94 protein-coding genes and 4 pseudogenes (1 of these 98 running past the window's edge) are annotated in these 115,343 nt (G+C 65.7%); 53 read left to right on the forward strand and 45 right to left on the reverse strand.

From position 1 onward, the window contains the following. The coding region (locus AC5Y7D_RS03580) for a PPE domain-containing protein (RefSeq protein ID WP_499921729.1) at nucleotides 1–1,480 on the reverse strand (1,480 nt) is incomplete at its 3' end. A gap of 336 nt (nucleotides 1,481–1,816) precedes the next feature. Between AC5Y7D_RS03580 and AC5Y7D_RS03585 the strand changes: the two genes are divergently transcribed. Next, a complete protein-coding gene (locus tag AC5Y7D_RS03585) occupies nucleotides 1,817–2,386 on the forward strand; it encodes a TetR/AcrR family transcriptional regulator (RefSeq protein WP_499921731.1) in 570 nt (189 codons plus the stop codon). Between the two features lie 152 nt (nucleotides 2,387–2,538). Further along, on the forward strand, nucleotides 2,539–3,099 hold the full coding sequence (locus tag AC5Y7D_RS03590; RefSeq protein WP_499921733.1) for a TetR/AcrR family transcriptional regulator: 561 nt from the start codon (nucleotides 2,539–2,541) through the stop codon (nucleotides 3,097–3,099). A gap of 5 nt (nucleotides 3,100–3,104) precedes the next feature. Here AC5Y7D_RS03590 and AC5Y7D_RS03595 read toward each other — a convergent pair whose 3' ends face one another. After that, nucleotides 3,105–3,914, reverse strand: a complete 810-nt coding sequence (locus AC5Y7D_RS03595; protein ID WP_499921735.1) for a DAPG hydrolase family protein — start codon at nucleotides 3,912–3,914, stop codon at nucleotides 3,105–3,107. After that, nucleotides 3,914–5,254, reverse strand: coding sequence for an FAD-binding oxidoreductase (locus AC5Y7D_RS03600; RefSeq protein ID WP_499921737.1), 1,341 nt, complete (start codon nucleotides 5,252–5,254; stop codon nucleotides 3,914–3,916). The genes AC5Y7D_RS03595 and AC5Y7D_RS03600 overlap by 1 nt, the downstream gene beginning before the upstream one ends. Before the next feature lie 66 nt (nucleotides 5,255–5,320). Here AC5Y7D_RS03600 and AC5Y7D_RS03605 point away from each other — a divergent pair, with 66 nt between their 5' ends. After that, nucleotides 5,321–6,067, forward strand: a complete 747-nt coding sequence (locus tag AC5Y7D_RS03605) for an IclR family transcriptional regulator (protein WP_499921739.1) — start codon at nucleotides 5,321–5,323, stop codon at nucleotides 6,065–6,067. 58 nt (nucleotides 6,068–6,125) lie between these two features. On the opposite strand, the gene AC5Y7D_RS03610 is transcribed toward AC5Y7D_RS03605, so the two are convergent. The 8 genes and pseudogenes from AC5Y7D_RS03610 to AC5Y7D_RS03645 form a co-directional block, all read right to left on the reverse strand. Next, nucleotides 6,126–6,410: an ANTAR domain-containing protein gene (locus AC5Y7D_RS03610; RefSeq protein ID WP_499921741.1), complete on the reverse strand. Its 285-nt coding sequence runs from the start codon at nucleotides 6,408–6,410 to the stop codon at nucleotides 6,126–6,128. A 167-nt stretch (nucleotides 6,411–6,577) separates the two neighbouring features. Further along, entirely contained in the window at nucleotides 6,578–7,942 is a 1,365-nt protein-coding gene (locus AC5Y7D_RS03615) for a wax ester/triacylglycerol synthase domain-containing protein (RefSeq protein WP_499921743.1), read from the reverse strand. Between the two features lie 114 nt (nucleotides 7,943–8,056). Further along, entirely contained in the window at nucleotides 8,057–9,334 is a 1,278-nt protein-coding gene (locus AC5Y7D_RS03620) for a D-arabinono-1,4-lactone oxidase (RefSeq protein WP_499922163.1), read from the reverse strand. A 2-nt stretch (nucleotides 9,335–9,336) separates the two neighbouring features. After that, nucleotides 9,337–10,542, reverse strand: coding sequence for a M28 family metallopeptidase (locus AC5Y7D_RS03625; protein WP_499921746.1), 1,206 nt, complete (start codon nucleotides 10,540–10,542; stop codon nucleotides 9,337–9,339). A 19-nt stretch (nucleotides 10,543–10,561) separates the two neighbouring features. Next, on the reverse strand, nucleotides 10,562–11,800 hold the full coding sequence (locus tag AC5Y7D_RS03630; protein WP_499921749.1) for an amino acid deaminase/aldolase: 1,239 nt from the start codon (nucleotides 11,798–11,800) through the stop codon (nucleotides 10,562–10,564). 152 nt (nucleotides 11,801–11,952) lie between these two features. Further along, nucleotides 11,953–12,135: pseudogene (locus AC5Y7D_RS03635) on the reverse strand (hypothetical protein); the annotation flags it as partial. Between the two features lie 1,164 nt (nucleotides 12,136–13,299). After that, nucleotides 13,300–13,863 (reverse strand): annotated as a pseudogene (locus AC5Y7D_RS03640) (PE family protein); the annotation flags it as partial. 42 nt (nucleotides 13,864–13,905) lie between these two features. Continuing rightward, nucleotides 13,906–15,126 carry a CaiB/BaiF CoA transferase family protein gene (locus tag AC5Y7D_RS03645; RefSeq protein WP_499921750.1) on the reverse strand — a complete coding sequence of 407 codons (1,221 nt, stop codon included), beginning with the start codon at nucleotides 15,124–15,126 and terminating at the stop codon, nucleotides 13,906–13,908. A gap of 244 nt (nucleotides 15,127–15,370) precedes the next feature. Here AC5Y7D_RS03645 and AC5Y7D_RS03650 point away from each other — a divergent pair, with 244 nt between their 5' ends. The 8 genes from AC5Y7D_RS03650 to AC5Y7D_RS03685 are packed head-to-tail and all read left to right on the forward strand — an operon-like array spanning nucleotide 15,371 to nucleotide 23,963. Continuing rightward, the gene (locus AC5Y7D_RS03650) at nucleotides 15,371–16,234 is read left to right on the forward strand and encodes a mycofactocin-coupled SDR family oxidoreductase (protein ID WP_499921753.1); all 864 of its coding nucleotides are present in this window, start codon (nucleotides 15,371–15,373) and stop codon (nucleotides 16,232–16,234) included. A 56-nt stretch (nucleotides 16,235–16,290) separates the two neighbouring features. After that, complete coding sequence (locus tag AC5Y7D_RS03655; protein WP_499922164.1) at nucleotides 16,291–17,229, forward strand: thiamine pyrophosphate-dependent dehydrogenase E1 component subunit alpha; 939 nt, start codon at nucleotides 16,291–16,293, stop codon at nucleotides 17,227–17,229. A 14-nt stretch (nucleotides 17,230–17,243) separates the two neighbouring features. Further along, nucleotides 17,244–18,242: an alpha-ketoacid dehydrogenase subunit beta gene (locus AC5Y7D_RS03660; protein WP_499922165.1), complete on the forward strand. Its 999-nt coding sequence runs from the start codon at nucleotides 17,244–17,246 to the stop codon at nucleotides 18,240–18,242. Beyond that, nucleotides 18,235–18,471, forward strand: coding sequence for a lipoyl domain-containing protein (locus AC5Y7D_RS03665; protein WP_499921756.1), 237 nt, complete (start codon nucleotides 18,235–18,237; stop codon nucleotides 18,469–18,471). Before AC5Y7D_RS03660 ends, AC5Y7D_RS03665 begins: the two co-directional genes overlap by 8 nt. A 19-nt stretch (nucleotides 18,472–18,490) precedes the next feature. Then, nucleotides 18,491–19,360 (forward strand): enoyl-CoA hydratase/isomerase family protein, encoded by an 870-nt coding sequence (locus tag AC5Y7D_RS03670; RefSeq protein ID WP_499921758.1) that lies wholly within the window; start codon nucleotides 18,491–18,493, stop codon nucleotides 19,358–19,360. Between the two features lie 19 nt (nucleotides 19,361–19,379). After that, a complete protein-coding gene (locus AC5Y7D_RS03675) occupies nucleotides 19,380–20,909 on the forward strand; it encodes an acyl-CoA synthetase (protein ID WP_499921760.1) in 1,530 nt (509 codons plus the stop codon). A 13-nt stretch (nucleotides 20,910–20,922) separates the two neighbouring features. Then, nucleotides 20,923–22,275, forward strand: coding sequence for an aromatic ring-hydroxylating oxygenase subunit alpha (locus tag AC5Y7D_RS03680; protein ID WP_499921762.1), 1,353 nt, complete (start codon nucleotides 20,923–20,925; stop codon nucleotides 22,273–22,275). Beyond that, nucleotides 22,272–23,963, forward strand: coding sequence for an FAD-binding protein (locus tag AC5Y7D_RS03685; RefSeq protein ID WP_499921764.1), 1,692 nt, complete (start codon nucleotides 22,272–22,274; stop codon nucleotides 23,961–23,963). Before AC5Y7D_RS03680 ends, AC5Y7D_RS03685 begins: the two co-directional genes overlap by 4 nt. 48 nt (nucleotides 23,964–24,011) lie before the next feature. Here the strand turns inward: AC5Y7D_RS03685 and AC5Y7D_RS03690 are convergent, their stop codons facing one another. After that, on the reverse strand, nucleotides 24,012–24,860 hold the full coding sequence (locus AC5Y7D_RS03690; RefSeq protein WP_499921766.1) for an enoyl-CoA hydratase-related protein: 849 nt from the start codon (nucleotides 24,858–24,860) through the stop codon (nucleotides 24,012–24,014). Between the two features lie 104 nt (nucleotides 24,861–24,964). Next, the gene (locus AC5Y7D_RS03695) at nucleotides 24,965–25,504 is read right to left on the reverse strand and encodes a class I SAM-dependent methyltransferase (RefSeq protein ID WP_499921768.1); all 540 of its coding nucleotides are present in this window, start codon (nucleotides 25,502–25,504) and stop codon (nucleotides 24,965–24,967) included. A gap of 213 nt (nucleotides 25,505–25,717) precedes the next feature. Here AC5Y7D_RS03695 and AC5Y7D_RS03700 point away from each other — a divergent pair, with 213 nt between their 5' ends. Further along, a complete protein-coding gene (locus tag AC5Y7D_RS03700) occupies nucleotides 25,718–26,320 on the forward strand; it encodes a TetR/AcrR family transcriptional regulator (protein WP_499921770.1) in 603 nt (200 codons plus the stop codon). Nucleotides 26,321–26,341: 21 nt separating this feature from the next. Here AC5Y7D_RS03700 and AC5Y7D_RS03705 read toward each other — a convergent pair whose 3' ends face one another. Beyond that, nucleotides 26,342–27,568: a hypothetical protein gene (locus tag AC5Y7D_RS03705; protein ID WP_499921772.1), complete on the reverse strand. Its 1,227-nt coding sequence runs from the start codon at nucleotides 27,566–27,568 to the stop codon at nucleotides 26,342–26,344. A gap of 351 nt (nucleotides 27,569–27,919) precedes the next feature. Here AC5Y7D_RS03705 and AC5Y7D_RS03710 point away from each other — a divergent pair, with 351 nt between their 5' ends. Further along, the gene (locus tag AC5Y7D_RS03710) at nucleotides 27,920–28,591 is read left to right on the forward strand and encodes a TetR/AcrR family transcriptional regulator (protein ID WP_499921774.1); all 672 of its coding nucleotides are present in this window, start codon (nucleotides 27,920–27,922) and stop codon (nucleotides 28,589–28,591) included. A gap of 10 nt (nucleotides 28,592–28,601) precedes the next feature. Here AC5Y7D_RS03710 and AC5Y7D_RS03715 read toward each other — a convergent pair. After that, nucleotides 28,602–29,080: pseudogene (locus tag AC5Y7D_RS03715) on the reverse strand (helix-turn-helix transcriptional regulator); the annotation flags it as partial. 317 nt (nucleotides 29,081–29,397) lie between these two features. Between AC5Y7D_RS03715 and AC5Y7D_RS03720 the strand changes: the two are divergent. From AC5Y7D_RS03720 to AC5Y7D_RS03755, 8 genes are all read left to right on the forward strand, one after another. Next, nucleotides 29,398–29,847, forward strand: coding sequence for a hypothetical protein (locus AC5Y7D_RS03720; RefSeq protein WP_499922166.1), 450 nt, complete (start codon nucleotides 29,398–29,400; stop codon nucleotides 29,845–29,847). A gap of 162 nt (nucleotides 29,848–30,009) precedes the next feature. Beyond that, complete coding sequence (locus AC5Y7D_RS03725; RefSeq protein ID WP_499921776.1) at nucleotides 30,010–30,219, forward strand: ferredoxin; 210 nt, start codon at nucleotides 30,010–30,012, stop codon at nucleotides 30,217–30,219. After that, the gene (locus AC5Y7D_RS03730) at nucleotides 30,216–31,613 is read left to right on the forward strand and encodes an NAD(P)/FAD-dependent oxidoreductase (protein WP_499921778.1); all 1,398 of its coding nucleotides are present in this window, start codon (nucleotides 30,216–30,218) and stop codon (nucleotides 31,611–31,613) included. Before AC5Y7D_RS03725 ends, AC5Y7D_RS03730 begins: the two co-directional genes overlap by 4 nt. A 33-nt stretch (nucleotides 31,614–31,646) precedes the next feature. Further along, nucleotides 31,647–32,903 carry a cytochrome P450 gene (locus AC5Y7D_RS03735; RefSeq protein WP_499921780.1) on the forward strand — a complete coding sequence of 419 codons (1,257 nt, stop codon included), beginning with the start codon at nucleotides 31,647–31,649 and terminating at the stop codon, nucleotides 32,901–32,903. 113 nt (nucleotides 32,904–33,016) lie between these two features. Next, nucleotides 33,017–34,201: a cytochrome P450 gene (locus tag AC5Y7D_RS03740; RefSeq protein WP_499921782.1), complete on the forward strand. Its 1,185-nt coding sequence runs from the start codon at nucleotides 33,017–33,019 to the stop codon at nucleotides 34,199–34,201. Then, nucleotides 34,198–34,407, forward strand: a complete 210-nt coding sequence (locus tag AC5Y7D_RS03745; protein WP_499921784.1) for a ferredoxin — start codon at nucleotides 34,198–34,200, stop codon at nucleotides 34,405–34,407. Before AC5Y7D_RS03740 ends, AC5Y7D_RS03745 begins: the two co-directional genes overlap by 4 nt. Before the next feature lie 39 nt (nucleotides 34,408–34,446). Beyond that, nucleotides 34,447–35,235 (forward strand): heavy metal-binding domain-containing protein, encoded by a 789-nt coding sequence (locus AC5Y7D_RS03750; RefSeq protein ID WP_499921786.1) that lies wholly within the window; start codon nucleotides 34,447–34,449, stop codon nucleotides 35,233–35,235. Further along, the gene (locus tag AC5Y7D_RS03755) at nucleotides 35,235–35,618 is read left to right on the forward strand and encodes a DUF5073 family protein (RefSeq protein WP_499921788.1); all 384 of its coding nucleotides are present in this window, start codon (nucleotides 35,235–35,237) and stop codon (nucleotides 35,616–35,618) included. Before AC5Y7D_RS03750 ends, AC5Y7D_RS03755 begins: the two co-directional genes overlap by 1 nt. A gap of 83 nt (nucleotides 35,619–35,701) precedes the next feature. On the opposite strand, the gene AC5Y7D_RS03760 is transcribed toward AC5Y7D_RS03755, so the two are convergent. Together AC5Y7D_RS03760 and AC5Y7D_RS03765 are read right to left on the reverse strand one after the other, a co-directional pair. Continuing rightward, a complete protein-coding gene (locus AC5Y7D_RS03760; protein ID WP_499921790.1) occupies nucleotides 35,702–37,099 on the reverse strand; it encodes a WS/DGAT/MGAT family O-acyltransferase in 1,398 nt (465 codons plus the stop codon). Nucleotides 37,100–37,215: 116 nt separating this feature from the next. After that, on the reverse strand, nucleotides 37,216–38,718 hold the full coding sequence (locus AC5Y7D_RS03765; protein ID WP_499921792.1) for an FAD-dependent monooxygenase: 1,503 nt from the start codon (nucleotides 38,716–38,718) through the stop codon (nucleotides 37,216–37,218). A gap of 103 nt (nucleotides 38,719–38,821) precedes the next feature. On the opposite strand from AC5Y7D_RS03765, the gene AC5Y7D_RS03770 reads away from it, so the two are divergent. Both AC5Y7D_RS03770 and AC5Y7D_RS03775 read left to right on the forward strand, forming a co-directional pair. Beyond that, nucleotides 38,822–41,536, forward strand: coding sequence for a helix-turn-helix transcriptional regulator (locus AC5Y7D_RS03770; RefSeq protein ID WP_499921794.1), 2,715 nt, complete (start codon nucleotides 38,822–38,824; stop codon nucleotides 41,534–41,536). A gap of 15 nt (nucleotides 41,537–41,551) precedes the next feature. Continuing rightward, nucleotides 41,552–42,478 (forward strand): antibiotic biosynthesis monooxygenase, encoded by a 927-nt coding sequence (locus AC5Y7D_RS03775; RefSeq protein WP_499921796.1) that lies wholly within the window; start codon nucleotides 41,552–41,554, stop codon nucleotides 42,476–42,478. Nucleotide 42,479: 1 nt separating this feature from the next. Here AC5Y7D_RS03775 and AC5Y7D_RS03780 read toward each other — a convergent pair whose 3' ends face one another. Together AC5Y7D_RS03780 and AC5Y7D_RS03785 are read right to left on the reverse strand one after the other, a co-directional pair. Further along, entirely contained in the window at nucleotides 42,480–43,355 is an 876-nt protein-coding gene (locus AC5Y7D_RS03780; protein WP_499921798.1) for an SDR family NAD(P)-dependent oxidoreductase, read from the reverse strand. Then, nucleotides 43,352–46,183: an MMPL/RND family transporter gene (locus AC5Y7D_RS03785; RefSeq protein WP_499921800.1), complete on the reverse strand. Its 2,832-nt coding sequence runs from the start codon at nucleotides 46,181–46,183 to the stop codon at nucleotides 43,352–43,354. The genes AC5Y7D_RS03780 and AC5Y7D_RS03785 overlap by 4 nt, the downstream gene beginning before the upstream one ends. A 231-nt stretch (nucleotides 46,184–46,414) precedes the next feature. Between AC5Y7D_RS03785 and AC5Y7D_RS03790 the strand changes: the two genes are divergently transcribed. The 4 genes from AC5Y7D_RS03790 (at nucleotide 46,415) to AC5Y7D_RS03805 (ending at nucleotide 50,785) form a co-directional block, all read left to right on the forward strand. Beyond that, nucleotides 46,415–47,491 carry a hypothetical protein gene (locus tag AC5Y7D_RS03790; protein ID WP_499921802.1) on the forward strand — a complete coding sequence of 359 codons (1,077 nt, stop codon included), beginning with the start codon at nucleotides 46,415–46,417 and terminating at the stop codon, nucleotides 47,489–47,491. A 29-nt stretch (nucleotides 47,492–47,520) separates the two neighbouring features. After that, complete coding sequence (locus AC5Y7D_RS03795; RefSeq protein WP_499921804.1) at nucleotides 47,521–48,663, forward strand: serine hydrolase domain-containing protein; 1,143 nt, start codon at nucleotides 47,521–47,523, stop codon at nucleotides 48,661–48,663. Nucleotides 48,664–48,735: 72 nt separating this feature from the next. Next, nucleotides 48,736–49,605: a DUF4344 domain-containing metallopeptidase gene (locus AC5Y7D_RS03800; RefSeq protein ID WP_499921806.1), complete on the forward strand. Its 870-nt coding sequence runs from the start codon at nucleotides 48,736–48,738 to the stop codon at nucleotides 49,603–49,605. 79 nt (nucleotides 49,606–49,684) lie between these two features. Further along, nucleotides 49,685–50,785 carry a glycosyltransferase gene (locus AC5Y7D_RS03805; protein ID WP_499921807.1) on the forward strand — a complete coding sequence of 367 codons (1,101 nt, stop codon included), beginning with the start codon at nucleotides 49,685–49,687 and terminating at the stop codon, nucleotides 50,783–50,785. Here AC5Y7D_RS03805 and AC5Y7D_RS03810 read toward each other — a convergent pair. After that, nucleotides 50,778–51,518 carry a hemerythrin domain-containing protein gene (locus AC5Y7D_RS03810; protein ID WP_499921811.1) on the reverse strand — a complete coding sequence of 247 codons (741 nt, stop codon included), beginning with the start codon at nucleotides 51,516–51,518 and terminating at the stop codon, nucleotides 50,778–50,780. The two genes, AC5Y7D_RS03805 and AC5Y7D_RS03810, sit on opposite strands and share 8 nt — an antisense overlap. Before the next feature lie 79 nt (nucleotides 51,519–51,597). Here AC5Y7D_RS03810 and AC5Y7D_RS03815 point away from each other — a divergent pair, with 79 nt between their 5' ends. Continuing rightward, nucleotides 51,598–51,918: an Rv3488 family transcriptional regulator gene (locus AC5Y7D_RS03815; protein WP_499921813.1), complete on the forward strand. Its 321-nt coding sequence runs from the start codon at nucleotides 51,598–51,600 to the stop codon at nucleotides 51,916–51,918. A gap of 41 nt (nucleotides 51,919–51,959) precedes the next feature. Beyond that, on the forward strand, nucleotides 51,960–52,436 hold the full coding sequence (locus tag AC5Y7D_RS03820) for a DoxX family protein (RefSeq protein WP_499921815.1): 477 nt from the start codon (nucleotides 51,960–51,962) through the stop codon (nucleotides 52,434–52,436). Nucleotides 52,437–52,473: 37 nt separating this feature from the next. Here the strand turns inward: AC5Y7D_RS03820 and AC5Y7D_RS03825 are convergent, their stop codons facing one another. The 7 genes from AC5Y7D_RS03825 to AC5Y7D_RS03855 all read right to left on the reverse strand — a co-directional run bounded on the left by AC5Y7D_RS03825 (nucleotide 52,474) and on the right by AC5Y7D_RS03855 (nucleotide 59,520). Further along, a complete protein-coding gene (locus tag AC5Y7D_RS03825) occupies nucleotides 52,474–53,445 on the reverse strand; it encodes an enoyl-CoA hydratase/isomerase family protein (RefSeq protein ID WP_499921817.1) in 972 nt (323 codons plus the stop codon). A gap of 84 nt (nucleotides 53,446–53,529) precedes the next feature. Continuing rightward, nucleotides 53,530–54,216, reverse strand: a complete 687-nt coding sequence (locus tag AC5Y7D_RS03830) for a TetR/AcrR family transcriptional regulator (protein ID WP_499921819.1) — start codon at nucleotides 54,214–54,216, stop codon at nucleotides 53,530–53,532. A gap of 81 nt (nucleotides 54,217–54,297) precedes the next feature. Beyond that, a complete protein-coding gene (locus AC5Y7D_RS03835; RefSeq protein WP_499921821.1) occupies nucleotides 54,298–55,458 on the reverse strand; it encodes an iron-containing alcohol dehydrogenase in 1,161 nt (386 codons plus the stop codon). A 90-nt stretch (nucleotides 55,459–55,548) separates the two neighbouring features. Then, nucleotides 55,549–55,797 (reverse strand): hypothetical protein, encoded by a 249-nt coding sequence (locus AC5Y7D_RS03840; protein WP_499921823.1) that lies wholly within the window; start codon nucleotides 55,795–55,797, stop codon nucleotides 55,549–55,551. Nucleotides 55,798–56,014: 217 nt separating this feature from the next. Next, nucleotides 56,015–57,229, reverse strand: a complete 1,215-nt coding sequence (locus AC5Y7D_RS03845; protein WP_499921825.1) for an FAD-dependent oxidoreductase — start codon at nucleotides 57,227–57,229, stop codon at nucleotides 56,015–56,017. 130 nt (nucleotides 57,230–57,359) lie between these two features. Beyond that, the gene (locus AC5Y7D_RS03850; protein ID WP_499922167.1) at nucleotides 57,360–59,294 is read right to left on the reverse strand and encodes a PPE family protein; all 1,935 of its coding nucleotides are present in this window, start codon (nucleotides 59,292–59,294) and stop codon (nucleotides 57,360–57,362) included. 61 nt (nucleotides 59,295–59,355) lie between these two features. After that, a complete protein-coding gene (locus tag AC5Y7D_RS03855) occupies nucleotides 59,356–59,520 on the reverse strand; it encodes a hypothetical protein (protein WP_499921827.1) in 165 nt (54 codons plus the stop codon). 511 nt (nucleotides 59,521–60,031) lie between these two features. On the opposite strand from AC5Y7D_RS03855, the gene AC5Y7D_RS03860 reads away from it, so the two are divergent. From AC5Y7D_RS03860 to AC5Y7D_RS03870, 3 genes are read left to right on the forward strand one after another with little or no spacing between them, the layout of a single operon-like run. Next, entirely contained in the window at nucleotides 60,032–60,667 is a 636-nt protein-coding gene (locus AC5Y7D_RS03860; RefSeq protein WP_499921829.1) for a TetR/AcrR family transcriptional regulator, read from the forward strand. After that, a complete protein-coding gene (fadD1, locus tag AC5Y7D_RS03865; RefSeq protein WP_499921831.1) occupies nucleotides 60,664–62,256 on the forward strand; it encodes a fatty-acid--CoA ligase FadD1 in 1,593 nt (530 codons plus the stop codon). The genes AC5Y7D_RS03860 and fadD1 overlap by 4 nt, the downstream gene beginning before the upstream one ends. A 25-nt stretch (nucleotides 62,257–62,281) precedes the next feature. Continuing rightward, entirely contained in the window at nucleotides 62,282–63,151 is an 870-nt protein-coding gene (locus tag AC5Y7D_RS03870; RefSeq protein WP_499921833.1) for an NYN domain-containing protein, read from the forward strand. On the opposite strand, the gene AC5Y7D_RS03875 is transcribed toward AC5Y7D_RS03870, so the two are convergent. From AC5Y7D_RS03875 to AC5Y7D_RS03885, 3 genes are read right to left on the reverse strand one after another with little or no spacing between them, the layout of a single operon-like run. Then, nucleotides 63,148–63,825, reverse strand: a complete 678-nt coding sequence (locus tag AC5Y7D_RS03875; protein WP_499921835.1) for a hypothetical protein — start codon at nucleotides 63,823–63,825, stop codon at nucleotides 63,148–63,150. The genes AC5Y7D_RS03870 and AC5Y7D_RS03875 overlap by 4 nt on opposite strands. A 23-nt stretch (nucleotides 63,826–63,848) precedes the next feature. After that, nucleotides 63,849–64,646, reverse strand: a complete 798-nt coding sequence (locus tag AC5Y7D_RS03880) for an SDR family NAD(P)-dependent oxidoreductase (RefSeq protein WP_499921837.1) — start codon at nucleotides 64,644–64,646, stop codon at nucleotides 63,849–63,851. A gap of 28 nt (nucleotides 64,647–64,674) precedes the next feature. Then, a complete protein-coding gene (locus AC5Y7D_RS03885) occupies nucleotides 64,675–65,658 on the reverse strand; it encodes an alpha/beta fold hydrolase (protein WP_499921839.1) in 984 nt (327 codons plus the stop codon). A gap of 242 nt (nucleotides 65,659–65,900) precedes the next feature. Between AC5Y7D_RS03885 and AC5Y7D_RS03890 the strand changes: the two genes are divergently transcribed. Both AC5Y7D_RS03890 and AC5Y7D_RS03895 read left to right on the forward strand, forming a co-directional pair. Beyond that, nucleotides 65,901–66,683 (forward strand): SDR family oxidoreductase, encoded by a 783-nt coding sequence (locus tag AC5Y7D_RS03890; protein WP_499921841.1) that lies wholly within the window; start codon nucleotides 65,901–65,903, stop codon nucleotides 66,681–66,683. A gap of 475 nt (nucleotides 66,684–67,158) precedes the next feature. Beyond that, nucleotides 67,159–67,584, forward strand: a complete 426-nt coding sequence (locus AC5Y7D_RS03895) for a CBS domain-containing protein (protein WP_499921843.1) — start codon at nucleotides 67,159–67,161, stop codon at nucleotides 67,582–67,584. Here the strand turns inward: AC5Y7D_RS03895 and AC5Y7D_RS03900 are convergent. From AC5Y7D_RS03900 to AC5Y7D_RS03910, 3 genes are all read right to left on the reverse strand, one after another. Next, a complete protein-coding gene (locus AC5Y7D_RS03900) occupies nucleotides 67,581–68,849 on the reverse strand; it encodes an amidohydrolase family protein (protein ID WP_499921845.1) in 1,269 nt (422 codons plus the stop codon). The two genes, AC5Y7D_RS03895 and AC5Y7D_RS03900, sit on opposite strands and share 4 nt — an antisense overlap. 81 nt (nucleotides 68,850–68,930) lie before the next feature. Beyond that, nucleotides 68,931–69,704 carry a class II aldolase/adducin family protein gene (locus AC5Y7D_RS03905; protein WP_499921847.1) on the reverse strand — a complete coding sequence of 258 codons (774 nt, stop codon included), beginning with the start codon at nucleotides 69,702–69,704 and terminating at the stop codon, nucleotides 68,931–68,933. Continuing rightward, the gene (locus AC5Y7D_RS03910) at nucleotides 69,701–71,314 is read right to left on the reverse strand and encodes a class I adenylate-forming enzyme family protein (RefSeq protein WP_499921849.1); all 1,614 of its coding nucleotides are present in this window, start codon (nucleotides 71,312–71,314) and stop codon (nucleotides 69,701–69,703) included. The genes AC5Y7D_RS03905 and AC5Y7D_RS03910 overlap by 4 nt, the downstream gene beginning before the upstream one ends. 190 nt (nucleotides 71,315–71,504) lie before the next feature. Here AC5Y7D_RS03910 and AC5Y7D_RS03915 point away from each other — a divergent pair, with 190 nt between their 5' ends. Both AC5Y7D_RS03915 and AC5Y7D_RS03920 read left to right on the forward strand, forming a co-directional pair. Next, on the forward strand, nucleotides 71,505–72,401 hold the full coding sequence (locus tag AC5Y7D_RS03915) for a M48 family metallopeptidase (protein WP_499921851.1): 897 nt from the start codon (nucleotides 71,505–71,507) through the stop codon (nucleotides 72,399–72,401). 11 nt (nucleotides 72,402–72,412) lie between these two features. Continuing rightward, nucleotides 72,413–72,664, forward strand: coding sequence for a hypothetical protein (locus tag AC5Y7D_RS03920; protein ID WP_499921852.1), 252 nt, complete (start codon nucleotides 72,413–72,415; stop codon nucleotides 72,662–72,664). A gap of 8 nt (nucleotides 72,665–72,672) precedes the next feature. Here the strand turns inward: AC5Y7D_RS03920 and AC5Y7D_RS03925 are convergent, their stop codons facing one another. Beyond that, nucleotides 72,673–75,264: an FHA domain-containing protein gene (locus tag AC5Y7D_RS03925; protein ID WP_499921854.1), complete on the reverse strand. Its 2,592-nt coding sequence runs from the start codon at nucleotides 75,262–75,264 to the stop codon at nucleotides 72,673–72,675. 175 nt (nucleotides 75,265–75,439) lie between these two features. Between AC5Y7D_RS03925 and AC5Y7D_RS03930 the strand changes: the two genes are divergently transcribed. After that, entirely contained in the window at nucleotides 75,440–76,747 is a 1,308-nt protein-coding gene (locus tag AC5Y7D_RS03930) for a DUF1254 domain-containing protein (protein ID WP_499921856.1), read from the forward strand. A gap of 32 nt (nucleotides 76,748–76,779) precedes the next feature. Here AC5Y7D_RS03930 and AC5Y7D_RS03935 read toward each other — a convergent pair whose 3' ends face one another. Then, a complete protein-coding gene (locus AC5Y7D_RS03935) occupies nucleotides 76,780–80,988 on the reverse strand; it encodes a PE family protein (protein WP_499921858.1) in 4,209 nt (1,402 codons plus the stop codon). Between the two features lie 530 nt (nucleotides 80,989–81,518). Between AC5Y7D_RS03935 and AC5Y7D_RS03940 the strand changes: the two genes are divergently transcribed. Next, the gene (locus AC5Y7D_RS03940; RefSeq protein ID WP_499922168.1) at nucleotides 81,519–81,779 is read left to right on the forward strand and encodes a hypothetical protein; all 261 of its coding nucleotides are present in this window, start codon (nucleotides 81,519–81,521) and stop codon (nucleotides 81,777–81,779) included. A gap of 12 nt (nucleotides 81,780–81,791) precedes the next feature. Here AC5Y7D_RS03940 and AC5Y7D_RS03945 read toward each other — a convergent pair whose 3' ends face one another. Then, nucleotides 81,792–83,183 (reverse strand): serine/threonine-protein kinase, encoded by a 1,392-nt coding sequence (locus AC5Y7D_RS03945; protein WP_499921860.1) that lies wholly within the window; start codon nucleotides 83,181–83,183, stop codon nucleotides 81,792–81,794. 100 nt (nucleotides 83,184–83,283) lie between these two features. On the opposite strand from AC5Y7D_RS03945, the gene AC5Y7D_RS03950 reads away from it, so the two are divergent. Next, nucleotides 83,284–83,487: a hypothetical protein gene (locus AC5Y7D_RS03950; protein WP_499921863.1), complete on the forward strand. Its 204-nt coding sequence runs from the start codon at nucleotides 83,284–83,286 to the stop codon at nucleotides 83,485–83,487. A gap of 249 nt (nucleotides 83,488–83,736) precedes the next feature. Then, nucleotides 83,737–83,901, forward strand: coding sequence for a hypothetical protein (locus tag AC5Y7D_RS03955; RefSeq protein WP_499921865.1), 165 nt, complete (start codon nucleotides 83,737–83,739; stop codon nucleotides 83,899–83,901). Nucleotides 83,902–84,013: 112 nt separating this feature from the next. Here AC5Y7D_RS03955 and AC5Y7D_RS03960 read toward each other — a convergent pair. Next, a pseudogene (locus AC5Y7D_RS03960) lies at nucleotides 84,014–86,236 on the reverse strand (molybdopterin-dependent oxidoreductase); the annotation flags it as partial. 424 nt (nucleotides 86,237–86,660) lie between these two features. Between AC5Y7D_RS03960 and AC5Y7D_RS03965 the strand changes: the two are divergent. Next, complete coding sequence (locus tag AC5Y7D_RS03965) at nucleotides 86,661–86,819, forward strand: DUF6307 family protein (protein ID WP_499921867.1); 159 nt, start codon at nucleotides 86,661–86,663, stop codon at nucleotides 86,817–86,819. 372 nt (nucleotides 86,820–87,191) lie between these two features. Here the strand turns inward: AC5Y7D_RS03965 and AC5Y7D_RS03970 are convergent, their stop codons facing one another. Continuing rightward, nucleotides 87,192–87,371: a DUF6131 family protein gene (locus AC5Y7D_RS03970; RefSeq protein ID WP_499921869.1), complete on the reverse strand. Its 180-nt coding sequence runs from the start codon at nucleotides 87,369–87,371 to the stop codon at nucleotides 87,192–87,194. 1,012 nt (nucleotides 87,372–88,383) lie between these two features. Between AC5Y7D_RS03970 and AC5Y7D_RS03975 the strand changes: the two genes are divergently transcribed. After that, nucleotides 88,384–89,478 (forward strand): GAF domain-containing sensor histidine kinase, encoded by a 1,095-nt coding sequence (locus AC5Y7D_RS03975; protein WP_499921872.1) that lies wholly within the window; start codon nucleotides 88,384–88,386, stop codon nucleotides 89,476–89,478. A gap of 96 nt (nucleotides 89,479–89,574) precedes the next feature. On the opposite strand, the gene gap is transcribed toward AC5Y7D_RS03975, so the two are convergent. Both gap and AC5Y7D_RS03985 read right to left on the reverse strand, forming a co-directional pair. Beyond that, nucleotides 89,575–90,591 (reverse strand): type I glyceraldehyde-3-phosphate dehydrogenase, encoded by a 1,017-nt coding sequence (gap, locus tag AC5Y7D_RS03980; protein WP_499921874.1) that lies wholly within the window; start codon nucleotides 90,589–90,591, stop codon nucleotides 89,575–89,577. Between the two features lie 240 nt (nucleotides 90,592–90,831). Next, entirely contained in the window at nucleotides 90,832–91,515 is a 684-nt protein-coding gene (locus tag AC5Y7D_RS03985) for a DUF6629 family protein (RefSeq protein WP_499921876.1), read from the reverse strand. Nucleotides 91,516–92,231: 716 nt separating this feature from the next. On the opposite strand from AC5Y7D_RS03985, the gene otsB reads away from it, so the two are divergent. The 3 genes from otsB to ppsA all read left to right on the forward strand — a co-directional run bounded on the left by otsB (nucleotide 92,232) and on the right by ppsA (nucleotide 99,918). Beyond that, nucleotides 92,232–95,879, forward strand: a complete 3,648-nt coding sequence (gene otsB / locus AC5Y7D_RS03990) for a trehalose-phosphatase (protein WP_499921878.1) — start codon at nucleotides 92,232–92,234, stop codon at nucleotides 95,877–95,879. Between the two features lie 88 nt (nucleotides 95,880–95,967). Continuing rightward, nucleotides 95,968–97,176, forward strand: coding sequence for an MFS transporter (locus tag AC5Y7D_RS03995; RefSeq protein ID WP_499922169.1), 1,209 nt, complete (start codon nucleotides 95,968–95,970; stop codon nucleotides 97,174–97,176). 345 nt (nucleotides 97,177–97,521) lie between these two features. Further along, nucleotides 97,522–99,918: a phosphoenolpyruvate synthase gene (ppsA, locus tag AC5Y7D_RS04000; protein ID WP_499921880.1), complete on the forward strand. Its 2,397-nt coding sequence runs from the start codon at nucleotides 97,522–97,524 to the stop codon at nucleotides 99,916–99,918. 136 nt (nucleotides 99,919–100,054) lie between these two features. On the opposite strand, the gene AC5Y7D_RS04005 is transcribed toward ppsA, so the two are convergent. Beyond that, a complete protein-coding gene (locus AC5Y7D_RS04005) occupies nucleotides 100,055–100,780 on the reverse strand; it encodes a TetR/AcrR family transcriptional regulator C-terminal domain-containing protein (protein WP_499921882.1) in 726 nt (241 codons plus the stop codon). A gap of 172 nt (nucleotides 100,781–100,952) precedes the next feature. Between AC5Y7D_RS04005 and AC5Y7D_RS04010 the strand changes: the two genes are divergently transcribed. The 3 genes from AC5Y7D_RS04010 to AC5Y7D_RS04020 all read left to right on the forward strand — a co-directional run bounded on the left by AC5Y7D_RS04010 (nucleotide 100,953) and on the right by AC5Y7D_RS04020 (nucleotide 103,771). Beyond that, nucleotides 100,953–101,393, forward strand: coding sequence for a hypothetical protein (locus AC5Y7D_RS04010; protein ID WP_499921884.1), 441 nt, complete (start codon nucleotides 100,953–100,955; stop codon nucleotides 101,391–101,393). A gap of 455 nt (nucleotides 101,394–101,848) precedes the next feature. Then, nucleotides 101,849–103,204: a fatty acid desaturase family protein gene (locus AC5Y7D_RS04015; protein WP_499921887.1), complete on the forward strand. Its 1,356-nt coding sequence runs from the start codon at nucleotides 101,849–101,851 to the stop codon at nucleotides 103,202–103,204. A 102-nt stretch (nucleotides 103,205–103,306) separates the two neighbouring features. Then, nucleotides 103,307–103,771, forward strand: coding sequence for a hypothetical protein (locus tag AC5Y7D_RS04020; RefSeq protein ID WP_499921889.1), 465 nt, complete (start codon nucleotides 103,307–103,309; stop codon nucleotides 103,769–103,771). 29 nt (nucleotides 103,772–103,800) lie between these two features. On the opposite strand, the gene AC5Y7D_RS04025 is transcribed toward AC5Y7D_RS04020, so the two are convergent. Continuing rightward, a complete protein-coding gene (locus AC5Y7D_RS04025) occupies nucleotides 103,801–104,790 on the reverse strand; it encodes a glycoside hydrolase family 130 protein (protein WP_499922170.1) in 990 nt (329 codons plus the stop codon). On the opposite strand from AC5Y7D_RS04025, the gene AC5Y7D_RS04030 reads away from it, so the two are divergent. Next, nucleotides 104,674–105,165 carry a hypothetical protein gene (locus AC5Y7D_RS04030; RefSeq protein WP_499922186.1) on the forward strand — a complete coding sequence of 164 codons (492 nt, stop codon included), beginning with the start codon at nucleotides 104,674–104,676 and terminating at the stop codon, nucleotides 105,163–105,165. The two genes, AC5Y7D_RS04025 and AC5Y7D_RS04030, sit on opposite strands and share 117 nt — an antisense overlap. Before the next feature lie 176 nt (nucleotides 105,166–105,341). Here the strand turns inward: AC5Y7D_RS04030 and AC5Y7D_RS04035 are convergent, their stop codons facing one another. From AC5Y7D_RS04035 to AC5Y7D_RS04045, 3 genes are all read right to left on the reverse strand, one after another. Continuing rightward, nucleotides 105,342–106,364, reverse strand: coding sequence for a glycosyltransferase (locus AC5Y7D_RS04035; protein ID WP_499921892.1), 1,023 nt, complete (start codon nucleotides 106,362–106,364; stop codon nucleotides 105,342–105,344). Continuing rightward, nucleotides 106,361–107,542, reverse strand: coding sequence for a glycosyltransferase (locus AC5Y7D_RS04040; RefSeq protein WP_499921895.1), 1,182 nt, complete (start codon nucleotides 107,540–107,542; stop codon nucleotides 106,361–106,363). The genes AC5Y7D_RS04035 and AC5Y7D_RS04040 overlap by 4 nt, the downstream gene beginning before the upstream one ends. Nucleotides 107,543–107,822: 280 nt before the next feature. Further along, complete coding sequence (locus tag AC5Y7D_RS04045) at nucleotides 107,823–108,638, reverse strand: GAF and ANTAR domain-containing protein (protein WP_499921898.1); 816 nt, start codon at nucleotides 108,636–108,638, stop codon at nucleotides 107,823–107,825. Between the two features lie 325 nt (nucleotides 108,639–108,963). Here AC5Y7D_RS04045 and AC5Y7D_RS04050 point away from each other — a divergent pair, with 325 nt between their 5' ends. From AC5Y7D_RS04050 to AC5Y7D_RS04065, 4 genes are all read left to right on the forward strand, one after another. Further along, nucleotides 108,964–109,431 carry an STAS domain-containing protein gene (locus tag AC5Y7D_RS04050; RefSeq protein ID WP_499921901.1) on the forward strand — a complete coding sequence of 156 codons (468 nt, stop codon included), beginning with the start codon at nucleotides 108,964–108,966 and terminating at the stop codon, nucleotides 109,429–109,431. Between the two features lie 12 nt (nucleotides 109,432–109,443). After that, on the forward strand, nucleotides 109,444–112,422 hold the full coding sequence (locus AC5Y7D_RS04055) for an AMP-binding protein (RefSeq protein ID WP_499921903.1): 2,979 nt from the start codon (nucleotides 109,444–109,446) through the stop codon (nucleotides 112,420–112,422). Nucleotides 112,423–113,290: 868 nt separating this feature from the next. Further along, complete coding sequence (locus AC5Y7D_RS04060) at nucleotides 113,291–114,925, forward strand: fatty acyl-AMP ligase (protein ID WP_499921905.1); 1,635 nt, start codon at nucleotides 113,291–113,293, stop codon at nucleotides 114,923–114,925. A gap of 54 nt (nucleotides 114,926–114,979) precedes the next feature. Continuing rightward, nucleotides 114,980–115,343 carry the start of a GAF and ANTAR domain-containing protein gene (locus tag AC5Y7D_RS04065; protein ID WP_499921907.1) on the forward strand. The gene runs 440 nt beyond the window's last position, so the window shows 364 of its 804 coding nt (coding positions 1–364); it begins with the start codon at nucleotides 114,980–114,982; the stop codon falls past the right edge of the window.

Consider the following 115,343-nt stretch of genomic DNA (forward strand, 5'->3'; position numbering starts at 1 on the left):
CATTGGCCGGGGTGGTGAACGCCGGGATCGTCAACGAGGGCACCGTCACCGGCGGCAGCCCGAACCCACCCACCTGCACATTGGCCGGGGTGGTGAACGCCGGAATCGTCAACGAGGGCACCGTGACGGAGGGCAGTTGGAAGGATGGAATCGAAATGCTCGGTATCTGAAGTGGCGGCAGCGTCAGATCGGGGGACGCAACGGTGAAGTGCAGGCTGCCCTGCCCGATGCCGGGGTAGAAGGCCCCGGTGTTCCACGAGCCGGTGTTGAGCAGGCCGTTGTTCCCAATACCGCCGTTAAGTACCCCGGTGTTGATATCGCCCGAATTAAACCACCCGGTATTCGAAGTACCGATATTGAATGAACCGGTGTTGGACCAGCCCGGGTTGAAATCGCCGGTGTTGAAGCTTCCCGCGTTGAAGTTGCCGGTGTTGGCATCGCCCGCGTTGAAGTTGCCGGTGTTGAAAGCACCCGTATTGAGAAAGCCAGTATTGTAAGCGCCCGGATTGCCGACGCCGAAATTTCCGAGTCCCGAATTCAGGAACCCCATGTTTCCGCTGCCGGAGTTTCCGATGCCGACATTGCCGGTCCCGGAGTTGAACAAACCGACATTTCCGGTGCCCGAGTTGAACAGGCCGAAGTTGCCAGCACCCGAGTTCAATAAGCCGATACCGACCTGACCGGTACCGGTGAGGCCAATACCGACGTTATTGCTGCCCGTATTTCCGAATCCGAAATTTCTGCTACCGGTGTTGCCGAAACCCGTGTTGTAGTCGCCGCGATTCGAAAACCCAAAGTTATCGTTGCCCAGGTTTCCGAAACCGACATTGCTTGCGCCGAGATTGCCGCTACCCAGGTTGACTCCGCCCAAGACGCTCTGTAGGCCGAGGTTCGGCGTCGCCGCGGCAGAAAGGGCCGACGGTGTGCCGGCAGCTAGCTGCCCCCGCAGGGCCGCCAGACCCTGCAGGGACTGGGTGAACGGCGTCAACGCCGACACCACGGCCGATGCCCCGGCGTGGTACGCGGCCATGGCCGAGACATCTTGGGCCCACATTGCCTCGTATGCGGCCTCCGTGGCGGCGATGGCCGGCGCGTTTTGTCCAAACAGGTTCCACGTCACCAGGGACACGAGGTTTGAGCGATTGGCCGCCACCACTATCGGCTGCACGATCGCCGATCGGACCGCTTCGAACTGTGCCACCATGGCGCTGGCCTGCGTTGCGGTCTGTTGGGCCTGGGCGGCCGCAGCTGACAGCCAACCCGCATACGGAGCCGCCGCCGCTGCCATCGCAGCCGAGGACGGCCCTTGCCACGAGCCACCGACCAAACCCGCCGCCACCGCGCGGAAAGAGGTCGCGGCCGACCCTAACTCTTCCGCCAATCCGGCCCACGAAGTCGCCGCAGCGATCAGCGGTTCGGCACCGGCTCCCGCGAGGATCCGTGCGGAGTTGATTTCCGGCGGCAATACCGAAAAGTTCATCGTCCGACCTTTCTGATGCGGCGTGACGCCGACGGCAATGCATTGACTAGTCGCCACCGCGGGCCGTCGTCGGATTGTTGTTCTTGCCAAGGTGATTTAGCGCCGCCACGCTCTTCCAACGCATCGGCGCGCCCACCTTCGACAAGCAGTGCTGGAATCATCACGGCTAGAAAACTGCAGGTCAACGGCCTGACGCGAAGTTGACACGGCTCGCGGAGAGACTGATTCGGGTTTGTCTCAGCGCGATATTGTGACCTGCGTCGATCGTGCGGAAGGGTGTTAACTTCGTCTCAACGTTAGAAATAGTTGCCGAGTAAGTTAAGGACACCCAGACCAGTGCCTGCTGACGATTGGCTGGTGGGAGGCGAACGCCGCACCGCGGCGGCCGAACGCATTTACGACGCCGCAGCCGAACTCATCGCCCACGATGGACTCAACGGACTCGACATCGACAAGCTCTCCATGAAGGTCCACTGCTCGCGCGCGACGATTTACCGCTATGTCGGCGGCAAGACCGAGATCCGCAACGCCGTCGTCCAGCGGACCGCGGAACGCATCGTCGAGTCCGTACGCTCGGCGGTCGATACGCTCGGTGGCTCAGAGCGACTCGTCGAGTCGATCCTGTTGACCCTGCAACAGATCCGGTCCGACCCGCTGTGCCAGCTGATGATCAGCTCGATCCGCGGAGGCACCCGCCAGGTGGCCTGGCTCGCCGAGTCGCCGCTGACTGCCAAGTTCGCCACCGACCTGGCCGGCCTCACTGGCGGAGATCCTCAAGCCCCGAAGTGGGTGATTCGTGTCGTCCTGTCCCTGCTCTTCTGGCCTGCGCAAAATGATGAGGCCGAACGACATCTTGTGGAGACGTTCGTCGGGCCGGCCTTCGGCCCGGCCCATCAGACCGCGTAGTAGCGGAACCCCACAAGGGGAATGGGCCGGCCCCGGAGTTTACCCTTCGCCTCCTAACTTCCAGCGGCGGTGAGTGCGAAAGAAAAGGTGTTACATTCGTCGCACGGCTGAAACCACTCGTGCGGCTCGCTATGGGAAATGAGACGTGACCAGTGCCTAGGGATGATTGGCTGGTGGGTGGCGATCGACGCGCGGCCGCCGTCGAACGCATCTACGAAGTTGCGATCGACCTGATGGCGCACAGCGGGATCAATGAACTCAACCTCGACGAGCTGGCCAGTCGCGCGCACTGTTCGCGCGCGACCATTTACCGCTATGTGGGGGGCAAGAGTCAGATTCGCGACGGTGTTGTTGCCAGGGTCGCGGCTCGCATCACCGCTTCCGTGCGCTCCCAAGTCGATTCGATCAGCGGAACGGAGCGAGTCAGCTGCGCCATACTGGCGACGGTCCGAGCAATTCGTTCGGAGCCACTGTGCCGGTTGATGATCGCCTCGGTCCGCGGCGGCACCCGCGAGGTCTCCTGGCTCGCCCAGATGCCGCTCCTTAACGAGTTTGCAGCAGAACTCGCCGGGCTGCCGCGCGACGATCCTGCGCCCGCCGAGTGGGCCGTTCGGGTCGTACTGTCGCTCATGTACTGGCCCGCCGAAAGTGACGATGCCGAAAGACAATTGGTGGAGAAGTTCGTCGCGCCGGCACTGAAGCAACGCGTCTAGGCGCCCTACTCGTTGCCGAAGCTGTCGTAGAGTTCGGGCAGGAAACCGGCCAGGTGGTTCATCTCCTGCGCGCAGTGCACCAGCAGGTTGCGTCCGCTGTTTTCGGCGTTGCCCAGTATCCGCGCCGCGATAGGACGCACCGCCTTGGACGCCACGTTGGGAGCGTTGCGCACGGCGATGTGCGGTCCGCCCATCCAGAAGCGCGATCGCATCTCGGAACCGGCCTGCGTCGAGCGGATGTGATGGATGAACCAGCCGACGTCCACCGGCGCGTCGCCCGAGCCCAGCCGAGCGCAGACCGCCACCACGTCGGCGCTGTCGGCCGGTAGACCCATTTCGGCGGGCGCGACGAATTGTATTGCGCCACTGAGCATCGACGAACCGATGTACTCGTTGATCATCGACCATCGGCCGATGTAGCGTTGTGCCCCCTGCCGGCCGGCGTCGTCACCGTCCTTCCACGCGGCCGACAGGTGAGCTCGTGGGTGCCACAGCTTGTATCGGCGGCTGTCGCAGCCGTGCCAACCGAACCACCAGGACCACATCGCCGGTGTGACGCCGGGCATGTCGGTGCGCACCGACACCTGATAACTGCCGTCTTCGAGAACTCCGTAACCGTTCTCGGTCTGCTGGTAGCCGTCTTCTCCGACGCTGGCGGCATCGTCGAACGCCAACAGTGCCATGCCTCCTTGCGGCCCGTGCTGCAGCGCCTCAACCACATGTTCTGGCAGCCGCGCCATTTCGGGCTTGAAGAACTTGCCGAACGGGGTGTCCGCGTCGTCGCCTCGGTAGCCGAGGTAGAGGTCCCCGGCCATCAGATGCGTCCCATCCAGCTGTTGAACAGACCATCGGGGTCATAGGTGGCGCGGGCTTTGTCGAGCCGTGCCATGGCCTCGTCGGTGGCGAACCGGGCAGGACGCTGGCCCAGGTTCTCGTCCGCCAGTTGAATGCCGGTGGCCAGGTGTGACATTGCCGCCATGTTGGATCGCGCCCAGTCGCCGTACTTTTCGTCGTCGGCCGGGTCCGTCCAGGAGCCGTAGAGAGCCAGGTAGATCTCGTCCTCCACGCTGTAGGCCATGTCTTGGCGGGCCGGTGACGGGCCCCAGTTCAACCAGAGGAAGTGCGACGGGGGCGGTGGCAGCGTGTCCAGAATGTTGCGGATGCCCGGCAACAACTCGTCAGCTGAGGCAGAGGTCCACATATTGTCGGCCGTATAACGGTGATCCTCCAGGTAATGGGTCATCACCACGTCGTACCAAGTGGGCAAATCCGTTGGCATGTAAGGGTTCTTGACCAGAGCATGGTCGATGACCGGGCACGTCTCGAAGACCGACAGCGCCTGCTTCGCTTCTTCTTCGGAGTCGGCGAATGCCGGTGACGCCATCACAATCGCCGGGATGTCGAGGCCCATCTCGGGGACACTGGCCGTCGCGATGATCTGCATCTCGACGCGACGGTCCACTTCGGCGCTGACATTGCGGGCCCACGTGTACACCTCGTCGGCCACCTCGAGCGGGTAGACGTACACGCTGGTGCCGCAGACCGCCGGGCGCGGATACAGCTTCAGATAGAACGAGGTGACGACACCGAAAAAGCCCGGCCCGGCCCCGCGTGCCGCCCAGTACAGCTCCGGGTGATTCTCCGCGTCGCAGTGGACTTCCTCGCCGTCCGCGGTGATGACATCCAGGCCGATGACGCTCTCGCAAGCCGGCCCGTGAATCCGGCTGTTCCAGCCGTACCCGCCTTGCAGGAGGTAACCGCCCAGGCAGACGCCCTTGCAGTGGCCACCGGGGAAGAACAGATTCTGGGCTTGCAGGTCGGCCATCAACAGGCTGCCGCCTTTGCCGGGGCCGGCGACCGCGGTCATGCTGCCGGCATCGATGGATGCGTGGTCGAGGCGACTGACGTCGAGCAGCACGGCGCCGTCGCGGAGATGGCTGGCCGCGAAGCTGTGCCCACCTGACTTGATGCTGACCTTGTGACCGTGTGCCCTGGCGTAGGCGAGACCGGCTTTGATGTCATCAGCATCGGCGGCCTGAACGATCACCTCCGGATAGCGGTCGGGCACCCGCTGATGCCAAACGCTGTCGCGCCGAGCGGGTTCGTACCCGTCATCGCCACGGAAGAAGTGCCGACCGGCCGGCAGAGTGCTCATCTGGAACTCCTTTGATCCCTATTTCGGTCCTTCACAGTCCGCTATGCGGCACACTATAGTGGAAGTGTGGGGCAAACGGAACGGACTTCGCCGACGAATCGTGACGAGGGAATCCAGGTGCTGCGTCGTGCCGCGGCCGCCCTGGATGAGATCGCCGCCGAGCCTGGACACCTGCGTCTTGTCGACCTCGGCGAGCGACTGGGGTTGGCGAAGTCGACCGTCCGGCGGTTGCTGGTCGGTCTGGTCGAAGTCGGCTTGGTCAGTGTCGATTCGAATGGCCGCTTCTCCCTGGGTGATCGGTTACTCGGCTTCGGCAGCGCCACCGGCGCGCACATCGCGGCGATCTTCCGGCCGACCATCGAGCGGGTGGCCGCGGCCACGGACGGGGAAACCGTCGACCTGTCGGTGTTGCGGGGCCAGCGCATGTGGTTCGTCGACCAGATCGAGTCCTCGCACCGGTTACGCGCGGTCTCCGCGGTCGGGGTCCGTTTTCCGCTCGCGGGGACCGCCAACGGCAAAGCGGCACTCGCGGCACTCGACGACGCCGACGCGCAGGCCGCTTTATCCCGCATGCCGCAGGAGGTGGCCGACGCGTTGCGATCGGAGATCATCGAAATTCGTTCCACCGGAATCGCTTTCGACCGTGACGAGCACACTCCCGGAATATCGGCGGCCGCGATCGCGCGACGATCGGTGGGCGACAACGTAATCGCGATATCGGTCCCCACCCCCACCGAGCGATTCCTGGAGAAACAGGACCAGATCATCGCCGCGCTGCGCAGCGCCGCCGAATCCGCAGCATGGACACGTTAGTCCGAACGGCCACGGTACTTCCCTTTACCGCGGCCGTGCGGTCTGCCGGCGGCTCCGGTCAACAGGTCGACACGGCGGCGAACAGTTCACCCCATTCGTGCCTGGCCGCAGACTGCGCTTCGATGAAACTGGGCGTCTCCTCCCCCTCTCCGGCCAGATGAACCAACGCCCAGGCCATCGCGTACACGGGGATGCGGTGGCGCTGTGCGGCGCCGTGCAACTCGTCGAAGGCGGTGCCCGAACGGCACCGGCGCAGGCCGATGAGAATGCCCCGTGCAGTGTCGAGTATGCGACCCGAGTTCGGATCGGATGAGATCTGGGTAGGAGCCCAGCTTGCCGTCATACCTTCCTTACCTCCTACCGATACATCCACCAGCGAACCCTTGCAGGTGAAGACATCTCGCCGGAGGTACGCCGCAACCGGCGCACCGTGCAATGATTTGCTGGTCTCTGCAATTGCGCCAGAGTGCCGCCCATTTCGATATGTAGCTGTAAGGGTGCTGATACCGATCAGTCGGCCAGCGCCAGGACTTCTTCGAAGCCGGCAACCAGGGCTTCATGGAAGACGTCGTAGTCGGGTATGGCGGCAGTGTCTACGTCGACGCCCAGGAAACAAGTATCAACGTAGGACAGCAGGGTGACGTTGACCGACGAGCCGATCGTCGGGCCGAACGCGTACTGCCCGCGCACCGCGGCGCCGCCCAGAAAGACCGGCACCGGAACTCCCGGCACATCGCTGGTCAAGAAGTCGACGTGGCGAAGGACCGAGCCGATGTACCACCGCGGCATCAGGTTCAGCGCGCCGGCGATCAACTGCGTGTAGGGCAGCGACCTTTCGTTGCGCACCGCACTGACGCGATCGTGTATCGCCTTGATCCGGCGTGCCGGATCGGACTCGCCCACCGGCACGTCGAAGCGCATCAGCGTGATCCGGTTTCCCCCCGCTTCATCGGTCTCGGTCCGTAGGCTGATCGGCATCGTCAAATGCAGGTCACCAACGGGGACGCCGTGTTTCTCGTGGTAGCGGCGCAATCCACCGGCCACCCCGGCGATAAACGCATCGTTCAATGCGCCACCACACCGGTGTCCCGCGTCCCGCAATTCGGCGCGCGGAACGTCGTGCACGCCGAGGCGACGGATCAGCCCGCGCTCCCTGATCAACGCCGAGCCGCTATGGCTCAGCGGTCGAACAGTCCGATAGACCGACGCTGCTTGGGCCGCTGCCGAACGGACTGTAGCAACGGGGCGGCGAACTCTGTCGTAAATCAGTCGCGGCGCCCGCCCGACCGTGCCCGCGACCGCATTACCGAGCAGTGCAATGTTGTGACGCCAGGTCTCGCGGTATCCGTCGAGACGCGATGGCCTGGGCACCTCCTGCTGGGGCGGCAGTGGCTCATGCTTGTAGAACTCTTCGGAAAGGTCGAACAGGTTCATCGCGATCTGAATACCACCCACGCCATCGGTCAGGGCGTGGTGGAATTTGCAGATCACCGCCGCGCCACCGTCGGCGAGGCCCTCGACCAGCGTCGTTTCCCATAGCGCCCGGGCCCGATCAAAATCCTGCATCTCGGCCACTCTGGCGATCTCGAGCACCTCATCTAGAGTGCCGGACCCGGAGACGGCCGTTCGGCGCATGTGGTAGTCGAGGTCGAAGTCAGAGTCGTACTCCCACCGGGGCGGGGCTGGCGGCGGGGATTCCACCACGCGTTGACGGAACATCGGCATCTTCCGGCTGATCAGGTCGAAACGTTCGCGTACCTCATCCCAGTCCGGCGTCCGGTCCAGCAGAACGACGGTCACCACGGTCGATCGCAACCGTGGATCGCTTTCCATCGCCCAGGTGAAGGCATCGGTATTGCGCATGAAATCAGTCATCAGAGCTCCCGGTCGCAAGCAAACATACGGCCAATGGCGCCTGACGTCAGCAACATATTGGCAGCCAATGACTTTGGTCCCCACAGATGAGGCCGTTCGTCAACTCCCGCGCTGCTAGTTCCCGAGCACCCGCCGGGTGTAGTCGTTGCGGAAGACGCGGTTGGGGTCGAGTCGGTCGCGCACGGCGATGAACCGATCCCAGTCCGGGTAACGCTCACGCAAGGTGGCGGCGGTCTGGTAATGCCGCTTCCCCCAGTGCGGGCGCCCCCCGTAGGAGTCCATGATCTCCTCCACGGCGCGGAAGTACGTCTCGAATTCCATGCCGCTGAACTGGTGCACCGCGATGTAGCAGGTGTCCCGGCCGTGGGCGGTCGACAAGAACGCGTCGTCCGGCGCGCTGAACCGCACCTCGAGGGGATACATGATCGGCAGGTTGCGCCGGCGCACGAGCTCGATGACCCGCTGGACCGCAACCTGCGCATGCTCACGAGGTATCGCGTACTCCATCTCGGTGAACTTGACGTTGCGGGCGCTGGCATAGACCTTCCACCCGTGGTCCTGGACACTTGACGGGGACATCAGGCTGGTCATCAACCGGTTCAGCCGCGGTGCCGCGCCCGGAAACCGGCGCCCGGTGCGGCAGATCACGTTCAGGCCGGCATTCTCGAGTTCCTCGCCGAGTCTCTTCTTCCACGCCGGCCCCGGTCGGGGGGGTTCGGTGCTGCGGCGGGTGGTGCGTGTCAGCGCGGTATCACCGTAGGGAAAGACGAAGAACTCGAAGTGGTCGTTGCCGTCGACGTCGGCGTCGAGCCGCTCGAGTGTCCTGGCCAGCGGTCGCAGCTCATCCTCGCGGTGCAGCGTGAACAGCGGTACAACCTTGAGGGTGACCTCCGATATCACCCCCAGAGCGCCCAGCGACACGCGCGCCGCCAGATAGTCATCTCCTTCGGAGACCTCCAGCACCTCGCCGGTGGCGGTGACCAGGCGTGCCGAAACAATCTGTGCGGAAACGTTTTTGAATCGGGCACCGGTACCGTGCGTGGCGGTGGCGGTGGCTCCGGTGATCGACTGCTTGTCGATGTCGCCCTGGTTTTCGATGCCGAACCCGTGGGCGGCCAGTTCGGCGAAGAGCGGATGCAGCTTGGCGCCACCCTGGACCGTCGCCAGCCCATTGGACTTGTCGACGTTGATCACCCGCTGCAGCCCGCTCATGTCGATCATGACGCCGTCCGTGCAGGCGCAGTCGGTGAAGGAGTGGCCGCTGCCCACCGCCCGGACCGGCTGGCCCCGGCCGGCCGCCCGGGCCACGATGTCGGACAGCTCGGCCTCCGATGCCGGCCGTTCGATCAACGCCGGTGCGCAGATCTGGTCACCGGCCCAGTTCTTCCACATACTCATCGCGCCAGCTCCAGTGCTACAGATTCGGCGACCGTGACTGCGTGAATCACGGTCTCGTACACCAGATTCTCTGGCGTATCGGACATTTGGTGATAGTTGGACAACGCTTTGTGGCGGTTGATCGAGGAGAAGCACGCGGTGGGATAGCCCGCACGGCTCATCAGCACGGCGTCGGTGCTGGTGCGGGCCCGCATGCCGCGTCGCAGCGGCGCGCCGGCGCGTTCGGCCGCGCGCGCCACCAGGTCGCGAAACGGCCGGTAGAAGTAGTCCTCCATGACGGTGGCGCCCTCGCCCTCGAGCATGATGAGCTCGGGTGAGCCGACGGTGTCGAAGTTCAGGAAGTAGGTGTGCTCGGGGTCGAGTTCGGGCTTGTGCCTTTCCATGAAACCGTAGATGCCGCCCTGCAATTGCTCTTCGGCGCCCAGCGAGACCAGCAGCACCCGCACCCCCGGCACCGGCCGGTCGCGCAGCCGCTCGGCCAGCGCCACCAGCAGCGCGACCGCCGAGAGATTGTCGTTGGCCCCGGGCACGATCGGGCTGCGCGCGATGTCGGTGAAGGCGGCCACGCCGATTGCGCTGATCGCCGCTCCGGCCAGCATCATGGCGCGGCTGCCGCGCAAGGCGCCGACGCCGGCCAGAGCGGGAGCGAAGATCGTCGGCCACCAGTTCGGCAGCGAGGTGTCGAACCGTTCGACGATCCCGGGGAACCGCTCGACCGCGAATTCCTGCAGCCGGGAGTCGAAGAATTTGCCACTGTGCGCGGCGTCGTGATGAGCGCACACCACCACCGTGTGCTCCCCCGCCGGATCACCGGCTTCGGCTACCACATTCCAGGTGGTCCGGGATTTGTGCAGGGTCTTGCGTACCACCCGCGCGCCGTTGGAGCAGTCGTCGGCGATGGCCAGCCCGGCGCTCAGCCCGGCCAGCGCCGCCGGCGCGCGCAGCCGCCGGCTGAGCAGTCCCGCCGCCGCGGCCGCGACCCCGACGGCGGACAGCTTGGCGTGCAGTCGCGGGTAACCGTCATAGAACTGCTCTTCTTCGACGCGCGCCTGGCGTGCTCCGGCCGCGCGCAGCCGCTCGACGATCCAGAGGGCGGCTTGATGCTCCCCTGGGCCGCCGGCGCCCCGTTCGATCGGCGCGAGCGTCTCGACGACCTCGCGCAGCGTGTCGATTTCCGTGGACCCCGCGCTGATCGCGGTCATGGCAACTCCTGTCTGCGCATCAGAGGAACGTGCACCCCTCACCCCGGTAGGTCGGGACGGTGTCGACTATCGCGGCGCCGCGCACCAAGTGCAGCCGGTCGAACCGTTCACACAGTTCGCCCGCCTTGGTATGGCGGAAGTAGACCTTGTCGCCGATCTTGAGGCTGCGGGCCGCGTCGCCGGTCAGCGGGGTCTGCACTTCGCCGGTACCCTCCATCGGATTCAGCGCAAGCCCGGCCGGCAGGTAGGGAGTGGGCATCCGGTCCTTGGCGCCGACGCCACTGGCCAGATAACCACCGCCCAATGCGGTCACAGTCTGCGCATCCGGCCGGCGCGATACCGGCAGGGCGAAAATGGCCGCGGGCTGCAGGGTGAACGCCGAATAGGAATCGAACAAGGTCGGCGCGTAAAAGCCCGATCCCGCGGTCGCCTCCGTCACCGCCGGCTCCTGGGCAACCCACTGCAAGTCGCCGGTACCGCCGGCGTTGACGACCTCGAGGTCGGCGACCTCCGCTACCAACTCGACGGCGCGCGCTCGGCGCTCCCGCAACTCTGCGATCGAGCGGCGCTGCATCCACCCCACGAGGGTGTTCTGCACGCGCTTGCCGGCGACGTTGTCACCGAACCCGGCGATGTGGCCCTCGTAGGACATCAGCGCGACCAGTTTCAGGGCCGGCCGGCGGGCGATCTCCACCGCGAGCGCCCGCGCCTGCTCCGGTGTGTGCAGCGGCGAGCGCTTGGGGCCGATCTTCACGCGCCCCCCGGCCGGCCAGAATCCCGCGTCCAGATCCAGGCACAACCGAACAGGCTGCTTCGTCACACTTTCGATCAGGTCGAGATGATCGACGCTGTCAACCATGACGATCGGCGCGCCGTCGGGGTCCGCGGCGGTGATCTCACCGAGTTCGCGCAGCGCTGTGCGGTCCGTGCTCGGATAGGCCAGCAGCAGGTTGCCGAAGCCGTGTCCGGCCAGCCACAGCGTCTCCCGCAGCGTGAAGGTCATCAAGCCCTGGAAGCGCTCATTGGAATCGAGAATCTCGCGCTGAATGGGTCTGCACCGCAACGATTTCGACGCAATCCGAATCGGTTTGCCGCCGGCGCGGGCGAGCAACTGTGCGGAATTGCTCCACATGGCGTCGAGGTCGACAAAGGCGAACGGCGCATCGAGATCGGCGAATGCCTCTTCGTAGCGTTGCAGCCGGCCTGCGATGTCGAGCCTGACCTGCTGATCCGAACGTCGCTCGTGACCGGCATTCACGCCGTCACCTTATGCGAACGTATGCCCGATTGGGCAACTTGATCGCAACCGAGTCCACTGTCGGTGCGGTTCGTGCGGAAAGTCCCTTGACGTCAGCTCGGACCGTTGGCCCCGTTCTGGCCGAACAGCAGTCCGCGCCTGCCGCCGGGACCGCCGGGGGCCCCGCCGCTGCCCGCTCCCCCGTTACCACCGTTGCCGATCAGGATCGCGTTGCCACCGGCACCGCCCGCCCCCGCGCCGCCGGGCGCGCCATTCCCGCCGGCGCCACCATTCCCGAACAGCAATCCGCCGCCGCCGCCGGCGCCGCCGGACCCGATGGCGCCGGCACCGGATCCGGCTGTCCCGCCCGCGCCGCCACTGCCGAACAGGTAAGCCCCGTTTCCGCCGAGGCCACCGTTGGCGATGCTGCCCGCACCACCGGTACCCCCGTTGCCGCCAGAACCACCGTTGCCGAAGACCCAACCGCCGTTGCCGCCGGCGCCGCCGGCCGCGTACAGCACCCCGCCGACGCTGGTCGCACCGCCATTGCCGCCGTTGCCACCCGTCCCGACCAGCAGCCCGCTGCGACCGCCGTTGCCGCCGATACCGCCGACGGGCTGTTGGGTCACCACCGCCGCACTTGTGATGCCTGAGCTGCCGATGGCGCCTCCGTTTCCGCCTTGGCCACCGATGCCGAACAGCGAGGCGTCACCACCGGCGCCGCCGAAGCCCCCGGACCCGACGTAGCCGGCAGTGGCTCCGGCGCCGCCGTTGCCGCCGAGCCCGCCACCGCCACCGGTTCCGCCGTTTCCGAGGATCAGACCTCCGGGGCCCCCTTCGCCGCCCAGAGCGCCGACACCGCCGTTGCCACCGGTAGCCGTTCCGGCACCGCCCGCCCCGCCGGCCCCGCCATTGCCACCGAGTGCGCCGTTGCCGAACAAACCGATGGGACCGCCGTCGCCGCCGGCGCCGCCGTGCCCGCCGGGATTGCCGTTGACCAGGGTGACGGCGCCGGCACCGGCACCACCGGTCCCGCCCGCTCCGCCTACCCCCGGCGCACCGTAGAGCAAGCCACTCTGCCCACCGTCCCCACCTTGGCCGCCGTAGCCGCCCACGCTGTTGACGACGAGCGACATGGAGTCGCCGAGTCCGCCGGCGCCACCTGCCCCACCGGCGCCGCCGTACCCGAACAGCCCGCCGCCACCGCCGCCGACACCGCCGGACCCACCGACGCCACCGGCAGAGAGAATGGTTTGACCGGGACCGGGCAGCGGTGCGGCGCCGCCTGCGCCACCGGCACCGCCCGCGCCGCCGAACCCGTAAAACCAACCGGCGCCGCCGCCGTAGCCGCCGGCGCCGCCGCTGGTTCCCACGATGCTCCCGAGTACGGGGGCGCCGCCGTTGCCGCCGGCCCCACCGGAACCACCGTTGCCCCAGAGCAATCCGCCGTAACCTCCGGCGCCACCAGTGGAACCGCTGCCGCCCGCGACGTTCGAGTTGCCCGCCGCGCCGCCGTTGCCGCCGTTGCCGAACAGGCCCGCACTGCCACCGTTGCCGCCGCCTTGGTTGTTGGCGCCGGAGCCGCCGTTTCCTCCGTTGCCCCAAAGGAACCCGCCGTTACCGCCGCTCGCGCCGGTTCCGTTCTCTCCGTCGGCACCGTTACCGATCAGCGGGCGCCCGAACAGTAGCTCAGTGGGCGCATTGATGATGTTCAGCAGGTCCTCGGCTATCGACTGCGCGGCCAGCGGCGTGGCGTTGGCGGCCTCGGCCAGGGTGTAGCTGCCCGCGCCCGAGGAGATCGCCTGCACGAACTGCCGGTGGAAGGTCGCGGCCTGGACGCTGAGCGCCTGATATGCCTGGCCGTGGGCGCCGAAGAGCGCCGCGACGGCAGCCGAGATCTCGTCGGCACCGGCCGCGGTCAGTTCCGTCGTCTGAGCCGCCGCGGCCGCGTTGGCGGCGCCCAGCGAGAACCCGAGGTTCGTCAAGTCCGAAGCCGCTGTGGTCAGCAGTTCCGGCGCCGCGATGAGATACGACACAATGCCTCCGCCCGGCCATCGAATTTCGGCAAAGAGTATCGCGATCACATCGTCAGATGGCGCATTTGCGCCAGTTGTCGTGGCGTGACGTCACAGGATGGCTTTGGCGTCCTTGGCGTGCGCGATCTGGTCCCAGTCCACCTCGAGTTCGAGCAGGATCTCCTCGGTGTGCTGGCCGTGTTCGGGTGCGCGGGTGGGAGCGGGCGGGGTTTCGTCGAATTGCACAGGCGCAACAACGGTCCGGTATTCCTCGCCGCGGTCGTCGACGTTGGTGACCACGTAGCCGTTGGGCTCCACCTGCGGGTCGTTGAGGGTTTCGCGCGGTGTCGCCAAAGCACCCCATACGCCCGGTTCGTCCTGCAGCACGCGGCGCCAGTGCGCGAGGTCATGGGCGGCAAACGCGTCGGCGAAGATGGCGGTTGCCTGCGCGGCATTGGCGATCAGGTTGGCCGACGGCACGAATCGCTCGTCGTCGACCAGTTCGGCCAGCCCCATGCGCCGGCAGAAGCCCGCCCAGAACTTGTCAGGCTGCAGAAACACCAGCTGAATCCACCTGTCGTCCTTTGTCTGGTACCGGGCCACGAGCGGGTTGATCGCCAATCCCGGTGGTGCGCCAGGGATCCCGTCGATGTCGAACAGGTCAGCAACCGAGATCGACGGTGCGATCGCCCACATCGCCTGGGCCAGCAGCGACGAGTCGACGATGCTTGCCTCGCCGGTCCGCTCACGGTGGAACAGGGCGGCACATACCCCGCCCGCCAGCGTTGCCCCGCCCTGCAAGTCGCCGAAGGCGGGTCCCTGCACCGCGGGGTTTTCGGTGCCGAACGGGGTGAGCGTGTAAGCGACGCCGCCGCGAGCCAAGTAGGTGGCGGCGTCGAAGCCGCCACGGTCGCGATCCGGGCCGCGCACTCCCAAACCGGTGCCCCTGGCGATGATGATGTCCGGATTGAACGAGCGGATGTCCTCGACGGTCAGCCGGGCCCGCTCAAGCGCACCGGGCAACCAGTTGGTCAAGAACACGTCCGCGGAAGCCAGCAATCGGCCGAACAACTCCCGGCCGGTGCCGGTCTTTATGTCGATGGCGATGCTGCGTTTACCCCGATTGCTCAGCTCCAGGATGAAGTCGACGTCGGCGCGGGCCGCCTGTCGCGTGAATCCGCCCACCACCAGCGCCCGGCCGGGATCACCGGAGCTGACGCCTTCCACCTTGATGACGTCGGCTCCCCAGTCCGCCAGCGCGACTCCGGCGGACGGAACGTAGGTCCAGGACGCCAGTTCGACGACCCGAACACCGCTGAGCATGCCCGCCATCATCAACCCCCAAAGTCGCTTTCTTGCTATTTTAGATATTCTAGCTACTGTAAGCCATATTGATAGCCCGACTGCAGCCATGACCGCTCGGGCACGGCTGTTGGTGGAAGTGATGCGATGGAGCCGACCATTGGTCCGATTCCGGAGCCGATTGCGCCGTCCGCGCGTCTCGCAGGGGGCACTTCCATGACGAATAACGTTGCATGCCAATGCGAATCGGGCAATCGGGGGTAAGGGGCGGGAAGTGGGCCGAGTAGCCGGCAAGGTGGCCGTCATCAGCGGAGCCGCACGGGGCCAGGGGCGATCACATGCACGGATGCTGGCCGCCGAGGGCGCCGACATCATCGCGGTGGACCTCTGTCAGGACATCGAGACCAACGAGTATCCGCTGGCCCGGCCCGAGGACCTGGAAGAGACCGCGCGCCTGGTCGAAAAGGAAGGACAGCGGGTGTACTCGGCAATTGCCGACGTCCGCGACCGGGCCGCCCTGTCCGCGGCAATCGAGGCCGCCGTCGCAGAATTCGGCCATCTCGACATCGTCGTCGCGAACGCCGGAATCTGCCCGTTGACCGCAGGCCTGCCCCCACAGGCCTTCGCCGACGCGGTCGACGTCGATCTGGGCGGCGTGCTCAACCTGGTGCACGTCAGCCTCAGACACCTACATGCCGGTGCGTCCATCATCGTCATCGGTTCCAACGCCGCGTTCATGTCGTCGATGAACACCACGGGAATCGACGGCGGTCCCGGCGGCGCAGGTTACGCGTTCGCGAAAATCGCTGCCGCGCACTACGTGAACGACTTCGCGCGGGCACTCGCGCCATTCTCCATCCGGATGAACGCGGTGCACCCCACCAATGTGAACACCGACATGCTGCACAGCGCGCCGATGTACCGGGCGTTCCGGCCCGACCTGCCCAATCCCACCCGCGCGGATGCCGAACCGATCTTCCCGCTCGTCCAGGCGATGCCCGTCCCGTATGTCGAACCCGAAGACATCAGTGAGGCCGTGGTGTTCCTGGCTTCCGACGGGGCCCGCTACATCACCGGCCAACAGCTGCGGGTCGATGCCGGCGGGTTCTTGAAAGTCAAACCCTGGTCGGGCTCGTAACCCTGTCCTGCAATGGAAGGAAGCATCAGGTGAACGAGCGTCGTCTCTACGAGTTGATGGCCTTGATGAAGACGGCCGACGACCGGCTGTCCAAGGGCATCGGCACAGGCGAGTTCGTGTGCGTGTACTGGCCCTCGCGCGGTCAGGAAGCCATCGCAGCGGCGATGGGTGTGGCGCTGCGAGAAGACGATCAACTGGTGACCACCTACCGCGGGCTGCATGACCTGATCGGCAAAGGCGTGCCGCTGGAAGAGATCTACGGCGAGATGATGGGGCGCGTCGTCGGGGCCGGCCGCGGCAAGGGCGGCACCATGCACATCGCCAACCCGGGCAAGGGCGTGATGCTCTCGACCGGGATCGTCGGCGCCGGCCCCCCGGTGGCCGTCGGCCTCGCTATGGCGGGCAAACGCAAAGGCCTGGACCGGGTTACGGTGGTCAGCTTCGGCGACGGCGCCACCAACACTGGCTCGTTCCACGAGGCCGCCAACATGGCCGCCCTCTGGGATCTGCCGCTGGTCTTCGTGTGCCAGAACAACCTGTACGCCGAGATGACGCCGACCGCGGACACCATGAAGATCGCGCGGGTGGCCGACCGTGCCGCCGGCTACGGCATGCCAGGTGTCCGCGTCGACGGCAACGACCCCCTTGCGGTCCTGGCGGTCCTGGGGCAGGCGCTGGAGCGGGCGCGCAGTGGCGGCGGGCCGACCCTCCTCGAGTGCATGACCTTCAGGTTCCGCGGCCACTACTTCGGCGACCGCATGCCCTACATCCCCAAAGAGCAACTCGCCGACGCCATGGCGGCCGACCCGGTGCCGCGGTTCCGGAGCCGGCTGGAGGCGGCGGGCATCTGCGGCGCGGACGAACTCGACCGCATCGACGACGAGGCGCTGGCGGCCGTCGAGACCGCGCTGCGTACGGTGCTCGGCGCCGATCCACCGTCGCTCGACGAACTGGACCGGGACGTGTACGCAACCCCAATCAAGTTCCCCCGGTGAGGAATCCGCAGGCCATGGAAGAAAAAGAGATGACCATGCGCGCGGCGCTCAACCTCGCGCTCGACCAGGCGCTGCAGGCCGACGACCGGGTGGTCCTGCTGGGTGAGGACATCGCCGACCCGGGCGCGTCCGGGCCCACCGCGGGGTTGTCGACGAAGTACGGACATGACCGGGTGCTGGACACGCCGATCTCGGAGGCCGCGATCCTCGGCGCGGCGGTAGGCGCCGCGATCGACGGCCTGCTGCCGGTGGCCGAGATCATGATCATGGACTTCATCGGTATCGCCGCTGACCAGTTGATCAACAACGCGGCCAAATTGCGGTTCATGACCGCGGGCCGGACGACTGCGCCGATCACCGTCCGGACCCAGGTGTACGCGGGTCTGGCCACCGGCGCGACGCACTCGCAGTCCCTGGAAGCATGGTTCATGCACATTCCGGGGATGAAGGTTATCGTGCCGTCCACGCCGCGGGACGGGAAGGGGTTGCTCACCTCGGCCATCTTCGACGAAGACCCGTGCCTGTTCGTCGAGACGATCCGGCTGCAGGGCCGCAAGGGTCCGGTCCCGGTCGATCCCGGCTTCGCTATTCCCTTGGGGCAAGCGGACATCAAACGGCCCGGCACCGATGTCAGCCTGATCTGTTACGGGCGCGCCGTGCACGACGCGCTGGCGGCGGCGTCCACCCTCGCGGAGCAGGGGGTCAGCGCCGAGGTGGTCGACCTGCGGACCCTGCTGCCACTCGATATCGACACCATCGTCGAATCTGCCCGCCGCACCCGGCGAGTCGTGATCGTGCACGACGCGGTCCAGTTCGCGGGTCCGGGAGCCGAGATCGCCGCCATCCTGTCCTGCGAGCTGTTCGGCGAATTGGCCGCGCCCATCCAGCGGGTCGGCGCCAGGTTCGTGCCCAATCCGGCCGCGGCGGCCCTCGAGGCGCAGGTCTACCCGTCACCGGCCCGGATCGTGGCCGCTGCCCAGCGCACCTTGGAAACGGCGAAAGTGCATGGCTGACTTCGTTATACGGATTCCGCGGGTGTCGGTCGCCGTCTCGGAGGCCGAGCTGACCGAGTTGCTGGTGGACGGCGGCGAGTATGTGGAGGCAGGCACTCCGATCTACGTCATCGCCACCGAGAAGGTGGAACAGGAAATCGAAGCCGGCGCATCCGGCACCGTGCAGTGGTCGGGCCGAATCGGGACGACCTATGACATCGGCACCGCAATCGGCGTCATCACCGCATAACGAAAGGTATCGGAAAAGCATGGACTTCAACGAAACCCGAGAGAGAATCATCTACGAGAAGGAAGGCCCGATCGCCCGCGTCATTCTGAACTGGCCGGAAAAGGCCAACGCCCAGGACCAGAAACTGGCCGAAGAAGTCGACGCGGCACTGCTGGACGCCGACCGTGACTACGACATCAAGGTGCTGGTCCTCAAGGCCAACGGCAAGGGTTTCTGCTCCGGACACGCCATCGGCAACAACGCCGTGGATTACCCCGCGTTCGTCGAAGCCGCGAAGGTGATGGGCACGCCGTGGAAGCCGCAGACGGATCTGTTCGTCAAGCCGGTGATGAATCTGTGGGAGTTCTCCAAGCCGACCATCGCGCAGGTGCACGGCTACTGCGTGGGCGGCGGCACGCACTACGGGCTGACCACCGACATTGTCATCGCTGCCGAGGATGCCTACTTCTCCTACCCGCCGCTGCAGGGCTTCGGCATGCCGTCCGGTGAATGTTCAATCGAGCCATGGGTTTTCATGAACTGGCGGCGTGCGGCGTACTACCTGTATCTCGCCGAGGTCATCGACGCCAAGAAGGCGCTGGAGGTGGGGCTCGTCAACGAGGTGGTGCCGCGCGAGCAACTCGACGGCCGCGTCGAGGCGATCGCCCGCCACATCGCCCAGGCTCCGATGACTACGCTGTTGGCGACCAAGGCCAACCTCAAGCGGGCCTGGGAGCTGATGGGCATGCGGGTGCACTGGCAGAGCTCGAATGACCTTGTCGCACTTGCCTCGGTCAGCAAGGACGTGCAGGAACTCATTCAGACGGTGTTCCGGGACAAGGTGCTGCCGTCCGAACAGGCCCGGCGACAGGCCGCGGCGGCCGCCTCGACCGACGGCGCCGGCACCTGAGTCCGCCCGAGATCCGCCCGTGAACATCGCCGACCATGCGAGAAGCGCCGCAGCGACGCCGGCACTCATCACCGACGGCGGTGTGGTCTCGTTCGGTGAGTTGTACGGTCGAAGTCAGTTGGTCGCCGCGGCGCTGCACGAAGCCGGGTTGCGGCGCGGCGACGGCGTGGCGCTGGTGCTGCCGAACCGGCCGGAGTTCTTGGAAATCACCTGGGGATGTCAGCTTTCCGGCCTCTACTACACCGCCGTGAACACCCATTTCACGCCGGAGGAGGTCGCGTATGTGATCGATGACTCCGAGGCCAAAGCGTTGTTCGTCGACGCGTCGATGGCCGTCTTGGCCGCCCACATCCGCGATGTCAACACCTCGGTGCGCGTGCATCTGGTGGTGGGCGGTGAGCTGCCGGGCTGGCGATCATATGAGGATGCGCTGGGCGCCGCGGGTGCGGCGCCGCCGCACACCGACGGCACCGAGATGCTCTACTCTTCGGGCACCACGGGCAGACCCAAGGCCGTGCGCCGCCCCCTGCCGGTGGACGGTAACGGGTCCTGGGCGCAAGCGGTGCTGGAGCTGGCGCTGATCCACAAGTACGGGATGAAGCCGTCGAGTGTGTATCTGTCCCCCGCACCGCTGTATCATGCGGCCGGCGTCAACTACACCATGGCGGTGAATCGCGTTGGGGCGGCATCGATCATCATGCCGCGCTTCGATGCCGAGACCGCCTTGAGGCTGATCGAGACTCACGGCGTCACGCACGCCCAGTTCGTGCCGACCATGTTCGTGCGGATGCTCAAGCTGCCTGACGCGGTGCGCAGGAAGTACGACGTGTCCAGCCTGCAGTGCGTGATTCACGCCGCGGCCCCGTGTCCGGTCGACGTCAAGCATCAGATGATGGACTGGTTCGGTCCTATCATTCACGAGTATTACGGCGGCACCGAAGGATTCGCGGGCACGACGATCGGGCCCCACGAATGGCTGGCGCACCCGGGTTCGGTCGGTATCCCCATGACCGCGGTGCACGTCGTCGGGGAGGACGGGGCCGAGCTGCCGCTCGGTGAAACCGGCGAGCTCTACTTCGAAGGCGGCCCGGACTTCGAGTACTTCAAGGATCCCGCCAAGACCGCCTCGGTGTTCAATGATCGCGGTTGGCGCACCCTGGGTGACATGGGTTACCTCGACGCGGACGGTTATCTCTACCTCACCGATCGCTCGACCTTCATGATCGTCTCCGGCGGGGTGAACATCTACCCGCAGGAAGTGGAGAACCTGTTGGTCATGCACCGGAAACTGGTTGACGCCGCGGTCTTCGGGGTGCCCAACGCCGAATTCGGTGAAGAAGTCAAGGCGGTCGTACAAACCGTCGCGGGTATCGCGGCGAACTCCGAGCTCAAGGCCGAGCTGATCGAGTACTGCCGAAGCAACCTGGCCACCTACAAGTGTCCGCGCACCATCGAATTCGACACCCTGCCCCGCGACCCGAACGGGAAGCTGTACAAGCGGCGCATCCGCGACAAGTACTGGCAGGGACGGATGTCCCGGATTCTATAGACGAGGAAACGCCATGGACGTCAACTGGACCCCGCTTGCGGTGCCGTGGGCGGTACAGTCCGCCGACCGAATTCCTAAGCAGCGCTACTACGATCCGGAGTTCTACGAGCTGGAGACCCAGAAGTTCTGGCCGCGGGTGTGGCAGATGGCGTGCCGGCTCGAGGAGATTCCCAAACCCGGTGACTTCGTCGAATACGAGATTCTCGACCAATCGGTCATCGTGGTACGCGTCGACGCCGACAACGTGCGGGCCTACCACAACGCGTGCCGTCACCGCGGGGTGAAGCTGGTGGAAGGAAGCGGAACCCGCCGTGCCTTCGTCTGCCCCTTCCATGGTTGGTGCTGGGGCCTCGACGGGCGCAACACCTTCGTGCTGCGCGAAGAGGCTTTCGACGAGCACAACTTGTGTCCTGACGACCTGGCGCTGGTGGCGGTCCGATGCGAGCTGTGGGGCGGATGTGCGTGGGTCAACCTGGACGACGAGGCGCCACCATTGCGGGACTGTTTCGAGCCTTTTGCGACGATCTACGACGCGTGGAAGGTGGAATCGCTGCGCACCGAATGGTGGCAGTCGTGCCGGCTGCCGGTGAATTGGAAGCTCGCCACCGCGGCCTTCATGGAGGGTTATCACGTCCCCCAGACCCATCCCCAGTTGCTGCCGTCGGCGCAGCCCGCCACCGCCGAACCGCCTGGTCTGGTGCAGACCAGTCTGTACTTCATGCGCACCCTCGGAGCGGGCATGGCCGGCATGACTCACGAGAACGACATCCGCATCGCCGAGGGACTGCAGAACATCGAGTTGCCAAGCGATCCCGCCGAGGCGATGGCGGTCTGGAAGAGCACGCTCAACGACGCCGTTGTCGCCTGGCACCGCGCCCGTGGGTGTGACATGCCCGATCTCAACGATCTGCAGCGCCGGGGCATCGTCGATGCGATCGGTTTCTGCTTCCCGCACTACTTCCTGCTACCGCAGTACAGCAGCGCCTCCTCGTACCGGATCCGGCCGCTCGGCCCCGAAGAGACCCTGTTCGAGATCTGGTCGCTCACCCGTATTCCGGCGGACCAGGTCACCGGCAAGCCGACGCCACCGGAGCCGATGGCACCTGACGACCCGCGCTGGCCGCCGATCCCCGCCCAGGACTTCTCCAACCTGCCCAAACAGCAAAAGGGTCTGCACTCCCGCGGATTCGAATACATGCGCCTGTCTAGCCGGATCGAAGGACTGATCTCGAACTTCGAGCGCGTCATCGACGGGTTCCTGGCCGGCCTGCCGTACGAGTCGCTGGTGCCGGCGATTCAGAAAACCAACACCACCATCGACGTACCGATCGTCGACCTCGGCTTCACGCGGGAGGTCGTGCCATGAGCACCAGCTGGGATCGTACGGTCGATCTGGTGATCGCGGGCAGCGGCGGGGGCGGCATGGTGGCGGGGCTGGCCGCCCTGGATGCCGGTCTGCAGCCACTGATCGTCGAAAAGCAGCCGCTGGTGGGCGGTTCCACCGGCCTGTCCGGCGGCATCGTCTGGCTGCCCAACAATCCGCTGATGCGCGCCGATGGCATCGCGGACTCGCACCAGGACGGCCTGGCCTATCTGGCGGACGTCGTCGGTGACATCGGCGCGGCCTCATCCCCCGCGCGCCGCGAGATGTTCCTCACCGCGGGCTACGAGATGATCAACTTCCTGGTCCGCAAGGGTGTTCGGCTGATCCGCTGCGCCGGCTGGAGCGATTACTACCCGAACCACAAGGGGGGCAACGAGTCCGGGCGGGCCGTCGAAGGAATTCCTTTCGACGCCGCCACACTGGGCGCATGGCACGACAAGGTGCAGCCCTCCCTGGCCAGGAATTACGGCTATGTCATGCTGACCAACGAGTTGCGATCGGTGCAGTACTTCAACCGCTCACCTGGTGCATTCGCCGTCGCCACCAAAGTTTTCGCGCGCACCAGGGCGGCCCGCCTGGCACGGCGGCAGCTGCTGACCAACGGCGCGTCCCTGATCGGCCAGATGCTGAAGGTACTCATCGACCTCAGCGACGGCCAGCCACCGCTGTGGATCAACGCCGCGATGGACGACCTCATCGTCGAGAACGGCCGGGTCGCGGGTGCCCGTATCTTCCGGGACGGTGTGGCGCAGAACGTGGCGGCACGCAAAGGAGTCCTGTTGGCTGCCGGGGGTTTTGGCCACAATCGACAGATGCGTCGTCAGTACAGCGGAGAACAGCCCAACGACGGGCAATGGTCGATCGCCAATGCCGGCGACACCGGCGAGGTACTGCAGACCGCGATGCGGCTGGGGGCCAAGACGGATCTGCTCGACGAAGCCTGGTGGCTCCCTTCGGTGTTCATCGCCAACGGCGGAGCCGCCGCCGCCTCGTTGGGGTCGGGGCGCCAACGACCCGGCGCCATCTACGTCGACTCCGGCGGCCGGCGGTTCTGCAACGAGTCGAATTCCTACGTCGAGGTCGGCAAGGCGATGTACGCCAACAAGGCGGTACCGTGCTGGATGATCTTCGACGACGGGTACGTACGTCGCTACGTCGCGGGCACCAATCCCGTCAAACGCGATCACCTACCTCGTCAGTTGATCGAGAGCGGCGCCGTCAAGCGGGCCGAGACCCTGACCGATCTCGCCCGCCAGATCGACCTGCCGGCCGGGGAGCTGGTCCGAACGGTGCAGCGGTTCAACGGATTCGCCGCCAAGGGGCTGGACCCCGATTTCGGGCGGGGACAGTCGGCGTACAACGACTGCCTCGGTGACCCGGGGTACCGGCCCAACGCCGCGCTCGGTCCCTTGGACCGGGCGCCGTACTACGCGACCAGAGTGTTGCCGGCCGACGTGGGAACGTGTGGCGGGGTGATCACCAACGAGCATGCGCAGGTGCTGGATCAGCACGACCAAGTGATCGAGGGGCTGTATGCGACCGGCAATACCACCGCCACGGTCATGGGCCGAACCTATCCGGGGGCCGGGGCGAGCATCGCGAACTCGATGGTGTTCGGTTACGTCGCCGCCCGACACGCCGCCGGCCGCAAGATCGCCGGGCACCAATGATGCCGAGCAGACGTGAAAGCTCCCATTTCGGCGCGAAAAAGGGTGCCTTTACGTCTGCTCGCCCGCACTGTCCTTGCCCTCGATGAAGTCGCGGGGCTTCATGCCCGATTGCATGAGTTCGGCCCGCCGCGCCTGCACATCGGTTGCCGCGCCGACCATGTTCGTCAAGATGTGACTGACCTGCAGATGCACCCGCATACCCATCAGCTCCCAGGCACGCTTCACGTTGTTCTTCACCGCCATCAACGTGGTCAACGGGATCTGGCCGATCCTGCGCGCCATGTCCTCGACGGTCTCCTCGAGGTCTTCGCGCGGTACCACCCGGTTGAGCAGGCCCCACTCGAGAGCCTGTTGCGCCGACAGCGTCGGTGCGAGCAGCAGCCAGTCCATGGTGCGGTGCCAGTTCATCAGCAGCCACGGTTCGATCATTGTGTGACCGCCCGGCTCGCCGAGGCTTTGCGCCAGCGGCATCTGGAAATACGCGTCGTCGGACGCGACGCAGAAGTCGGTCAGCAGCCCGAGGTAGATCCCGCCGCCCATGCAGTAACCGTGAATCTGCGAAATCGTCGGCTTCGGAAACTCCCAGAGATACAGCGTCGGCCACAGAAACAGGTCGGCGGTGCCTTTGTACAGGTCCTCGAAGGTATTGCCGAAATCCGGGTACGGGTTTTCGTCGGGACCCCAGCGGGCTACATGCCCGCCGCAGAATCCTTTGCCGTTGGCCTTGAGGATGACGACCTTGATCTCCTTGTCGTGGTCGGCCTCTCGCAGGCAGGTGTCGACCTCGGTGACCAGCACTGCGTCTTTGGTGTTTGCCTTCTCCACCCGGTTGAGAATGATGCGGGCGATCGGTGGCTCGCGCTCGTAGATGACCGCTTGCAGAACGCGCCGCTCCATGGTGCTGACACTACCGGACGAGGGGTGCGGACCACAGCGAACGACTGACGAGTTCCTTCGGTGATTTCGCTTGTGCCGCGGCAGATCTTGTACACCGCGGGCGATCAGCCATGCCCGACCAACCATGCATACCCGCGGCCTTCACCGGCCGCCATCACGTCGAGTGCACCGAATACCGAGGCCAATTCGCCGCGAGCGGCCCGGAACGGCCCGGGTTCGGCGCCGACCTCACTGAGAGTGCAGATCGCCAGCAGCCCGCCCGGTGCGAGGCGCTCGATCAGTGCTCGATCAAGACGTGGGTCGCGGAACTTGTTGCACAGCAACATCTCGACCGGCGGCCCAGTGGGCAGACCCGCATCGAGGTCGACGACGTCGAAGCGACAGCGGTGCCCGAATCCTTTGCGCCCGGCCAAGTCTCGCGCCTGCTCGATGGCCACCGCGGAGACGTCAACGCCCCACACATCCAGGCCGCGGCTGGCCAGCCACACCGAACCGGCTCCCTGGCCGCACGCGACATCGAGGGCGCGTCCGGCGGTGGGAATCAAATCGCTGTACGGTCGCAGGAAATCCGGTGGCACACCGGCGTCGATCGGTTCCACTGCTGCGTATCGGGCATCCCAGCGACGTCGGTCCTGCTCGGTCACAGCGACCAGATTACTGCCCCGCCGGTGGCTACGTCGGCCCCAGCTCTAGGGTTTTCTAGACACCTGTCTGTTCCATCCGCTAGATGCCGCCGTGACTCATGACAGGCCCAGCTGATGAACCCGCCAAAAGGGCTGCTGGCTCGGCAGAAGCGCGATTCGTCCCACCGGCGAGCACGGCTTGTCGCCACTGCGAGCCCTCCCTACACTGGACGGGTGTCTAGAGATGGGGATTCCCCGGCCGGCCGTCCTTCATCCGGTGCGACCACCCAGCGCCGGTCGGATCGACGCCCGGGACAGACGATCCGCAAAGTCCTCGACGCCGGCTTGGCAGAACTTCGGGAATCCTCATACGCCAACCTGACGATGCGGGCGGTGGCACAGCGGGCAGGGGTGTCACCGGCCAGCGCCTACACCTACTTCTCATCGAAAAGCGCACTGGTGGCGGCCGTCTACCTTCGATTTCTCCGTGAACTTCCGTTGCACACCGACGTGAACGACACCACCAAGACCAGGGTCAGCGCGACCATGCGGGACATGGCGCTGGTGGTCGCAGACGAGCCGGAACTCACCGCCGGGTGCGGCACGGCGCTGATGGCCGATGATCCGGCCGTCGCACCGCTGCGCGAGGAGATCGCCCGGGAGGTATCGCGCCGGATCGGCGCCGCACTCGGTCCCGGATGGCCGCGCCCGGTCAAATCCACCCTGCAGATGACGTTCGCCGGTGCGCTGATGACGGCGCGCTTTCTCACCTATCGGGAAATCGCGGGCCAGCTCGACGAGGCGGTCAACCTCATACTCGGCGCATCGGTAGCGTGAACTACCTTTGGCCCGAGCGAGTTACACGGGAGTCAGGGGTAGCGACCTGCGTGGCTGGAAGACGAAGCTCGACCCGCCACTTACCTTGGCTACCGATACTTCGGGGTATTCCTTTGCCGCGGTAGATGTTTCGGTAATCAATGCCGTCCAGTCGGTGGGAGTACCGCTGATGTCGACATGCAAGTGTGGATCAACCGCCGACGCGATCGCCTGCAACGGTGCCACCACATCGGGTGACACCAACGCCGGCCATGCGTCGTCGTCGTGGGCCGGTGATCGGTGCAGGTGTACACGATTCGGTTCGAAGTCGGCTGCCACGTAGGCAGCGGGGTTGAACAGCGGATGCAATTCCATCACGCGGACCGCGCCCTCGACTCCCCCGGGCAGGTCCATGGCACGGTGGATCCGCTCACCGGCCAGCCCGGCCAGCCCGATGAGCTGCTTGGTGGCGATCGACTTCGCGAGGGCGGCATCGCCGCCGGCACGTTTGCTCACCGCAAGCGCGAAAGAGAGGTAGAGCAGGTGCATTTGCAGGCATACTTCGTCGGCGAGGCGGACCAGCGCCGAGTGGCAGAAAGCGCCGAAGTCGAAATCGGACTGCAGGGGGCCGGAGTAATCCGAGTGGCCCGGCCCGGCGTCGTCGATCGGGTCAAGTTCGACAGTCGCGGCTCTGGTCCGGCCGACGATCTCCAATTGCGGGATGAAGCCCACTTCAGGATGGGACTCGTCGATGATCACCGTCCATGCGCAATGTGGCTTCCGGTCGGCGGGTAACCGCGGCGGCCGGTGAATCGGGCGGACCTGCGCCCGGCGGTTGGTGGCCAGTGCGGTGGCATCGAACGTCGGATCCTCGATGTCATGGCACATCCCGCGTACGTAGTCATCACCCATCGGCTCGACATCCAGCAGCGCGCCGCAGTGATCGAGGTGAAACTCTCCGTGCCAACGGTCATGCACCGTGTAGCGGAAGTCCATGAACTGGGGTGGGGCGCCGATGTCGAGCTGCAGGCCCTTGAAGATGGTGATGACGTCGTCGCCCTCGAACCGCAGCGCCCGCTGCATGCGCTTGGTGTACAGCGGGCTCGCTCCGGCCCACTCTTCGATGGCGATCTGAAGCATCGCCTCGCGACCGAATTGTTGTATGCACCAGGCCATTCCGGATCTGTCGATCATCTGGCCGATCAGCAGCAACTCCGGCACCAGCGTGCTGAGCTGCCCACGCGTGAGGGCAGCGTACCTGCTAGTCACAGCGGTCCTCCGGTCTGCATGCCTGCCCGGCCGCGCCCTTGACATCCCGCCGGGGACTGACACGGCTGAGTCCACCGACACGACTGGGGCTGCATGTACCAAATTATGGACAGGTGTCTGGTTATGCTGCCGACTCTAGCGGACCGGTCCCGCGATCGGCAAGAACCGCAGGAATCGGGCAGCGAAGCGGCGGATAGCCATTCCGCAGCGGTGGTGGCACTACCTCGCCGCGCCCTGCAAGCGGTCCCTGGCTGGACAGCTGTCCGGCCGTCCGCAGCCGAGTTTGGCCATCCACGGACACCCAGCACGTATGATCTGGATCCATGACGGCAGCCCGGGTGGTCGCCCCCGATGCGTAGTCACGGCTGGGCCGGCAACACGCCGTCCTCCGATGAGGAGGCGATAGCCCGCATCCTCGATGCCGCGGAGAAGATCATCGGTGAACGCGGTTCGGCGATGCGCATCGCCGACGTGGCCCGGGATCTGGGCGTGACTCGCCAGACCGTCTACCGGTACTTCCCGGGCACCCAGGCATTGCTGGTGGCAACCGCGATGCGCTCCGCGGACGGCTTCCTCGACCAGATGGCCATGCGGGTCAAGGGGATAACGGACCCCGTTCAGGCCATCGTCGAGGGAGTGGCATTCGGCATCGAAGAACTGGCCGCCGACAACCAGGTCGATGTCATCCTCAGCCAACGTGATCGCGGCAGTCGCCGGACGTCCATCATGTCCGACACGGCGCTGGCCTTCGGCCGCTCGATGCTGCACAAGTTCGACGTGGATTGGGAACGGCACGGTTTCGACGAAGCCGGGGTGGATGAATTGGCGGAGTTCTGCCTACGGGTGCTGCATTCGTTTCTCGCCGACCCGGGACGTCCGCCACGTTACGGTGGTGACCTTCGCCGCTACCTCATCCGCTGGCTCGGACCCGCGATCGCCTACCCGAAGCTGGCAGGTGCGATGGACGCGCTGCGGACCGACGAACCGGTGCGTCCGCGAAGACGCGCCACCGCGGCATCCTGAGGCTTCCGGCCTGGCGCGCCGCCTCCTGCACCAGCTGAACCCGCGAAGCAAGGCCGAGCTTGGTGTAAATGTGGCTGAGGTGAGCCTGCACGGTGCGTGGCGAAACGAATAATCGCACCGCTATCTCCTTGTTGGCCAGTCCTTCACAAAAAGTCGCGCTATGTCGCGCTCGGCCGGTGTCAGCGACGGCCAGCCGGTGGCGGGGCGTTTGCGCTGACCCCGGCCGCGCTGGGCACAGGCGATGGCTTCCTCGATGCATAGCTCGGCGCCTTCCGCCCATGCGGCGCCAAAAGCATTCTCCTCCATTGCATCCCGGAGCTCGTGCACCGATTCGCGATAGCCGGCTTCGTGAATCGGCAAGCGCACCAAACCCGTACGGTGCCGGATTCCCCGCGCCGCGCCGAACAGCCGGGCCGCCTCGAGATGGTTGCCGGCCCTGGTTGCCAGCCCGGCCAGCACAATGTCGGGAACGTTGAGTCGCGCACCGCTCGCGTCGACCCCTCGACGGCAGCAAGCAGCAGCGTCAGTGTTCCCGTCGGTAATCCGCTTGGCTGCTCGCTCAACTCAACTGCGCTCCACTCGGTTGTGCTCATGCTAGCCAGGATGCGTTGACACGGATCAGGAAACATCAGCCAAATGGCCGATGGAGTTCGCCGCCCATGCGGAGGTAGCGCATCTGCCCGATGGCGCCGGACCACCCGCCGGTTGATCCGCAGCGCTCTATGGGCAATCCTCATCCTGGAATCAGGGAAACAGGTGAATGAGCCGAAGGGGGTCGGGACGTGGCCGGTGTGGGACAGATCGCGATGAACAGCGCGCCGGTCTTGGGGGGCTTGATGCTGGCCGTTGCGGCGGGTCAATTCCGCGGGCCCGACTTCCGCAGCCTGATCATGCAGGACATGGATCTGCTCGACCGGCTTCCCCCGGAAGCCACCGAGCTGCGCGCCGAACTGCAACGCACCATAGATGCCCGGGTCGACGATCTGATCAAAGCCTCCGATAAAGGTCGTGCCGTCCGCAGGGCAGCGACGTCCTATCAAGGAAACTGGCGCGACGTGGTGCTCTTCATCTGCGCGGTGCTGTTCGCGGTCGTGTGGTGGAACGTCAACCACAGCCGGACCAACTGGCTACCGACGTTCGTGGTCCTGATCCTGCTCGCCGTGGTGACGGCCGCTTACGCCCTGCGGGGGGCGGTGCGCGCTGCAATGTCACTGGTGCGGACACGGGGGCACCACGGCGGCGGTGAAGCGAACTGACCCTCAACCTGCCGCGCCTCGCCTTCCGGCACCGTTGGCGTCCGCGAGGTCGGTGAATCCCTGCTGTTCCTGCTGACGCTGGCGTACTATCGCGACATCCACTGCCCGTAAAGGCACGTCGCGGTGTGCTCGCGGCCGCCGAACGCACGGAAAGCTGCCGGCATGCGCATCGTTGTGGATCTGAACAAGTGCCAGGGCTACGCCCAGTGTGTCCCGCTGGCACCCGAGGTCTTGCAGTTGCTCGGTGACGAGGCGCTGTCCTATGACCCCAATCCCGACGATTCGCAACGGCAGCGAGTGTTGCGGGCCGCCGCGTCGTGCCCGGTGCAGGCGATCATCGTCGAGACGTACACCCCTGCGGACGAGGCATGAAGAACCCGCTTGTCGCAGAACTGGTGGCGAGTTTCCGGGCCGAGGCCCGCATCGTCATCGTGGGGGCATCGCTGGCCGGCCTGCGGGCAGCCGAAACGTTGCGCGAGCGCGGCTTTCGCGGGCACCTGACGTTGATCGGCGAGGAGCCGCACGAGCCGTACGACCGTCCTCCGCTGTCCAAGCAGGTCCTCAAGGGCTGGGTGCCTGCCGAGCACACCAAGCTGCCGCGGTTGCGCGCCGTGGACGCCGAGTGGCGTCTGGGCGTGGCTGCGACGGGACTGGACCGGATCAACCGCCGGGTAGGGCTGGCTGACGGGACGACGGTCGAGTACGACCGGCTGCTGATCGCCACCGGGGTCCGGTCCAGGCCATGGCCCAACGCCGCGGAAGCCGCACTGCACGGCGTGTTCACCGTGCGCACCTGTGCAGATGCGGCCCGGTTGCAGGCGGCACTGCACGACCGTCCGCGGCGGGTACTGGTCGTCGGCTCGGGCTTCATCGGCTCCGAAATCGCCTCCGTGTGTTGCGAATTGGGCTTGCCGGTCACTGTCGCCGAACGCGCCGGCGGACCGCTGGTCGGCGCCCTGGGCGGTGTCATCGGCGATATCGCGGCAAAGATGCAGCGCGACGCGGGCGTCGACCTGCGCACCGGCGTCTCCGTGCAGGCGTTGCTCGGTGACGACGCCGGTCATGTGCGCGCCGCCCAACTGTCCGACGGACACCGGCTTGATGTGGACGTCGTGATCGCTTCACTGGGTTCTATTCGCAACGTCGAGTGGCTCGAGGGTGCCGGTCTGGCGAGCGGATTCTGGGGCGTGGGTTGCGACGCCGGATGCCGTGCGTTCGACATCAACGGGGTGGTGACCGACAACATCTTCGTTGCCGGCGACATCGCCCGTATGCCGCATGTGCTCTACGAGTACCAGTTCATTTCCATGGAGCATTGGGACAATGCGGTCTTCGGTGCACAAGTGGCCGCCAACAACATGATCAGCCTCGAGACAGACCGTCGCCCGCACCTTCCGGTGCCCTCGTTCTGGTCCGCTCAATTCGGTGTGAACATCAAAGGCGCCGGAGTGTGCTCGTTCGGCGATGAGATCGTGTTCACCCAAGGCTCACCCGGTCAGCGGCGCTTCGCCGCCGCATACGGACGCCGGGGCCGCATCATCGGCGCCGTGACGTTCGACCACGGCAAGTGGCTCCCCTACTACACCGCGCTGATCGAGCGGTCCGCACCATTCCCGCCTCCCCCGCCCGGCTACGATCGCCCACCCGACATGACGCCGGTACCCGCGCGCTTTCCAGATCCGCGAGTACCGACCGGGCTTCCCGACGTCGTGCTGACCGGGCACGACCCCACCTCGCGGGGAGCAGAATTCCGCCCGCGCCCCTAGCCGACGTCACCCATCTGCCGCCAAGGAGCCGCCATGACCGCCCCAACCGCCTGGGCCGAGGCGATGAAGTTCGAGAATCGCGCCGACCCGTATCCGTTCTTCGACGAGTTGCGCAGGACCCCGGTGGTCCAGGTGGCCGATGACCTCTACGTGGTCACCGGCTACCGGGAACTGCTTGCGCTGGCGCACGATCCGCGGATCAGCTCCGACGTCCGGCGCAGCCCGCTGCGCGCCGGGCAGGCCCCGGAGGCCGCGGAACTGCAACAGTACGGGCACCAGCAGAGCATCATCGTCTCCGACCCACCCGATCACGATCGGGCCCGCCGCCAGGTGATGCGCCACTTCGGGCCCCCGCACTCGCCCGCGGTTATCCCCGACTGCGAGCCGAGCATCCTGCGACTCTGCGATGACCTGCTCGACGCACTGAAAGCCAAGGGCGTCAAGCAGTTCGACGTGGTCGACGACTACGCGTATCCGGTACCGGTGATGGTGATCTGCAGAATTCTGGGAGTACCGCTCCAGGATGAACCCACCTTCCATGCCTGGATCTACGACATGCTCTCCGGGCTGGATCTCGGCCCGGACGCAACGACCGAAGAAGGCAGGATCCGCGCCGGAAAGGCTCGTGCCAGCGGAGAGGCGTTGCGGGGATACCTGGCCGGCCTGATCGACGGATTCCTGCACCGTCCTGCGGACTGTCTGCTGTCCAAGCTGGTCAACGACGCCGACGGCCCCGACGGTGCGATGTCGCCGCAGGAAGCGCTTTCCAACGCCCAACTGCTGTTGATCGCCGGCCACGATTCGACCGTGAACACAATCTCGAATTGTGTGCTGACGCTGCTGCGCAATCCGGGGTCCTTCGACCTGATGCGGGAACGACCCGAACTCATCCCGCGCGCGATCGAGGAAGTTCAGCGGCTGCAGTCGGCGGTGCAATTCTTTCCCAGCCGCAGTGCCACCGACGACATCGAGATCGCCGGCACCGTGATTCCCAAAGGGGCGGCGGTTCACCTCATGTACAGCGCCGCGAACCGGGATCCGGCCCGCTTCACCGATCCCGACAGATTCGATCCGCATCGCCCCGACAACGAGCATTTCGGCTGGGGCAGCGGTATCCACACCTGCATGGGCGGCCCACTGGCCCGGCTGGAGGTCAACCTGGCTCTGGAAACCTTTCTGCGCCGAGTCGACGGACCCCGCCTAGTGGTCGATCCGCCGCCGTATCGCCGCAGCCAGGTGTTTCGCGGCCCGTTGCACCTACCGGTCGACATCGACGGGATCCGGGACTGAAGCCGTCAGCTCGTCGCGGGAGGTCGCCTCGGCCAGGCGTTCAACTTATCTAACTTACGTATTTTTGCAAGACAACGATTGCCCGCCGCCCGGCGCGGTGTCAGGCTGACTACATGACAGAAGCGGAATCGTTCGTCGACCAGGCCGTCGTGGGGCTGGCCGAGCCGCAGCCCATGTATAAGGCACTGCGCGAGTCGGCCCCGGTGTTTCGGTCGCCGCAAGCGGTGGTTCTGAGCCGGCTTTCGGATATCGACATGGCCCTCAAACGGACCGATTTGTTCTCGTCGAACATGGACGCGGTGGACCTGGGCAACCTGCGACCGCTGATCCCCTTGCAGATCGATCCGCCCGAGCATGCGAAGTACCGGCGCATCCTGGACCCACTGTTCACGCCCCGCGCGATGGCCCGGCGGGAACAGCAGGTCAGTGCGCTGGTCAACGACATGATCGACCGTTTCGCGGGCCGGGGTGCATGCGATTTCCACGAAGAGTTCGCGGTGCCGCTGCCCTGCACCGTGTTTCTGCAGGTGCTGGGCCTGCCGCTGGAGGACCTGGACAAGTTCTTGGAGTGGAAGGACGGCGTGATCCGGCCCGCGGGGTCGACCGGCTATGACGATCGCCATGAGGCCTCGGCCAAGGTGGCCGAACAGATCTACGAATATTTCGACCGCGCCATCGACGACCACATCGCCAAACCTCGGGATGACGTGCTGTCGGCGATGATCGCGGCGCACTTCAAGGACGAGGGTGGTGCCGCGCTGTCCCGCGACGAGCTGCTGGATATCTGTTTTCTGTTCCTGATCGCCGGGCTGGACACGGTGACGGACTCGCTGGACTGTTTCTTCGTCTACCTGGCGCGGCATCCCGGGCATCGTCATCAGCTGGTCGCGCAACCCGACCTTCTGCCGCACGCCGTCGAGGAGTTGTTGCGTTGGGAGACACCGGTTCCCGGCGTTGCCCGGGTCGCCATGCAGGACGTCGAACTCGGTGGTTGCCCGATCAACAAGGGCGAGCGGGTCAGCCCGTTACTCGGTGCGGCCAACACCGACCCGGCCGAGTTCGCCGACCCGGAGCGGGTGGATTTCAGCCGCAGTCCGAACCGGCACCGCGCCTTCGGCGGCGGCCCGCACCGCTGCCTGGGGTCACACCTGGCCCGGATGGAACTGCGGGTGGCGTTGCGCGAATTCCATCGACGCATCCCCGATTACGAGATTCCACCCGGTACTGAGCTTAAGTACACCGCGGCCCTTCGCTCCGTGGAGTCGCTGCCGCTGACGTTCCCGGTGCCGGCGCGATGATGCACGTCTCGGTGGACGTCGACCGCTGCGTGGGTCACGGACGCTGCTACTCACTGGCGCCCGAGATCTATGATGCCGACGAGGTCGGACATTCCGTCGTGCGGGTGGAGGACGTCACCGGAGAACAGGAGCAACAAGCGCTGGCCGGCGCCCGGAATTGTCCGGAAGAGGCGATCACACTCACTCCTGGCGCGGCGCGTCGGTAGGTACGCTGACGGCGCAGACCACAGAAAGGACGCCGGCGCATGGAACCAGGCTCGATCGACCCGGTAGCACAGGAGCGGCTATCGCACGCCGCCAAGTCGTTCACGTCCGACTTGTCGATCAACGAGTTCGCACTGCTGCACGGCGCGGGTTTCGAACCGATCGAGTTGGTCATGGGCGTCTCGGTCTACCACGTCGGCTATCAGTTCACCAACATGCGGCAGCAACAGGAATTGGGCGTGTTGACCGAGGCCACCTACCGGGCCCGCTGGAATGCAATGGCGCGCATGCAGGCCGAGGCCGATTCGCTGCAGGCGGACGGCATCGTCGGTGTCCGCCTCAACTGGCGCCATCACGGCGAGGGTGGTGAGCATCTGGAGTTCATGGCCGTCGGCACCGCCGTACGGTTCACCGAGAAGCCGGGGGCGTTTCGGCGTCCCAACGGACAGGCGTTCTCCAGCCACCTGTCCGGCCAGGACATGGTGACGCTGCTGCGGTCCGGGTACACACCCGTAGCGTTCGTCATGGGCAACTGTGTGTTCCACATCGCCGTGCAGGGCTTCATGCAGACACTGCGGCAAATGGGGCGCAATGTCGAGATGCCGCAGTGGACCCAAGGCAACTACCAGGCCCGCGAACTAGCGATGTCCCGCATGCAGACCGAAGCCGAGCGGGACGGTGCCACCGGCGTAGTGGGCGTGCACTTCGCCATCTCCAACTACGCCTGGGGGCACCACACCGTGGAGTTCTACACCGCGGGAACGGCGGTGCGGCGCACCGGAACCGGTGAGACGATCAAACCCACTTTCGTGCTGCCGATGGATAACTGATGTACGAGTTCGACGCCGAGCGGATCAGTCGCACCATCACGGCGGCACTTGCGGGTCCCGGCGGCGTCGCCATGGTGGTGAAGGTCTTCGCCGGGCTTCCCGGCGTGATTCACACGCCCGCGCGCCGTGGGTTCTTCTCCTCCAGCCCCGAGCGGGTGCAGATCGGCGATTGGCGCTATGAGATCGCGCGCGACGGTCGGCTGCTCGCCGGGCACGTGGTGAACGACATCGTCATCGCCGAGGACATCTTGCCGGCTGACGCGGTGGGGCCGCACATCGCCCGCTCTCTGCAACAGATCGTCGCCCGATTCGGCGCAACCGTCGTTCCCAACATCAACGCCGCCGTGGACGTACTGGGCACCAGCACTGGCTATCCTTATTGATTTACCCTGTGCTGCGGGTATTTTCGCTGTCCACGCAAGGAAAGCTCGGCTCAGCAACGGTGCCTGCAGCAGACAGGGCGAAATCACCCGTCCGGCGGGCCGCCGGACGGGATCGGGCAGACCAGCAACTCCTTGAGGGCATCGGAGAAGGCGTCGGCCATCTCCCACAGCTCCGGCACCAGGTCCGGGCAGGAGATGATGCCGACACCCAGGGCCCCGTTGAGGGACATCACGGTGATGTTGAGTCCAGCGCCGCCCAGCAGCGGTCCCAGCGGATACATCGATTCGATGCGGCAGCCGAGGAAGTACAACTGTTGTTGGGGCCCGGGCACATTGGACAGGATCATGTTGTATACGGGACTGCTACCCAACGGGATTCGAGGCAAGATGCGCATCGCAACGCCGAACATCGACTGGCCGCCGAACTCCGTCCAATCGTGCAACAGGGTCGGTCCCATCGCCGCGGTGTGATCTTTGGCGGCGTTGTTACCGGCCGCGATGGCGCGGACGCGGTCCGCGGGATCGGCGATCTGGGTCTGCATTCGGCAGAACATCCACGTGGTCTGATTGCGACCGGGCCGCTGCGACTTGTCGCGCACCGAAACCGGGACCGTGGCAACCAGCGGAACGTCGGGAAGTTCCCCGCGCTCGATAAGGAAGCGCCGCAGCACCCCGGCACACAACGCCACCACCACGTCGTTGACGGTCACCCCGAACCGGTCCTTGACCCTCTTGACGTCGCGCATATCGAGCTGGGTGTAGGCGACGTTGCGATGATGCGTCAGCGGCCCGTTGAAGGGTGTCGGCGGCGCGCTGAATGGCGCAGCCATCGTGCGGCCCTCGCGCGCCCGCAACACCGTCTGTGCCATGGTGACCAGCGTCGCCGGCACCACCGTTGCCAACCGCAACGGTCGCTTCGCGACGTTGAGCAGCCCACCGGCCGCGATTTGCAGCGCACTGGCACGTCCCGCCCCGCGGACCGGCCGGGGTGCCGGAGCATCGGGGCCCGGGCTGCACAGCTGCGCCAGCAGATTCGCGCCGCCAACGCCGTCGACCACGGCATGGTGCACCTTGAGCAGAACCGTCAGCCCGTTGTCACGTGCACCACCCTCGATCAACCACATCTCCCACAGCGGGCGGTCGCGATCCAGCGGCAAACCCGCGATATGTCCGCAGATCTCGGCCAGTTCCCGACGGCTCCCGGGCGCCGGCACCGCAACTCGGTGCAGGTGGCGCCGCAATGCAAACCTTTCATCGTCCACCCATACCGGATGATCCGGGTTCAGTTGGGTGTTGGCGAGCCTCATCCGAAATTCCGGCACCGCCTTCACGTGCTTCGCCAACGCGGCGCGAAACCGGGTGTAGGCGTAACCGCCCTGCATTGTCGACGTATCGAGCTCCAATACACAGCAGACGTTCAGCGGCTGCGTCGGAGTCTCCAGGTATAGGAAGAAAGCATCAAGTCCACTTAGTCGTTCCATAGCGCCTGCCCGACTAGTCACGTGCAAATTTGAGTGATGGACCCGCGGCTTGCAGACGACCCGTCCCGCCGGGCCCGGCACCGAGGTTTTGCACGCATACCCGGGGTCTGCGATCGCTAAACCAGCGTTCCCTCCGTAAACCGCGGTGTGGGAGCGGGTTCGCCGCACCACCGGGCAAGCACGCCGGCGAGCTCGGCGGCGTTCGGCCGGCGACGCGCGGCCCACGCGATGTAGCCGTCCGGACGAACCAGCACAGCCGCAGGTTGCGTCACGTCGCGGTGGTTCACGTGGTCCATCCCCGGCCAGGCGACGGGTTGCGCGGGCCCGCGGGTGAGCAGGACGAAGCGGCCGCTGCGCAACACCTCGTAAAGCCTGGTGCCGTCGCAATCGATGTCTGGCACCCGTTGCCCCACGCATGGGTCGTCGGTAGCCCGGCGTCGTTGGTAGGCAATGCCGATGCCGCTGAGCCGCTCGGCCGCCATTCGACGGCTGCGCGGGAAGTGCAGGATGGTGCGAATGACGAAGCGCTGCAACAATCGGCGTATCGCAGCACGGCCCAGCACAAGCTGGTTGAGCATGTCGGTCATCGCGAGCACATCGGCACCCACCGGATGCCGCTCGGCTTCATAACTGTCGAGCAGCCCGTCCGATCGCGACCCACGCGTTGCCCCGGTCAGCACCGACGCCAGCTTCCAGCCGAGGTTCATCGCATCGCCGATACCGGTATTCATCCCCTGCCCGCCGATCGGCGAATGGACGTGGGCAGCGTCCCCGGCCAGCAACACGCGGCCCAGCCGATAATGCGCGGCTTGCCGGCGCTCGCTGAGAAACCGTGAACTCCAACGCATCTCGCCCACACCGAAATCGTCGCCGGCGATCCGCCGGAAGGCGTCGCAGATCTGCTCCCTGGTTACCGGTTCGGTGAGCGGCTCCTGCTCGCGCCGGCGGTCCCAGGCGATCGCCCGATACCAACCGTCGCCGAACGGCAGGACCAGGACCACGCCCTCGGCATTGGTTCTGGCGAACATCTGCTCGTCGGGCGGCCTGGTCAGCCGCACATCGGCCAGCATGATGTGCGTCTGGTATTGCTTGCCCACGAAGTCCACACCGAGCAGCCGGCGCACCGCGCTGTGTGCGCCGTCGCACCCGACGACGTAGCGCGCCCGCCGGCTGCCGCCATCGGCGAGGGCGAGGTTGACGCCGTCATCGTCCTGCTGCAGGCTCACCAGCTCGGCACCCCGGTTGATCCGCACCCCGAGTCGCGCAGCGCGCGACTCCAGGACATGTTCGGTCCCGCTCTGCGGAACGATCAGGATGAATGGGTAGCGCGTCTGCAGCTCGTCGGCCAGCGAAACCGTTGCCCCGGGGACCGGCGCGATCTCCCCTACCCGAAACCCGCGAGACATTACCTCGTCGCTGAGCCCGCGGGCGTCGAGCAACTCCATGGTCCGGGCGTGCATGGCAAACGCCCGAGTGATGTTCGGGACATGCGTGCGACGTTCGAGTACCTCCACGCGCACACCCCGCATCGCCAACTCACACGCCAGCATCAGTCCGGTGGGCCCCGCGCCGATCACGGCGACGTCCACGCTGCGGATAGCGGAACCAGAGCTGTCCATGTCAAGCTCCTTTCTGTCTCATCTGAGAGTGGCCCGTCCGCTGAGCCGTCGAATCAGTGAAGTCACCAGTCCTGATGCCGGTCGGCGTCCTACGATCGGTGCTGTGCTGCACGGCCGCCGGCGGGAATGCGCGCAGATTGACGGCATGCTGGCCGCCGCGCGGACCAGGCACAGCAGCGCGCTGGTGCTGCGCGGCGAGGCCGGTATCGGCAAGTCGGCGCTGCTTGACTATGCGGCCGCGCAGGCCGGGGACATGCAGGTGCTGCGGACCGTGGGCATCCCGACCGAATCTCAGTTGCCGTTCGCCGGGGTGCACGCACTGTTGTTGCCGGTCATGCATCGCCGTGCTGCTCTCCCGGCCCGGCAGCGCGCGGCTCTACTCGGCGCCTTCGGGCTGGGCCCCGTGTCCGCCGAAGACCGGTTTCTGATCTCACTGGCGGTGCTCAGCCTGCTGGCCGAGGCGGCGGAAACGGCGCCGCTGCTGTGCCTGGTCGACGACGCACAGTGGTTGGACGGGCCTTCGGCCGATGCGTTGGCATTCGCGGCCCGACGGGTACAGGCGGAGGGGATCGTCATACTCGCCGCCGCGCGGGACGGTTTCGACGCAGCCGGATTGCCAGAGCTCCGGCTGACCGGGATCGACGCGGTCGCCGCCGCCATGCTGGTGACCGAACGGACCGGTACGCCGGTCGCCGCGCCGGTCCGGGACCGGCTGGTGGCCGACACTCTGGGTAACCCGCTGGCGATCGCCGAACTGGCTCGGTTGTTGTCCGCCGAGCAGATCGCGGGGCGTTCGGCGCTGCCGGAGCAACTGCCGGTCAGCACCGATGTGGAGCGGCTCTACCTGGACCGTGTCGGCGAACTGCCTCCGCAGGCCCAGACCATGCTGCTGGTGGCCGCCGCCCACGACAGCGGGCAACTCGACGGCGTACTGCGCGCGGCGCAGGTTCTCGGCGCCGGAGCGGACGACCTCGATGTCGGAAAGACAGCGGGGCTGCTCCGGGTCGACGGTGCTGTCGTGTCGTTCGTCCACCCGCTGGTGCGCTCGGCGGTCTACCACGGCGCGACCCCGCAGCGGCGCCGACAGGTGGAACGGGCGCTGGCGTCCTGCTTCGAAGCCGACGCCGACCGCCAGACATGGCATCTGGCCAACGCGGCGACGGGACCGGATGGCGCGGTGGCCGACGCCTTGCAGGCAGCGGCCCGCCGCGCCGCGGCGCGCGGTGGACATGACGCGGCGGCCGCCGCGTTCGAACGGTCGGCGGTGCTCACCGCCGAGCCCGAGCTACGCGCGACCCGACTGGCCGATGCGGCCACGGCCGCCTGGTCGGCAGGACGGCCCCAGCGGGCCCGGGCACTGCTGGACCACGCACTGCCGCTGGCAGGGGCGGCCGGGTTACGGGCCCGCATCGCCCATCTGTCCGGCTCGATCGAAGCCCACTGCGGCACCCCGGCGGCCGCCTACGCCATCCTCCTCGGCGCCTCGGAGCTGGTTGGTACGGAAGACCCGGAACGGGCAGCGCTGATGCTGGCTGAAGCCGGCCAGCTTGCCTGGGCCGGGGGCGACCTGCAACGCGTCAACGACGTCGCCGGCCGGCTGGCGGCCCTGCCGGCTGGCCAGGGCGCCGGATTCGTTGCCGGGCAAGTCATTACGGGGCTTTCCGGACTGCTCAGCGGCGACACCACAGCCACTGCGGCCAAGTTGCGTGCGGCCGTGGACTCGGCCACCGGTAGTCAGCAGCCGCGGGTCTTGATGAGTGCAGCCGCGGGGGCGATGTTCCTCGGTGACGATCTGCGCGCCATCGACCTGTTCTGCGCGGCCGTTGCAAGGTTGCGTGCCGCCGCCGAGGTTGCGACGCTGCCGCTACTGCTCGGGCCGCTGGCCATGCTGGAGACGTTGACGAGCCGCTACGCAACGGCACTGGCGGATGCCACCGAGGGGCTGCGGCTGGCCGAGGAGACCGGACAACACAATCCGGCGGCACACCTGCACGCCGTGCTGGCGCTGATCGCGGCGGTGCAGGGCCGCGCTGCGGATTGCCGCGGTCACGCGCAAACCGCACTCGCACAGGCGATCTTGTATCGGCTGGGGCCACACGCTGCCATCGCATCCTGGGCGCTGGCCATCCTCGACCTCGGTGCCGGCCGGCCGGAGCAAGCGCTGGACCGGCTCGAGGCGCTGGCCGGTGCGGCTCCCGGGGAGGGCAACCAGATGGTGATGCTGATGGCCACCCCGGACTTTGTCGAGGCCGCAGTGCGCATTCATCGTCACGATACGGCGAGGGCACGTCTGACCGGTCTGCAAGTGTGGGCGCACGACACCGGCGCCCCGTGGGCGAAGGCCCTGGTGGCCCGGTGCAACGGGCTGCTGGCCGAGGACGGGGACCAGGACCAGCACTTCACCGAAGCACTGAAGTTGCACGCGCAGGGTGGGCGTCCGTTCGACACCGCCCGCACCCAGCTGCGGTACGGCGAGAACCTCCGACGACGCCGGCGTCGCGCGCAGGCACGAAAGCATCTTCGCTGGGCGCACGAGACCTTCGAGAGACTCGGCGCGGACCCCTGGACCGAACAGGCCCGCACCGAATTGCTGGCCACGGGTGAAACCGCACGCAAACGTGATGTCAGCGCCGTCAATCAGCTCACGCCGCAGGAACTGCAGATCGCCCGATTCGTCAGCGCAGGCGAAACCAACCGGGCGATCGCCACGCTGATGTTCCTCAGCCCGCGCACCGTTGACTATCACCTGCGCAAGATCTTCATGAAGCTCGGCCTGTCGTCGCGAGCCGAACTGATCCGCATGTCGTTGGATCCGTAATGGTAGACAACTGGCATGACTGGCGACGCCACCGCGATCACGATCTTTCACCCGCCCGCGGATCCGGATCGGTTCGGTGGCTGGGTCGACGGATATCTCGCCGGTGCCCGGCAGACGCCCGGATATGTCGGTGGGCGCCAATCGGTCCACAGCGGCGGACAGTTGGACTGGGCCGTCGAAGTGTCCTTCGAGAACTGCGAGTCGCTCGACGCCTGGCTCGACGGTGCGCAGCGCCGCACCATGCTCGCGGCGGGTATGGAGCAGGGATTCCGGCGTTCGGCCGCCGATCTCGTCCTGGCCCCGGGCGAGTTGCCACCGGCTAACGCCGGTGTGTTCCTGCACCGCGTCGCCCCCGGAAAGGACGGTGAATTCGTTGCCGCACAACGTGATCTGACCGGGGTCAGTTCGACCTTCACCGGATACGAAGGGACGGCGTTGTTTCCGGCAGATCGCAGCGGCCAGTGGATGTCGGTGCTGCGCTTCCGTACCGCCGGGCAGCTCGCCGCGTGGATTCGATCTGGGGAGCGTCTGCAAGCCCTGCCCCGCCTGCGCGGCGAGCTGACACACGACTTCGCCGAGTTGCCCCGCAGCGCCCCATTCGGTTCGACGGTCCGTGTCGCCGACGGTCAGACGAAGATCACGCCGGCATGGAAATCGGCGATGCTGGTGGTGCTGTGTCTGTACCCGACGGTGGTCGGGCTCTCCAAGTCCCTGTCCCCCGCCTTGAACCGAGCCGGAATCGGCACCGCCACAGCCATTTTCGTCGGCAATGTGGTCAGCGTCGCCCTGCTGCAATGGGTTCTGGTCCCGGCGGCATCGCGGCCGTTCCGGCGCTGGCTCGATCCGATCGACGGCGCAGCGACCCGGATCAGCATCGCGGGTGCGACCGTGGTGGTGGCCGGTTACGCGGCGCTGCTGCTGGCTTTCACGCTGCTCGGGTGAGTCAGCCGCCGATCATGGCGTGCAGTGCGTCGAGCGACCACGGTGGGCTATGGCTGTGATCGCGATAGCCGAGTATCTGTGCTGTCGGCCGCTCGAAGCGACCCACGAAACCACCTGCGGCAACGAAGATCTGACCGGTCACACCGCTCGCCATTTCGCTGGCGAGATATGCGTAGACCGGGGCCACGAAATCCGGCGGGGCGACGTCCAGCGCGGCCCGCATCGTCATCTCGTCGAGCATTCCGCGGCGGTGCAGGTCGCCGATGTGCTGCTCGTAGCCGGGCCCGCTCGACAACCGGGTTCGGGCTCCGGGACACACCACGTTGGCCCGCACACCGGTGCCCTTCAATTCGGCCGCGATCGCCATCGTCAGCCCATTGACCGCACCCTTGCCGGCGGGATAGCCGGTGCCGCCGTAATCGCCGAGAAAGGCCACCGAGCCGGTGTTGATGATCGCACCGTGGCCCTGCCCGGCCAGGACGGGTGCGGCGACCCGACAGGTGTGGAAGACCGTGCCCAGATGCGCACCGATCAACGCATCGAACTGCTGCGGCGAGATCTGCAGGATCGAAGAACCCGGTGGCTCGGCGATCCCGGCACAGTTGATCAGCACGTCCAGTCGTCCGAACGCATCTGTGCACGCCGCGACCAAACCCGCGGCGACGCCTGCGTCGTCGGCTGCCCCGGGCACGCCGACCGCCTGTCCTCCTGACGCGGTGAGCGCATCGACAGTTCGCCCCACCGCGCCCGGGTCACGCCCGTTGACCACGACCCTGGCACCCAGCGCGCAGAGCAGCTCGCTGACGGCGCGTCCGATCCCGCGGCTGCCACCGACCACCACAACCCTGCATCCGGCCAGTCCGTCACCAGGGCTCATGTCGTCGCGGTTGCCGGTTCGAGTTCCTCCTCGTCGCTGGCCGACCGCCCGGGCCACCACAGCCAGCGGTCCAGCAGAACCAGCATGGACGGCAGCACGAAGGCCCGTATCACCAGAGCGTTCAGTAGTAGCCCGAGTCCGACGGTGACGCCGATCTGCGCCATGCTGAGCACATTGCTGATCGCCAGCGCAAACATGGTGATCCCGACGACGAAAGCACCGGCGGTGACGACCAATCCCGTCGCGGCGAACGCCCGAATGATGCTGGTGCGAAGCCCGGCGGCGATGCCTTCCCGGATGCGTAGCGCAAACAGCATGTTGCCACCCGAAGCGATGCCCACCATCAGCACGAACGTGACGGGCGGCACCGACCAATGCAATTCCTGATGCAGCAGCCGGTCCCACACCACCACGCTCGCACCGAGTGCGCAAAGATAGGAGACCGCCATCGAACCGAGCACAAGAAACCCGGCCAGGGCGCTCCGCAGCAGCACCGCCGCGATCAAAAAGATGACGCCTAGGGTGATCCAGCCCATCAGGGTGAGGTCCTTGAACACGATGTCCTGCAGGTCACGGGTGGACGGTCCGACACCGGTCAGGTAGACGGCCTGGGGATTGAGGCTGGTTGCTCTGGCCGCATCGGTTATCGCGGCCGCTATCGCTCGGGCCCGTACCGCACCGTCGTTACCCCACTCTTGCCCGTTGCCGTATATGAACAGACGGGTGGCGTATCCATTCGGCGAAAAGAATTGATTCAACGCTGGCCGCATACCCGGGTCGGTCAGAATCCTCCGCGCCGAGTAGAGATCTGTAGTCGTGTTGTTCTGAGAGACTGCGGCCAGTCGATGGAGTAAGGCGGGAAGCTCCTGTACGGGCACCGGACGGGCGTCCCTCAGCACGCCTTTCAAGTCTGTCGCCAGCGCCTTGACCTGATCCATTTGACCGCTGGCGCCGGCTATCGCCGAACTCAGGTCGGCTGGGCCGGCGGCGGCCGCATCGGCGGCCCTGTTCGCGAGTTGTTCGGCCGCGTCGACCAGCTTTGCGGAATCGCCGGTGACGGCGGATGCCCACTGAACCGCATCTTGAGCGGCCGAACACACGGGGGTTTGCGGGCAGTCGGCTATCGCGCTGACGAATCCGCGCAGTGGATCGAATATTTCGCCGACTTCACCCGACCTGGCGCTTACTCGCGTGATGGCCTGCTGGGTCAGATTGACAGCCAGGCTGACACCACCGATCGCGTAGGCGCCCGCCTGAGTACCCGACTGGATCCCGTCGATCCCGGAAACCACGTCACTGGCAGCGGCGTCGAGTTGTGCGAACGTCGCCTCCCGGGAAGTGATCTCATCTGAGAAGTCGTCGAGCCGGTCGCCGTTATTGCCGCCGGTCGCTGACAGCGCGGCCTGCTTGGATTCCATACCGCCGGGGTGGCTTGCTGACTGCACCATCCGGACACCCGACATCGCCATGACCGCGCCGGTGAGGCGCTCGATGGCGGCCAGGCCGCTGGGGTTGCGGATGTCATGATCAGCCTCGATCGTGACGACGTCCGGCTGCAGCTGGTTTGCCGCGAAGTGCCGGTCGGCCGCCCGTAGGCCGCGATTGGCCTCAGTTTTCGGTGAGGTCGCCGCGCTTTCGTCCCAACCGATCGGCACGCCAGGCAGCGGCATCAGCATGATGAGCACGAAGACCCCGCTGGCCACCAGGATCGGCGCCGGCCAGCGCGCCACGTGTGTGCCGATGCGCCGCCACCGCCGGCGTAGACGTTTACGTGGCCGCGGTTTGAGCAGATCGGCGCGGTCCGCTAAAGCAATCAGTCCGGGTGTGAGGGTCAGTGCGGCCAGACCGACGGCAAGCACGCCGATGGCGCACAGCACCCCGATCGTCGCGAGAATGCTGATCCGGGCCAGGCTGAACCATCCAACCGCACCCAGCGGCGCGATCACGATCAAAGCCGAGCCCACAATCGTCGGGGCAACACCGCGGTATGCGTCGTCCAACGCCTCAACAGATGAGAAACCTTGTAGTCGCCGTTCGTGGTAGCGCCCGATCAGGAACATCGAGAAACCCGTGCCGGTCGCGAGGCTCACGGCGACGGCAATGGACAGCGAGAACAGCGAAGCAGTGATCAAGTTGCGGGAATCCAGATACGAAACCACGGGTTTGGCCGCGGCCAGGCCCAGCAGGACCGAGGCGAGTGGCACCAAGGCGGCGATGACCGAGCGGTAAACGATCAGGAGCAGGATCAGCAAAACGGCCACGGTGGTTTCGGTGATGACCTGCATCTGTCGGTCAATCGCCGCAAATTCATCCATGACGGCGGCACCAGGGCCGGTGACGTAGACGTGTAAACCGTCGGGGGGATGCAATTTCGCAATGACACTCCGCGCCAACTGGAGCGACTCGACCGCTTCTGCGGTGCCGACCATGCCGGCCAGCCGCATGGTGGCAGTGACGGCGTGCCCGTCACGACTCACCGCGGCATCTGCAGCCACGGGTATCTGCCACCAGTCCACTACCTCGTAGACGTGTTGGGATTGAGCGCGCAAGGCGGCAACGAGTTGAGCGTAGAACGCCCGATCCTGATCGGTTAGCGGACCATCTCGTTCCAGCACCGCGTAAGCCACGTTATCCGTGGGCTGTTGGGAGAATGCCGCCGCTGACCGCTGCACCGCATTCGAAGTCGCGGTCCCCGCGGGAAAGAACGGCTGATCCTCGTCTGCCAACACCCGCTCGAGCGGCGGAGCGAGGCTGTTTCCCGCGACGGCGGCAAAAGCCCAGACGCCGACGATCAACAATGCGAACCGATAGATGAGGCGGCCGATCAACGCGTAGGCCTCAATTGCGCCAAGCGTCGGGTATCACCGCATAGCCCGTCCCGTTCACCTGACGTATCACCTTCTCGATCGACATCGCGCTGCAAACCCCCGATTGAGTCGGCTAATTCAACCACCCCGGCCACCCGACCGACAGTGGTTTTGCCCGCGCCGCGCCGCATCGCGACATTTACCGTCCAAAGGCTGCTCACCTGCATTCGCGACTCGATAAGGTCGCCCGTCATGGGCGTTCTGCGGTTCCTCTGGCGAAGTGTGTTGGCCTTCGACCGGATCGGTTCCCGCATCCCGCAGCTCATCCAAGTCTGGCTGCTGGAGCTGTTCTTCGTCATGCCATTGACGTTCTTCGTCGGAAAACTCATCGACATTCACGGCGCGTTCGGCGTACCGGGCACCGATGAGCGGCTCGACGGGGTGTTCTGGGCAGCCCTGGTGGTCTCACTGTTCTTCGGTTTCCTGTTCGTTCGTTCCCTGGTCAAGCCCCGTGTTGTCGAGGGCTCGTGGACGCCGGTGGTGCACGCCGACGTGGGACCGGTGAGCGTCTACGGCGCAAACCGGGGCTGGACGGTGACCTACCCGTACCTCACCAGCCACCCGTCCTACGCGCTGTTGCTGTTGCTGACGGCGCCGATCCCGGCGGTGATGTACGCCGCGACCCGCAACCAGGGCGACAGCACCTTTTACTTCCGGGCCTGCGGCATCGTCGGGATGGTTGTCCTGGCCGGGATGGCGGGGGCGCGCATCGTGTGCTGGTACGTCCTGCGATTGGGCCGCCGCGAACTCGACGGACAGATGCGCGAGTTGCCGATGTCGCCGCGGCGCCTGGGCTGGGAAATGGCGTGGAAGCCGGTACTGGTGCTGGTGCTGCTGATGTATGCGATCGTTTGTATCCCGCTGGGTGTCATGTGGCTGAAGGAGCAGCGCACCATCGCGGCCCTGCCCGTCGTCACCGTCGCCGACACCGGGCATCCCGGTAGCTACCGGCGGGTGCAGGGCACGGTCGTGTCCGGGCCGATCTACTGGGCACCGCGCGGCACCGGTCGCGGCGGCAACAACTACGCGGGCGCCGGGGTCCTGGTGAGCCTCCCTGCCGGGGGCGAGGCACTGCTCCTCGCCGAATCACTGTCGGTGGCCGATTTCAAAGGGATGATGGCCGACGTCACGCACGGCACCCTCAAGGCCACCGGACGGGTGATCGACGACATCACTGCCACGCAGCGCCGGTATTACGGCTTCGACGTCAGTGCCTTCCCGGAGCCATCACCGGGCGGACGGGTCATGCTGCTGCTCTCCAACCCGTAGTTCTCCAGACACCGAAAGACGAGCACCCGATGGACATTCACGGACATTGCGACCCTGGTTTCGAGAAGGTCCGAGCGGCTGTGGCCGACAACATCGACACCGGCGAGGAGGCGGGCGCATGCATCACGGTGGACGTCGGGGGTGAGCGGGTCGTCGACATATGGGGCGGATTCGCCGACCGCGCACGGACCAAAGAGTGGGCCGAGGACACCATCGTCAACGTGTGGTCATCCACCAAGACGGTTACCAGCCTGGCCGGCCTGATGCTCGTCGACCGCGGTCTGGTCGAACTGACCGCCCCGGTGGCCCGGTACTGGCCCGAATTCGCCGCGAACGGCAAGCAGGACATCGAGTTTCGTCATGTGCTGTCCCACACATCGGGCGTGTCCGGCTGGGACCTGCCGTTCGCCACCGAAGACATGTACGACTGGGGCAAGGCCACGACCGCCCTGGCCGCACAGGCGCCGTGGTGGGAACCGGGAACCGCATCCGGCTACCACGCGCACAATCAGGGCCATCTGATCGGCGAAGTCCTGCGGCGGGTTACCGGGCGCTCGCTCAGGGAATTCGTGCGCGAGGAGATCGCAGAACCGCTCGGCGCCGACTTTCAGATCGGCGCCACGGCGGCCGACTACCCCCGCATCGCGGAGATCATCGGCCCCCCACCCCTCGAGTTACCGCTGGACCTGCTTCCCCCGGACAGCCCTATGCGCCGAACATTCACCGGGCCACCGCCCAACGCCGACGCGGCAAACACGCCGGAGTGGCGCGCCGCCGACCTGGGTGCGTTGAACGGCCACGGAAACTCGCGCTCCCTGGCCACCATCCTGTCGGCAGTTTCACTGCGCGGCAAGGCATCCGGCGTACAGCTGATCAAGCCGGAGACGGTCGAGTTGATCTTCGCGGAGCAGGCCGACGGCGTCGACCTCGTGTTGCCGGCACCCATCCGCTGGGGCACCGGCTACGCGCTGGCCAAGAATGCCGCACTCCCGTGGGTTCCGGACGAGAAGATCTGCTTCTGGGGCGGCTGGGGTGGCTCGATGGTGTTGATGTGCCCCGATCGGCGCACCACCATCAGCTATGTGATGAACAAGATGGGACCCGGCATCCTGGGTTCGGACCGGATGGCGACCTACGGAACATTGATTTTTGAAGCTCTCAACACCGGCTGACCGCCAGTGTCGTACCGTTCTGAAAGGTCCCGGGCAGACCATCGTGCAGCGTCACCGAAGGGGGCTGGTGAAATGAACAGGCGACTCGTTGTTGCGGCATGCGCCGCGCTGCTGTTGGCGGCCGGATGCGGCGGATCGAAGGGGCAACACTCCGGCGCCACTTCGCGGCCGGAGGAGCGCCCACCGGGAACCTCACCCAGCGACCCGACGAGCGAGCCCGCCGCGGCGGGAAAGATGACCTTTCGTTACGAGGACGCCACCACGTCCGAGGCGCAGACCGGTCGCCAATTGATGGTCGACGCAAAGCTTTTGGAGACGGTCGCCGCACACGTCAGCGACACCCTGAATCTGCCGCACGATGTGGGTGCCGTCGGCAAGCAATGCGGTGAGGCCAACGACTACTGGGACCCCAACGTCAACGAAATCCAATTGTGTTACGAGGACATCCAGCAGAGCCGGCAGCGTTTCGCCAACTCCGGCAACCCGAATCCGAACGATGCCGCGGTCGATGCGACGATCTCGGGCTTTTACCACGAACTCGGTCACGCCACGCTCAGCATCTACGAGTTGGCCTTCACCGGACGTGAGGAAGACGTGGCCGACCAATTGTCCGCGTTCATGTTGCTGACCCCCGGTGCTGACGGAAAGCCCTACCCCGGCGGAGTGCGCATCGCCACCGACACCGCCCAAGACTGGAAGTTGAGCGCCAAAGAAGCCGGCGACGCCAACGAACTGCCGTTCTGGGATGGACATTCCATGGACATCACCCGGATGTACAACTGGGAGTGTTGGATCTACGGGTCGGATACGACGGCCAACGCCAGCATCGTCGCCTCCGGCGACCTGCCCGAAGACCGCGCCGGCAACTGTGAGGAAGAATTTCAGAACATGTCCAAGGCATGGCATCAGATGCTGGGTCCGCACTTGAAGAAACCCGGCTGAACCCGAGATTCACGAAGTATTCAAGCGGGCGTGGGCCCGCGCTCGTTGACCGCACATTCCCGCCCGCTTGTGTCGCGGTATGCGGGTGGTTCAGGTCGCCAACTTCTACGGTCCCCGGTCCGGAGGTCTGCGGACTGCGGTCGACCGGTTGGGCGCCGAATACTGCGCCACGGGGCATGAGGTCTTCCTGGTGGTTCCTGGTCCCCGCGCACAACGCAGCCGGCTTGACACCGGTGTCGTGCGAATCACGGTGCCGGCCCGGCTGCTTCCATGCACCGGCGGCTACCGGGCGATCATGCCCGCGCCGGTGCGGGCTCAGTTGGCGTCCCTACGGCCGGACGCGCTGGAGGTTTCCGACCGGCTCACCCTGCGCTCGCTGGGTCGGTGGGGCCGCGAGCACGGGGTCACGACCGTCATGATCTCTCACGAGCGCTTGGATCGGCTTGCCGGCCAGGTGCTTCCGCGTCGCACCGCGCGGAGATTCGCCGACTTCGCCAACCGGCGCACCGCCGCCGACTACGACACCGTGGTGTGCACCACCGAGTTCGCCCGGGAGGAATTCGACCGGATCGGCGCAACCAACACCGTGACCGTCCCGCTCGGCGTCGACCTGAGGACCTTTCACCCCAGGTGGCACAGCACGCAACTGCGGAGCCGCTTCGCCAGCCCGTCCGAGCTTCTGCTGGTGCACTGCGGGCGCCTGTCAGTGGAGAAGCGCGCCGATCGCAGCATCAACGCGCTCGCTACGCTGTGCGATCTTGGTGTCAATGCCCGGCTGGTGGTCGTCGGCGAGGGCCCGTTGCGGGCTCGGCTGCAGCGCCAGTCCGCCCACCTGCCGATCGAATTCACCGGCTACGTCGCTGACCGGCGGGCGGTTGCCGCACTGCTGGCCACCGCTGATGTGGCGTTGGCGCCGGGGCCGCACGAGACCTTCGGGCTGGCGGCGCTCGAGTCGCTGGCGTGCGGCACGCCGGCGGTGGTGTCGCGCACCTCGGCCCTGACCGAAATCGTCACCGCGGACAGCGGGGCGCTGGCGGACAACAACCCGACGTCCATCGCGGATGCGATCCTTGACCTCGCCGGCCGGCCCGAGCGTCACCGTCGCGTCTGCGCGCGGCACCGGGCTGAAATGTTTCCCTGGCAGCGATCAGCGGCGGGCATGCTGACAACGTTTAGATAGGGGTGAATTGACTCAGGTCGTAGATGCCGAGACTTCTTTCGATATCCGCGACCCTATCGACGATCCCCTGGAACCCGGCCTGGCCGAACAGGCGATGTTCCTCGTCTTCGAACGTCTCGGCAAGGTCACGAAAGTCCTTGGCAGCCATCACGTCTCGCAGAGCGGGAAATACCACGGTGTCTTCCCGCGCCTCGTGCGGCTCGTACATTCGGATGAATGCCGCCATGTCTCGATCCAGTGCCGCCCGCGCAGCCTGGTTCGGCGTGCCGGTGGCGGCGGCCAGCACCCGGTCGGTGAGCGTGCGACCGCGCTGGTGCTGGGTGCGCAGGATGGCGGTGATGTCGGTGAGCCTGCCCGCCTGCTCCAACTTAGGGAACACGTACTGCTCCTCGAGGTGTTCGTGATAATCCTCGATGAAGCTGCGGACGATCTCCGCGCCGGCATGTAAAGCATCAGTGGGAACCTGATCGCCTGTCTGCAGACGCCGGATCCCTTCTCGGTAGACCAGCAGAATCCGCTTGAGGACACCATGCTCACGCATCAAGTCCTCCGGCGGAGTGACCGGATTCTCCTCCGCCGGAAGCGGTGCGGATTGACCGTGGTTCGGCTGACCCCCGCCGCATGCCGATACGGCGATCCCTCCGGCCGCGGCCATCGAGATCCTCAGGACGTGCCGTCGTCCCACGGCAGGCGGTAACTCGGTCAAGGTAAAGCCCCTCGGGTGGCTGAGCATGTTGGCGGCCGGCTGAAACCCGGCCTGATATCGTTTATCGATATCGTAGACCGATACGGAATGGGGTGCTGAAGAATCATTGAGCCAGTTCCTGCGCGGTGCAGTTCGTCTGCACATCCTCTTCCACGCGAGTAGCGAGCCAGTACACGGCGCGTGGATGGCCGAGGAGCTGGCTACTCACGGCTACAAGATCTCGCCCGGCAGGCTCTATCCGATGCTGCACCGCATGCAGCAGGAGGGTCTGCTGACGTCCCGCCAGGAAGTGGTCGACGGACGCACTCGACGCGTTTACGAAATCACAGTTCCGGGGCAGGCGGCGCTCAATGACGAGCGCGCGGCGCTTGCCGAGTTGGCCGCGGAAATCCTCGGCGGTCCGGAGTCGGGCCCTCCGCAGAGGTGATCTGCGAGGACCGCACGCGCCAAGACGGACAAGGAATTTCCATGACTCAACACACTCCCTGGCTCGGCCGGTTAACCGCGACGCGCGCGCCTGCCGCGGTAGTGCTCATCCGGCTCTATGTGGGCATCGTATTCGCCGCGGAAGGAGCCTTGAAATTCCTGCGCCCCGAGACGCTGGGAGCCGGCCGGTTCCGGAGGGCCGGGATTCCGGCGTCCGACTTCTTCGCGTCCCTTGACGGAGTGGCTGAAATTGCCTGTGGTGCAATGCTCCTCGCCGGCCTGCTGACCCGGCTGGCCGCCGTGCCGATGATCGTCGACATGTTGGGGGCGCTGCTGATCACGAAGCTACCGATCCTGTGGGGGGATGCCGCCCTGTTTCGCGCCGAGCATGGTTGGTGGGACTTCATCCACGAATCGCGCGTCGACCTGGCCCAGCTGTGTGGCAGCGTGTTTCTCCTTGCCGTCGGCGCCGGGACGTTGTCCGTCGACGGTCGCCTGTCTGCCGCTCACCGGGTTTGATCTGCGGCCGCAAGCACCAAGTCGTTGGCCACCGTCATCAGGGCTTCTTGCGGCCCGAACGGCTCAACCGCCACTCGGGCGGGAAGTTCAGGTCATTGTCCTTGACCACGTTGTTGAGCCCCTGGTTGAAGGTGCCCTCGGTGAGATCGACTTCGCTCTCCTGATCGTTGGCGATCAGGGGCAGCATCCCCTCGACCATTCCGGTGAGGAGGCTGCCGAAGTATTCGCCCTTGTGTTGCTTGTAGAGCTCCAGGAAGGTCTTCTGCACCGCTACCGTGTCGGTGGGGCGGCAACGTGCGCACGCCAGGGCGTACTTCGCCGTCTCCTCTTCGAGTTTGTCGCGTGGCACCACGCTGTTGATGAACCCGCACTCGTACATCTCCTTGGCGCTGAAAGGACGCCCGGTGAACAGCATTTCAGAGAATTTCCGGAGGCCCATGGTTTCCGCCCACCACCACAGTCGTGGTCCCCAACCCACATACCGGAACGCAGGATGTCCGAACAGCGCGTCCTCGGAGGAGATGACCAGGTCGGCGTCACCGGCTTGATAGAAATGCCAGCCGTAGCAGTACCCCTTGGCCTCGATGATGCTGATCTTCCGAAGTTCCTGTAGGGGACGGTTTCCCGCGCGCGCCTTGGCATAGAAGTCGGTCACCGTGGACAGGTAGCGGTACGACCCTCCCGGCGGGTACTTCACCTCATCATCGTTGATCGCCAGTTCGTGCAGTAGCGGCATGCCCGGGTTCTCCAGCATTCCCCGCTGTTCGGGCAAATCCCCGCCGCTGCCGAAATCCTCGCCCTCGCCGCGTATCACCACGACCTTCACATCATCGTCCACGTTGCACTTGTGGATCAGGTCGGCGTAGTTCTGTCGCATCCCCATTGTGGTGCAGTTCTGCGCCTCGGGACGGTCGAACGTGATGTAGGCGATCCGGTTCTTGACGTCCTTCTCGAACTTGATGTACTGCTCGGCTTCCTTCTTCATCTCTTCGTAGTCGTAATCGGGCATATGACTCTCTCTCTACTCGAGGTCTTCGCTTGAACGCGCTGGCCGCGGCTACGGGAAGCGAAAACGACTGTGTGGCAATGTGATTCAATTGCCGCCGGTGACCGGTCGCGGGCTCGCATCGCCAGGACCGGTCAGCTGTCCTTTGGCGGGACTCTTCAGGATGCCGCCGGCGATCGCCGCCAGGATCTTGTCGAGTTGTTCGGCGGTGTCGATGATCCGATCGCCGTGGGCGAAACGCAGCAGCAAGCCGTTGATGAACGTCAGCGTGATGTTGCTCAAGTCCTCGACCACGGCCGGATCCAGCTCCGCCCCGCGCGGCATCAGCTGGACGAGGATCTCCCGATGCAGCTTGGTGAAGGCGTCGGTGCTGTGTGCCAGCGCGGCGGCCAATGCCGGGTCACGGGCTGACTGCATCGTCAGCTCGTACCTGGCTCTGGTTCGGGAAAGTTCCGGCTCGCAACCGGATTGGATCACCACCTGCGACAGCAGCGAGGACGATCGACGCCGGTTGTTCCGCCCGACTGAGCGGGCCCCGTCGGCGACCGACTGCAGGTTCGCCAGGTCCAGCTCTGCCAACCGCTCAGCAACAGCGAGCAACAACGCCGACCGGGTTCGGAAGTAGAAGGACGTGGTGCCGTCCGGTACGCCGCACTTGCGGTCGACCTTGAGATGGCTCAACCCCTTGGCTCCATCGTCGGCCAGCAGTTGAATCGCGGCATCGCACAGGTCACGACGGCGTTCGGCCGGGTTGGGTTTTCGTCGCTTGTCCATCGCCAATCCGTTTCGGGTTGAGCGCAGACGTTACTCTATATATGTAGTGTCAGCAAAGGGGCGCGCCCGCGCGAGCGGCGGTCAGCCGTATACCTGCGCGTAAAGCGCTTCGATCTCCGCCTGCGCGGGAACGACGGGATTGTTGGCCGGCGAACCGGATGCCACCGCTTGTTCGGCCATCAACGGGATCAGCGATTGCCAAGCGGCACTGTCGATGCCGTACGACCTGGGGGTGGGCACTTCAAGCTCAGCGCACAATTCGGTGAGGGCCACGACGAGCGAGCGAGCGGCAATCCCATCGCTCGTCACCGCGTCGGCAACCCCGTAGGCCCGGGCGCACTCCGCGTACCGCCCGGGCGCGCCGGCAACCGAGTATGCGGTGATGGCGGGGAAAAGCATGGCGTTGGACAATCCGTGCGCGACGTGGAAATGCGCGCCGATCGGACGGCTCATCCCGTGCACCAGCGCGACGCTGGAGTTGGAGAAGGCCATTCCGGCCTGGGTGGCTGCCGCCATCATCGCCGAGCGGGCCTTGGCGTCTGAGCCGTCGTGATAGGCCCGCTTCAGATGCGCCGCGATTGCCCTGATGGCCGACAACGCCAATCCGTCACTGATGGGATTGGCGCGGCGGCTGACATACGCTTCGACGGCGTGGGTCAACGCGTCCACACCGGTATCCGCGGTAAGTCGCGGCGGCATCGTCATGGTGAGCTCGAAATCGACGATCGCGGCTACCGGCAGGAACGACAGCCCGGGGCACAACATCTTCTCGTTGCTGTCGCTATCGCTGATAACCGTGAATTGCGTTGCTTCCGAACCACTTCCGGCGGTGGTCGGGATTGCGATGATCGGCAGGGCAGGCCCCGCGTAGCTGCCGGGAGCCTTGAACCTTCGCATCGGCCCGGGCTGTAACGCGAGCACGGCCAGCGCCTTCGCGGTATCGATCGGACTTCCGCCGCCAAATCCGACGACGCAGTCCGCTCGGTGCCCGAGCAACGCGTCAAGGCCTTGATCGAGCGAGGCGGTCGTCGGGTCGGCGACCGTGCGGTCAAATAATGCCGCGGGCCGGCCCGCCGCGCCCAGCAGATCCAGTACCCGTGCGGCAGCACCGGTTTCGTTGAGATAACGGTCAGTCACCACCAGCGGACGGCGCACTGCCAGTGTGTCGAGCACATCGCCCAACTGCACGAGCGCGCCGCCACCGAGCCGGATATGCCGAGGAAATGCGGCGGCTGTCGCCATTCATCCCTTCCCTGCGCTCTGAGCCGCCCCTCGCGGCCACAGCAGAAACACTACGACGAGCGGTGGGGGCGGCCCAGTAGAGCGGGAAGATCAGGTGCAGGGAATCCCGTGCGGTCCGCCGATCCACTGACCGGGTGGCGACTGCCACGGGCAGAACTGCTTTATCTGCCCAGGTGCCGGACGCCAGTTGTTGTCGTCAACCCTGGGTACGCCCGGCCCCGGAGGGTTCGGGAAGTTCGGCCCGGGCTTGGCCTGGGCGGTGCCTGCACCTACCCCGAGTGCGCCCGCTCCCACGACGCCGGCCATCAATGCCGTGCCGACCATCTTCTTCATATCCATGATGTCGCCTCCTCTTCCCGGCCCCGTCCTTACCTCGCCACAACGGGCGCTCGCGCCACTTTGGCGCCTGACACAATCCGGCCGAGGATGTCAGCACTACATGTGGTACCCCTCTTTACCGACTTCCAACCACTGGTCCGTTGTAGCGTGTGTCACGACATGGGCCGGCTCCGCAACTTAACCGCGCCAGCGGGGTGCCACTCCTGACTGATACCGGTCAACGGCGGGCAAACGCGGGTGCATGCTCGGGCAGCACCCCGACGCCGACAAAGTACGCAGGCACCAGGGAGAGCCACGGCAACCGTTCGACCAACCGGAGCAGGGCCGCCGGCGGGGCCGGGTCGGCACCACGGAGCAACGGTCCGAGCAGCCCACGATGCAGCATCCGCTGCACGAACTGCGTTATCACCGTTGGCAATAGACGGCGACGCCGCAGCGCTGCCAAGTCCCGCCCGGTGACGTGGTGGCGCCGCAGCGGTTCGGCCAATATGGTCGCCGCGGCGACGGCGTCCTGAACGGCCAGGTTGATGCCGACGCCGCCCAGCGGTGACATCGCATGCGCGGCGTCACCGATGCAGAGCAACCCGTCGCGGTGCCATTGGCGCAACCGATTGACCTTGACGTCGAGGTGCTTGACGTCGTCCATGGAAGCTAACTCCCCCACCGATGCCGCAGCCTCGGGCACCAGAGCTGCGACGCCGCGCCGGAATGCTTCGATGCCTTGAGCACGCAACTGTGCGTCTGTGCCCTTCATTCCGATGTAGGCAATCTGGAAGTAACCCTTTCGCGGGATCACAGCCAGCGCCTTGCCCGGACCGGTGCGGGGCAGGAAGGAGAACTCCGTGTCGTCGTCGCGCGGCAACCTGAACCACCAGACGTCGAACTTCACCGGGTAGTCACGGGTTTGCAGCCCCGCCTCGCGCCGGGCGATCGACCACCTGCCGTCGCAGGCGACGGTGAGTTCAGCGCGCAGTTCACCCGGGCCGTCTTCGTCCTGGTACCTGACCCCGGCGATCCGGCCATCTTCCTTGAGCAGTCCCGTGACTTCGGTGTTCATCCGCAGCGTGAAGGTGGGCTCCGCAGTGGCGGCTTCGGCAAGCAGATTGAGCAGATCCCACTGCGGAACCATGGCGATGAACGGATGGGGTTGATGCAGTCGCTCGAAGTCGATGTAGGTAACCGAGCGCCCGTTCTGTTCGAAGCTGGCTTTACGTACCTCATTGAACGGCAGCCGCGAGAACTGCTCCCACAAACCCAACTCGTCGAGTAATCGCATGGTCGAGCAGTGCACGGTATCGCCACGGAAATCACGCAGGAAGTCGCCGTGCTTCTCCAGCAGGGTGACGTCGACACCGGCACGTGCCAGAAGCAGCCCGAGGACCATGCCCGCCGGACCGCCTCCGATGATTGCGCACGTCGTCTTATCCGCCATTTGCGCTCAAGCATAGGGTCCGGCGACACCGCTGCCGACTTCCTGCCATCCGCTTTCACCGATGTGCGTCATGGGCAGTACGCAGAGCTCCCGGGCAGGTGGGCAGGGAGAACGACGGTCGGTTAAATCATCAGGCGACGAGTGCTGAGATATCGGCGCCGATGAGTTGAGCGGCACCGACGATGAGCAGGATTTCCAGCGCTACCGCTACGGTGATCAGCGTCACGTCGGCGGTGACTGGGTAACCGATCGCATTGACCAGACCCATCGGGTCACCGTTCGCGAACTCCCTGATGCCTTCGAGGAAGAGGTTCACGTTCCACGACGGTGCAGTGGTAAGCAGTGCGTTCACCAGGTCGGCCGTCGGCAGCAGCACCTGGTATCCGGTTCCCACCGACCGGGTGATCGTGTCCACGACCTCGGTATTGGCGGTTTGGATGCCGTCGATGATGCTGTCGATCGATATCGCCGGAGCAGCCAGAACGCCGCCGGATGCCGCCGTGCCGCTCGGTCCCAGCAGACTCGCCACGTCGACCGCAGGGATATCGAGACGGGTCATGCCGTAGCCGAAGTCGGTCAGCCCCTGCTGGGTCCCGGCCGCCAGAGCATCAATCACTGTAAGGGGGTTGACCTGCGGGAAGACCCCGAACGGGGTGGGCACGTTAGGTGGCGACGTCGAGTATCCGTAAGCCGGATCGCCGTAGCCGAGGTTGACGATCACCCTGAGGTTAGGCTGGACGAGGTCCGCCACCGGGTTGCCAAGCACTGGTATCGCCCGCACCGGCTCCAACAATGGCAGATTCTGGGTCGGGATGATGTAGTACTGCGTCATCGTCGGACCCACCGTGTTCGTCAACGGTATGGCAGCGTCGATCTGTGCCGGCGTCAAAAAGAAGTAGTTCTGGTGCAGGTAGTACGTACCCGCGATCGCGTTCAGTGTGGAGACGATGTTGAGCGGATAGCGCGGGAAGTCGGCAATTCCGTCGTATTCGATGGTGTAGATGCGCGTCGGGTAGAGGTTGTCCGGTGTTGCACCGGTAGCTGTCACCCCGAGGCTGGGAAATGAGACCCCGGGGAATCTCGCGGCTATGCCGCCGTTCGGGTTGCCGGGGTTGCCGATCAGGGTGAACGAAAGCTGTTCCGGACTTGGCGGATTGATAGAAGCCGCGAGCTTGGCCATCTCCAGCGAGGCGATGGTCGCGCTCTGGGAGTAGCCGAACACCGAGACGTTGTCGCCCGCCGCGAGGTGCCCCCGGATTGCGTTGTCCAGAATCGTGACACCCTGGGCGACCGAGGCGTCGAAGGTCAGGTTCTTGATCGCGACAACCGGATACAACCCTTCAGGGGTGAAGAGTGCGCGCGCAACCGAGTCGGGGGCGATGTTGGAGATATAGAGCTCGAACGCGCGTTGCACATACCTGGCCGACGGAATCGGGATGCCACTGCCCCCCATCACCTCAGCGACCGTCTGCGCCGCCGCGGTATTGGCCACCGCCTTGCCGGACGGCTCCAAGGCGGGTGTTCCCAAGTCCAGCAGGCTCGGCAGCCGTTGCTGCCACGCCGACAACTCGGCGGTGACCGCTCTGGCCCCGGCATGGTAGGCCGCCATGGCAGTCACATCTTGGGCCCACATCTGCTCATACAGTGATTCCACGGCTGCAATCGCCGAAGCATTCTGACCGAACAGGTTGGATGCCAACAGCGATACCACCTGGGAGCGGTTCACCGTGACGAGCGCAGGATGCACTGCCGCGTCCACCGCGGTCTCGAACTCCGACGCCGCGGTGCGGGCCAGAGCCGCCGCGCTCTCGGCGTGCCTGGCTGCGGTGTTCAACCAGGAAAGGTATGGTGCCGCGGCGCCAGCCATCGCCAGCGAAGCCGGCCCCTGCCAGTATCCGGTCACCAACCCGGTGGTGATCGATTCAAAAGCCCTAGCGGCACAGCGTAATTCGTCAGCCAGCCCATCCCATGCGGTTGCCGTCGCCAGCATCGGAAAGGGACCGGGACCGGTGTACAGGCGCGCGGAATTGATCTCGGGAGGGAGCACAGAAAAATTCGGCAGCACGGTCTGTTGTCCTTCGCGAAGCTGAAATGACCCTGCCGACAGGCGGGTCAACGACGGATTCCTAGCCGCCGATGTGTCCGATGCTCGGTTGACCCACCGGCACCGCCTGCGCACCACCGAGGTCATTGCCGGCCCGCACACAACCGGCGAGCATCGCTGCGACGAACACGGCCGCTGCCACCTGTGCCAACACTCGAGAGCCACCACTGTTACGCATCTTCGTCACCGCGTTCCTTTCGTTCGGCGAGGTTTCGGCTCGTTATGTGCCGGGATGTTATCCGCAGCACGGCGTCCAGAAAAGGTTTTCGAGAAAAGTAGTTGGAATAAATTCTGCCGCGTGCGAATGGTCACCGGAGCGTTTGAAAGTGCGTTACGGGGGCTCCCCCAGCCGCGCAGCACCTGCTGCTGGCGTGCCTTAATGGCACCGTGCCCCAACGACTTCGGCCGGTTGGCGATGATCGCAGCAATGACGCCAATTCATCCCGCAAACTGCGGCGTGAATTGACATCTCGCCAATTGAATAGCCGCGGAGCGCGCGATGTAAAGTAAATTTACGTTTCGGCGCGCTTCGGCCTCCGGACACAAATAACTATCCGCACGCAGGCGGAATACCGGCGCCTGAGACAGGCGCGACGCACCGTCACCCGGGGTAAGCCCCGCCCAGCTGCGGGCATAACCTGGCATGTGCAATGTTTTGATGACGGCAGCCCCGGCTGCATGGCGGCAGGTGACTGGTGATGGTGTCCGGACGAGCCGCTCCGACCCGGCCCGCCCACGGCCATCAGGTCCGAGCCCAGCGCACGCGCGCTCACGTGGTCGATGTGACCGTCCAGATCGTCCTCAGCGAGGGCATCGCGGCAGCCAGCGGTCGGCACATCGCCGACACCGCGGGCGTCAGCTGGGGCGTGATCCAATATCACTTCGGTGACCGCGACGGCTTGCTGATGGCGGTGGTGGAGCGGGGTTATGCCGAGCTACAGGAGGCGTTGCAGTCGCTGCCGCCGGCGACGGAGCACACCACCACGCGCGAGCGGGTCGAGGCTGCCGTGACGGCAGCCTGGACGGCGATGTCGAGCCCCACTGCACGCGCTGCGACCGAAATTCTGACCGGCACCCGGGCGACCCGCGGCACCAGCACCACCAAGCACATCCGGCGGCTCGGCAAGACGTTCAACACGTTGATCGCCAGCATCGACCGCGATCTGGGCCCCACCCGGACCGCAGCCATCGGTGAGCTGCTGCTGACCACCCTGCGCGGCATGGTGGCCAACCAGCTGGTGATGCACCGGCCCGTCGACACCACGAAGGAGCGCCAGCTGCTCGTCGACGTAGTGAGTAGCTACCTCGATCGGCCGACGGATTCAGCGCCGTGAGCGACACGATTCAGGCACTCCTGCGGCACCGGCTGTCGAGTTCCGGGATCGCCGTCAAATATGTTGACTTGCAATGGACTTGGAGTGAATACCTGGCACAGGCGGCGGCGCAGGCGGCAGCCCTGCTGGCTCTGGCGGACGCCGACCGGCCGATGCACATCGGTTCGCTGCTGGGTAATACGCCCGTTATGCTGATACAGATGGCGGCCGCGGGGCTGGGCGGCTACGTCCTGTGCGGGCTGAACACCACCCGGCGGGGTGAGGCACTGGCCGCCGACATCCGGCGCGCGGACTGCCAGATAGTCGTGACCGATGCCGAGCACCGCGCGCTGCTGGACGGGCTGGATTTGCCCGGAACGCAGTTGTTCGACACATCCTCACCGCAGTGGGCGGACCTCGTCGCCGGCGCCGGTCCACTGGTTCCTCACCGGCAGGTCGAGATGATGGACCCGTTCATGATGATCTTCACCTCGGGAACGAGCGGGAACCCCAAGGCGGTACCGGTGTCGCACCTGATGCCCACGTTCGCCGGGATCAACCTGGCCGAACGGTTTGCCTTGACCGAGCAGGACACTTGCTACGTGTCGATGCCGCTGTTCCACTCCAACGCGGTGGTCGCCGGATGGGCACCCGCGGTGGCATCCGGCGCATCGATCGTGCCGGCGAAGTTCTCGGCGGGCAGTTTCCTTTCCGATGTGCGCCGGTACGGCGTCACCTACATGAACTATGTCGGTAAGCCACTTGCCTACATCCTCGCCACCCCGGAGCGCGACGACGACGCGGACAACACCTTGCGGGTCGCGTTCGGCAACGAGGCCAACGAGAAAGACATCAAGGAGTTTGCGCGTCGCTTCGGCGTGCAGGTCGAGGACGGCTTCGGCTCCACCGAGAACGCCGTCGTGGTGATACGCGAGGCCGGCACCCCGCCCGGCTCGATCGGCAAAGGCGCTGCGGGGGTCGCCGTCTACCACAGTGAGACCGTCACCGAGTGCGAGGTGGCTCAGTTCGACGAGCACGGGACACTCATCAATGCCGACGACGCGGTGGGCGAGTTGGTCAACACCACAGGCTCGGGCCTGTTCGCCGGTTACTACAACGATCCGGAGGCCACCGCTGAACGCCTGCGGCACGGGATGTACTGGTCCGGGGATCTCGCATACAGGGATGCCCAGGGTTGGATCTACCTCGCCGGGCGCACCGCCGATTGGATGCGGGTGGACGGCGAGAATCTGGCAGCCGCTCCGATTGAACGAATCCTGCTGCGCCACAATGCGATAAACCGAGTCGCCGTGTATGCCGTGGCAGACGACCGGGTGGGTGACCAGGTGATGGCGGCCGTCGTGCTGCACGAGGGTCGCCCGTTCGACCCGGAATCGCTGGAAGCCTTCCTCGATGCCCAAGCCGACCTGTCCCCCAAAGCGCGACCCCGCTACATCCGGATCACGGCGGAAATGCCCAGCACCGCTACCCACAAAGTGCTCAAACGTCAGCTGATCGCCCAGGGGACCGCCGTCGGCGCCGACGAAGTCCTGTGGGTGCGCGAAGAACGCGGTACCGCGTACCGCATCGAGACCCAGGCTCGCCGTTGACGACTCAATGCCGGACGATGTCCGCATGACCGACTCCAGCGCGACCCGGGTGGCCGTGTACTTCGACTTCGACAACATCGTGATCTCGCGCTACGACCAGGTGCACGGCCGCAACACCTTCCAGCGGGACAAGGCCAAGGGATTGGACAAGGAACGGCTGCGGGCGGCTACCGTAGACCTGGGTGCGATCATGGACTTCGCCTCCTCCTTCGGCACGCTGGTGCTCACTCGCGCATATGCGGACTGGTCGGCGGAAGTCAACGCGGCATATCACCGCCAATTGGTTGGTCGCGCCGTGGATCTCGTGCAATTGTTCCCGGCGGCCGCCTATGGCAAGAACGGCGCCGACATCCGGCTGGCCGTCGATGCGGTCGAGGACATGTTTCGGCTGCCGGACCTGACGCACGTGGTGATCGTCGGCGGCGACTCCGACTACATCGCGCTGGCCCAGCGGTGCAAGCGGCTGGGCCGCTACGTCGTCGGGATCGGCGTGGCAGGCGCGAGCAGCCAGTCGCTGGCCGCCGCCTGCGATGAGTTCGTCACTTACGACGCGCTGCCCGGGATCTCGACCACCGCCGCGAGCCCTCCCGCCAAGAAGCGTGGACGCCACGCCAGCACCACCGAGTCCGAAGACGAGCCGTCGGCGCCGGATCCGCAGACCGCGGCGACCGGACTGCTTGAACGCGCGCTGCGCATCGGTCAGGAGAAAGACGATGCCGACTGGTTGCACAATTCCGCGGTCAAGGCCCAGATGAAGCGCATGGACCCGTCATTCAGCGAAAAGTCTTTGGGCTTCCGGTCTTTCAGTGACTTCCTGCGCTCCCGCAGCGATCTCGTCGAGCTCGACGAGTCCACCACCACGCGCACGGTGCGCCTCAAGACCGATGCGCCCTAACGATCGAGCTCACCGAGAATGCCGCGCTCGATGCTGATCCGGGTGTTGTCAGGCAGCACGATGAGCCCGTCGAGTTCGGTGCGCGCCAACTGATACGCGTGCTGGCGCTCCTGGGTGGTCGCGGCAGTGTCCTCGGCAATCCGCAGCAGACTCTGCGCGCGCGTCAGCCGCTGCTTTTCCTCTTTCGAGAAGTCGCTGCTGCGCCGGCGCATCGCCTCAGCCTCCGCGGCATTGAATGAGGTCACGTAATCCTCCACCGCGTCGAGATACGCCCGTGCGGCGTCGCGGTCGTCGAAGAGGTCTTCTGCCCGTGACGGCTTGTGCAGGTCTGCGCGCAGCTTGGCTCGATGAAAGCGAGTAGTGAGCGGGTCCCGCATGTCGGTCATCACCGGGTAGTCCAGCAACCGGGCCGCGTCGAGTTCGTATTCCAACCAGCGGGCATCGGTCTTGTCATGTGCATCGAGCGCACGCCGGATGGCCTGCCAGTGCGCCGCCGGGTTGCCGGCCGAGGCCGGCCGCGCCGTCGGGCCGGGATTCTCTTCGGCCGCCGAATGCCCGGCTTCCTGACCGGTCCGGCGTCTCATCGACGAGATCGTCTTGAAGCCGGCCGCCAGCAGGCCGATCAACGGCAAGGCAAGCAGCAGCAACTCAACTAAGCGGAAGAGCACGCCCACGACGCCAGGATGCCATCAGTTGCTCACCGCTTGTCGATTTGGCCGGCGGCGATCTGGTCAGCGGTCTTTGCTGCCACGCCGCCGACGAGGCGCGAGGCCACCTCGGGGGCATTGGCAGCGAAGCGCGCCAGTACCCGCTGCCGCAACGGCGCAACCGTGACCTCGCCGCGGTTGTGCTCGATCGCGCTCACGACTGCCGCTCCGACCTGTTCGGGCGTTCCGGTGCCGATCAGCGGCGGCGCGGCAGCCCCGGAGTCGGCGAACATGCCGGCGCCACCGATTGCGCCGGGGCTGACGACTGAGACGCCGACTCCGGCGGGCCGCAGGTCATCGCGCAGGCACAGGGCGAAACCGCGCAGACCGAACTTGGTCGCGGCATAAAGCGAAGCGCGGGCGGTGGCCGTCTTACCGGAGATCGACGAGATGTAGACGAAGTGCCCCGAACCCCGGGCGGTGAACGCCGGGATGAGTTCACGGGTCATCTGCACCGGAACCTCGAGATTGACCCGAAGTGCTCGATCGACCTGCTCCGCAGTGAAACCGTCGAGCTTGCCCGAGGCCGGCAGCGCCGCATTGGCGATTAACACGTCGATCGGCCCCGCCTCGCCCAGCAGCGCCGCGGCGGCGCCGGGTTCGGCGAGGTCGCTGACGATCTTCCGGTGCCCGCTACCCGACAGTGCGGTCACCAATTCGTCGAGTTCCTGGGACTTGCGCGAACTCACGATCAGCCGCGCACCGCGATCGGCGAGCGCCTTGGCGATCGCTCTCCCCAGGCCGCCGGTGGCTCCGGTGAGCAGAACTGTTTTGCCGGTTAACTCCATTGGGACGACGGTAGTCGATCGCATAAAGTCACGAAGCGGCAGCGATGTCCGGCAGCCCGTAGCGGGTTGCCCACGTCTGTGCCACCCAGGCGGGATTGCGGTGCAGGCCCATGGCCCGGTTGATCGCGGTCGTGACGCAGTGTGGAGCATCCATCAGCAGCATGTGCCCGGCGCCGGGTTGCTGCAGATACACCGCACCAGGGATCCCGGCCACCAGATCCCGCGCGTGGGCGTCGGGAGTGGTGATGTCCGCGCCCCCGCTGACGACGACCGTCCTGGCACCGATCGAGAACAGCGACCCGTACACGTCGTATTCGCTGAGGTTGAGCAGGAAACCGGCCGCGGTCGCGGGTGACACGGCGCGGGTGGATTCGGTGGCCATTGCGGCGAACCCACTGTGCTTGACCCGCCGCCCGGCACACCGGACGAGGGCGGCGTGCACTGGGCGCACCAGACACCGGATGGTCCGCTCGGTCGTTCGTCGGGGCATGCGGTTGACCAGGTCGAACATCGCCCGCGCGGTCGGGACGCTCAGCATGCGGCCCAGTCCGCGCTCCGCTATACGTCCGGCCGCGGCAGCGATCAGGACAAGACCTTCGGGCTCGACCGGCCGTTCGTGGGCAGGCCGGCTCAGGTAGGCCAGTGCGGTCATTCCGCCCAGCGAGTGGCCGGCCAGCGTGACTGGCCCGCTGACCCGCAAAGCGGTGAGGACCTCGGCGAGATCGGCGGCCAGCCGGGCGACCCGGTAGGTGTGCGTCGGCCCGCCGGCCGAACGGCCATGGCCCCGGTGGTCGTAGGAGATGATGCGCAGCGCACTGCCCCACCGGTGTGTCAGCTGGCGAATCTGGATCGCCCAGCTGTCCTGCGTCAGGCACAGTCCGTGCAGCAGCACCACGGTGTGCAATGGCCGGCCCACTCCATAGTCGCGGACCGCCAGCCGCACCCCGTCACTGGTGAGTATGGTTTGCTCGTTGTAGAACTGTTGCGGCGCAACCTGATTCAGCTGGGGCACGGTGTCTCCTGACCGGTGTCGATGTCGGGCAGGCCGTTGCCTGCTGGTTGTCACGCTTGAAATTACGGGCCGGCGATGCTCGATGCGCGCTTGTGTGCGATAGCCGCGCAACAAGCAATGTGCAGGTTTTGCGCGTTCTGTTCACGGCCATACAAACCAGTGTCGTGCGTATGGTGACGCGGCGGCATCCGCGCGCGCCCGGGTGTGCCACCATGACATGGCGCCTACAGTCAGGAGAACTGATGCCGAACCGATTGACCGACAAAGTCGCCCTCATAAGTGGAGGTGCCCGCGGCATGGGCGCCTCGCACGTCCGGGCATTGGTGGATGAGGGCGCCAAGGTGGTTTTCGGCGACATCCTCGACGACGAAGGCAATGCGGTTGCGGCCGAAGTCGGCGACGCCGCAAGATATCTGCACCTCGACGTGACCGACCCGGGTCAGTGGGACGCGGCGGTCCAGACCACCCTTGCCGAGTTCGGTCGCCTGGACATTCTGGTGAACAACGCGGGTATCATCAACATCGGAACTCTCGAGGATTACGAGCTTTCCGAATGGCATCGGATCCTGGACATCAATCTCACCGGTGTCTTCCTGGGTATCCGATCGGTCGTCAAACCGATGAAGGCCGCGGGCCGTGGGTCCATCATCAACATCTCCTCCATTGAGGGGCTGGCCGGCACGATCGCCTGCCACGGCTACACCGCTACGAAATTCGCCGTCCGTGGCCTGACCAAGTCGGCCGCGCTGGAGCTGGGTCCCAGCGGGATCCGGGTGAACTCCATCCACCCCGGTCTCATCAGAACCCCGATGACCGAATGGGTACCCGAGGACATTTTCCAAACGGCGTTGGGCCGCATCGCCGAACCTCAGGAAGTGTCGAACCTGGTGATCTATCTCGCCAGCGACGAATCCAGCTATTCAACCGGTTCGGAATTCGTGGTGGACGGGGGCTGCGTGGCCGGCCTCGGCCACAAAGACTTCTCCAACGTCGACACTGCCGGCCAACCGGATTGGGTCACCTGAGCACTGCCCGCAGGTGCCGGCACCGACTGGCGAAGAACGCCAGGGAGATTGGCGCCTGCGGCGCCAGCAGGTCAAAGGCGTGGAACGCACCCGGGGCCGATGTGTTCGTGCGCGGCCACGCCATCGTGGCGCAGGGGCTGCGCATAGGCAACGCACTCTTGGTGAAACAGATCAAGGATTCCGACCCCGATCCAAACCGGCGGTAGACGGTCAGACTGGCCAATCGCATCAACGCACGGGGCACCCGCAGACCGCAAGTCCGTAGCCACGAGGCAGGAACCGGGCGATCGGACGCAGGCCCGGGTCGATCGCCTGCCGTGAGATGAACGCTTCGGCACGATACTCGTTGTCCATCAGCCCCAGACCCTACATTTCCGGCCTTCGCCGGTCCCCCGCAGTTGTTACCCCCGGGACAACCAAGGCCACCTGTTTTAGGGACGGAAGTCACTAGAGACCGTGGGTCCGCGCTACCAACATGGTTGGCGTGACTGCTTTCTCCTCTGTCGGAACATTACCGATCTCCACTGTGACCGGCGACCCGGTGGCGCGCGTCGCCGGCGACGCCACCCTCGCCGACGCCGCGCGCGCGATGGCGGCCGACAATGTCGGTGCGATGGTCGTCGGCATCGACGACAGCCCGCGCGCGCTGGTCAGCGAACGTGATGTCGTTCGGGCCGTGGCTGCGGGAATGGACCCGGAAACCGTGCGGGCCGTCGATGTCGCAAGCACCAAGCTGGTGTGGTGCGACGCCGCAGCCACCATCGACGAAGTCGCGACCCAGATGATGGACCGCTACATCCGGCATATTCTGGTCGAACGCAACGGCGAGCTGGTCGGCATCGTATCGGCCCGCGACGTGCTCGGCGTCTACTGCTCGGAAGCCGACCTGAACGGCGGTTAGTATGCGTCCGGGTCGCGTTGCACCGCGGCGGGCACAGGGTGTTGGTAGAGCCGAGAAGCGTTCTCCCAGGTGATTTTACGGATTATGTCGCCCGGAAGACCGCCGATCTCGTCGTGAATGGTCTGCTGCGTGTGCGGCCACGTCGAGTCACAGTGCGGATAGTCGGCTTCCAGCATGATGTTGTCCGCCCCGATGCGGTCGTATTGCACGAACGACGACTTGTCCTCGACTGCGCAGAACCAGAAGTTGCGCTTGAAAACCTCTGCTGGTGTTAGTTTTTCCCCCAGAGCACGCCAGGTGCCATACATCTCGTGATAGCTGAGCATGTGGTCCAGCCGGTCCAACAGGCCGGCGACCCAACCGATCCCGCCCTCAGACAGGCAGACTTTGAGATCTGGGAATCTGCTCGGCAACCCTGAGTACAGCCAGTCCACCGCCGCCGAGATCGCGTAGGCGAAAAACAACACACCCTGCACATCGGGCGGCGCGTCCGCGGTGGTCGACGGCGACGATCCGGAGGACCCGACGTGCAGGTTCACCACCGTGCCGGTATCGGCGCACGCCGCCATCATCGGCTCCCAATAGCCCGAGTGGATGCTCGGCAGACCCAGCATCGCCGGGTTCTCGCTGAACGTCACGGCGTGAAACCCGCGACCGGCGTTCTCGTAGATCATCTTTGCGCCCAATGCCGGATCCAGCAGCCACGGCAACTGACACGGAATGATCCGGCCGAGGTACGGCCCCGCCCATGCTTCGAGATGCCAGTCGTTCCATGCGCGCACCGAGGCCAATGCGAGGTCCCGATCCGTGGTTACCTGCTGCAGCCGTTGGCCGGCAAAACCCGGCAGAAACGACGGGAAGTTCAACGACGCATAGATGCCGTTGAGATCCATGTCCTTGATCCGCGCATGGATATCCCACGCCCCACTGCGCATTTCGTCGAACCGGACCGGCTCGAAACCATATTCCGAGACGGGCCGCCCCACCACCGCGTTGAAGCCGACGTTGGGCAGCGCCTTGCCGTCGTACACCCAGGTCTGCCCGCCTTGCGGGGTGTCCACCACCCTGGGTGCGCGGTCGGCGAACTTGCGCGGCAGACGTCCGGTGAAGGTGTCCGGCGGTTCGACGATGTGATCGTCCACCGAGATCACCGTGTAGCGGCGGGCCGCCCTGGGGGGATCCGGCAGGAATGTGACGGTCCGCTGTTCACCGGTCTTGGCGGTGGTGAAACTGAGGTCGGCCGCCAATTCGTCGATCGATTTCATATCGGTCTCCTTCCGTCGCCGAGCAGACACGAAATCGCATGATTTCCGATGAATCCGAGCGATTTTGCGTCTGCTCGCGGGTCAGGTGAGCACATCGGGATCGGCTTTGATCGTCATTCGTGCCGCGCCCGCCCAGTAGACGTCGGCCGCGCGCTCGATCAGCGAGGCCCGCATGCCCACCATGTCCGACCACTTCATCTCACTGGGGGTGACGCCGGTCAGCATGACGTCGTAGGCCATCCGGCATACCCGTTCGATGGATGCCGCCCGGTACACGGCTTCGGGCAGATTGCGGCCGGTGGTGATGACGCCGTGGTTGGCCAGCACCGTCAGGTTGGCGTTGCCGATACGGGCTGCCAGATCCGCTGCACGCAAGGGTGAATCGATCTCTCCCCCATATTCCCCGACGAGGCACATATCGTCCAGGAACAACGATCCGGTCTGGTGCACCAACTCGGGCAGCCGGCCGAGCGCTGCCACTACACAGACGTAGTAGGGGTGATTGTGGATGACGACTCGCGCGTCATCGCGGACACGGTGCAGTTCGGTGTGGATGTGGATGGCCGGCGTGACATCCCAACGGCCGCTTATCACGCGAGCGTCGGCGTCAACCTCGCAGATGTCCGATGCGGAGAGTTCTTGCCACCACAGTCCCCACGGATTGACCAACATATCGGTCTGTCCGTCGCGCTGCCAGGTGATGTGTCCGGCCATGTTCTCTGCGAAACCGATCGAGGCGAGGTGGCGGAACGCCACGGCGAGCGCCTGCTCGTCGGACAGGTCGACCCCGATCGGGGGCATCACAGCGGGGGCCCAAACCTCCAGCCCGCCTCGCCGCACTTGCGGAGCATTCATAACGGGGACTCCATTCTGCCTCGAAGATACTGGCGGAGTTGGCCTTTGGCGACCTTGCCGCCGGACGAACGGGGCAGCTCGTCAACAACGATAAGCCGCTCGGGCAACATTTCCTTGGAAACTCCTAGCGCCAGTAAATGATTGACGAGCTGCGGTAGGTCGACTGTGTGAGAGTCAACGAGTTCGGCGTAGAGACAGACCCTTTCACCGAACACCGGATCGGGCATCGCAACTGCGGCCGCCACCGCCAGCGCCGGATGGGTCATGGCGGCGTCTTCGACCTCGGCGGCGCTGATGTTCTTGCCGCCCCGCACAATGAAGTCGGAGATGCGACCGGTGACGGTCAGGTAACCGTCCGAGTCGATTTCGCAGATGTCCCCCATCCGCATCCACCCGTCGCCGGTGAACAGCCGGTCGTGGTCGGTCCCGTCCAGGTAGCCGAGGCTGGTCGCCGGGCCGCGACAGGCGGGCTGGCCGCGCCCGGCCGACGTCACGTCGCGGTCGCCGTCGTACAGGCGAACCTGCATCTCCGGAACGATCCGGCCACCGGTACGCAGGCGGTGGTGCAGCGTGTCGTCCAGGTTGGTCGCGCTGAGCAGGCCTGTCTCATTGGAACCGTAGAACTGCAGAATCTTGGCGCCGGTGAGCTCCTCGAAATCCGCGGCCGGCCGGTACGGCAGCGCCTCGCCACCGGAAAACACCACCCGAAGTGAGCTCAAGTCATTCTCACGAACAGCAGCGTCGGCCATTAGCATCGTCAATTGAGTACTCACACAACACAATACGGTTACCTTATGCTCAGCTATCGCCTCGCACGCCGCCTTGGCGGAGAATCGTTGCAGCAGTACGGTGGTGGCTCCCAGATAGATTGGGGTGGTGTGGCTGGTCCAGATTCCGAACCCGAATGGCGTCGGTATGACGGGCAGGAAGATGTCCGCGGAGCTCAGCAGCCCGTTGTCGACCGCCTTCCGGTGGAAATAGTGCCAACGATTTTGGGTGTGCACCACGCACTTAGGCAGCCCCGTGGTCCCTGAGGTGGAGTTGATCAGGAAGACATCGTCGGGGCCGAGTTGCGTCTCGACGCTGCACCTCGCGGCCGGTGCATCGATGTCGAGCCGCAGCCCTGTGTCATCGCGGACGAGCACCTGCTGGGTAATCGGTTGGGAGGCAGTCACATCCGCCGCTGTGGCGCTACGCTGCTGGTCGCTGATCAACATTTTCGGTTCGGTGCGATTCAGCAAGTGGGCGACTTCGCGGATCCCGGCGCGTGCGCCGATGCCGACGACGACGGCGCCGCACCGCTCGACGGCGACGAACAGCACATGGATCGCGGCCGTATCGCCGTGCCAGACCGCAACCCGGTCGCCCCGGCTCACCCCGCAGCCGGCCAGCTGTTCGGCGAGTGCGGTCGCCGCCGCGTCGAAGTCAGCCCACGTCAGGGTGGCGTCGGGTTGGTCGACGTAGGCCACCCGATCGGATAGTCGCCCGGCATTGCGACGAACGGCATCGGACAACGTCGAGTCGGACCACCAGCCGGCCGCACGGAAGCGCCGGACGTCCTCGGGCGCGAAGGCCGGCGATCGCACGATGCTGAGCGCGCCGGCGGTCATGCATAGATGATAGGAAAGCTCTGGGTGATGCAGGTCACGAGTCGTCGTGCCACCCGGTCCGCTGGTCGCGTTTCTCCCCGCTGAGCTGCACTCCAAGAATCCATGGAGAACCTTTCAAGCCTTGCCGCGCAGTCTTGTGTCGCCCGATTCCCAGCGGGCGCTCACCGACATCAGGAGTCCAGCGACCGTTATGGCCATCATCGATTCGCCGACGCACCACCACCCACATCCACCCACCGGCTTCCGGGAGCAACCCAGGCGCCACCCATGGGAGATCGGGCTGCTCGTGCTGGTCATCGCGTCCAGCATCGTGCTGTATCTGATCGCGTTCGCGGTGGTGGTGGCCGGCAAGGTCAGCTTGCTGTGGCTGTCGGTGCTGGCCACTCCCCTCCTACTGTTTCTCGGTCGGGGTCTGAACTACGGCCGGCAGCGCACCAACGGCGTCAAGATGTCTCCGACCCAGTTTCCCGAGGGCTACTGGCTTGTCGTCGAGGCAGCCCAGCGTTTCGGTCTCGCCGAGGTACCGGACGCCTACGTCGTGCTGGGCAACGGGCAGATCAACGCGTTCGCCAGCGGTCACGGCTTCCGCCGCTACGTGGTGGTCTACAGCGACCTGTTCGAGATCGGTGGGCAGGCACGCGATCCGGAGGCCCTGGCCTTCGTCATCGGTCACGAGGTCGGCCACATCGCGGCCGGGCACGCGTCCTACTGGCGCCAGCTGAGCCAGCTGGCCATGAAAATCCCGTTTTTGGGGCAGGCCCTGTCACGGTCCATGGAATACACCGCCGACAACTACGGCTACGCTTTCCGCCCGGAAGGCGCCCGACGCGCGATCGGTGTCCTCAGCGCCGGTAAGTACCTGTTGCGCTGGGTCGATTTCGACAGCATGGCCGACCGCGCCGCAGCAGAGACCGGTTTCTTCCCCTGGCTGGCCAACATGGTGGCATCGCACCCGGTGAACACCTGGCGTGCTTCGGCGCTGCGCAATCGCGCCGTCGCCGGCGCCCTGTTCTTCCGGCCCAGGCAACCGGCTGCGCTTGTCGCCCCGCAATGGCCTGCCCCCGGCAATGCCCCCTGGCCCAGGTAGGCGCGGCTGCGATGAAGACCAAAATCGTCGTGCTGCTGACCGGCTGGGCCGTCGCCGTGGTGCTGCTGCTGCACTATGTAGTGCTGAGTCGGGCCGGCCTTCCGGTGGGCTGGATGCTCTACCTGGGACTGCCGATCACTGCGGCCGGGGTGCTCTTCGCGCTGCAGCTGGCGAATGTCGGCGCCGGATGGGAGACCAAGACGGTGGACCGTCGCCTCGTCACCCGGTCGCGAAGCGGTGAATCGCCCTCCGGACAGGTGTGAGGGACGGGTCAGCCGCCGCTCTTCAGGCGGATCTTCCAGCGCACGAAGCCGAGGTAGAAGATGCTGAGCACCACCAGCATCGCCATGTCGAACGTCCACGCTCCGGCCGTGTGCTTCCAGTGTGAGTCCTTCGGGACCTGGGGAACCGGACAGAGTCTGGTCAGGTCGATCGTGGACGCCGACGTCGCGAAGCCCCATCTCGCCGGGGTGACCCACGACATCTGGTCCAGCCCCAGGCGGTTGGTGACCGGAATCATGCCGCCGGAGAACACCAGCTGCGACATCACTGCGACCACCAACAGCGGCATGATCTGCTCGCTGGTCTTGGCCACCGACGACAAGACCAGCCCGAGCATGGCCGAGGCCACGGTCGTCGCAGCGATGTCGGCATACAGCTCCAGTGCCGGACTTCCCAACACGACGGCACTTGCCTTCGGTCCGGGCTTGCCGAGCAGCGCGATGATGGTCACGATCGCTGACTGAACCAACGCGAGCACGGTGTACACGCAAACCTTGGCCAGCAGGTACGCGGTCGTGGACAGCCCGACCGCCTGCTCCCGCAGGAAGATGGCCCGCTCGCCGATGAGGTCCCGGATGGTCAGCGCCGTCCCCATGAAGACCGCGCCGACGTTGAGCAGCACCAGGATCTGTGCCGGCTCGGTGGGCGCGTCACTGGTCAGGGGCGGGGCGTTGAAGCCCACGTCACCGGGCACCGACATCGACAGCGAACCCATGATGAACGGCAGGATCGCCAAAAAGATGAAGTAGCCGCGGTCGGAGATGATCAACCGCAACTGCCGTCGGGCGATGGTGGAGAACTGCCGGACCAGGCTGGTGTGCGCCGCTTCGCCCAGCTCGGCGGGTTTCTCCGTCGGCGGAACCGGCGGGGGTGGTCCGGTCTGCGCCAGGTAGCGGGCCTTGGCTCCGTCCGGGTCCTCGGCCACCGAGCTGAAGATGTCGGCCCAGTTGGTGGTGCCCATCGACGGGCCGATCTGGTTGGGCGGTCCACAGAACGCGGTCTTGCCGCCGGGAGCCAGGAGCAGCACCTGGTCGCAGACGTCCAGGTAGGTCAGCGAGTGGGTGACCACCAGCACCACCCGGCCGGCGTCGGCCAACTGCCGCAGCATCGTCATGACCTGGCGGTCCAAGGCCGGGTCCAAGCCGGATGTGGGTTCGTCCAGGATCAGCAGCGAGGGACCGGTGAGCAACTCCAGCGCGACGGAGGCGCGCTTGCGCTGACCGCCCGACAGCTTGTCGACACGCGTCTCCAGGTGCTTGGTCATCTCGAGTTCTTCGAGGACCCGGGACACCACCTGTTCGCGGTCCTCCTTGGTGGTGTCGGGCGGCAACCGCAGCTCGGCCGCGTACATCAACGCCTGCTTCACGGTGAGCTGGCCGTGCACCACGTCGTCCTGCGGGACCATACCGATCCTGCTGCGCAGCGAGGCGTACTCGGCGTGCACGTTGTGTCCTTCGAATGACACCGTCCCGCTGGTCGGGTGCGTGTAGCCGGCGACCAACTTGGCGAACGTCGACTTGCCGGCTCCCGAAGGCCCGATGACGGCGGTGAGCATGCCCGGACGTGCGGTGATCGAGATGTTGTCCAGCAGGGTCTTGTTGCCCTCGATCGTCCAGGTCACCCCGCGCACGTCGAGCCCGCCGGTGCGCGTCTCCTGCAGGCTTTCTTCGCGGCGCGACAGGGCGCCGTTGGCGAAGACGAGGTCGATATTGCCGATCGTGACCACGTCGCCGTCGCGCAGCATCGCCGATTCGACCCGGGTGCCGTTGACGAAGGTGCCGTTGATGCTGCGGTTGTCCCGAATCTCGGTGCCACTGGCAGAGGGAATCAGGGTGGCGTGGTGGCGGGAGGCCAGCACCTCCGGTATGACGATGTCGTTGTCGTCGGCACGGCCGATCTTGACCGCCCCGGGCGGCAGGTCCCCAGCCTTGCCCGGCCGCAGGATCTTCATCATGGAGGTCCTGCTGCCCGCCTCGGCGGTGCGGCCGATGACCGGGGGCGGTTGCTGCTGCGCCGACGACCGGTAGATCTGCGGGGCGGGCTGCGGACCACTCGGCTGGTGCATCGGCTGTGGACCCGAGGGGTATCGCGACTGCCCTCCGCTCGGCGGCGCCGCGGGCATGCGAGCGGTCGACGGATGCTGGGGCGGGCCTGCCGCCCAGCTGGCCCCGCTCGGCGGCTGGCCACCTTGAGCGGGAATCGGTCCGCTGGGCCGGGCGGGAATCGCCATGGCGGTAGTCGCGGGGGGCCGGCCGACCGAGCCCTGGTTACGACGGCCGACTTCGAAGTCCAGCGCAGGCCCGTCGGGATTGCCGATGTTGACGCGTTGCCCGTCCTGAATGTCGACGACCGGCACCCGGCGGTTGTTGACATACAAACCGTTCAGGCTGCCATTGTCGATGGCGACCCATCGGCCCTGGTCAAAGCGCAGTAGCAGGTGTACGCGGGATATCAGTGGATGGGCAACACGGACGTCCGCGCGCAGATCGCGACCAATAACTACATCGTGGCCTGCTGCGAAGGTACGTTCGGCTCCGTCATACCGCACGGTCAGCACAGGTGGGGCGGCTGTTTGGGTCATCGCAACCAACTTTATCGGCATGGACGCCAACTGAAGTAGCAGGACGTCGAATATGTGTAACCGGCGGGCCTGGCCAGACGCACACGGCGGCCCCCGAAGCCGCTGCGGACGCTGACATTTCGATTCGTTGAGTTCTATCCTGCAGGCCGCTGGCATTCCGCCCCGAGGAGAGAACTTGACCACCTTATCCGACGATCTGCGCACGTCGAGCTACGAAGCGTTTGTCTACTTCTATCCGCTGGTCACCATGGACGTCACCCGACTGCAGGCCTTGCATTCGGCCCCCGGGACCCGACCCGGCTTCGGCCCGCCGAACCAGTTCTCCCACTTGCGGGAGTTCCCGCCGGCGGAGTTCCGGTCGGTGGTGCGGCCGAATTTCGACACGCTCTACTCGATCGCGTGGCTCGATGTCAGCAACGGCCCGGTCCGACTGCAGGCCGATGACACCGACGACCGGTTCTATATGCTGCCGATGCTCGACATGTGGACCGACGTGTTCGCCAATCCCGGCAAGCGGACGACCGGCACCGGCCCGCTGGACCTGGTGATCACCGGCCCGGGCTACACCGGCGACGCGCCCGCGGCGGCGGCGATCGTCAGCGCGCCAACGCCCCATGTCTGGTTGATCGGGCGGACTCAGACCAATGGCCCGGAGGACTACACCGCGGTTCATCAGGTGCAGGATGGCTTCCGCATCACCGAACTCGGCCCCCAGGCGGAGGTCGAGCCCGATCCGGGCTACGACGTGACCACCGAACCGCTCAAGGTCGTCAACGGCATGACGGCCACCGAGTATTTCTCGTATGCGGCTGAACTGTTGCGAGTGCATCCGCCCCATGCGACCGACTTCTCCATCCTCGCCCGCCTCGCGCTGCTCGGCATTGAGCGAGGCAAACCATTCGACGCCCAGCGGTTCACCCCGGAACAGCTGACGCAGCTGGAGCAGGGTTGCCAGGATGCCCTGGCCGACATGCTGGCCGCCGGGCCCAGGCTGGCAGCCAGTGTCAATGGCTGGGTCAACCTCGTCGAGGGCATGGGTGTCTACGGCAACAACTACTTCCGTCGCGCGGTGGTGGCACTGATCGGTCTGGGGGCGAATCCGCCCGAAGACGCGGTCTATCCGTTACTTGCCTCCGACGCCGACGGGGCCCCGGTCACCGGTGACCACGACTACGTCGTTCACTTCGATGCGGACAGATTGCCGCCCGTGGATGCGTTCTGGTCGATCACCATGTACGACGCCGAGGGGTTTCCGGTGGCCAATGAACTGAACCGGTTCGCGATCGGCGACCGCGATCCGCTGCGCTACAACGATGACGGTTCACTCGACATCTACATCCAGCACGACACCCCCGGCCCCCAGCGCGCGAACAACTGGCTACCCGCTCCCCGTGGGCCGGTCGGCGTGACCATGCGCCTTTATGCGCCCCGGCCCGAGATCATCAACGGTGCCTGGTCTGCGCCGCCGGTTAGGCGGGTTTGACGAGCACCGCTGGACTGAGGCCGGAACCGCAATCAGGGGGGGCCACCGTTGCCGCCGGTGCCGGCGGTTCCGCCGGTCCCGCCGGCGCCCCCGGTGGCATCGATCGGAGCATCGCCGACGCTGCCGTCCTCGCCGCCGGTGCCGGCAACGCCGCCGCCACCCCCGCCGCTCCCGCCATCGCCACCATCACCACCAGTGCCACCGGTTCCACCGATTCCGCCGCTGCCCAGCACCGAATTGCCGCCAACGCCCCCCGTACCACCACTGGCGCCATCGCCGCCGTCGCCACCGGCCCCGCCGGTCGGTTTCGGCCGCACCCGCGGCGCCCCCGCACCGCCGTTGCCCCCACTCCCCCCGGTTCCGCCGGCGCCGCCTGCCCCACCGTCACCGAAGTCCCCGCCGCCCGGTCCTCCGGCGCCGCCGGCACCAGCCGTTCCACCCGGCCCGCCGTCGCCGCCGTCAGCTGGAGCAGTTCCAATGCCACGTCCGCCGGTGCCGCCAGTGCCGCCAGTGCCGCCGGTGCCGCCGGTGCCGCCCGTGCCGTTGTTTCCATTGCCCGCACCGCCGTCGCCGCCCGCGCCGGCGCTCCCACCACGACCGCCTTGCCCGCCCTCCGCGCTGTTGCTCCGTCCGCCTTCACCACCGGTACCGCCGGCACCGCCCTTGCCTCCGTCACCGCCGTCACCGCCCCCGATCCCGCCGACCCCGCCTCGACCGCCCCGGCCACCATCCCCAGCCTGGCCACCCTTGGCGCCCCGTGCATCGGGCCCGGAGTCGGTGTTATCGCCGCCGCGGCCACCCGCACCGCCTTGGCCGCCGGAGCCGCCTTGGCCGCCTTCGCCGCCACCGACCCCGTTGATGCCGGCGCCGCCATCACCACCTTGGCCGCCGACGCCGCCGGCCCCGCCCCGGCCGCCATTGGTGGGAGCGCCGCTGGACGTGCCGTCCACGCCGGCGCCGCCCACACCCCCGGCGCCTCCGAACCCACCCTTGCCCCCGGCGCCGATCGAACCAGCGTCGCCACCGTCGGTGCCAGCGCCGGCCGCTCCGGCCGCTCCACCGGTGCCGCCCTTGCCACCGTCGGCACCCGCCGCATCCATCCCCGTACCGATGTTGGTGCCGCCGCTGCCGCCGGCACCGCCCTGCCCGCCGACACCACCCTGGCCGCCTTGGCCACCGCCGACGCCCTGCACACCGGCGCCGCCGTCACCGCCACGCCCGCCCGCTCCACCGATACCCCCTTGGTCACCGCCGGTAGGCGTCTCGCCCGATGCGCCATCGGCACCGGCACCGCCTGCGCCGCCGGTGCCTCCGACCCCACCGCGGCCGCCTGAGCCGTGGGCCCCGGCGGCACCGCCGTCCGTCCCGGAGCCGCCCGATCCCGCCGCCCCGCCGGCACCACCCTGACCGCCGTCACCGCCGCTACCGCCAGTGCTGCCAGTGTTGGCGCCACCGGTGCCGCCCTTGCCGCCCTGCCCGCCGACACCGCCCAGTCCACCCGCGCCGCCGCCGACACCGTCGATACCGGCACCACCGTCACCACCCCGGCCGCCGGCACCGCCGCTACCGCCCAGCCAGCCCGCTTCCGGACTCTCGCCGGACGCGCCGTCCTTACCGGCACCCCCTAGGCCACCGCTACCCCCGACCCCGCCCCGTCCTCCAGTGCCGTGGGCCCCGCCGGCACCGCCGTCCGTCCCGGAGCCGGCCAATCCCGCCGCCCCGCCGGCACCACCCTGACCGCCGGCACCGCCGCTACCGCCGCTGCTGCCAGTGTTGGCGCCACCGGTGCCGCCGTTGCCGCCCTGCCCGCCGACACCGCCCAGTCCACCCGCGCCGCCGCCGACACCGTCGATACCGGCACCACCGTCACCACCCCGGCCGCCGGCGCCGCCACTGGCGCCCGCACCTCCGACCTCGGGAGTCTCGCTGGATGCACGGTCCACGCCGGCGCCGCCCACACCCCCGGTACCCCCGACCCCACCCTTGCCGCCGGTGCCGTTCGAGCCGCGCGCACCTCCATCAGTCCCTAAGCCCCCGACACCGGCCGCCCCACCGCTGCCGCCCTTGCCACCGTCGGCGCCTGCCGCATCGACACCGACTCCAGTGTTGGTGCCACCGGTGCCGCCCTTGCCGCCCTGTCCACCGACACCGCCCCGGCCACCCTGGCCACCACCGACACCGTCGATACCGGCACCACCGTCACCACCCCGGCCGCCGGCACCGCCGGAGCCGCCCTGCTTACCTGCCTCGGGTGAGTCCCCGGACACGCCGCCCAAACCGGTGCCACCGTTACCGCCCGTGCCTCCGGTACCGCCCGTGCCACCCACGCCGTTTGCCCCGCTCGACCCGCCATCGGTGCCCGAGCCGCCTGAACCGGCGGAACCACCGCCGCCGCCCTGCCCCCCGGCACCGCCGGTAACGCCGCCCGGTCCGATGGCCGTGCCTCCGTCGCCACCCATGCCACCTTGGCCCCCGCGGCCACCATCGCCCCCGGCACCGCCGCCAGTCCCGTCAATGCCCGCGCCCCCGTCGCCCCCTTGCCCGCCGGCGCCGCCGGAGCCGCCCTGGTGGCCATTGCCGGGCCCGAAAATGCCGCTCGTACCAGCCTTTCCGATGCCGCCGCCGCCGCCATCACCACCGGCGCCGCCACGTCCGCCCGTGCCATTGGCGCCGGCTCCACCACCATCGGCCCCGTCACCGCCCGCGCCGGCCTGGCCGCCGGATCCACCTCGGCCACCGTCCGCACCGGTCGCACTGTCGCCAATCCCGGTGTTGCGACCGCCGGCACCGCCGTCGCCGCCTTGACCCCCGTCACCGCCCGCGCCGCCCTGGCCACCACCTACACCACCGATGCCCGCGCCGCCGCTGCCGCCCCGTCCGCCGGCTCCACCGTCACCGCCCTGGCTTCCGTTGGTTGGCACACCACTGGATTCGCCGGCCTGACCTGCGCCGCCGACACCGCCGACACCGCCGCCGCCCCCGGTGCCGCCGCTGCCCGCGCTTCCCGCAGTCATCGCACCCAACAGGCCAGGCGCGCCGCCTGCTCCGGCCGCCCCGCCGGTCCCGCCGATCCCACCCTGCCCGCCCAGTCCCAGACCGGCACCACCCGAACCACCGGTGCCCCCGGCACCCCCCTGCCCCCCGTGGCCACCTTCACCAGCCCAGCCCAGCAGCGCACTTCCTCCGACTCCGCCCGCGCCGCCGGTACCGCCAGCGCTCCCGGTCCCGCCTTGCTGTCCGGCCAAGCCCGCATCCCCGGCGCTTCCGGCGCCGCCCAGCCCGCCGTCCCCGCCACGACCACCGAAGCCAAAGAGCGCGCCGCTCCCGCCGTTTCCGCCGGCTCCGCCGCCCCCGCCGTCCGCGCCTGCCACGCCTGCCGCGCCGTTGCCTCCGGTACCACCGGCACCACCCGCCCCGAACAACGGCGCCATGCCGCCGTCACCACCAGCGCCGGCCGCCACGGCGCCGACCCCGCCAACGCCACCGGCTCCACCTGATCCCAAGAAGCTCCCGCCCCGGCCGCCGCTGCCACCGTTTCCGCCGTAACCGCCAAGGTCGCCGCCGCCCATTCCACCGCGTCCACCGTTCCCGATGAACGGCGCCGCGCCACCGGTCCCGCCATCCCCTCCCAAGCCACCTGTGCCGCCCGTCCCGCCCGATCCGAAGAGCCAGCCGCCACTACCGCCGGCTCCACCGGTCCCACCGACCCCGCCGCCGCCACCCACACCGCCGGTGCCGATCAGCCCGGCCGCGCCGCCGGCACCCCCGGACGCGCCGACATTGGTGCTACTGCCTCCGCTGCCGCCATTGCCGTACAGGATTCCGCCCGGCTGGCCGGGTTGTCCGATCGGCCCACTGGCCCCATCAGCGCCGTTACCGATCAAGGCACGCCCTACCAGCGCCTCGGTGGGCGCGTTGATCACCGCTAGCAAAGCCTGCCCGACCGATTGCACGGCCGACGCGTTGGCCGCTTCAGCGAATGCGAAACTTCCCGCGCTCGCGCCCAGGGACAAGACAAGCCGATGGTGAAACGTCAAGGCTTGTGCACTGATCACCTGGTATTCCTGGGCATACGCCCCCAACAACGCCGCGATCGCCTCCGACACCTCGTCGGCAGCCGCAGCGGCCACCCGTGCCGTCGGCACAGCCGCCGCCGCATTGCCTGCGCTCAACGCCCGTTCGATGACCGCAAGATCGTCAGCGGCCGCAGCCAGCAGGTCGGGAACAACGACAAGTGACATCGACGGACTCCTCGCATCCGGTCATGCGCTTCGCAGAAAGGGGCAGAAATTTAGAGACCAAGTCTCAACACTCCGTGAGATTATCCCCGAAGCCGTCTCATGGGAAGCTTTCCAGAGAAATTTTTCGACTTGCCTGGCCGGAGCGTTCGCCCTCATGACACGTCTCCGCCATGCGGACCGCCAGATGATCGGGCGGGAGTGCACGGAATTCCTGCCATCGAGCCAGCGAAATGCGAATCACGTTCCAGGATAAGCTTTCCCGTAGGTACAGACCTTACCCTGAGCACACGATGACGGGTCGCTGACGCCGCCGTTCCTGGAGCCGCGGTGAGCCTCCCGGCCAGGCTCTGGTCTCTGAGTGACATTCACCAACAACTGCGAGCGCCCTCCGCTGCGACACTGGCGGCCTGCACGCCCGCGAGGTTCAGCATCCAGCGCGCGAATATGATGAATTTTTCACCGGAAGGAGAGACGCCGTGGCGCAGCGGGCTTACTGGAAGAGGACCGGCTTCACCTTCGCCATCGTGGCGCTGGCAGTCAACATCGCGCCTGACGTACTCGTTCTAACGACGCCATCAGGGACCGCGCTGGCCGACGTGTGTGTCAGCGCCGGACGACGCGTATCGGTGAGCGGTTGCACAAACATCGCCGACGCGGTGGCCCCTTACGCGCCGCCGCCGACGGACTATGCGCCGCTGCCGGAAGACTATCCGCCTCCCCCGCCGCCGGCCCCTAACGTCAACGTGTGCGCGAACGTCGGCCGGCGCGTCACGGTCAGCGGGTGCGTGTGACCCGTTAGCCGTTCAGGGCCTGCCGTTTCCTCTTCGGATCTCCTGCAGGCACTGCAGCCTGGTCTGGCCGGTCTGCTCCATGCAGACCCGGACCGGTGTCTCCTGTTCGGTGGGTGGCGGCGTTTCGTTGGGTTCCGGAGCGCTGCGGACCGTCGGGCTGGAGACGGTGCCCTCGGTCAGCGACCAGATGGTGGTGTTGGTGCCCGCAATCGTCGAGCAGTAGGCGGTCGCGCCGGTCTTGGTGGTGCCCAGGCTGCCCAGCGGGAAACAGTTGGCTCCGATGGCGACGACCGGGATCTCCGGGGCGGACGTAAGGGTGGAGGTGCCCACTGCCCCAGTGCTCGGCGCCGACATCGACGCGGTCTGCGGCGAGGTCTGGGTACCGGATGACGCCCGCTCTTCCTTGTCCGCACGCAGGTATTCCTGCAGTGCGAACAGCACCGCGATCACCAGCAGGACGGCCAGCAACGCGGGAACCATGATGGCCGGCCGCAGCAGCGAGCGTTTGGGCTCCTGCTGCCCCGCAGCGGCCAGGGAGAGGCTGGTGTCATCAGGGTCCCCGGCACCCCCCAGGTTGTGGCTCAGCGCACGCGCAAAATCGATGCACCGCAGGTAGCGATCCTTCGGGTCCTTGGCCAGCGCCTTGGCGAAGACCGGGTCCAGATTCGACAGTTCCGGGCTGCGTTCGCTGATGGCCGGGGGTGAGGCGCTGAGGTGCTGGCTGATCACCACCGCGGGGTTAGTGTGCTGAAACGGAGGCGCGCCGGTGAGCAATTGGTAGGCCGAGGCGGCAAGCGCGTATTGGTCCGCCCTGCCATCGAGGTCACCGCCCATCAGCTGTTCGGGCGCCGCATAGGCCACCGTGCCCACCGTCATGTTCGTCGCGGTCAATCCGGTCGATTCGCCGACCAGACCGGCGATCCCGAAGTCCGCCAAAAGAATTCGCCGATCCGGAGAATCCGGCTGGGCGATCAGAATGTTCGCGGGCTTGACATCGCGATGAAGCAGCTTGTTCAGATGGGCATAGTCGAGCGCCTCGGCGACCGCAGTGATGATCTCGACGACTTCCGGGCCGGGCATACCGTTGGGATACCGCTCCTCCAACAACTCTCCGGCGTCGATGCCGTCGACGTAGTCCATGTCGATCCACAGCTGACCTTCGGACTCGCCCCGGTCGTGCACCGCGACAATGTGCGGGTGCCAGAGGGCGGCCGCAGTGTCGGCCTCGCGGTGAAACCGCTCCCGGTATTCGCCGTCGGCCGAAACATCCGCCTTGAGAACCTTGAGCGCGTCCTGGCGAGGCAGTCGCGGGTGCTTGGCCAAATAGACCTCACCCATCCCACCGGACCCCAGCCGCTTGATGATGGTGTATCCGGCAAACGTCGATCCTTCGTCGAGTGCCATGGCGGCATAGTAGCCCGCACGGCAGCCACGGAAACCGAGGACGGTCTGCGCTCGCACAAACGCGGTTCTCCACCGGCTTGCATCGGGTAACTTGCCAAGCATGCCCGAACCCGGCAACGCATTCCCCGACGACGTGCCCATCGCCGATGCCGCCGAACAGCTGCAGTCGACAGCCGATTCGCCGGACGACGACGAATACCTGCCGCAGCCGGCCGACGAGATACCGCTCGAAGCGAGCGTCCCGGACTGGCAGGAGCAGCAGGAAACTGTTGTGCTCGATGCTGAGTTGGGGGAACGCGGCTAGGTTGCGGCGGCACCACCCGGTGCGGGCCGCCAGCTAATCTTCGGATGTTTTCTCCCTGACCGGATGAGTCCCAACCCGCTGCGCCGGCGGTGTCCTCGAGGTTCGGCGCAGGGGTACGGACTGTAAATGGTTCGTCAATCTCTCGTAAAAACCGCCACCCGCATCGCCACACGCCGGGAAACAGCATAGATTCGAGGAGGCCGGTCGATCAGAGGGGCGCCCAGGCCAGTCCCGCCGATAGGAGGCGTCATGCCGACAGCTGAGACGCAACTCCGCCAGCAGATGCGCGACTATGCCGTCGAGTTGCGGCAAGTCGCCTACACCTTGCCCAATGGAGTGGGCGAGCACGATCTACTCCGGCTATCCGATCAGCTGCGCGCCGCGGCCGATCAGGTGCTCAACAAAGGGGCTTAACGGCTTATCAAGGCGCGCTTGACGAATCTGCGGTTGCGTGGACTTCGACCGCGACCTCGTCAACGCGGCAAGCACAATCGTCATGTGCACCAACAAGACTGGCGCGAACATTCGCAGGGGCGGGTGGCGCATGGTTGCCGGTCAGTTTGACCGGAATTCCGTTGAGCACGCCATTGCCCGACGGCTCGTCAACGAATGTCGGCGGGGACAGCACATTAGTGTTTGCGCCGGGCGAACCGTTGGCCACCGACAACCGGGTTCCCGGTTTGTCGTGACCCCAGCCGTGCGGCATGGAGACCACACCAGGCTTGATCCCGTCGGTGATTTCGACCGGCACCTTGATTTCGCCGGATTCAGATTGCACCGTGACGATGTCCTCGTCGGCGACGCGGCACCGGGCCGCGTCCTGCGGATGCATCAGCAGTGTGCAGCGCTCCCTGCCCTTCATCAACGCGGGCACGTTGTGCAACCACGAGTTGTTCGACCGGAGGTGCCGGCGGTTCACCAGCACCAGCGGGTCGGCCGGGCGTTCCAGCCGGGTGGCCAGCCGCGGGAGGTCGTCCAGCAGGTACCGAGGCGCGAGGCGAATCTTCTTGTCCGCGGTGCCGAGAATGTCGGGAAGTTGGGGCACCATCGGGCCGAAGTCGATCCCGTTCGGCTTGGCCTTGAGTAGGTCCAGGGTGAGGCCGCCGGGTTTCTCGCCGTACCGATCCCCAAAGGGGCCGGTGCGCAGGGTCAGGTCCAGGATGCGCTCCGGACCGCCGTGATCGTAAAGCTTGCGGACGGTGGCCCCGTCGAGTCCCTGGGTGAACGCCAGATAATCGAAGAATCCGTCGTCGATCGCACCGACGTCTACGTCCTCGGCCGGCGTGCCGGAGCACAGTCCGGTGAGCCGGATCAGGATCTCCCACTCATGCGGCCGGTCACCCGGGTCGAACACCGGCGCCGAATAGTTGGCGAAGCTGCGAATCGCGAACTGCAGCACCAAATCGTCGTGGTGGGGCTGCTCCAGGGGTGACAGGCCGGGCAGGATCACATCGGCGTGACGGGTGGTCTCGTTCAGCCAATTGTCAACGGAGATCATCGCTTCCAGCATCGGCATGGCCGTGTCGAGCTTGTCACCGCCCGGTGAGGAGAGCACCGGATTGCCGGCGATGGTGATCAGCGCTTTGAGCTGGCCCTCCCCCGGCGTCGCGATCTCTTCGACCATGCAGGACACCGGAACCTGGCCGAGCACTTCTCTGGCTCCCCGTACCCGGGTGTGCCAACGGCCGAACTCCGCTGCGCCGTCCTCCAGGCCGGGCAACGGCCGGGTGGTGATTGACCAGGCCGCCGGACGCGGGAACATGGCACCGCCCGGAGTGTCGAAATGCCCGACCAAAATGTTGACGATGTCGACCAGCCAGCTGGCGAGGCTGCCGAATTCCTGGTTGCACAAACCAATCCGACCGTAGACGACCGACCTTTCGGTGCCGGCCAGTTCACGGGCCAGGCGGCGAATGCGTTCTTCGTCGATGCCCGTGACAGCGCTCACCCGGCTCGGCGGCCATTCCGCCGCGACGCGGCGCATCGTGTCCACGCCTTCGACGTGCGGTCCGGGTGCCACCAGGCCTTCGGCGAAGAGGGTGTGCGTGACGGCCAGTAGCAGCGCCGCATCGGTGCCCGGCACGATCGGCAGCCACTCGTCGGCATGGTCGGCGGTGCGGGTCCGCACCGGGTCGATCACAATCACCTTGCCGCGCCGACGAATCGCGTCGATCATGCCCATCACGTTCGGCGCCGCAAGCAGTGAGCCCTGCGATGCCGCGGGGTTTGCGCCCATGATGACGAGCAGGTCGGTGCGTTCGATATCGGGTACCGGAAAGTTCCACCAGCCGCCGTACATGAGGTGCGACGAGAGGTTCTTCGGCCACTGGTCGACCGTGCCTGGCGAATAAGTGACCGGCATACCCGACATGCCCAGCAGCACGCCCGCATAACGGGCCAGGGAGAACGAATGGGCCAGCGGGTTGCCGGTGTACGCCGTGACGGCGCCGATGCCGTACTTGCGGATCACGGGCGTCAGCAACTCCGTGCAACGCCGGAAGGCGGCGTCCCAGCCGACCTCCTGCCACTGCCCGTCGACCTTGATCAGCGGTCTGCGAATCCGGTCCGGATCGTCGTGCAGAGCTCCCAGCGCGGCACCCTTCGGGCAGATGTGCCCGCGGCTCCAGACATCGTCGCGGTTGCCGCGAATGCCGGCCACTTTGCCGTCTTGGACGCGAATCGCCAAGCCGCACATAGCTTCACACAGGGGACAGGTATGTAGATACCGGCCGTCTTCGGGGCTTATCACCTGTCTACCTTATTACGCTACGGTCGGTAGCGGAAGCATCGCAGGATGTTGGCCGCCCGAGCGCGGTACTGATGTCGCGGTCGGCACCAACGCGATGCGGTCAAATGTCACCGCTACCAAAGGGACTGAGACCCCAGCGGGCCGATGAATTCGTTGAAACACACGTCCTGCAGAATTTCGGGCCAACGCCCATTCGGCTGTCACCTGTTGAGGCACTCGCGGGCGTCGGACCAACCGCCGGCCAGCGACAGAACGCGAAATTAACCGAGAATGAACCGGATTGACTTGTTGCTGAACACGCGCACGCACGGGTCGATCCGCGCTGCGGCTATGCCGGGGGATGCGTCGAACTTTCCAAAGCAGTAAGATGGCGTGTGTCGAGCGATTTCTGTGAGTGACTGCACTCGGCGGAATAGGAAGAACCATGCCAACCAAATCAACACTTCGCTCGCCCTACGAAATTCGCGTAGACCTCGTCGAAAAGACATTGAAAGCGAATTCCTCCCTTGACGGGCCCACAGCCCGCGAGCTTGCGGTACACGTACTTCATGCGCTGAACTCGATCCCCGAGACGGTGCGCTGATTTTCGCTGACCGACTGCGTCGCTGGTCCTAGCGCGACCGGTCGACCGCTGAGACGTCTGTCGGTGTCTCAGGCGCCGTTCGTCGGGGTGACGCCGTCGGCGGATGGCGGATATCGATGTCTTCGGAGCGTCGTCGCCGGCGTCGCGTAGCAAGCGATCCGGTCGCGCTCACGGCAAAACGCCAGGGCTGCAGGCTCTTTCCGCGTGTATGGGTTCCACAGTTCCACAGCCCCCCGCGCGCCCTCCGCGCGTGAGTGACTGCGATTTGCGCTCGGTCAGCACATCCGGTGGGTCGTCAGACCTGAGGCACGGGCCGCGTTGCCGCCGACCCGAGCCGCCCGATCTGGGCTAACAGTTGCGTTATCCGATCGCTCAGTAATAATGCCGGCGACCGCCGACGGCGCGTCCCATCCGTCCCATCAACGTCAGTATCAGCCCGACGACGAGGAGGATGACCCCTATTACCAACACCAGATGGGCAAAGGCGAAGGTAGGCGCGAGGCTGGGAAGGAGGAGGCCTAGGACGATGAGAACGATTCCGAGGATAATCATGGCGTTTGCCTGGTTTCTGAGTAGATGTTCGGGATGGACGGGGTGAGTGCCCTATGAGGGTCATCTGCCGGCGTGGGCGCGTCTTGTGCTGCGCGACAGTACTTCCCGTTATCTCCGCACGGTTGCTTCTTGTTCGGTCGCCGACCGAGTAAACGACACGGACACGGGGTAGGTCGAGGACGACTTGCGGACACCGCGACGGGTCGCAGCTGGTCGGAATCGGAATGTACGGCGCGAGCGAATGCTCATGAAGTTCGACGGCGTACGGCCAAACTTGCTCCGACTGGCTGATGGGCCCAGCAACTTCCACGTTACACCCAATGGGAGATCCCATCTTGAATCTGATCCTGCCCGGCGTCCCACGGGGATTGTCGGCATCGGCTCAGTCGAGAATCGCCTGTCCGGCTCTGCACATTCACCAGCAAGCGCAGCGCCTGGCATGCCGCGGCATACCAATATGTTAGGCGCACTCGATGATTGGCTGGCAGCTCAGCTGACCTCGCGGACCGACCGGCGCTTGCCACCACGAGCGTGTCCACGACGTTCTGGGCGAAGGTCTGGCGATCGGCCGCCGCGGCGTCAGCGCGGAGTTATCGACGGGCTTGGGCCTGTGTGTGGCCGCGGTCAATCAGGATGCCGACGGCCCGATTCATGACCGACGGTCGGCTGCTGTCCTCAAGGTGTAGCGTCATGGATGCTGAGAATTCAGCTAGTCAGGGACGAGTTCAGCTGTACGCCGCTTAGCTCACAGAGCATTGGCTCCCAACCCTCGCACGCCGGTGATCGCATTCGCGTCAGGTCACCATGACAACTTCACGCACTTTCGTTCTTCCGCGTTTGCCCGATAGACCCCGGCCCGAACCCGTTGCGGCAGGGCCGAGAAATCTCGCAGTGATGACAGCCGCGCCGGCCACGCGTGCCGACACGGTCGGCGCGCAAGCGGGACACCCCTTCAGGGTCATGGCGAACGCGCCGAGCGTAGCTGTCTGCATTTCGATTGGAAGGAACTTTCATGTCTGTTGTTGAGGCCATGACGCGCCGCGAGGCGACGGCACTGAACTACTCTCCGCTACCTCCCAGCGTGTATCGGCCCATCGCCCGGCAAGCGCTGAAGCTTACCGGGGCGGAACTCGCACTGGTCGCCATCGCGACCACCGACGGTGAATCCACAGTCATGACGGCAGACCTGGTTATCGTGGAAACAGCAGGTGCTGCAATGACTGTCACACCGAGTCAGGCCATTGCGGTCGCGGGAAAGTCGATCGGGCGGGCCTTCGTGGAGCAGACGCCCCAACGACTCGACAACTTCGACGTCGCCATAGACGACGTCGAACGTGCCGGCCCGGCGCTGGTGCTACCGCTGCGCACCGTCGGTGCCGTACCTGGCGTGTTGGTCGTGCTGCGGCAAGCTGGCGCAGCCAAGTTCAGCCCCGAGCAGCTCGAGATGATGGCCGCATTCACCGACCAGGCAGCGCGCGCCTGCGTGCTGGGGTCCGCACAGCACCGCCTGAGTGAACTCGACATTCTCGCCGAGCGCGACAGGATCGCTCGCAGCCTGAACGACCACGTGATCCAACGGATCTTCGCGGTCGGACTGGCCCTGCAGGGGATCATTTCGCGGGCACGTTCATCAGACCTGCAGCGGAGACTGTCGGACACCATTGATGATCTCCAAGAAGCCATCCAGGAGATCAATATTGCAGTTTTCGACCTGCACGTGGCGCATTCGGGTGTCACGCTGCGACGACGGCTTGATGACGCGGTGGCGGAGTTCTGCGGATCCGAACTCGGTACCACGGTTCAGTTCGTGGGCCCCTTGTCGGTTGTCGATGATGCACTCGCCGTTCATGTTGAAGCCGTTGTGCGCAAAGCGATCAGCAACGCCGTCCGGCATGTGGGTGCGACCACACTGGCAGTGACCGTCAAGGTCGAGGACGACGTGTACATCGAGGTTGCGGACAACGGTCTTGGCGACCCAGCTGACATGACCGCCAGTGGCTTGACCAGTTTGAAACACCACGCGCAGCAGGCTGGCGGCGTGTTCACCATCGCCGACGATCCCGGCGGAGGGACGGTGCTGCGCTGGAGAGCACCGTTGGTCTGCTGATCACTCACGTTCTGCGCGGTGGCAGTCAGAATGATGCAGCCCAAGCGCGTTTCGCGGATCCCGCAGCCGACACGCCCCCGGTCGCATGCGAGCGGCTCAGAGAGTGGACGCCACCAAACCAGTCAGGTCGGCGAGGCGGTGGGAGTATCCCCACTCGTTGTCGTACCAGCCGACGATCTTCACCAGATTGCCGGTGACTTTGGTGAGCCCTGCGTCGAAGATGCACGACGACGGGTCGGTCACGATGTCGGAGGAGACGATGGGTTCCTCGGTGTAGGTGAGGAAACCCTTCAGCTCACCGTCTGCGGCGGCCGCGAAGGCCGCGTTGACCGCCTCGGCGGTGGCCGGCTCACGAACGGTGACGGTGAGGTCGGTGGCCGATCCGGTCGGCACCGGTACCCGCAGTGCGTACCCGTCGAGTCGGCCCTTGAGCTGCGGCAACACTACGCTGATCGCGCGGGCGGCCCCGGTTGAGGTGGGCACCACATTGATGGCCGCGGCCCGTGCCCGGCGCAGGTCGCGGTGCGGAGCGTCCTGCAGATTCTGGTCCGGGGTGTAGGCGTGGATGGTGGTCATCAGGCCGCGCTCGATCCCGAACTCCTCGTCGAGCACCTTGGCCATCGGCGCGAGGCAGTTCGTCGTGCACGATGCGTTGGACACGACGCTCTGGGTGCCGTCGTAGTCGCGGTGGTTGACGCCCATGACCACGGTCAGGTCCGCGCCCTTCGACGTCGCGGACACCACCACCTTCTTGGCTCCGGCGTGGAGGTGACCGCGGGCCTGCTCCGCGGCGGTGAACCGGCCGGTCGACTCGATGACGACGTCCACGCCGAGATCCCCCCACGGCAGCGCCGTGGGACCGTCAGCGATCGACCATGCCTTGATCCGCTGTGCACCCACTACGAGGTCGTCGCCGTCCACCGACACATCGTGCGGTAAGCGTCCCAGGACACTGTCGTACTTCAACAGATGTGCCAGCGTCTTGTTGTCGGTGAGGTCGTTCACCGCGACGATCTCGATGTCGGTGGTGCCCGCTGCGCGTTGTACATCCACCGCACGAAAGAAGTTTCGGCCGACGCGCCCAAAACCATTCACGCCCACTCGAATTGGCATTGTGATCTCCTAGCTCCGTTGGTATGGGCACAGCATCGGTGCCAGCCAACTTGAGTGTGCCCGTGCCGGGCGCCTGACAGCAGAGGACAAAGTCCCCGCATTCCCAGGAAGTTCCGGATCGGCTTCGCGGGCTGGGCGCTGGACTTCAGTGGGCAATCTCCCCCGTGGGCCGAGCCCACCCCCGAAATGCTCTGTGGTTACTCGACACCGACGTCCGATGCAAGTGGTCAGTCGATATCGTCAGCCAGGGGTGGGTGCTGGTGGAAGCAGTGCCACGCCGTGGCAGCGATGTGTGTCGGGCAGACTCCGACGAAGAACCATGTGCACGAGCACAAGGACCGACATCACCGCGGCGTAGATGCACCATAGTGACGCGAACGCCTCGAAATACAACGTAGCGACCAGAACGAGTCCCACCAGGTTGAGCAACCCGAAGGCCACAATGGAGGGGTAACCCGACATCAGCGCGGGCCCGATGACGGCCACTACGTAGAGCACCGCCCACACGAGTTCGTGCTGAACACCGGTGTGGTAGACCACACAGTGCGGGTGCGGGGTCGCCCCGATGGGATCGGTGAATAAAACCACCGCAAGGTACGCCGACACTACGATGCCCAGCATCACAAACGGCGCCACCCGTAGCCGGGCGCCCGTCGGTTCGAGTAACAACACCGAGAGCGGGAAGTACGTTGGCAGCAAAGGTAGCGCGATAAACAGGTAGGCGAATACCGCCACTTGGCCGACCCCGTCAGAGACGTCCCGTTGCGCCCATATCACGGCCTCGATGAGCTGGTGCACGGCGAATATCGTCGGCAATAACGCGAAGAGCAACTCCCGCCGATGTTTGATCTCACGCAGCGACAGCGCGCCGACGGGTAACAGCCCCATACCGACAACCAGGTCCGCCGTGAGTGAGAAACACATGTGTGGTGGGCCTAGCCGACTACGACCGCCGCGCTGCTTCCAGCAACAGCCTTCGTCCGGCCGCACCGACGGCCTCGCGCCGCGTCAACCGCGTCGGGATTGACCGACACCGACGATGACTGCGGTCGATCAACGGGTCCACCACGCCGCACTGAGCGGCGCGCTCCCGTGTTGGTCACGTTGCCAGCTTCCACCGCCGACTTCGGCGGCCGAAGGGCCGTAAGTCACCGGTCTGCTGCCGCACGTCATCACATGGCGGTAATGGCCGACAACCCCCAGCCACCGGGCGAGCCAGACCTCAACGTCCAGAATTCGCACTCCATCGGGGCCCTAATGCTCTGTTGGCCCTTACCGATGCGGCTCATCCTGTGAAGCGAAGGAGAGCAGAATGGGTCAGCGCGGCAGTGGTGCTGCTGGCCCGTGTGCCGGTCATCGTTGCACGCAACCCGGCGGCCTGATTGTGCTGTCCGAGAGGGCGACGTCACGACGTGCCGTTGAGTTCAGCGCCGACGAACGACCCTCGGGCGCGGGACTTCCGTCCCTACCGCCGGCGCCGGTCAACTGGTCGGATGCAATCAGCGCTTACAACTTCCCCGGAGAACAGAACCCATGACAATGACGGCACCCGCGATGCCAGACAGCAACACCGTGACCATCACATCTGCCCCTAGCGGGGCGGCACTATCCCAATCCGCTTCTCAGCCAGGGATATTGCTGTGACACCGCGCGTCACTGTCGACCCGCGCTACCACGACGCCGTGATCTTCAACCTCGACGCCGTGCTGGACGGTGTCACCGTAGTCGATTCGACGGTCAAGCTGGTGCGGAAATTACACGACGCCGGGGTCGCCAGCGCGGTGTACGGATTGCGCCCGGGCGGTCAGCAACTCTTGAAAGCCGCGGAGATCGACGATCTCTTCGGTGCCTGCGCCGAGGGCGGACTCGGATCGGTCCTCGCCGACCTCATCGGCGAACTCGGTGTGCGCGCGGAACGTTCTATCGTCGTTGACAACGACGGCGCGGGGGTGGCTGCGGCCCACGAGGGTGGCTTCGCAGTCGTCATCGGGGTCGACCGGGCCGGCAATGCCGACAAACTACGGTCTTGCGGCGCCGACGTCGTCGTTGCGGATCTGGAGGAAGTCAGCGTCCGTCGGGGTGACCGGCGGATGTCGGAGCTCCCGGATGCGGTGAAATCATACGGTCAGCTCATCGGTGTTCTGGACGCCCGCGACCCGGTGTTGTTCCTCGACTATGACGGAACCCTGTCCCCGATCGTTGCCGATCCTGGCGCCGCAACGCTGGTCGAGGGAGCCGCCGAGGCGCTACAGAGCTTGGCCTCACAATGCCCCGTTGCCATACTCAGCGGCCGCGACCTCGCCGACATCCGTTCCAGGGTGCCGATTCCGGGCATCTGGTTCGCCGGTAGCCACGGCTTCGAGCTCACCGGGCCGGACGGCACCAGCCACCGAAACGAAGCGGCCGATGCGGCCGTGGGGCTTCTCGAGCGTGCGGCGGCCGAACTGGACGAAGCGCTGGCGGCAATTCCCGGGGTTCGAGTGGAACACAAGCGCTTCGCGGTAGCGGTCCACTACCGAGAGGTCGCCTCGGAGCACATCGGTGAGATCGTCTCTGCCACACATAAACTTGGACACCGCGATGGCTTTCGGGTGACCAACGGGCGGATGCTCGTCGAATTGCGTCCCGACATCGACTGGGACAAAGGCACTACGCTCGCCTGGATTCGTGACCGCATCGACCCCGACGGTCGCCTGCTGCCCATCTACATCGGCGACGACCTCACCGACGAAGACGCCTTCGAGGCAGTCGAATTCGACGGTATCGGGATTGTGGTGCGCCATGACGAGGACGGCGACCGTAAGACTGCCGCCCGATTCAGTCTGCAGAGTCCCGATCAGGTGTGCGAATTCGTCCGGCGCGGTTCGAACTGGCTGATCATCAAACATGAGACATCCACGAAGGCGTGGGATTTCACCTACGAAGGGTATGACCCCCAGGCCGAGAAACTTCGCGAGTCGCTGTGCACCCTGGGAAACGGCTACTTCGCCACCCGGGGCGCCGCTCCGGAATCGAAGGCCGGCCAAGTGCACTACCCGGGAACCTACGCCGGCGGGATCTACAACCGTCTCGTCGACGACGTATCGGGCACCGAAGTCGACAACGAGAGCTTGGTCAACCTGCCCAACTGGCTCGCACTGACCTTCCGGGTCGACGGCGGCAGCTGGTTCGACATCGACACGGTCAGGGTGCTGTCTTATCGACAGACGCTCGACCTTCGCGGTGCGGTACTGACCAGGGAGGTGCGCTTCCGCGACGACGCAGGACGCACCAGTTCGCTGAAGCAGCAACGTTTCGTCGCGATGCACATGCCCCACGTCGCTGCCCTTCAGACCACGATCGTCGCCGAGGATTGGTCGGGGAAACTCGAGATACGCTCGACGCTGGACGGCAACGTCACGAATTCGAACGTCGAGCGCTACCGGGACTTGGCCAAGCATCATCTCGCGTTGCTCGAAAAGCGGGCGCTGTCCGACTATTCCGTGCTGCTGACGGTTCAGACGACTCAGTCACGTGTGCCGATCGCCATGGCGGCCCGCACCGTCGTCTGGCGCGACGGGAGCCCGGTCCCGGCCACCTATCGCCTGGTCGACGAGGCATCGGAGATCGGTCACGAGATCGCTGTCGAAGTCTCACCCGGTGACGCGTTGAAGGTGGAGAAGATCGTGACCCTGTTCACCGGTCGCGATGTCGCGACGTCTGAACCCGCCGTCGACGCCGAGCGCTGCCTGCACCGACTGGGCCGGTTCGCCGAGTTGCTCGACGGGCACCGGACCAGCTGGGTACATCTCTGGGAGCGCCTGTCCATCGAGTTCGAAGACTTCACCGACGAATTGCGCATCCTGCGGCTGCATCTCCTGCATCTGCTGCAGACGGTCTCCCCCAACAGTTCCGATCTCGACGTCGGGCTACCGGCCCGCGGACTGCACGGAGAGGCATATCGCGGGCACATTTTCTGGGACGAGCTGTTCATCTTCCCGGTACTCAACTTGCGGATGCCGATGATCACCCGGTCGCTTCTCGGCTACCGCTATCGTCGCCTGCCCGAGGCTCGCGAAGCCGCCCGGGCGGCGGGCTATTCCGGTGCGATGTTCCCGTGGCAATCCGGCAGCGATGGACGCGAGGAAAGCCAACGCCTGCACCTCAATCCGCGCAGCGGCCGGTGGAACCCCGACTCCAGCGCCCGGGCGCACCACATCGGCATCGCCGTCGCCTACAGCGCATGGAAGTTCTACCAGGTGACCGGCGATCTCGCTTACCTGATCGACTACGGCGCCGAGTTGCTGATGGAGATCGCACGGTTCTGGGTGAGCAGGGCGACCTACGACCGGGAACGCGAGCGCTACAGCCTCCGCGGTGTCATCGGGCCCGACGAATTCCACTCGGGCTACCCCGATGCGCCCTACGACGGCATCGACAACAACGCCTACACCAACGTGATGGCCGTCTGGGTGATCATGCGGGCCTTCGACGCACTGAAGCTGCTGCCGCTGCCGAATCGGCTCGACCTGCTGGAGACACTGGGCCTGCAGGGCGACGAACTTGCGCACTGGGATGACGTGAGCCGTCGCATGTACGTCCCGTTCCACGAGGGCGTCATCAGTCAGTTCGAGGGGTACGGCGAGTTGCAGGAACTGGACTGGGATCGGTACCGGCAGCGGTACGGCAACATCCAACGCCTGGACCGCATCCTGGAGGCCGAGAACGACGACGTGAACCGCTACAAGGCCTCCAAGCAGGCAGACGCGCTGATGCTGCTCTACCTGATGTCGGTGCCCGAGCTGTGTGAGCTGCTCGACCGTCTCGGCTACCGGTTCAGACCCGACAAAGTCCCGGACATGGTCGACTACTATCTGGCCCGCACGTCGCATGGGTCGACCCTCAGCGGTGTCGTCCATACCTGGGTGCTCGCCCGGGCCAACCGAGATCGGGCGATGGACTTCTTCCAACAGGCACTGAAGTCCGACGTCTCCGACATCCAGGGCGGCACCACATCCGAAGGCGTGCACCTGGCCGCCATGGCAGGCAGCGTCGACCTCATGCAACGGTGCTTCACTGGAATGGAGACCCGGTCCAACCGCATCATCCTGTCCCCATACTGGCCGGAAAACCTTGGTGTGCTGGCATTCCCGATCCGCTACCGCGGTCTGCACCTACACCTGCGGGTCAGCGGCAAGGGCGTCATCATCAATGTGGATCCACGCGAGGCCACGGCCGGCGTCGAAGTGGAATGTCACGGTCGAGTCGTGCAGCTGATGCCCGGGACCACCGTCATATTCCCCGGTTGAGCAAGGCCGGCGAGTGCCCGGGGCGCTACGATCGCACTTCGTGCCCCGCCGAGACTCGCCCGACCACCAGCACCGGCCACCCGGCACCATGATCGATCACGCAGCCGGCACCGGCTGGCTCACCCGCAACGTACGGGTGTTGTCGGCCGTCTCGTTCCTGCAGGACGCGGCCAGCGAACTGCTGTACCCGCTGTTGCCGATCTATCTCACCGTGGTGCTTGGCGCTCCCCCGGCCGTCGTCGGCGCCGTCGAGGGCGCTGCGGAGGGTGCTGCGTCGCTGACCAAGCTGACGGCCGGACCACTCGGAGACCGCTTTGCCCGGCGTCCTCTGATCGCGGTGGGCTATGGAATGGCCGCGCTGGGCAAGGTCATCGTTGCGATCGCCGGCGCATGGCCCGGGGTGTTGACAGGACGCGTGGTCGACCGAATCGGCAAAGGTGTCCGCGGCGCACCACGCGATGCGCTGCTGGTGGACGGAATCGACGAAGGCAGCCGTGGTCGCGTGTTCGGTTTTCACCGCGCGATGGACACCCTCGGCGCCGTTGTCGGGCCGCTGATCGGCCTTGCCGGATATGAGTTATTCGACCATCAGATCGCGCCGCTGCTCTACATCGCGGTCATACCAGCCGTGCTGAGCGTGGTCATGGTCGGATGGGTGCGGGAGCGTCGTCGGCCCGTCGAGCGCGCACGTCGGGCGCCAATTCCGGCGACCCTGCGGCAACTGCCGGGCCGGTACTGGCGGACGATCGGGCTGCTGGCCGCATTCGGCGTCGTCAACTTTCCGGATGCCCTGATTCTGCTGCGCCTCAAACAGATCGGGTTCTCGGTGGCCGAAGTCATTCTGGCCTACGTGGGATACAACATGGTCTACGCGGTGTGCAGCTATCCGGCCGGCTCGCTGGCCGACCGCTTCCCGAGACCTGCCGTGTTCGGAGTGGGCATGGTCTTCTTCGCGGTCGGCTATACCGGGCTCGGACTGACCACCGACAAAGTCACGGCATGGCTCATCCTCGGGTTGTACGGACTGTTCACAGCTTGCACGGACGGCGTCGGGAAGGCTTGGATCTCCGGCCTGGTCCCCGCCGAGCTGCAGTCGAGCGCGCAAGGCGTATTCCAGGGCGTGACAGGCTTCGCGGTGCTGGCGGCCGGGCTATGGGCCGGCCTGTTGTGGGGGTCAACCGGCCGGCTGCCCCTGCTGATCTCCGGAATCGCCGGCGGGTTCTTTGCGGCACTCCTCCTCATTCTTACCGGCGCCGCCTGGATTCGCGGCAGGTCAAGCGCCGCGCAGGCGCCCTGACGGGTCTGTACCCAAGCCGGCATCGTGCTGCACCGCAACCGCACGTGATGACCACCGGCACAACGTCTTTCATCCCGATCAACGGACACGGTCACCACGGTCTTGTGACGACAGGGGCACGATGTCGTCTCCGACGAGTGACCTTCGGCCCTGGCACCGCACATGGTGCCGTGGGAGATTGACATGGTGGCGCTATCGCAGGTGAGAGCCGTCACTGCGGATACTCGACCCGGTCGGCCGGGAATCACGCATACCCACTTCAAGCAGCCGAGCCGCAACGCGGAGTCGGGCATGTGAGTCACCGGAACGCCATCTACCGCTCGGACACGCGAGAGAGCATACGCCATGAACACACCAACGTACGTAAGCTTTTTCGAGGACTTCGGCATCGAGGATGTCCCGCTCGTGGGCGGCAAGAACGCCTCGCTGGGCGAGATGCTCCAGAAGCTTTCCAGTCAGGGCGTCCGCGTCCCGCACGGCTTCGCGATCACCGCCGAGGCCTACCGCTACATGCTCGACGAGGCCGGCGCGTGGGACCGGCTGCACGCCGAGCTCGATGAGCTCGACCCGGCCGACGTCGCGGCGCTGGCGCGAAAGGGCAAGCGCGCCCGAGAGATCGTCTACGGCGCCGGGCTCCCCGACGATCTGGCAGCCGAGATTCTGGATGCCTACCACAAGCTTCAGCAGGAGTACGGCGAGGAGGTCAGCCTGGCGGTGCGCAGCTCGGCTACCGCCGAGGATCTGCCCACGGCCAGCTTTGCCGGCCAACAGGACTCGTATCTCAATATCAAAGGTGAAGAGAGCCTGCTCGACACGTGTCGCCGCTGCTTCGCCAGCCTATTCACGGACCGCGCCATTCACTACCGAATCGACCAGGGCTTCGACCACTTCAAGGTGTCGCTGTCGATCGGCGTGATGAAGATGGTCCGCTCCGACATCTCGTCGTCGGGCGTCATGTTCTCCATCGACACCGAGTCGGGCTTTCGGGACGCGGTTTTCGTGACGGGCGCCTACGGCCTCGGCGAGAACGTGGTCCAGGGTGCCGTCGACCCGGACGAGTTCTACGTCCACAAGCCGACCTATCTCGCCGGGCACCGTACCGTGCTGCGCCGCCTCATCGGCGACAAGGCCGTGAAGATGATCCTCGTCGAGGGCGAAACGAAGAACACCACACGAAACATTCCCACCCCGAAGGCCGACCGGGCCCGGTTCTGCCTCAGTGACGACGACGTTCTGGAGCTGGCCGGTTACGCATGCACCATCGAACAGCACTACGGGCGCCCGATGGACATGGAGTGGGCCAAGGACGGTCTGGACGGCAAGCTCTACATCGTGCAGGCCCGCCCGGAGACCGTGGCATCCCAGCACAGTGCGACGGCGCTGGAATCCTATTCGCTCGAGGGTAAGGGCGAGATTCTCGCCGAGGGCCGATCGGTCGGCGAACGGATCGCCTCGGGTGCCGTGAAACGGATCGAAAATCTCACGCAGCTCGAGGAATTCGAGCCGGGCCAGGTGCTGGTCGCAGACACCACGACTCCCGACTGGGAGCCGGTGATGAAGACCGCCGCGGCCATCGTCACCAACCGCGGCGGCCGCACCTGCCACGCGTCGATCATCGCCCGGGAACTGGGCATTCCCGCAGTGGTCGGCACCGGTGATGCGACCACCCGTGTCCCCGACGGCGAAGTCGTGACGGTGTCCTGCGCCGAGGGCGACACCGGACGCGTGTACCGGGGTCAGGTGGGCTTCCACGTGGACCGCACCGAGGTGGCCGATCTGGCTCGGCCCCGGACTCACATCATGCTCAACCTCGGAAACCCCGACCTCGCGTTCAAGACGTCGTTCTTGCCGAATGACGGTGTGGGACTTGCCCGGATGGAATTCATCATCAGCGAGTACATCCGGGTACACCCGCTGGCCCTGTTGTACCCCGAGAAGGTCGAGGACCCCGAGGCGCGCCGGATGATCGACCGGCTCACACAGGCCTACCCGGACGGCAGCGCCTTCTTCGTGGAACGCCTTTCGGAAGGAATCGGCACCATCGCCGCCGCGTTCTGGCCCAAGCCGGTCGTGGTGCGGATGTCGGACTTCAAGAGCAACGAGTACGCCAGCCTCATCGGCGGAGCCGCCTTCGAGCCGTCGGAGAGCAACCCGATGATCGGCTTCCGCGGTGCTTCGCGCTATGCGCATCCCGCCTACGCCGAAGGTTTCGCGCTCGAATGCCGCGCCATGCGCCGCGTGCGTGACGAGATGGGCCTGACGAACGTGATTCTGATGCTTCCCTTCGTGCGGCGGCTCGCCGAAGCGGACCTCGTCCTGCAGACGATGGCCGACCTCGGACTGCGCCGGGGCGAGAACGGGCTCAAGGTTTACGCGATGTGCGAGATTCCGAACAATGTGATCCTGATCGACGAGTTCGCCAAGCGGTTCGACGGTTTCTCCATCGGCTCCAACGACCTGACTCAGCTCACCCTCGGCGTCGACCGGGACAGCGAGATCGTGGCATTCGACTATGACGAGCGCGACGAGGGGGTCAAGCAGATGATCCGCCTGGCAGTTGAGGGCTGCCGCCGCAATGGGATTCACTCGGGGCTGTGTGGGCAAGCGCCTTCGGATTACCCGGACATGGCCGAATTCCTGGTCCGGCTCGGTATCGATTCGATGAGCCTGAATCCTGATACGGTGATCAAGACCACCCGCCAGGTCCTCGAGGTGGAAAATCAGCTCGTGCCGGCTCAATGAGTGGCGAGGCGCCCGATCGGCGCCTGCACGGGATCGGGATCTGACGCCTCTTCGACGATCCACCCACAGGCGAAGATGAGACCACCCGGGAACGTTGGGACTACGTCAGCGCATTGCGCCGAGCCAACGATGCCGCTTACGGACCATGGTGACCGAGGGTGGCGGTGATGCCGGGAAGCAACAGGTCCAGGAAGCGGTCCAGTTCGGCGGCGCCGTCGTAGGATGCCAGGACGGGTGCCAGCGCGCGTAGTTGCGGAAATTCGGTGATTGCGAGTCGGTGCAGGCCCAGCCGTAATACATCGTCGGTTTCTTCGGGTCGCTCGACCACCTCTTGTAACTCATTGAGGATGTGGCCATACAGGTAGCCGAACAGCACCCGGTAGATATGTAGGGCATCCTCGCTTGCGAAGCCGGCAGACGTGAGCAGCGACAGGACGTCTTCCAGCGGTCGCAGCATCCCGGGGGGCCGCTGACCGAGTGGAGTGACGAGGGGCCGGGTGACGAGCAGCGGCACCACGTTTGGATGCGCGAGCGCTAACCGCCGGAAGTCTCTTGCGACAGAGCGTAATTGGCCGGCCCAGTCTGGGTCGTTGCTGTTCACCGACAGCTCGGCGAGGACGAGTTCGGTGACCCCATCGAGCACCGCGGCCTTGTTGGGTACGTGTCGGTAGAGCATCACCGGATCTCGGCCCAGCGCTTGACTGAGGCGACGCATCGACAGCCCGTCCACGCCCTCTCGGTCCACGATCCGCAGCGCGGCTCGCAGAATTATCGACCGGTTGAGCTGACCTCTATCGCGCTCGGTGGCCGATGGGTGCTCGTCGTCAGCGCCCAAATCGGGTCGCGTCGACAATTTCGCCATTTCCTGGTTGCTCCGCTTCTGGTTCCTCAACGTAGCGACTACCGGTCTCATTCAGCGCTGATATACAACGCTGAACGTCTACGCCAGATGTTAACACCGTTGACACCCAACTAGTTAGGGCGTGTAATGGACTGATAGCACTGAAATCGGAGTTCTCGACATGATTGTCATCGTGGGATTGGTTGTTCTACTCTTCGCCATTGTCGTCGGGGTGCTCGGTGTGCTGAACAACGCGGGAACCGTTCACCCATTGCACGAGAGCTTCTCGGTGTTGGGCTATCACGTCACCGGCTCGACCGGCACCTTGTTTCTTTTCGGGATGGTCGTCGGCGCGATGGCGATGCTGGGTTTGAGTGTTCTGCTCGTCGGAGCACATCGCACCGCGGGCCGGGGGCGCGATGCCCGCCGTGAGCTCAGGAGGACCCAGCGCGAAGTGGAGTTTGTGCACCGCGACCGCGACTTCCAGAAACAGTCCGCCGACGCGGCCACCGGGGCAGTTCTGGGTCCAGAGCCTGCCACGACCCGACCGAGGAGGATGAGGGGTTCCATCCTCGGTCGCCGGTCGTGGTTTCGACAACCGGCGACACCCCGCGCCGACGCCGGCCGCCGATAGGCACGATCTGTGCCGCCGGATCTCGGGACTGAAGGCCCTCGCAGGTGGCTTCGAGCACCCTGCTCGAGTCCTCGAGCGGCGTAGTTTACCCACCGTCGGGTAGTCCCAACCCGGGTGAGAACAACCTCTCATAGGCCGTGTCCGTGGTGCAGAACGCGTAAAGTTGGCCTTGGTTGACAGTCCAGCCAGTCCGGAACACCCTGTCCCGCTCGCGACAGCGTGAGAGTCGATCGCTCGCAACCGGGCAGTCATGGTGGTATTCACTCAGGAAAGTTCACGATGTATACCGCGAATCGGACTGTCATCCAACACATCACTCACGATCGACCATCGACGGCACCGAATTGTGGTCACCAGGCCGGGATCCGGTCGACGGTATTCTCCATCGAACTGATCGTTGCCAACTTCCCGCGGTCCGGCCTGGGGTCCGCATCCGACGAATTGGTGACGCACTGATGGCCATCGCAGACGTAGCCGAATACGCCCATCTGAGTGCCGCAGATCTAGAGTCACTTGCCGTCGAGTTGGACGCGATCCGCCGTGACTTCGAGGACGCGCGTGGCGCCGACGACGCCTTGTACATCCATCGCGCCATCGCCTTTCAACGCTGCCTTGACCTCGCCGCCCGGGTAGTGGTCGCAGGCAGCCGCACCAGAGTCGGCTGGGTGGTCGGAACAGTCGCCTTAGCCGTCGCCAAAAGCGTGGAGAACATGGAACTGGCCCACAACATCGGCCACGGCCAGTGGGATTGGATGAATGATCCTGAAATCCACTCCACCACTTGGGAGTGGGACATGGTTGGTCCGTCTGCACAGTGGCGGTACTCCCACAACTACCGACATCACGTCTTCACCAACGTCGTCGGTGTCGACGACGACCTCGGGTACGGTGTGCTGCGGGTCACCCGAGACCAGGAGTGGAAGCCCAGCAACCTGCTCCAGCCGCTGCGCCATTTGTTGTTGGCGGCTACTTTCGAATGGGGTATCGCGCTGCACGATCTGTACTCCGAACAAGACCGATGCGAAACCGACGCCGAGAAGTCCGCACAATCCCGGCGTATGCGCCGCAAGATCGCGCGTCAGGCCGGCAAAGACTACCTGCTCCTGCCCGCGCTCGGCGGACGGCGCTGGCGGCGGATACTGTTTGCCAACGCGGTCGCCAATCTGCTGCGAAATCTTTGGGCATATGCCGTCATCTGCTGCGGCCACTTCGCGGACGGAGCCGAGAAATTCACTCCCGATGTGCTCGACGGTGAGACCAAGCCGCAGTGGTATCTGCGACAAATGTTGGGAAGTGCAAACTTTCGTGCCGGTCGGGTGATGGCGTTCATGAGCGGAAACCTCTGCTACCAGATCGAGCACCACCTGTTCCCGGACCTGCCCAGTAATCGCTATGCGCAGATCGCCGAGCGGGTGGAGGCGGTCTGCGCCAGCTACGACCTGCCCTACACCACTGGTTCGCTTGTCGGCCAATACCTGCAGACCCTACGCACAATCGCCAAACTGGCCCTGCCAGATCGATTCCTGCGCGCGACATCCGATGACGCGCCGGAAACCGCCTCCGAGAACAGATTCGGTCCTTCCGCGCCGGGGCCCGGTGCCCACGCCGACTCGGCCCAAGGTGACCAAGGTAGGTACGGACTGGCCAGTGCGATTCGCCACCGCAAGAGTGGTGGACCTGCTCAGCGACGCAGAAACTCGGCCATGGCGAGTCGCCGCGAGTCGTTGTCAGGGAGCCGACTCAAGCGGCTGAGCGAAGCGGTCGCCGCACCGCTTATCGTCTTGCATCTGGTTGCTAAAGGCAGCCGCTGACTGCTGGTTCGGCGACACGAACCACGCAACGGCGGCGGCTCAATGGCGGATCGTCGCGCTTCCGCGCCGGCGATTGCTCATCGGGTCCCCCACAGACTTCTGGTGTTCAAGCTGTCGGATCAACTCCCGCTTGGCCTCGGTCAAAGCGTAGGTGATATCTGGATTCTCGGCGACCGCAACCAAGGGTGGGCGACCGGGCAGGCTCGTGCGCAGAGTGACGCGCTGTTCTTTGCCGCCGCGATCCTGCAACGAGACTTCCACATCGAGGTCCCCGGCATCCCATCGTCCCAACAGGTGCGGACCGAGCGTAGCGAGCGCCTCCAATATGTGCGGGTGCTCCTTTGCTTTGAACCCGGCGCCAATGTGAAGCACGTGTTCTCCGAACGTATCTCGCCGTTCATCGGCAGAATCCACCATGGCCTTTCTCCTTTCCTGAAGAGTGGGCACGACAGCACGCGGGTTTCCTCGTACACGTCGCTGTCGGATGGTGACGGGATTCGATTCGGCGGGAACAACGGAAAACCGTTGATCAGTCGGGGTTTTCAGATGAAATCCAGCCATCGCTGAATGCTTGAGATGTCCCGAGTAAACGCCCATTAGTGACCGCTGTCAACAATGTTCACCAACGGCGCATGGTCGCGAGTCCCACTCGAAATGCCCTCGGCGCTGCCCAGAACCGCGAGGAGTTCGGGTAGTGGCACGGTGGCAACGCCGATTGCGGCGTCAGCGATGCCGTACGGCAGCACCAGGGTGTCGGCGTGAAGCAAAGCACCGCAGCTGTAGACGACATTGGGTACGTAGCCGTCACGCTCGTCATGAGCTGGACTCAGTAGCGGCTCCGAGAGGTAGCCGAGAATCCTTGTCGGGTCTTCGAGATCGAGCAGAATCGCACCGATGCAATAGGTCCGCATCGGGCCGACGCCGTGGGTGAGGACCAGCCACCCGGCGTCGGTTTCGATGGGCGGGCCGCAGTTCCCGAGTTGTAACGCCTCCCAGGCTCGGGTAGGACTCTGGCAAGGCAGCGCACTCCCCCAAACGGACAGATGATCGGAGTAGGCAACGGTATTCGACTCGCGATCCGATCTCGACATCGCAGTGAAGCGACCACGGATCCGGCGCGGAAACAACGCCAGACCCTTGTTGGCAGCCGCGGGTCCGACGATCGGCGCAGAGGTGAACGATTGAAAATCAGTGGTTGTCAGGAGTTGCTGGCTGATGCGGGACCCGCTGTAGGCCGTGTAGGTCGCATAATAGGTAACGGTGCCGTCGTCGTCGGTGAACCGGACGAACCGTGCATCCTCCATGCCGCCCTGTTCTGCGCTCATCGAGGGCCACAGAACACACTCGCAAAGTGGCGCAGGGCTGCGGAATTCGACCGCATACGTGCGGTCTGCGATGCTGCGGAATGAGGCAATCGTCTCCTCGGCGTGTCCGCGGGTCCGCAGGTGAGCCTCCAGTTGCGTGAGTTGGTGATCGAGATCAGCTCGGGTGAAGCTTCGGCCGAGCCGGCCGAGTACGTAGTCGGCCGCCTCCCCGGCCTGCTCGAGCCTGGCGAGTTCACTCCGGAAGACGGCTGCATCGAGCAAGGCAGGTTCCGCCGCCCCGACCATGGCGAATGGACCCGGTTGATCGATGGAGCAACGGCCGGCCGCGTCGACGACACCAGTCCGGAACCCGATGGACGAATGGTGCCCCTCGCCGATGCCCCGGACGCTCATCACGAATCGCAATGCGCCTGGCGCGATCCCGGCCTGATCGGGGTGTGCAACGATACCCGGGTTGCACAGCGCAGCTCCCTCGATGGCGTACTCACTGGTGAATGCCGCACCTATCAACAGTTTTCGCGCTGCGGAGCATTGCACACCGGGCTCCAACCGATCGGAGAGTTCTTCGGCGTGTCGACGGAAGGTACCGGCAAGGTCGCGGTGACGAGAGTCGAATCTCACGACGATATCGTCTAGCGACGACCGGACCTGCTCTTCGCTGAGAGCCAGGATTCGTGCCAGCACCCCTGCCGCTCGGGACTCCTGGTGCTCGAACCCCTCCTGGCCCGGCACGAATAGTCGGGTGATGACCCGCGACGGGTCGGCCGCTAGCCGCTGGGGACTGCGCGTGACGAGCCCCGTCTGCCCGGAAGTCATTGCCGCACCGTCGAGAAACGCCGCGCGTGCTGCATCGTCGAGAGCACCGCCAACGTCGACTCCGCACCCTGGTTGCGGTTCACTCCATCGGCGCGCAGGCCGTCGAATCCGCCGCCGGTCTCCGGGTCCCACATGAGCTGTCGAGCGTCGTTGACGCCCGCGAACCAGGCGGCAGCCGCCATGACCCCGTCGACCCAGATCGGAGCGTCGTCAATGGCAGCGGCGCGCGCGCAGGCGTCGGCGAGGGTGGACACCTCGATCGGCTGTTGATCGAACCCGGGCCGAAGATCGTCCGGGCCTCTGCCCGCTGCGGGGGTGGGCGAGAGCTGACCCCCTGCCGTCTCCTGTCCGACCAGCCAACCCAGCAGATCCAGACCCTGTTGCCGCAGCGTCGAATCGTCGAGCGCAATGCCCGCGGCGATCATCGCTTCGGGGAGAACCGCATTCGCGTAGGTCAGTCGTGGCTCAGGCCATTGCCACGTCACGTCGCCCTTCGGTTGGGCCACGGTCCCGGCATAGTCCGTAAGGAGTTGGCGGGCGGCCCGGTGCCCGGGATCGACGGAGAGGAGTTCGGCGGCGCCCAACGCGGCGAACGCCATGGCACGAGGCCATGGCGATCGCGCCTTTGCGGCCCTTTCGAACTGAATGACGGACAACCGACGAATCAGATTCACATCACTATGGGCGGCGGCGGTCCCCAATCCCCAGATGCAACGCCCCCAACAGTCCTCCAGGGAGGGCTCATCCTGCCAACGTCCCATCATGTCCATCCGGTTTCGGCAGGGGCCGGCGTAGGACTGTGCATCGTTGAGGAACTGCACGGCTACCCGCGAAAGGCCGTTGACCTCCCCACCAGAGTTGGGTTCTCGGGAACTGACGACGAGCACCCGGGCCATGTCGTCGGCGCAGTAGCCGTGTTCGTGCCGGGGTTCGGCAAAACAGGCATGCTCGAACGTGCCGCGACGGTCTGTCAGCCGCAGCAGGTGGTCGAATCGGGGCTCGGGCAGGGTGCCGGTCATACCAGCGCCGCACGTTCACGGAGAAGTTTTGCCGCAAGCTCGAGATAAGCGGTCGCCACGATCGGCCACGCCATCCCTGGCGCCAATCGCGCGGCCTCGGCGGCCATCTGCGCGGCCAGCTGCGGCTCGGTCAGGAGCCGGAAAAGAGCTGACGCCAACGCATCCGGGTCGTCGTGGCCGACGACAATGCCCGCCCCGCTGTCCAGCAGCTCGACCGCGTGCGGAAATGCGGTGGCGACGACCGGACGGCCGCTGGCGATGGCATCGACCAGTACGCCGGAAGTGACCTGTTCGGTGGAGTCGTAGGGCAGCACAACCACGGCGGCTGACTGGATAAGTTCCGTCAGCGAGGACACATCACGGTAGCTGGCGTCGAACGACACCGAGTCCGATAAACCACCGAGGCGCGCCTGTTCGGCACGAGCGTCGCGGTAGGCCTCGCCATCGGCTGCCAGAACCTTCGGGTGCGTCCGGCCGGCAATCAGATAGCGCGGCCGGACCGGGAGATCGCGTAGCGAACTCATCGCCTCGATCACCCGCTCGATGCCCTTTCCCGGCCCGAGCAGGCCCCACGTCAACAATGTCGGCCTGTCCGACCGCACCGGTGGGGCGATATTGCTTGGCACGGTAGCGCCATGCACAATCGTCGTAACCTTGCACGGATCGACGTTGAAGCCGAGGCACAGGCGTTGCCTGGCTGCCTCCGACATGACAACCACCTGGGCTGCCATCGCCGCGATCGACTCGAGCACCCAACGCTGATTCGGGGTCGGTTCGTTGAGGACCGTGTGGGCGACGACGATGACCGGGACGTGCAGCTCGGCGATGATGTCCACCACCTCGTCTCCGTCGACACCGCCGTAGATGCCGTACTCATGCTGCACGACAGCGATGTCGCTCTCATTCAGCAGTTCGGAGGCGGCAGCCACCGATGTAGCCGAACCGTTGACCAGCTCTCCGACCACCCGACCGTCAAGAGATGGCAAGCCGTCGGCCACACGCACGACGGTGACGTCAGATCCATTCGCGCACAACCCTTTCGACAAGGCCGCACTGAACGTTGCCAGACCACATGGCGTCGGAGGATACGTGCTGAGAATGCTGAAACTTGGTGAGCCGCAAGTACCTTGCGCCACAAGAGGAACGTTGGATATTTCAAGATCGGACAAGTCGGTCAAGGTGATCCCTGCGGCAGGTTATCACCGGTTCGTCCGGCGCGAGCGGATGCTCATGGAGGCCAGCAGCGGACGGCTGACTTCATCCCGGACTGGCTGGGTGCCCAGCCCCTAGCAACGTTACACCCGATCAGCGCTGCCGCAGATTCAGCCAGCGAGGATGCCCAAAATAGCTCGGCCTGCTCAGGCACTCGACTGACGCGAGCCCAGCCCACTCAATCGACGACCAACGCCCTGAAACGGCTGGTGGTGAAATCCCTTTCGGTAGGAGCAGGCCCGTTCGTTACGGTACGGCGCGGCTTTCCAGCTCCGCGCGGCCCCGAGCGCGGGCACGGCGCACGGCTTCATCGACAATGCGTTGGGCAACATCAGCCAACTTCCGGTGCTCAGATTGGCTTATCGCCCGCAGCTGAGCGAACGCGTCCTCGGCGCTGCGCCCGGTACGTCCGCGGATGATGCCGATCGCTTGGTCGATCACCGGCCTGGTGGACAGCGCCGCCTGCAGCTGGACAGAGAGAGCAAGCGCGGCCGAGAGGATCTGCGCGTTGTACAAGGCAACGGCCGCGGGTTTGGCGAACAACTCGCCGAATTCGGCGGCGTGCTCATCGAAAACGTCCTTGCCGTAGGCATACACATTGATGGCCCCGACCACGCGATCAGGCAACAACAGTGGCACCGACAGCGCACTGTGCACACCTAACCTGCCCACCCGCGGACCGAATCGCGGCCACTTCTTCTCCCCCCCCAATGAACCGGACCGAACCGTGCGACGTTCCAGCGCCGCCGTGATACAGGGCCCCTCATTGAGGGTCACGTATTGGATTTCGTCAATCTCTGCGACAAAGGGGGCGCTGGCCGCCAACGCCGCGACCATGTTGTCCGCCCGGTCGACATTCAGCAACGTCACCCCGGCACCGTCGGCCCCCGGTATCGCGCGCACGGCGAACGCAGCCACCTCCCCCAACAACTCAGGCAAGCGGCGGTGATCGGTGACCAGGCCAGCAAGACTGCCGATGGCCGCCCGCAAATCGGCGTCATCGGCCATGAGCTGATTCGGCCCCAGGGGCGGTCCATCAGGGCCCTCGGTGAGATCCACCATTGCCGGTACCTGCTCCATCATCTTGCTCGGCCCGACATTTGAACAACATTGTCGGTGACAAGGCACAATACCCGGGCGCCACCCGCCGCGAGATTACTCCCATCCTAGAGCGAGATTGACCGGCCGGACCAAACGCGAAATAGCCGGCGGTTTTCCTTGGTGTCCGCAGTGCTGTTCACCTGTACCGAACCCGCGAACGGGTGTAGTGTCAGGACTGCTGAGAATCTCAGCTGGTCGGGACAGGTTTCAGCCGTACGCTGCTGAATCCCAGGGGTGTTAACCCCGAGCGCGACAGGCCGGTGATCGTCCGAAGGACTGGATCACTATGATCGACAAACTATCAAAACCCTCCGGCGATTCCGGCCACCCCATTTTCACCACACCGCTCAAGACGCGGGACGAAAGCCAATTAGCGCGATTGAGCACTCACTGGACCAAGTCGGCGGTAGCCATTGTCAGCGCCCATGGCGAGATCGACGCTGCGAACGCACACGCCTTCACCGAGTACATACTCGCCGACCTGGCGCACTGCCGAGCGCTGATCCTTGATATGGCCGATCTGGAATTCTTCGGCGCCGCCGGCTTTTCCGCGCTGGAGAGAATCTCGGTAGGCTGCGCGGACGCCGGAATAGACTGGGTTTTAGTGCCTGGCACTGCGGTATCGCGGCTGTTGCGAATTTGCGACCCGACTGACTCGCTGCCAATCGTCTACACCGTCGGTGCGGCACATGCCTTCCTCCAGCACCAGCTTCCGATGCAGACCACGGGGGACCGTGCCGGAGCGTCGGCCTGACATGTGGTACCGGTGACATGGGTCAGCGGACTGACAGCCGCTCCCGTGAGCCGGATGATCGCGACCTTGCACAACGGTGTCGAGGTGTTGCGGTTCGGTGGTTTTCAGACCGCATCGGTTCCGTCGCCGTTTCAGATCGTGGAACGATGCGACATGTACCGGCTCCGGCGATACTTCCCTGCTGCGGCGAGCGATCCGGCGCGGCCCCCGGTCGTTCTTGTACCGCCAATGATGATGTCGGCCAATGTCTTTGATGTCACCAGGGACCAAGGGGCGGTCGGGGTGCTGCACGATCTCGGCGTGGACCCGTGGGTGGTGGACTTCGGCTCACCAGACCTGGAAACGGGCGGCCTCGAACGCACGTTGAGCGACCATGTGGTGGCCCTGAGCGCGGTCATCGACTCGGTGCAATCTCACACCGGCCGCAGCGTGCACTTGGCGGGTTACTCGCAGGGCGGCATGTTCTGTTATCAGACCGCGGCTTACCGCCGTTCCGAGGGCCTGGCAAGCGTCATCACCTTCGGAAGCGCAGTCGATGCGTTGAGCGGTCTACCGTTCGGAATTCCCGCGGCTCTGGCGGGCCGCGGCGCACAACTGGTCGCCGATCACGTCTTCAACCGCCTGGCCGTATCCGGATGGATGGCGCGCACCGGGTTTCAACTTCTGGACCCGATCAAAACGGTCCGTGCCCGATGGGACTTTCTCCGGCAGCTGCACGACCGAGAAGCGCTACTGCCCAGGGAACAACAACGCCGCTTCCTCGAGGTGGAGGGCTGGGTGGCCTGGTCGGGTCCGGCGGTCGCCGAGCTGCTGCGGCAGTTCGTGGTCCATAACCGCATGATGGCCGGTGGTGCCGTGATCGATGGCACGTTGATCACGCTCGCCGAAATCACCTGTCCGGTCGTAGCTTTCATCGGTGAGATCGACGACATCGGCCAGCCTGCGTCGGTGCGGGGGATCCGCCGGGCCGCACCTCGTGCTGAGGTGTCCGAGGTGCTGCTGCGGGCAGGTCACTTCGGGCTTGTTGTTGGAACGACCGCCGCCACCCAGACCTGGCCTACCGTCGGCGGGTGGGTGCTCTGGGAGGACGGTGGAGGTCCCAAGCCGGACGGCGTGCACCCGATGGAGCTGAACCCAGGTGGTGGAAGCGATGACGTAGGTGGTCTTGCGTCGCGCATCGGTCACTCGGCGGGTGCACTGGCCGAACTGGGCATCGGCGTGAGCGTGGGCCTGGCCGACGCCGTGGTAGGGGCAGCGCGCAGCGGCCGGGAAATCGCCGGCGCGGCCGTGCGTACACTGCCCCAGCTCGCCCGCCTGGGCCGGCTCCAGCCCCATACCCGAGTGTCGCTGGGCGCCTTGATGGCCGAACAGGCGAACAAGGCACCCGAGGAGGAATGCTTCCTGTTCGAGGACCGAGTTCACACCAACCGCACCGTTCATCGGCGCATCGACGACGCAGTGCGGGGCCTCATCGCAGCCGGTATCCGCCAGGGAGCCCACATCGGGGTGTTGATGGACACCAACCCCAGTGCCCTGACCGCGATCGCGGCACTGTCGCGGCTGGGTGCGGTGGCGGTACTGCTACCCCCTGATGACGACCTTGCTGCCGCCGTCCGTCTGTGCGAGGTGACCGATATCGTGACGGACCCGGGCCATTTGGTGACTGCCGTCGCTACCGGCGCCAGGGTGCTCGTCCTCGGTCGCGCGCGCACCACGGACCTCTCGCGCAACGAGCGGAAACGGGTAGTCGAGCTGGACGGTCTCGATCTGCCCGGCGCGCGGCTGCCGAAGTGGTTTCGGCCGAACCCGGGCAAGGCAAGCGATCTTGCCTTCGTGTTCTTCAGCACGACCGGAGGGCGCGCCATGGTCAAGGAGGTCACCAATCATCGGTGGGCGCTGTCCGCCTACGGCACAGCCACTGCCGCCGCACTCGGCCACGGCGACACAATCTACTGTCTGACCCCCTTGCACCATCCCTCGGGCCTGATGGTTGGCCTGGGCGGCGCGGTAGCGGCCGGGTCGCGCATTGCCTTGACCCGTGGTGTCGATCCGACGCGTTTCGCCGAGGAAGTCCACCGTTACGGCGTCACGGTGGTGACCTACACCTGGGCGATGCTGCTCGAACTGGTGGAGGCGGCGTCGCCCGAGCTCGCCGCACATCACCCGATCCGCCTGTTCATCGGCTCCGGAATGCCAATCGGGTTGTGGCACAAAGTCACCGACCGATTCTTCCCCGCGCTGGTGCTGGAGTTCTACGCCTCCACCGAGGGGGACGCCGTGTTGGCCAATGTCGCAGGCACAAAAATCGGGGCCAAGGGACGGCCGCTGCCGGGTAGCAGCGAGATTCGGCTCGCGGCCTACGATCCAGCCAACGGCCTGTTCATGGTGGATGTCGACGGTTTCGTACGCCCCTGCGCGGACGATGAGATCGGCGTGCTGCTGACGAAGCCGCGCTCCGGACTCGATGCCGCACGCGTGTCGATGCGCTCGGTATTCGGGCACGGAGACACCTGGATCAGCACGGACCACCTGTTTCGCCGCGACGGTGATGGCGACTACTGGTTCGTCGACAATCGGAACGCCGTGATCCAGTCCGCGTACGGACCAGTCTTCGGCCAGCCGATCTGCGACACGCTCGGCAGCATCACGGCGATCGAGCTGGCCGTGGTATACCCCGTAGCCACTGATGCGCACGACGTGGCGGTCGCGGCTGTGACACTTGGCAGAGCCGGTGTCCTCACCGCGAATATGCTGACCACGGCGCTGAGCGGCCTCCCCCGGGACCAGCGTCCCGCCGTTGTCCATATTGTCGACCGCATACCACTGACGCCTACTTACCGCCCCCTGTCGAACGCATTGCGCGCGTCCGGACTGCCAAGGCCGTGCGAAAAGACCTGGTACCACGACCACATTGACGGCCGATATAAACGGACGCTGGCAAGTCCCAATCTGGCCCACCCAATCGCAGAGGAAGACCATGGCGGGCCCTAGCGATTCCGCATTTTCCGCGTCTGCCTGATTTCGCCCATCGCGACGCACTTGCCGGCGCGGTGCCAACTGAGGCGACCCTCGTATTCGGTTGGCACGCAGGACATACCGCGGACGCGGATGTACTCGCGAAGCGCGACCTTCCAGATTCGATCACCACGACGCGGATCGCCAGTCACCCAGTTCGCCCGAGATGGCGGACTTGTCGAAATGTGTTGGTAAGGGCTACATGTCACGGAATTCGCCGGCGCGACTTCCACCTCGGGCGCGCACCAACCCACAACGGTGGGCAGCGAGGCCGAGAAAATTCCAGTAATCTCCCTTACGCGTGTCCGCGTGCGGTATCGTTCTTCCCGGTTGACTCCCCAGCCTCCCGGAGATATCCGGCGGCGACCGCAAGTGGTCCCTGCCGCACCGTCTCCGCTCCCCCCGGTTAGCCGACAACACCGGTTTGTGCCGTCGCACTGGCCCGGACCGGCAACGACGGGTCCCGTGCTTGGAGCGTCAGGGTGATCGCCGCGCTTGTCGGCGATATCGGCGCGCTTCCGCGCCGCAGTGCACGCGAATGTGTACCGTCAACCCGTCTGAACTACTCGACGCGTCGCTTCAGCCGAAACGACGGCCCATTTCGGGTGTGCGCGAAGGGGACGCGCTCTGCTGTGGTCATCGACAGCCGCACTCCTCGCCAGGTGTTCTGGGTTAGACAACGGCGCGAATTATGTTGGTTTAAAAGCATTTTCGCGACACAGGTCGCAGTCCACCACCTAAGTGTCCAACATTTCACACCTACCTACGCTGCCGCCGACGAACTCGCCGCCGCACGGCCGGAGAACGATCGGGGCGCATCCGCGCAGAAGCCAAAGGAACAACGATGAGCAGATTCACCGAAACAATGTATGGGACCGCCCAGTCCAGTACGAAGGGCATGATCACGGGAGAGCCGAACTGCCCGATCCGGCATACCTGGGGCGAGGTGCACGAGCGGGCCCGCCGGATCGCGGGCGGCTTGGCCACGGCCGGCGTCGGCCACGGTGACGCGGTCGCGGTGCTGGCCGGCGCCCCGGTCGAGATTGCCCCGACCGCGCAGGGCATTTGGATGCGCGGCGCCTGCCTGACCATGCTGCACCAGCCCACTCCGCGCACCGACCTGCGGCGCTGGGCCGCCGAAACCACCGCCGTCATCAAAATGATCGGCGCCAATGCGGTTGTCCTCTCCGACCCATTCATGGCCGCGGCCCCATTGCTGTCCGAGCTGGGTCTGCGGGTGCTGCCAATCGGGCAGCTACTCGGCGCCCGACCGATTACTCCGGTCGATACCGACGATGAAGACCTCGCGCTGTTGCAACTGACGTCAGGGTCCACCGGCTCGCCCAAGGCCGTTCGGATCAGCCACCGCAATTTCGTGGCCAACGCGGAGGCCATGTTCAACGGCGCGCGGGTCGACGTCGACAACGATGTAATCGTGTGCTGGTTGCCACTGTTCCACGACATGGGCATGACCGGCTTCCTCACGGTGCCGATGTTTTTCGGTGCCGAACTGGTCAAGGTCACGCCAATGGACTTCCTGAACGACACGCTGCTGTGGGCCAGGCTCATCGACAAGTACCAGGGCACGATGACGGCGGCACCCAACTTCGCCTACAAGCTGTTCGCCAGACGCCTGCGCAGGCAGGCCACACCGGGCCAGTTCGATCTGTCCACGCTGCGGTGGGCGCTCTCGGGCGCCGAACAGGTCGAACCCGCCGATGTCGAAGAGCTTTGCGACGCCGGCAAGCCGTTCGGGTTGCGGCCAGAAGCTATCCTGCCGGCGTACGGGATGGCCGAGACGACGGTGGCGACATCGTTCACCGAGTGCGGCGCCGGCCTGGTGGTCGACGAGGTGGACGCCGACCTGCTCGCCGTGCTGAACCGCGCAGTCCCGGCCACCAGGGGCAAAACTCGTCGGTTTGCCACACTTGGGCGTCTGCTCGAGGGGCTGGAGGCGCGCGTCGTCGACGAAGATGGCAACATCCTGGCCGCCCGCGGCGTCGGCGTCATCGAAATCCGCGGCGAATCGGTGACCCAGGGCTACACAACGATGGCCGGTTTCGTCGCGGCTCAAGACGAACAGGGCTGGTACGACACCGGCGACCTGGGCTATCTCACCGAGACGGGGCACATCGTAGTTTGTGGCCGAGTGAAGGACGTGATCATCATGGCCGGCCGCAACATCTACCCCACCGACATTGAACGCGCCGCTGCGCGTGTCCCCGGGGTTCGGCCCGGATGTGCGGTGGCGGTGCGACTGAATGCCGGACACTCTCGGGAGACGTTTGCTATAGCTGTGGAGTCCAACAGCTGGCAGGATCCGGCGGAAGTGCGCCGCATCGAGCAACAGGTTGCCCACGAGGTAGTTGCCGACGTCGAGGTCCGGCCTCGCAATGTGGTTGTGCTCGAGCCCGGGATGATTCCGAAGACTCCGTCGGGCAAGCTGCGGCGGGCAAATGCATTGGTGCTCATCGCGTGAGCTTTTGGATGTCTGCAGTAGTAATTTGGTGCTGAAGTGCCGGAAAGGGGATCTTTGACCGACTTCGACGCCCAGCCCGGTCGCGAGACACCGCCGCAGTCCAAACTCTCCCCTGCCCAATTGGAAGCAGACGAGGCCGAACTGTATGCCGGTCTGCGTGGCGTGGCCGGGATCGTGGCCGGCGCCCGCGGGGTGAGCGAACTTCTCGGGGATGTAGCGGAGTTCGCTGCTCAGGCGATTCCAGGTACCGATGGCGTCTGCGTGGCCGTGGCCGACCAGCGGCAGGCGCTATCCCGAATTCAGACCTGGGCGGCCACCGAGATGCTGGTCCACGAGATCGACAGTATGCAGTACGGTGAGCTCAACGAGGGGCCGTGCATCAGCTGTATGCAGTCGCGGCGGCCTATGGTGAGTGGAT

Source organism: Mycobacterium sp. NGS49 (assembly GCF_059812565.1).

What these genes read in the sequence shown, in the direction of transcription:
- AC5Y7D_RS03600 (WP_499921737.1), bottom strand. Translation starts at nt 5,254, where the DNA reads ATGAGCACTCTGCCGGCCGGTCGGCACTTCTTCCGTGGCGATGACGGG.
- AC5Y7D_RS03765 (WP_499921792.1), bottom strand. Translation starts at nt 38,718, where the DNA reads ATGGACAGCTCTGGTTCCGCTATCCGCAGCGTGGACGTCGCCGTGATC.
- AC5Y7D_RS03840 (WP_499921823.1), bottom strand. Translation starts at nt 55,797, where the DNA reads ATGGATATGAAGAAGATGGTCGGCACGGCATTGATGGCCGGCGTCGTG.
- AC5Y7D_RS03825 (WP_499921817.1), bottom strand. Translation starts at nt 53,445, where the DNA reads ATGCCCGATTACGACTACGAAGAGATGAAGAAGGAAGCCGAGCAGTAC.
- AC5Y7D_RS03730 (WP_499921778.1), top strand. Translation starts at nt 30,216, where the DNA reads ATGAAGAACCCGCTTGTCGCAGAACTGGTGGCGAGTTTCCGGGCCGAG.
- AC5Y7D_RS03915 (WP_499921851.1), top strand. Translation starts at nt 71,505, where the DNA reads ATGGCCATCATCGATTCGCCGACGCACCACCACCCACATCCACCCACC.
- AC5Y7D_RS03950 (WP_499921863.1), top strand. Translation starts at nt 83,284, where the DNA reads ATGCCCGAACCCGGCAACGCATTCCCCGACGACGTGCCCATCGCCGAT.
- AC5Y7D_RS03760 (WP_499921790.1), bottom strand. Translation starts at nt 37,099, where the DNA reads ATGGAACGACTAAGTGGACTTGATGCTTTCTTCCTATACCTGGAGACT.
- AC5Y7D_RS03805 (WP_499921807.1), top strand. Translation starts at nt 49,685, where the DNA reads ATGCGGGTGGTTCAGGTCGCCAACTTCTACGGTCCCCGGTCCGGAGGT.
- AC5Y7D_RS03660 (WP_499922165.1), top strand. Translation starts at nt 17,244, where the DNA reads ATGGAAGAAAAAGAGATGACCATGCGCGCGGCGCTCAACCTCGCGCTC.
- AC5Y7D_RS04060 (WP_499921905.1), top strand. Translation starts at nt 113,291, where the DNA reads ATGAGCAGATTCACCGAAACAATGTATGGGACCGCCCAGTCCAGTACG.
- AC5Y7D_RS03750 (WP_499921786.1), top strand. Translation starts at nt 34,447, where the DNA reads ATGGAACCAGGCTCGATCGACCCGGTAGCACAGGAGCGGCTATCGCAC.
- AC5Y7D_RS03720 (WP_499922166.1), top strand. Translation starts at nt 29,398, where the DNA reads ATGAACAGCGCGCCGGTCTTGGGGGGCTTGATGCTGGCCGTTGCGGCG.
- AC5Y7D_RS03595 (WP_499921735.1), bottom strand. Translation starts at nt 3,914, where the DNA reads ATGGCCGGGGACCTCTACCTCGGCTACCGAGGCGACGACGCGGACACC.
- AC5Y7D_RS04035 (WP_499921892.1), bottom strand. Translation starts at nt 106,364, where the DNA reads ATGACCGGCACCCTGCCCGAGCCCCGATTCGACCACCTGCTGCGGCTG.
- ppsA (WP_499921880.1), top strand. Translation starts at nt 97,522, where the DNA reads ATGAACACACCAACGTACGTAAGCTTTTTCGAGGACTTCGGCATCGAG.
- AC5Y7D_RS03755 (WP_499921788.1), top strand. Translation starts at nt 35,235, where the DNA reads ATGTACGAGTTCGACGCCGAGCGGATCAGTCGCACCATCACGGCGGCA.
- AC5Y7D_RS03935 (WP_499921858.1), bottom strand. Translation starts at nt 80,988, where the DNA reads ATGTCACTTGTCGTTGTTCCCGACCTGCTGGCTGCGGCCGCTGACGAT.
- AC5Y7D_RS03835 (WP_499921821.1), bottom strand. Translation starts at nt 55,458, where the DNA reads ATGGCGACAGCCGCCGCATTTCCTCGGCATATCCGGCTCGGTGGCGGC.
- AC5Y7D_RS03870 (WP_499921833.1), top strand. Translation starts at nt 62,282, where the DNA reads ATGACCGACTCCAGCGCGACCCGGGTGGCCGTGTACTTCGACTTCGAC.
- AC5Y7D_RS03690 (WP_499921766.1), bottom strand. Translation starts at nt 24,860, where the DNA reads ATGGAGCGGCGCGTTCTGCAAGCGGTCATCTACGAGCGCGAGCCACCG.
- AC5Y7D_RS03620 (WP_499922163.1), bottom strand. Translation starts at nt 9,334, where the DNA reads ATGTGGAAGAACTGGGCCGGTGACCAGATCTGCGCACCGGCGTTGATC.
- AC5Y7D_RS03905 (WP_499921847.1), bottom strand. Translation starts at nt 69,704, where the DNA reads ATGAATGCTCCGCAAGTGCGGCGAGGCGGGCTGGAGGTTTGGGCCCCC.
- AC5Y7D_RS03670 (WP_499921758.1), top strand. Translation starts at nt 18,491, where the DNA reads ATGGACTTCAACGAAACCCGAGAGAGAATCATCTACGAGAAGGAAGGC.
- AC5Y7D_RS03790 (WP_499921802.1), top strand. Translation starts at nt 46,415, where the DNA reads ATGGGCGTTCTGCGGTTCCTCTGGCGAAGTGTGTTGGCCTTCGACCGG.
- AC5Y7D_RS03845 (WP_499921825.1), bottom strand. Translation starts at nt 57,229, where the DNA reads ATGGCGGATAAGACGACGTGCGCAATCATCGGAGGCGGTCCGGCGGGC.
- AC5Y7D_RS03895 (WP_499921843.1), top strand. Translation starts at nt 67,159, where the DNA reads ATGGTTGGCGTGACTGCTTTCTCCTCTGTCGGAACATTACCGATCTCC.
- AC5Y7D_RS03880 (WP_499921837.1), bottom strand. Translation starts at nt 64,646, where the DNA reads ATGGAGTTAACCGGCAAAACAGTTCTGCTCACCGGAGCCACCGGCGGC.
- AC5Y7D_RS03685 (WP_499921764.1), top strand. Translation starts at nt 22,272, where the DNA reads ATGAGCACCAGCTGGGATCGTACGGTCGATCTGGTGATCGCGGGCAGC.
- AC5Y7D_RS03740 (WP_499921782.1), top strand. Translation starts at nt 33,017, where the DNA reads ATGACAGAAGCGGAATCGTTCGTCGACCAGGCCGTCGTGGGGCTGGCC.
- AC5Y7D_RS03775 (WP_499921796.1), top strand. Translation starts at nt 41,552, where the DNA reads ATGACTGGCGACGCCACCGCGATCACGATCTTTCACCCGCCCGCGGAT.
- AC5Y7D_RS03900 (WP_499921845.1), bottom strand. Translation starts at nt 68,849, where the DNA reads ATGAAATCGATCGACGAATTGGCGGCCGACCTCAGTTTCACCACCGCC.
- AC5Y7D_RS03965 (WP_499921867.1), top strand. Translation starts at nt 86,661, where the DNA reads ATGCCAACCAAATCAACACTTCGCTCGCCCTACGAAATTCGCGTAGAC.
- AC5Y7D_RS03890 (WP_499921841.1), top strand. Translation starts at nt 65,901, where the DNA reads ATGCCGAACCGATTGACCGACAAAGTCGCCCTCATAAGTGGAGGTGCC.
- AC5Y7D_RS04015 (WP_499921887.1), top strand. Translation starts at nt 101,849, where the DNA reads ATGGCCATCGCAGACGTAGCCGAATACGCCCATCTGAGTGCCGCAGAT.
- AC5Y7D_RS03780 (WP_499921798.1), bottom strand. Translation starts at nt 43,355, where the DNA reads ATGAGCCCTGGTGACGGACTGGCCGGATGCAGGGTTGTGGTGGTCGGT.
- AC5Y7D_RS03975 (WP_499921872.1), top strand. Translation starts at nt 88,384, where the DNA reads ATGTCTGTTGTTGAGGCCATGACGCGCCGCGAGGCGACGGCACTGAAC.
- AC5Y7D_RS03745 (WP_499921784.1), top strand. Translation starts at nt 34,198, where the DNA reads ATGATGCACGTCTCGGTGGACGTCGACCGCTGCGTGGGTCACGGACGC.
- AC5Y7D_RS03610 (WP_499921741.1), bottom strand. Translation starts at nt 6,410, where the DNA reads ATGACGGCAAGCTGGGCTCCTACCCAGATCTCATCCGATCCGAACTCG.
- AC5Y7D_RS03945 (WP_499921860.1), bottom strand. Translation starts at nt 83,183, where the DNA reads ATGGCACTCGACGAAGGATCGACGTTTGCCGGATACACCATCATCAAG.
- AC5Y7D_RS03830 (WP_499921819.1), bottom strand. Translation starts at nt 54,216, where the DNA reads ATGGACAAGCGACGAAAACCCAACCCGGCCGAACGCCGTCGTGACCTG.
- gap (WP_499921874.1), bottom strand. Translation starts at nt 90,591, where the DNA reads ATGCCAATTCGAGTGGGCGTGAATGGTTTTGGGCGCGTCGGCCGAAAC.
- AC5Y7D_RS03800 (WP_499921806.1), top strand. Translation starts at nt 48,736, where the DNA reads ATGAACAGGCGACTCGTTGTTGCGGCATGCGCCGCGCTGCTGTTGGCG.
- AC5Y7D_RS03920 (WP_499921852.1), top strand. Translation starts at nt 72,413, where the DNA reads ATGAAGACCAAAATCGTCGTGCTGCTGACCGGCTGGGCCGTCGCCGTG.
- AC5Y7D_RS03910 (WP_499921849.1), bottom strand. Translation starts at nt 71,314, where the DNA reads ATGACCGCCGGCGCGCTCAGCATCGTGCGATCGCCGGCCTTCGCGCCC.
- AC5Y7D_RS03925 (WP_499921854.1), bottom strand. Translation starts at nt 75,264, where the DNA reads ATGACCCAAACAGCCGCCCCACCTGTGCTGACCGTGCGGTATGACGGA.
- AC5Y7D_RS03970 (WP_499921869.1), bottom strand. Translation starts at nt 87,371, where the DNA reads ATGATTATCCTCGGAATCGTTCTCATCGTCCTAGGCCTCCTCCTTCCC.
- AC5Y7D_RS04005 (WP_499921882.1), bottom strand. Translation starts at nt 100,780, where the DNA reads ATGGCGAAATTGTCGACGCGACCCGATTTGGGCGCTGACGACGAGCAC.
- AC5Y7D_RS03955 (WP_499921865.1), top strand. Translation starts at nt 83,737, where the DNA reads ATGCCGACAGCTGAGACGCAACTCCGCCAGCAGATGCGCGACTATGCC.
- AC5Y7D_RS03645 (WP_499921750.1), bottom strand. Translation starts at nt 15,126, where the DNA reads ATGGCGGGCATGCTCAGCGGTGTTCGGGTCGTCGAACTGGCGTCCTGG.
- AC5Y7D_RS03665 (WP_499921756.1), top strand. Translation starts at nt 18,235, where the DNA reads ATGGCTGACTTCGTTATACGGATTCCGCGGGTGTCGGTCGCCGTCTCG.
- AC5Y7D_RS03655 (WP_499922164.1), top strand. Translation starts at nt 16,291, where the DNA reads ATGGCCTTGATGAAGACGGCCGACGACCGGCTGTCCAAGGGCATCGGC.
- AC5Y7D_RS03615 (WP_499921743.1), bottom strand. Translation starts at nt 7,942, where the DNA reads ATGACTGATTTCATGCGCAATACCGATGCCTTCACCTGGGCGATGGAA.
- AC5Y7D_RS03995 (WP_499922169.1), top strand. Translation starts at nt 95,968, where the DNA reads ATGATCGATCACGCAGCCGGCACCGGCTGGCTCACCCGCAACGTACGG.
- AC5Y7D_RS03985 (WP_499921876.1), bottom strand. Translation starts at nt 91,515, where the DNA reads ATGTGTTTCTCACTCACGGCGGACCTGGTTGTCGGTATGGGGCTGTTA.
- AC5Y7D_RS03735 (WP_499921780.1), top strand. Translation starts at nt 31,647, where the DNA reads ATGACCGCCCCAACCGCCTGGGCCGAGGCGATGAAGTTCGAGAATCGC.
- AC5Y7D_RS03795 (WP_499921804.1), top strand. Translation starts at nt 47,521, where the DNA reads ATGGACATTCACGGACATTGCGACCCTGGTTTCGAGAAGGTCCGAGCG.
- AC5Y7D_RS03820 (WP_499921815.1), top strand. Translation starts at nt 51,960, where the DNA reads ATGACTCAACACACTCCCTGGCTCGGCCGGTTAACCGCGACGCGCGCG.
- AC5Y7D_RS03810 (WP_499921811.1), bottom strand. Translation starts at nt 51,518, where the DNA reads ATGCTCAGCCACCCGAGGGGCTTTACCTTGACCGAGTTACCGCCTGCC.
- AC5Y7D_RS03725 (WP_499921776.1), top strand. Translation starts at nt 30,010, where the DNA reads ATGCGCATCGTTGTGGATCTGAACAAGTGCCAGGGCTACGCCCAGTGT.
- AC5Y7D_RS03710 (WP_499921774.1), top strand. Translation starts at nt 27,920, where the DNA reads ATGCGTAGTCACGGCTGGGCCGGCAACACGCCGTCCTCCGATGAGGAG.
- AC5Y7D_RS03680 (WP_499921762.1), top strand. Translation starts at nt 20,923, where the DNA reads ATGGACGTCAACTGGACCCCGCTTGCGGTGCCGTGGGCGGTACAGTCC.
- AC5Y7D_RS03860 (WP_499921829.1), top strand. Translation starts at nt 60,032, where the DNA reads ATGGTGTCCGGACGAGCCGCTCCGACCCGGCCCGCCCACGGCCATCAG.
- AC5Y7D_RS04050 (WP_499921901.1), top strand. Translation starts at nt 108,964, where the DNA reads ATGATCGACAAACTATCAAAACCCTCCGGCGATTCCGGCCACCCCATT.
- AC5Y7D_RS04045 (WP_499921898.1), bottom strand. Translation starts at nt 108,638, where the DNA reads ATGGTGGATCTCACCGAGGGCCCTGATGGACCGCCCCTGGGGCCGAAT.
- AC5Y7D_RS03625 (WP_499921746.1), bottom strand. Translation starts at nt 10,542, where the DNA reads ATGACCGCGATCAGCGCGGGGTCCACGGAAATCGACACGCTGCGCGAG.